The 115,343-nt window shown below is 39.8% G+C and carries 111 protein-coding genes, 1 pseudogene and 1 riboswitch (2 of these 113 running past the window's edge); of the genes and pseudogenes, 34 read left to right on the top strand and 78 right to left on the bottom strand.

Annotated elements, in window-relative coordinates; all coding sequences use genetic code 11:
* The 9 genes from AC27I2_RS14010 to AC27I2_RS14050 all read right to left on the bottom strand — a co-directional run.
* On the bottom strand, nucleotides 1–1,315 hold the 5' portion of the coding sequence (locus AC27I2_RS14010; RefSeq protein ID WP_487204622.1) for a xanthine dehydrogenase family protein molybdopterin-binding subunit. It extends 947 nt beyond the left edge of the window; 1,315 of the gene's 2,262 nt are visible here — the first part of the coding sequence; its start codon is at nucleotides 1,313–1,315; its stop codon lies off the left edge, out of view.
* Nucleotides 1,312–1,809, bottom strand: a complete 498-nt coding sequence (locus AC27I2_RS14015; RefSeq protein WP_006791476.1) for a (2Fe-2S)-binding protein — start codon at nucleotides 1,807–1,809, stop codon at nucleotides 1,312–1,314. The genes AC27I2_RS14010 and AC27I2_RS14015 overlap by 4 nt, the downstream gene beginning before the upstream one ends.
* 196 nt (nucleotides 1,810–2,005) lie before the next feature.
* Entirely contained in the window at nucleotides 2,006–2,701 is a 696-nt protein-coding gene (locus tag AC27I2_RS14020) for an aspartate/glutamate racemase family protein (protein WP_487204623.1), read from the bottom strand.
* 80 nt (nucleotides 2,702–2,781) lie between these two features.
* Entirely contained in the window at nucleotides 2,782–3,132 is a 351-nt protein-coding gene (locus AC27I2_RS14025; RefSeq protein WP_487204624.1) for a hypothetical protein, read from the bottom strand.
* A gap of 80 nt (nucleotides 3,133–3,212) precedes the next feature.
* Nucleotides 3,213–3,581 (bottom strand): hypothetical protein, encoded by a 369-nt coding sequence (locus AC27I2_RS14030; protein ID WP_487204625.1) that lies wholly within the window; start codon nucleotides 3,579–3,581, stop codon nucleotides 3,213–3,215.
* A 228-nt stretch (nucleotides 3,582–3,809) separates the two neighbouring features.
* Complete coding sequence (gene metH, locus AC27I2_RS14035) at nucleotides 3,810–6,443, bottom strand: methionine synthase (RefSeq protein WP_219422349.1); 2,634 nt, start codon at nucleotides 6,441–6,443, stop codon at nucleotides 3,810–3,812.
* 8 nt (nucleotides 6,444–6,451) lie between these two features.
* Nucleotides 6,452–7,522 (bottom strand): homocysteine S-methyltransferase family protein, encoded by a 1,071-nt coding sequence (locus AC27I2_RS14040; RefSeq protein ID WP_487204626.1) that lies wholly within the window; start codon nucleotides 7,520–7,522, stop codon nucleotides 6,452–6,454.
* Complete coding sequence (metA, locus tag AC27I2_RS14045; RefSeq protein ID WP_058405005.1) at nucleotides 7,512–8,459, bottom strand: homoserine O-acetyltransferase MetA; 948 nt, start codon at nucleotides 8,457–8,459, stop codon at nucleotides 7,512–7,514. The genes AC27I2_RS14040 and metA overlap by 11 nt, the downstream gene beginning before the upstream one ends.
* A gap of 182 nt (nucleotides 8,460–8,641) precedes the next feature.
* The gene (locus AC27I2_RS14050; RefSeq protein ID WP_487204627.1) at nucleotides 8,642–9,943 is read right to left on the bottom strand and encodes a M24 family metallopeptidase; all 1,302 of its coding nucleotides are present in this window, start codon (nucleotides 9,941–9,943) and stop codon (nucleotides 8,642–8,644) included.
* A gap of 176 nt (nucleotides 9,944–10,119) precedes the next feature.
* Between AC27I2_RS14050 and ettA the strand changes: the two genes are divergently transcribed.
* The 5 genes from ettA to AC27I2_RS14075 all read left to right on the top strand — a co-directional run bounded on the left by ettA (nucleotide 10,120) and on the right by AC27I2_RS14075 (nucleotide 14,573).
* Entirely contained in the window at nucleotides 10,120–11,793 is a 1,674-nt protein-coding gene (gene ettA, locus AC27I2_RS14055; protein ID WP_006791482.1) for an energy-dependent translational throttle protein EttA, read from the top strand.
* Nucleotides 11,794–11,929: 136 nt separating this feature from the next.
* A complete protein-coding gene (locus AC27I2_RS14060; protein WP_058552192.1) occupies nucleotides 11,930–12,295 on the top strand; it encodes a PilZ domain-containing protein in 366 nt (121 codons plus the stop codon).
* A gap of 53 nt (nucleotides 12,296–12,348) precedes the next feature.
* Nucleotides 12,349–13,257 (top strand): histone deacetylase family protein, encoded by a 909-nt coding sequence (locus AC27I2_RS14065; RefSeq protein WP_487204628.1) that lies wholly within the window; start codon nucleotides 12,349–12,351, stop codon nucleotides 13,255–13,257.
* Between the two features lie 61 nt (nucleotides 13,258–13,318).
* Nucleotides 13,319–13,816, top strand: coding sequence for a TlpA disulfide reductase family protein (locus AC27I2_RS14070; RefSeq protein WP_487204629.1), 498 nt, complete (start codon nucleotides 13,319–13,321; stop codon nucleotides 13,814–13,816).
* 91 nt (nucleotides 13,817–13,907) lie between these two features.
* Entirely contained in the window at nucleotides 13,908–14,573 is a 666-nt protein-coding gene (locus tag AC27I2_RS14075) for a hypothetical protein (RefSeq protein WP_487204630.1), read from the top strand.
* A gap of 1,167 nt (nucleotides 14,574–15,740) precedes the next feature.
* Here AC27I2_RS14075 and nqrM read toward each other — a convergent pair.
* The 11 genes from nqrM to AC27I2_RS14130 form a co-directional block, all read right to left on the bottom strand.
* Nucleotides 15,741–15,953, bottom strand: coding sequence for a (Na+)-NQR maturation NqrM (gene nqrM / locus AC27I2_RS14080; RefSeq protein ID WP_058404997.1), 213 nt, complete (start codon nucleotides 15,951–15,953; stop codon nucleotides 15,741–15,743).
* 101 nt (nucleotides 15,954–16,054) lie between these two features.
* The gene (locus AC27I2_RS14085; RefSeq protein ID WP_487204631.1) at nucleotides 16,055–17,083 is read right to left on the bottom strand and encodes an FAD:protein FMN transferase; all 1,029 of its coding nucleotides are present in this window, start codon (nucleotides 17,081–17,083) and stop codon (nucleotides 16,055–16,057) included.
* A gap of 113 nt (nucleotides 17,084–17,196) precedes the next feature.
* The gene (nqrF, locus tag AC27I2_RS14090) at nucleotides 17,197–18,420 is read right to left on the bottom strand and encodes an NADH:ubiquinone reductase (Na(+)-transporting) subunit F (RefSeq protein WP_058552184.1); all 1,224 of its coding nucleotides are present in this window, start codon (nucleotides 18,418–18,420) and stop codon (nucleotides 17,197–17,199) included.
* A 17-nt stretch (nucleotides 18,421–18,437) separates the two neighbouring features.
* Nucleotides 18,438–19,046: an NADH:ubiquinone reductase (Na(+)-transporting) subunit E gene (gene nqrE / locus AC27I2_RS14095; RefSeq protein WP_006791490.1), complete on the bottom strand. Its 609-nt coding sequence runs from the start codon at nucleotides 19,044–19,046 to the stop codon at nucleotides 18,438–18,440.
* A gap of 10 nt (nucleotides 19,047–19,056) precedes the next feature.
* On the bottom strand, nucleotides 19,057–19,689 hold the full coding sequence (locus tag AC27I2_RS14100) for an NADH:ubiquinone reductase (Na(+)-transporting) subunit D (RefSeq protein ID WP_006791491.1): 633 nt from the start codon (nucleotides 19,687–19,689) through the stop codon (nucleotides 19,057–19,059).
* Complete coding sequence (locus AC27I2_RS14105) at nucleotides 19,689–20,438, bottom strand: Na(+)-translocating NADH-quinone reductase subunit C (protein WP_010556997.1); 750 nt, start codon at nucleotides 20,436–20,438, stop codon at nucleotides 19,689–19,691. Before AC27I2_RS14105 ends, AC27I2_RS14100 begins: the two co-directional genes overlap by 1 nt.
* Nucleotides 20,431–21,645 carry an NADH:ubiquinone reductase (Na(+)-transporting) subunit B gene (locus AC27I2_RS14110; protein ID WP_006791493.1) on the bottom strand — a complete coding sequence of 405 codons (1,215 nt, stop codon included), beginning with the start codon at nucleotides 21,643–21,645 and terminating at the stop codon, nucleotides 20,431–20,433. The genes AC27I2_RS14105 and AC27I2_RS14110 overlap by 8 nt, the downstream gene beginning before the upstream one ends.
* Before the next feature lies 1 nt (nucleotide 21,646).
* Complete coding sequence (locus AC27I2_RS14115) at nucleotides 21,647–22,990, bottom strand: Na(+)-translocating NADH-quinone reductase subunit A (RefSeq protein WP_219423037.1); 1,344 nt, start codon at nucleotides 22,988–22,990, stop codon at nucleotides 21,647–21,649.
* 509 nt (nucleotides 22,991–23,499) lie between these two features.
* A complete protein-coding gene (gene fabV / locus AC27I2_RS14120; protein WP_487204632.1) occupies nucleotides 23,500–24,693 on the bottom strand; it encodes an enoyl-ACP reductase FabV in 1,194 nt (397 codons plus the stop codon).
* Between the two features lie 111 nt (nucleotides 24,694–24,804).
* The gene (locus tag AC27I2_RS14125) at nucleotides 24,805–25,116 is read right to left on the bottom strand and encodes a BolA family protein (protein WP_058404993.1); all 312 of its coding nucleotides are present in this window, start codon (nucleotides 25,114–25,116) and stop codon (nucleotides 24,805–24,807) included.
* Nucleotides 25,117–25,194: 78 nt separating this feature from the next.
* On the bottom strand, nucleotides 25,195–25,788 hold the full coding sequence (locus tag AC27I2_RS14130) for an alpha-ketoglutarate-dependent dioxygenase AlkB family protein (protein WP_487204633.1): 594 nt from the start codon (nucleotides 25,786–25,788) through the stop codon (nucleotides 25,195–25,197).
* Between the two features lie 41 nt (nucleotides 25,789–25,829).
* Between AC27I2_RS14130 and AC27I2_RS14135 the strand changes: the two genes are divergently transcribed.
* From AC27I2_RS14135 to AC27I2_RS14150, 4 genes are read left to right on the top strand one after another with little or no spacing between them, the layout of a single operon-like run.
* Nucleotides 25,830–26,972 carry a methyltransferase gene (locus tag AC27I2_RS14135; protein WP_058404991.1) on the top strand — a complete coding sequence of 381 codons (1,143 nt, stop codon included), beginning with the start codon at nucleotides 25,830–25,832 and terminating at the stop codon, nucleotides 26,970–26,972.
* Between the two features lie 2 nt (nucleotides 26,973–26,974).
* Nucleotides 26,975–27,535 (top strand): YajG family lipoprotein, encoded by a 561-nt coding sequence (locus AC27I2_RS14140; protein ID WP_487204634.1) that lies wholly within the window; start codon nucleotides 26,975–26,977, stop codon nucleotides 27,533–27,535.
* A gap of 2 nt (nucleotides 27,536–27,537) precedes the next feature.
* A complete protein-coding gene (locus AC27I2_RS14145) occupies nucleotides 27,538–28,158 on the top strand; it encodes a peptidylprolyl isomerase (RefSeq protein WP_058404989.1) in 621 nt (206 codons plus the stop codon).
* Between the two features lie 46 nt (nucleotides 28,159–28,204).
* Entirely contained in the window at nucleotides 28,205–29,584 is a 1,380-nt protein-coding gene (locus tag AC27I2_RS14150) for an AmpG family muropeptide MFS transporter (protein ID WP_487204635.1), read from the top strand.
* A 73-nt stretch (nucleotides 29,585–29,657) separates the two neighbouring features.
* On the opposite strand, the gene AC27I2_RS14155 is transcribed toward AC27I2_RS14150, so the two are convergent.
* The gene (locus tag AC27I2_RS14155; protein ID WP_006791502.1) at nucleotides 29,658–29,897 is read right to left on the bottom strand and encodes a helix-turn-helix domain-containing protein; all 240 of its coding nucleotides are present in this window, start codon (nucleotides 29,895–29,897) and stop codon (nucleotides 29,658–29,660) included.
* Between the two features lie 450 nt (nucleotides 29,898–30,347).
* Here AC27I2_RS14155 and AC27I2_RS14160 point away from each other — a divergent pair, with 450 nt between their 5' ends.
* Nucleotides 30,348–30,536, top strand: coding sequence for a hypothetical protein (locus tag AC27I2_RS14160; RefSeq protein WP_058404988.1), 189 nt, complete (start codon nucleotides 30,348–30,350; stop codon nucleotides 30,534–30,536).
* Nucleotides 30,537–30,582: 46 nt separating this feature from the next.
* Here the strand turns inward: AC27I2_RS14160 and erpA are convergent, their stop codons facing one another.
* Nucleotides 30,583–30,921 (bottom strand): iron-sulfur cluster insertion protein ErpA, encoded by a 339-nt coding sequence (erpA, locus tag AC27I2_RS14165; protein WP_006791504.1) that lies wholly within the window; start codon nucleotides 30,919–30,921, stop codon nucleotides 30,583–30,585.
* A gap of 323 nt (nucleotides 30,922–31,244) precedes the next feature.
* Here erpA and AC27I2_RS14170 point away from each other — a divergent pair, with 323 nt between their 5' ends.
* From AC27I2_RS14170 to AC27I2_RS14190, 5 genes are all read left to right on the top strand, one after another.
* Nucleotides 31,245–32,927, top strand: a complete 1,683-nt coding sequence (locus tag AC27I2_RS14170) for a chloride channel protein (RefSeq protein WP_058404987.1) — start codon at nucleotides 31,245–31,247, stop codon at nucleotides 32,925–32,927.
* 15 nt (nucleotides 32,928–32,942) lie between these two features.
* A complete protein-coding gene (locus tag AC27I2_RS14175; protein ID WP_058404986.1) occupies nucleotides 32,943–33,377 on the top strand; it encodes a CopD family protein in 435 nt (144 codons plus the stop codon).
* A gap of 117 nt (nucleotides 33,378–33,494) precedes the next feature.
* Nucleotides 33,495–34,511: an aspartate carbamoyltransferase gene (locus tag AC27I2_RS14180; RefSeq protein ID WP_006791507.1), complete on the top strand. Its 1,017-nt coding sequence runs from the start codon at nucleotides 33,495–33,497 to the stop codon at nucleotides 34,509–34,511.
* 33 nt (nucleotides 34,512–34,544) lie between these two features.
* Nucleotides 34,545–35,825, top strand: a complete 1,281-nt coding sequence (gene hemL, locus AC27I2_RS14185; RefSeq protein ID WP_058404985.1) for a glutamate-1-semialdehyde 2,1-aminomutase — start codon at nucleotides 34,545–34,547, stop codon at nucleotides 35,823–35,825.
* 179 nt (nucleotides 35,826–36,004) lie between these two features.
* Entirely contained in the window at nucleotides 36,005–37,846 is a 1,842-nt protein-coding gene (locus AC27I2_RS14190) for a methyl-accepting chemotaxis protein (protein ID WP_487204636.1), read from the top strand.
* 56 nt (nucleotides 37,847–37,902) lie between these two features.
* On the opposite strand, the gene mrcB is transcribed toward AC27I2_RS14190, so the two are convergent.
* The 4 genes from mrcB to AC27I2_RS14210 all read right to left on the bottom strand — a co-directional run bounded on the left by mrcB (nucleotide 37,903) and on the right by AC27I2_RS14210 (nucleotide 43,393).
* A complete protein-coding gene (mrcB, locus tag AC27I2_RS14195; protein WP_487204637.1) occupies nucleotides 37,903–40,245 on the bottom strand; it encodes a penicillin-binding protein 1B in 2,343 nt (780 codons plus the stop codon).
* A gap of 143 nt (nucleotides 40,246–40,388) precedes the next feature.
* On the bottom strand, nucleotides 40,389–41,618 hold the full coding sequence (locus tag AC27I2_RS14200) for an ammonium transporter (RefSeq protein WP_487204638.1): 1,230 nt from the start codon (nucleotides 41,616–41,618) through the stop codon (nucleotides 40,389–40,391).
* Between the two features lie 9 nt (nucleotides 41,619–41,627).
* Complete coding sequence (locus AC27I2_RS14205) at nucleotides 41,628–41,966, bottom strand: P-II family nitrogen regulator (protein ID WP_004587162.1); 339 nt, start codon at nucleotides 41,964–41,966, stop codon at nucleotides 41,628–41,630.
* A 203-nt stretch (nucleotides 41,967–42,169) separates the two neighbouring features.
* Nucleotides 42,170–43,393, bottom strand: coding sequence for a GGDEF domain-containing response regulator (locus AC27I2_RS14210; RefSeq protein WP_138527557.1), 1,224 nt, complete (start codon nucleotides 43,391–43,393; stop codon nucleotides 42,170–42,172).
* A 398-nt stretch (nucleotides 43,394–43,791) separates the two neighbouring features.
* Here AC27I2_RS14210 and AC27I2_RS14215 point away from each other — a divergent pair, with 398 nt between their 5' ends.
* A complete protein-coding gene (locus AC27I2_RS14215) occupies nucleotides 43,792–45,303 on the top strand; it encodes a S10 family peptidase (protein WP_487204639.1) in 1,512 nt (503 codons plus the stop codon).
* 74 nt (nucleotides 45,304–45,377) lie between these two features.
* Here the strand turns inward: AC27I2_RS14215 and AC27I2_RS14220 are convergent, their stop codons facing one another.
* Together AC27I2_RS14220 and AC27I2_RS14225 are read right to left on the bottom strand one after the other, a co-directional pair.
* Nucleotides 45,378–46,070 (bottom strand): START domain-containing protein, encoded by a 693-nt coding sequence (locus AC27I2_RS14220; RefSeq protein WP_487204688.1) that lies wholly within the window; start codon nucleotides 46,068–46,070, stop codon nucleotides 45,378–45,380.
* Nucleotides 46,070–47,593: a CYTH and CHAD domain-containing protein gene (locus tag AC27I2_RS14225; protein WP_487204640.1), complete on the bottom strand. Its 1,524-nt coding sequence runs from the start codon at nucleotides 47,591–47,593 to the stop codon at nucleotides 46,070–46,072. The genes AC27I2_RS14220 and AC27I2_RS14225 overlap by 1 nt, the downstream gene beginning before the upstream one ends.
* A gap of 214 nt (nucleotides 47,594–47,807) precedes the next feature.
* Here AC27I2_RS14225 and AC27I2_RS14230 point away from each other — a divergent pair, with 214 nt between their 5' ends.
* Nucleotides 47,808–48,416 (top strand): TIGR04211 family SH3 domain-containing protein, encoded by a 609-nt coding sequence (locus AC27I2_RS14230; protein ID WP_058404978.1) that lies wholly within the window; start codon nucleotides 47,808–47,810, stop codon nucleotides 48,414–48,416.
* Nucleotides 48,417–48,535: 119 nt separating this feature from the next.
* Here AC27I2_RS14230 and AC27I2_RS14235 read toward each other — a convergent pair whose 3' ends face one another.
* The 3 genes and pseudogenes from AC27I2_RS14235 to AC27I2_RS14245 form a co-directional block, all read right to left on the bottom strand.
* Nucleotides 48,536–49,600, bottom strand: a complete 1,065-nt coding sequence (locus AC27I2_RS14235) for a DUF21 domain-containing protein (protein ID WP_058404977.1) — start codon at nucleotides 49,598–49,600, stop codon at nucleotides 48,536–48,538.
* Between the two features lie 21 nt (nucleotides 49,601–49,621).
* Nucleotides 49,622–50,982: pseudogene (locus AC27I2_RS14240) on the bottom strand (magnesium transporter).
* 256 nt (nucleotides 50,983–51,238) lie between these two features.
* Nucleotides 51,239–51,721: a winged helix-turn-helix transcriptional regulator gene (locus AC27I2_RS14245; RefSeq protein ID WP_058404975.1), complete on the bottom strand. Its 483-nt coding sequence runs from the start codon at nucleotides 51,719–51,721 to the stop codon at nucleotides 51,239–51,241.
* 168 nt (nucleotides 51,722–51,889) lie between these two features.
* On the opposite strand from AC27I2_RS14245, the gene putA reads away from it, so the two are divergent.
* Both putA and AC27I2_RS14255 read left to right on the top strand, forming a co-directional pair.
* Complete coding sequence (gene putA / locus AC27I2_RS14250) at nucleotides 51,890–55,693, top strand: bifunctional proline dehydrogenase/L-glutamate gamma-semialdehyde dehydrogenase PutA (protein ID WP_487204641.1); 3,804 nt, start codon at nucleotides 51,890–51,892, stop codon at nucleotides 55,691–55,693.
* Nucleotides 55,694–55,811: 118 nt separating this feature from the next.
* On the top strand, nucleotides 55,812–57,005 hold the full coding sequence (locus AC27I2_RS14255) for a cyclic di-GMP phosphodiesterase (protein WP_487204642.1): 1,194 nt from the start codon (nucleotides 55,812–55,814) through the stop codon (nucleotides 57,003–57,005).
* A gap of 47 nt (nucleotides 57,006–57,052) precedes the next feature.
* Here the strand turns inward: AC27I2_RS14255 and AC27I2_RS14260 are convergent, their stop codons facing one another.
* From AC27I2_RS14260 to AC27I2_RS14285, 6 genes are all read right to left on the bottom strand, one after another.
* Nucleotides 57,053–58,075, bottom strand: a complete 1,023-nt coding sequence (locus AC27I2_RS14260; RefSeq protein ID WP_487204643.1) for a general secretion pathway protein GspB — start codon at nucleotides 58,073–58,075, stop codon at nucleotides 57,053–57,055.
* An 11-nt stretch (nucleotides 58,076–58,086) separates the two neighbouring features.
* Nucleotides 58,087–59,004: an ExeA family protein gene (locus AC27I2_RS14265; RefSeq protein WP_058404971.1), complete on the bottom strand. Its 918-nt coding sequence runs from the start codon at nucleotides 59,002–59,004 to the stop codon at nucleotides 58,087–58,089.
* A 174-nt stretch (nucleotides 59,005–59,178) separates the two neighbouring features.
* On the bottom strand, nucleotides 59,179–59,694 hold the full coding sequence (locus AC27I2_RS14270; RefSeq protein WP_138740223.1) for an Lcl C-terminal domain-containing protein: 516 nt from the start codon (nucleotides 59,692–59,694) through the stop codon (nucleotides 59,179–59,181).
* 9 nt (nucleotides 59,695–59,703) lie between these two features.
* Nucleotides 59,704–61,359 (bottom strand): Lcl C-terminal domain-containing protein, encoded by a 1,656-nt coding sequence (locus AC27I2_RS14275; RefSeq protein WP_487204644.1) that lies wholly within the window; start codon nucleotides 61,357–61,359, stop codon nucleotides 59,704–59,706.
* Nucleotides 61,360–61,424: 65 nt separating this feature from the next.
* The gene (locus AC27I2_RS14280; protein ID WP_010556974.1) at nucleotides 61,425–61,757 is read right to left on the bottom strand and encodes a hypothetical protein; all 333 of its coding nucleotides are present in this window, start codon (nucleotides 61,755–61,757) and stop codon (nucleotides 61,425–61,427) included.
* 22 nt (nucleotides 61,758–61,779) lie between these two features.
* Nucleotides 61,780–62,487 (bottom strand): DUF2982 domain-containing protein, encoded by a 708-nt coding sequence (locus tag AC27I2_RS14285; protein ID WP_487204645.1) that lies wholly within the window; start codon nucleotides 62,485–62,487, stop codon nucleotides 61,780–61,782.
* Between the two features lie 247 nt (nucleotides 62,488–62,734).
* On the opposite strand from AC27I2_RS14285, the gene AC27I2_RS14290 reads away from it, so the two are divergent.
* From AC27I2_RS14290 to msrA, 3 genes are all read left to right on the top strand, one after another.
* Nucleotides 62,735–63,787, top strand: coding sequence for an efflux RND transporter periplasmic adaptor subunit (locus tag AC27I2_RS14290; RefSeq protein WP_058404968.1), 1,053 nt, complete (start codon nucleotides 62,735–62,737; stop codon nucleotides 63,785–63,787).
* A 3-nt stretch (nucleotides 63,788–63,790) separates the two neighbouring features.
* Nucleotides 63,791–66,889 (top strand): efflux RND transporter permease subunit, encoded by a 3,099-nt coding sequence (locus AC27I2_RS14295; RefSeq protein ID WP_487204646.1) that lies wholly within the window; start codon nucleotides 63,791–63,793, stop codon nucleotides 66,887–66,889.
* A gap of 79 nt (nucleotides 66,890–66,968) precedes the next feature.
* Nucleotides 66,969–67,505 carry a peptide-methionine (S)-S-oxide reductase MsrA gene (msrA, locus tag AC27I2_RS14300; protein WP_487204647.1) on the top strand — a complete coding sequence of 179 codons (537 nt, stop codon included), beginning with the start codon at nucleotides 66,969–66,971 and terminating at the stop codon, nucleotides 67,503–67,505.
* A 45-nt stretch (nucleotides 67,506–67,550) separates the two neighbouring features.
* On the opposite strand, the gene AC27I2_RS14305 is transcribed toward msrA, so the two are convergent.
* Both AC27I2_RS14305 and AC27I2_RS14310 read right to left on the bottom strand, forming a co-directional pair.
* On the bottom strand, nucleotides 67,551–69,377 hold the full coding sequence (locus tag AC27I2_RS14305; protein WP_487204648.1) for a TonB-dependent receptor domain-containing protein: 1,827 nt from the start codon (nucleotides 69,375–69,377) through the stop codon (nucleotides 67,551–67,553).
* 33 nt (nucleotides 69,378–69,410) lie between these two features.
* Nucleotides 69,411–69,574, bottom strand: a riboswitch (cobalamin riboswitch).
* 174 nt (nucleotides 69,575–69,748) lie between these two features.
* On the bottom strand, nucleotides 69,749–70,231 hold the full coding sequence (locus tag AC27I2_RS14310; RefSeq protein ID WP_058404965.1) for a YajQ family cyclic di-GMP-binding protein: 483 nt from the start codon (nucleotides 70,229–70,231) through the stop codon (nucleotides 69,749–69,751).
* Between the two features lie 153 nt (nucleotides 70,232–70,384).
* On the opposite strand from AC27I2_RS14310, the gene AC27I2_RS14315 reads away from it, so the two are divergent.
* Both AC27I2_RS14315 and AC27I2_RS14320 read left to right on the top strand, forming a co-directional pair.
* Nucleotides 70,385–70,735, top strand: a complete 351-nt coding sequence (locus AC27I2_RS14315; RefSeq protein WP_058404964.1) for a VanZ family protein — start codon at nucleotides 70,385–70,387, stop codon at nucleotides 70,733–70,735.
* On the top strand, nucleotides 70,728–71,630 hold the full coding sequence (locus AC27I2_RS14320) for a ketopantoate reductase family protein (protein ID WP_487204649.1): 903 nt from the start codon (nucleotides 70,728–70,730) through the stop codon (nucleotides 71,628–71,630). Before AC27I2_RS14315 ends, AC27I2_RS14320 begins: the two co-directional genes overlap by 8 nt.
* A 46-nt stretch (nucleotides 71,631–71,676) precedes the next feature.
* Here the strand turns inward: AC27I2_RS14320 and thiI are convergent, their stop codons facing one another.
* Together thiI and AC27I2_RS14330 are read right to left on the bottom strand one after the other, a co-directional pair.
* Nucleotides 71,677–73,134 carry a tRNA uracil 4-sulfurtransferase ThiI gene (thiI, locus tag AC27I2_RS14325; RefSeq protein ID WP_008129371.1) on the bottom strand — a complete coding sequence of 486 codons (1,458 nt, stop codon included), beginning with the start codon at nucleotides 73,132–73,134 and terminating at the stop codon, nucleotides 71,677–71,679.
* 98 nt (nucleotides 73,135–73,232) lie between these two features.
* Nucleotides 73,233–73,886, bottom strand: coding sequence for a TetR/AcrR family transcriptional regulator (locus tag AC27I2_RS14330; RefSeq protein WP_006791540.1), 654 nt, complete (start codon nucleotides 73,884–73,886; stop codon nucleotides 73,233–73,235).
* Between the two features lie 311 nt (nucleotides 73,887–74,197).
* On the opposite strand from AC27I2_RS14330, the gene coaD reads away from it, so the two are divergent.
* The gene (gene coaD, locus AC27I2_RS14335; RefSeq protein WP_487204650.1) at nucleotides 74,198–74,689 is read left to right on the top strand and encodes a pantetheine-phosphate adenylyltransferase; all 492 of its coding nucleotides are present in this window, start codon (nucleotides 74,198–74,200) and stop codon (nucleotides 74,687–74,689) included.
* A 60-nt stretch (nucleotides 74,690–74,749) separates the two neighbouring features.
* On the opposite strand, the gene AC27I2_RS14340 is transcribed toward coaD, so the two are convergent.
* The 14 genes from AC27I2_RS14340 to argC form a co-directional block, all read right to left on the bottom strand.
* Nucleotides 74,750–75,265, bottom strand: a complete 516-nt coding sequence (locus AC27I2_RS14340) for a hypothetical protein (RefSeq protein WP_487204651.1) — start codon at nucleotides 75,263–75,265, stop codon at nucleotides 74,750–74,752.
* Nucleotides 75,265–75,771, bottom strand: a complete 507-nt coding sequence (locus tag AC27I2_RS14345) for a hypothetical protein (RefSeq protein ID WP_487204689.1) — start codon at nucleotides 75,769–75,771, stop codon at nucleotides 75,265–75,267. The genes AC27I2_RS14340 and AC27I2_RS14345 overlap by 1 nt, the downstream gene beginning before the upstream one ends.
* A 28-nt stretch (nucleotides 75,772–75,799) precedes the next feature.
* Nucleotides 75,800–76,327, bottom strand: a complete 528-nt coding sequence (locus AC27I2_RS14350) for a hypothetical protein (RefSeq protein WP_487204652.1) — start codon at nucleotides 76,325–76,327, stop codon at nucleotides 75,800–75,802.
* Nucleotides 76,327–76,857, bottom strand: coding sequence for a hypothetical protein (locus tag AC27I2_RS14355; protein ID WP_487204653.1), 531 nt, complete (start codon nucleotides 76,855–76,857; stop codon nucleotides 76,327–76,329). The genes AC27I2_RS14350 and AC27I2_RS14355 overlap by 1 nt, the downstream gene beginning before the upstream one ends.
* Nucleotides 76,857–77,387 (bottom strand): hypothetical protein, encoded by a 531-nt coding sequence (locus AC27I2_RS14360; protein ID WP_487204654.1) that lies wholly within the window; start codon nucleotides 77,385–77,387, stop codon nucleotides 76,857–76,859. The genes AC27I2_RS14355 and AC27I2_RS14360 overlap by 1 nt, the downstream gene beginning before the upstream one ends.
* Complete coding sequence (locus AC27I2_RS14365) at nucleotides 77,387–77,917, bottom strand: hypothetical protein (protein WP_487204655.1); 531 nt, start codon at nucleotides 77,915–77,917, stop codon at nucleotides 77,387–77,389. The genes AC27I2_RS14360 and AC27I2_RS14365 overlap by 1 nt, the downstream gene beginning before the upstream one ends.
* Nucleotides 77,917–78,447 (bottom strand): hypothetical protein, encoded by a 531-nt coding sequence (locus tag AC27I2_RS14370; protein ID WP_487204656.1) that lies wholly within the window; start codon nucleotides 78,445–78,447, stop codon nucleotides 77,917–77,919. Before AC27I2_RS14370 ends, AC27I2_RS14365 begins: the two co-directional genes overlap by 1 nt.
* An 861-nt stretch (nucleotides 78,448–79,308) precedes the next feature.
* On the bottom strand, nucleotides 79,309–79,842 hold the full coding sequence (locus tag AC27I2_RS14375) for a hypothetical protein (protein WP_487204657.1): 534 nt from the start codon (nucleotides 79,840–79,842) through the stop codon (nucleotides 79,309–79,311).
* A gap of 16 nt (nucleotides 79,843–79,858) precedes the next feature.
* Nucleotides 79,859–80,059, bottom strand: a complete 201-nt coding sequence (locus tag AC27I2_RS14380) for a hypothetical protein (protein ID WP_487204658.1) — start codon at nucleotides 80,057–80,059, stop codon at nucleotides 79,859–79,861.
* A 257-nt stretch (nucleotides 80,060–80,316) separates the two neighbouring features.
* Entirely contained in the window at nucleotides 80,317–82,182 is a 1,866-nt protein-coding gene (gene argH / locus AC27I2_RS14385; RefSeq protein ID WP_487204659.1) for an argininosuccinate lyase, read from the bottom strand.
* A gap of 48 nt (nucleotides 82,183–82,230) precedes the next feature.
* Complete coding sequence (locus AC27I2_RS14390; RefSeq protein WP_487204660.1) at nucleotides 82,231–83,433, bottom strand: argininosuccinate synthase; 1,203 nt, start codon at nucleotides 83,431–83,433, stop codon at nucleotides 82,231–82,233.
* Nucleotides 83,430–84,362 carry an ornithine carbamoyltransferase gene (locus AC27I2_RS14395; RefSeq protein WP_487204661.1) on the bottom strand — a complete coding sequence of 311 codons (933 nt, stop codon included), beginning with the start codon at nucleotides 84,360–84,362 and terminating at the stop codon, nucleotides 83,430–83,432. The genes AC27I2_RS14390 and AC27I2_RS14395 overlap by 4 nt, the downstream gene beginning before the upstream one ends.
* Nucleotides 84,363–84,369: 7 nt before the next feature.
* Nucleotides 84,370–85,137 carry an acetylglutamate kinase gene (argB, locus tag AC27I2_RS14400; protein ID WP_058404949.1) on the bottom strand — a complete coding sequence of 256 codons (768 nt, stop codon included), beginning with the start codon at nucleotides 85,135–85,137 and terminating at the stop codon, nucleotides 84,370–84,372.
* The gene (gene argC, locus AC27I2_RS14405) at nucleotides 85,137–86,147 is read right to left on the bottom strand and encodes an N-acetyl-gamma-glutamyl-phosphate reductase (protein ID WP_487204662.1); all 1,011 of its coding nucleotides are present in this window, start codon (nucleotides 86,145–86,147) and stop codon (nucleotides 85,137–85,139) included. Before argC ends, argB begins: the two co-directional genes overlap by 1 nt.
* 221 nt (nucleotides 86,148–86,368) lie before the next feature.
* Between argC and argE the strand changes: the two genes are divergently transcribed.
* Nucleotides 86,369–87,514 (top strand): acetylornithine deacetylase, encoded by a 1,146-nt coding sequence (gene argE / locus AC27I2_RS14410; RefSeq protein ID WP_487204663.1) that lies wholly within the window; start codon nucleotides 86,369–86,371, stop codon nucleotides 87,512–87,514.
* Nucleotides 87,515–87,566: 52 nt separating this feature from the next.
* Here the strand turns inward: argE and panP are convergent, their stop codons facing one another.
* Nucleotides 87,567–89,195, bottom strand: coding sequence for a pyridoxal-dependent aspartate 1-decarboxylase PanP (gene panP, locus AC27I2_RS14415; protein WP_487204664.1), 1,629 nt, complete (start codon nucleotides 89,193–89,195; stop codon nucleotides 87,567–87,569).
* A 275-nt stretch (nucleotides 89,196–89,470) separates the two neighbouring features.
* On the opposite strand from panP, the gene AC27I2_RS14420 reads away from it, so the two are divergent.
* Nucleotides 89,471–91,354 (top strand): EAL domain-containing protein, encoded by a 1,884-nt coding sequence (locus AC27I2_RS14420; RefSeq protein ID WP_487204665.1) that lies wholly within the window; start codon nucleotides 89,471–89,473, stop codon nucleotides 91,352–91,354.
* Between the two features lie 33 nt (nucleotides 91,355–91,387).
* On the opposite strand, the gene trmB is transcribed toward AC27I2_RS14420, so the two are convergent.
* The 8 genes from trmB to folB form a co-directional block, all read right to left on the bottom strand.
* Nucleotides 91,388–92,056 carry a tRNA (guanine(46)-N(7))-methyltransferase TrmB gene (gene trmB / locus AC27I2_RS14425; protein ID WP_058551529.1) on the bottom strand — a complete coding sequence of 223 codons (669 nt, stop codon included), beginning with the start codon at nucleotides 92,054–92,056 and terminating at the stop codon, nucleotides 91,388–91,390.
* Nucleotides 92,056–92,823 (bottom strand): ABC transporter permease, encoded by a 768-nt coding sequence (locus tag AC27I2_RS14430; RefSeq protein ID WP_138527532.1) that lies wholly within the window; start codon nucleotides 92,821–92,823, stop codon nucleotides 92,056–92,058. The genes trmB and AC27I2_RS14430 overlap by 1 nt, the downstream gene beginning before the upstream one ends.
* On the bottom strand, nucleotides 92,824–93,753 hold the full coding sequence (locus AC27I2_RS14435; RefSeq protein WP_487204666.1) for an ABC transporter ATP-binding protein: 930 nt from the start codon (nucleotides 93,751–93,753) through the stop codon (nucleotides 92,824–92,826).
* Complete coding sequence (locus AC27I2_RS14440; protein ID WP_138527530.1) at nucleotides 93,753–94,373, bottom strand: flavin prenyltransferase UbiX; 621 nt, start codon at nucleotides 94,371–94,373, stop codon at nucleotides 93,753–93,755. Before AC27I2_RS14440 ends, AC27I2_RS14435 begins: the two co-directional genes overlap by 1 nt.
* Before the next feature lies 1 nt (nucleotide 94,374).
* Nucleotides 94,375–95,730 carry a UDP-N-acetylmuramate:L-alanyl-gamma-D-glutamyl-meso-diaminopimelate ligase gene (gene mpl, locus AC27I2_RS14445; RefSeq protein ID WP_487204667.1) on the bottom strand — a complete coding sequence of 452 codons (1,356 nt, stop codon included), beginning with the start codon at nucleotides 95,728–95,730 and terminating at the stop codon, nucleotides 94,375–94,377.
* Nucleotides 95,731–95,905: 175 nt separating this feature from the next.
* Nucleotides 95,906–96,706, bottom strand: a complete 801-nt coding sequence (locus AC27I2_RS14450) for an undecaprenyl-diphosphate phosphatase (RefSeq protein WP_138527528.1) — start codon at nucleotides 96,704–96,706, stop codon at nucleotides 95,906–95,908.
* Nucleotides 96,703–97,191 (bottom strand): 2-amino-4-hydroxy-6-hydroxymethyldihydropteridine diphosphokinase, encoded by a 489-nt coding sequence (gene folK, locus AC27I2_RS14455; protein ID WP_058404939.1) that lies wholly within the window; start codon nucleotides 97,189–97,191, stop codon nucleotides 96,703–96,705. The genes AC27I2_RS14450 and folK overlap by 4 nt, the downstream gene beginning before the upstream one ends.
* Entirely contained in the window at nucleotides 97,192–97,551 is a 360-nt protein-coding gene (folB, locus tag AC27I2_RS14460; RefSeq protein ID WP_058404938.1) for a dihydroneopterin aldolase, read from the bottom strand. It lies immediately after the preceding gene.
* Between the two features lie 244 nt (nucleotides 97,552–97,795).
* Between folB and plsY the strand changes: the two genes are divergently transcribed.
* Nucleotides 97,796–98,407, top strand: coding sequence for a glycerol-3-phosphate 1-O-acyltransferase PlsY (gene plsY, locus AC27I2_RS14465; RefSeq protein ID WP_058404937.1), 612 nt, complete (start codon nucleotides 97,796–97,798; stop codon nucleotides 98,405–98,407).
* A gap of 9 nt (nucleotides 98,408–98,416) precedes the next feature.
* Here the strand turns inward: plsY and tsaD are convergent, their stop codons facing one another.
* The 3 genes from tsaD to AC27I2_RS14480 are packed head-to-tail and all read right to left on the bottom strand — an operon-like array spanning nucleotide 98,417 to nucleotide 100,418.
* Nucleotides 98,417–99,430: a tRNA (adenosine(37)-N6)-threonylcarbamoyltransferase complex transferase subunit TsaD gene (tsaD, locus tag AC27I2_RS14470; protein ID WP_058404936.1), complete on the bottom strand. Its 1,014-nt coding sequence runs from the start codon at nucleotides 99,428–99,430 to the stop codon at nucleotides 98,417–98,419.
* Nucleotides 99,431–99,487: 57 nt separating this feature from the next.
* Nucleotides 99,488–100,078, bottom strand: coding sequence for a YjaG family protein (locus tag AC27I2_RS14475; RefSeq protein ID WP_138527525.1), 591 nt, complete (start codon nucleotides 100,076–100,078; stop codon nucleotides 99,488–99,490).
* Nucleotides 100,071–100,418, bottom strand: a complete 348-nt coding sequence (locus AC27I2_RS14480) for a putative signal transducing protein (protein WP_058404934.1) — start codon at nucleotides 100,416–100,418, stop codon at nucleotides 100,071–100,073. The genes AC27I2_RS14475 and AC27I2_RS14480 overlap by 8 nt, the downstream gene beginning before the upstream one ends.
* 81 nt (nucleotides 100,419–100,499) lie before the next feature.
* Between AC27I2_RS14480 and AC27I2_RS14485 the strand changes: the two genes are divergently transcribed.
* The 3 genes from AC27I2_RS14485 to AC27I2_RS14495 all read left to right on the top strand — a co-directional run bounded on the left by AC27I2_RS14485 (nucleotide 100,500) and on the right by AC27I2_RS14495 (nucleotide 102,881).
* Nucleotides 100,500–100,931: a DUF2721 domain-containing protein gene (locus AC27I2_RS14485; protein ID WP_487204668.1), complete on the top strand. Its 432-nt coding sequence runs from the start codon at nucleotides 100,500–100,502 to the stop codon at nucleotides 100,929–100,931.
* 349 nt (nucleotides 100,932–101,280) lie between these two features.
* Complete coding sequence (locus AC27I2_RS14490; protein ID WP_219423006.1) at nucleotides 101,281–102,165, top strand: LysR family transcriptional regulator; 885 nt, start codon at nucleotides 101,281–101,283, stop codon at nucleotides 102,163–102,165.
* Nucleotides 102,166–102,260: 95 nt separating this feature from the next.
* Nucleotides 102,261–102,881, top strand: a complete 621-nt coding sequence (locus AC27I2_RS14495; protein ID WP_487204669.1) for a 2OG-Fe(II) oxygenase — start codon at nucleotides 102,261–102,263, stop codon at nucleotides 102,879–102,881.
* Nucleotides 102,882–102,886: 5 nt separating this feature from the next.
* Here AC27I2_RS14495 and ubiA read toward each other — a convergent pair whose 3' ends face one another.
* Both ubiA and AC27I2_RS14505 read right to left on the bottom strand, forming a co-directional pair.
* Entirely contained in the window at nucleotides 102,887–103,765 is an 879-nt protein-coding gene (gene ubiA / locus AC27I2_RS14500) for a 4-hydroxybenzoate octaprenyltransferase (RefSeq protein ID WP_058404931.1), read from the bottom strand.
* Nucleotides 103,762–104,301 (bottom strand): chorismate--pyruvate lyase family protein, encoded by a 540-nt coding sequence (locus AC27I2_RS14505; protein ID WP_487204670.1) that lies wholly within the window; start codon nucleotides 104,299–104,301, stop codon nucleotides 103,762–103,764. Before AC27I2_RS14505 ends, ubiA begins: the two co-directional genes overlap by 4 nt.
* Nucleotides 104,302–104,468: 167 nt before the next feature.
* Here AC27I2_RS14505 and AC27I2_RS14510 point away from each other — a divergent pair, with 167 nt between their 5' ends.
* On the top strand, nucleotides 104,469–104,867 hold the full coding sequence (locus AC27I2_RS14510; protein WP_058404929.1) for a flagellar basal body-associated protein FliL: 399 nt from the start codon (nucleotides 104,469–104,471) through the stop codon (nucleotides 104,865–104,867).
* Between the two features lie 2 nt (nucleotides 104,868–104,869).
* On the opposite strand, the gene glpG is transcribed toward AC27I2_RS14510, so the two are convergent.
* The 6 genes from glpG to AC27I2_RS14540 all read right to left on the bottom strand — a co-directional run bounded on the left by glpG (nucleotide 104,870) and on the right by AC27I2_RS14540 (nucleotide 110,133).
* Nucleotides 104,870–105,697, bottom strand: coding sequence for a rhomboid family intramembrane serine protease GlpG (glpG, locus tag AC27I2_RS14515; RefSeq protein ID WP_487204671.1), 828 nt, complete (start codon nucleotides 105,695–105,697; stop codon nucleotides 104,870–104,872).
* Complete coding sequence (gene glpE, locus AC27I2_RS14520; RefSeq protein ID WP_004588558.1) at nucleotides 105,694–106,011, bottom strand: thiosulfate sulfurtransferase GlpE; 318 nt, start codon at nucleotides 106,009–106,011, stop codon at nucleotides 105,694–105,696. The genes glpG and glpE overlap by 4 nt, the downstream gene beginning before the upstream one ends.
* Before the next feature lie 68 nt (nucleotides 106,012–106,079).
* Nucleotides 106,080–107,105, bottom strand: a complete 1,026-nt coding sequence (gene tdh, locus AC27I2_RS14525; RefSeq protein WP_058404927.1) for an L-threonine 3-dehydrogenase — start codon at nucleotides 107,103–107,105, stop codon at nucleotides 106,080–106,082.
* A 47-nt stretch (nucleotides 107,106–107,152) separates the two neighbouring features.
* Nucleotides 107,153–108,346 carry a glycine C-acetyltransferase gene (locus tag AC27I2_RS14530; protein ID WP_487204672.1) on the bottom strand — a complete coding sequence of 398 codons (1,194 nt, stop codon included), beginning with the start codon at nucleotides 108,344–108,346 and terminating at the stop codon, nucleotides 107,153–107,155.
* 168 nt (nucleotides 108,347–108,514) lie between these two features.
* On the bottom strand, nucleotides 108,515–109,075 hold the full coding sequence (gmhB, locus tag AC27I2_RS14535) for a D-glycero-beta-D-manno-heptose 1,7-bisphosphate 7-phosphatase (RefSeq protein ID WP_487204673.1): 561 nt from the start codon (nucleotides 109,073–109,075) through the stop codon (nucleotides 108,515–108,517).
* Nucleotides 109,072–110,133, bottom strand: a complete 1,062-nt coding sequence (locus AC27I2_RS14540; RefSeq protein ID WP_487204674.1) for a glycosyltransferase family 9 protein — start codon at nucleotides 110,131–110,133, stop codon at nucleotides 109,072–109,074. The genes gmhB and AC27I2_RS14540 overlap by 4 nt, the downstream gene beginning before the upstream one ends.
* A 123-nt stretch (nucleotides 110,134–110,256) precedes the next feature.
* On the opposite strand from AC27I2_RS14540, the gene AC27I2_RS14545 reads away from it, so the two are divergent.
* Nucleotides 110,257–110,979 (top strand): 3-deoxy-D-manno-octulosonic acid kinase, encoded by a 723-nt coding sequence (locus AC27I2_RS14545; RefSeq protein WP_487204675.1) that lies wholly within the window; start codon nucleotides 110,257–110,259, stop codon nucleotides 110,977–110,979.
* Here the strand turns inward: AC27I2_RS14545 and AC27I2_RS14550 are convergent.
* Together AC27I2_RS14550 and AC27I2_RS14555 are read right to left on the bottom strand one after the other, a co-directional pair.
* Entirely contained in the window at nucleotides 110,968–112,053 is a 1,086-nt protein-coding gene (locus tag AC27I2_RS14550; RefSeq protein WP_487204676.1) for a glycosyltransferase, read from the bottom strand. The two genes, AC27I2_RS14545 and AC27I2_RS14550, sit on opposite strands and share 12 nt — an antisense overlap.
* Nucleotides 112,050–113,123, bottom strand: a complete 1,074-nt coding sequence (locus tag AC27I2_RS14555) for a glycosyltransferase family 1 protein (RefSeq protein ID WP_487204677.1) — start codon at nucleotides 113,121–113,123, stop codon at nucleotides 112,050–112,052. Before AC27I2_RS14555 ends, AC27I2_RS14550 begins: the two co-directional genes overlap by 4 nt.
* Nucleotides 113,124–113,292: 169 nt before the next feature.
* Here AC27I2_RS14555 and AC27I2_RS14560 point away from each other — a divergent pair, with 169 nt between their 5' ends.
* Nucleotides 113,293–114,837 (top strand): capsule assembly Wzi family protein, encoded by a 1,545-nt coding sequence (locus AC27I2_RS14560; RefSeq protein WP_487204678.1) that lies wholly within the window; start codon nucleotides 113,293–113,295, stop codon nucleotides 114,835–114,837.
* Between the two features lie 88 nt (nucleotides 114,838–114,925).
* Here AC27I2_RS14560 and hldE read toward each other — a convergent pair whose 3' ends face one another.
* A protein-coding gene (hldE, locus tag AC27I2_RS14565) for a bifunctional D-glycero-beta-D-manno-heptose-7-phosphate kinase/D-glycero-beta-D-manno-heptose 1-phosphate adenylyltransferase HldE (protein WP_089346906.1) crosses the window boundary here: on the bottom strand, nucleotides 114,926–115,343 show its end. Its footprint extends 1,022 nt past the window's final position; the window shows 418 of its 1,440 coding nt (coding positions 1,023–1,440); its start codon lies beyond the right edge, outside the window; its stop codon occupies nucleotides 114,926–114,928.

Genomic DNA, 115,343 nt, shown 5'->3' on the forward strand with positions numbered 1-115,343 from the left:
CATCCTCTCGCGTCCATTGTACGCGAATAGGTTTACCAGTTTTCATTGAAATGTAGGCGGCCTCTGCCGAAAAATCAGGTTTTGATTTACGCCCAAATCCGCCACCTAACATGGTGACATGCACGTTAATTTTACTCTCATCCATACCCAGTAGTGCGGCAACAGTTTTCATATCGGCTTGCGGGTTTTGCGTTGCAGCCCAAATATCTACACTGTCTTTATTGTACATTGCCGTGGCGCAAGGTGGCTCCATAGGTGCTTGAGTTAAGTGCGGCGCGTAATAATCGGCTACAAGCTTATTGCTCGATCTAGCTAATACGCTGGTGGCATCGCCTTTTTCGCGCACATGCGCTTGCGGCTCATTCACTGTTTGCAGTAACGACTTTTTAAAGTTCTCTGAATTATAATCGCCGTTTTTACCATCATCCCACACCACTTTTAGTGCTTTACGCGCCTGCCATGCAGCCCAGGTGTTTTTAGCAACAATGGCAATGCCGCCTTTTGGCTGAAATTGCGGCGCACCTTTTGGTACAGGCATTTCAATAACATCAACTACGCCATTAATTGCTTTAGCGGCGGTGGCATCAAACGATTTAACTACACCACCTACTACCGGCGGGCGCTCAATAATAGCCACCAGCGCTTTTGGTTCGCGTACATCGGCAGCAAATGTGGCTTTACCGGTTACTAAATCGGTTAAATCTATGTGCGCCATACCGGTATTTATATAACGCCATTCTTTACGTGTTTTAAGTGTTAGCTTATCAGGCTCTGGCGGTGTAATACCAAGCGCTAGATCAATTAAGTCTTTGTAGGCAAGCGTTTGGCCTGAGCTGTGGGTAACCACGTGCTGATTAGCTGTACAGGTTTGAGGCTCAACTTTCCAATATTTAGCAGCTGCGTGCTGCATCATGTAGCGTACGCTAGCGCCCATTTCGCGCAGGCGCTGCATGTTGTAGCGAATACTACGCGATCCATCGGTATTTTGATCCCCGTATTTAGGGTCGCCCTTACCTTGAATAACAACTACTTTATCCCATGCAGCTTCCATTTCGTCTGCCACAATTTGAGCAATGGCTGTACGAATTTGTTGGCCCATTTCAGAGCGGTGGCAGGTTATTTCAACCATGCCATCGGGGCGAAGTGCTATAAATAAGTTGGCACGTTTTGCTTGCTCAGAGGGTTGCTCTAACACGCCAGCAAACGCTCTTGGTGCACTGCCTACAAAATAAGTGCCTAATACTAATGCGCCTATTGCGCTGGTTTTTAAAAATTGGCGGCGGTTTAGGTCAAAGTACGTATTGTCGTTTTTCATACTTCTTCCCCTTGTTCATTTGGGTCAAAATACTCAACGCCCGCAATAGTTTTAGCCGCCGACTTAATCGCTTTATGAATACGTGGGTATGTACCACAACGACAAATATTGCCCGACATATTACTCACTATTTCATCATCAGTTGGATTGGGGTTAGCTGCTAACAAGCTTGCCGCTTGCATTATTTGCCCGCACTGACAAAACCCACACTGCGGCACTTTATGCTCAACCCAGGCTTTTTGCACAGGATGGTCGCCTTGCTCGCTTAATCCTTCAATAGAGGTAATATTGCGCCCTACTACAGCCGATACCGGTAATACACACGAGCGCTGCGCTACGCCATCAATATGTATAGTGCACGCACCACACTGCGCCATACCACAACCAAACTTAGGCCCGGTTAAATTTAATTCATCTCGAAGATACCAAAGCACCGGCGTTGACGGATCGCCTGTAAACTCATGTTTATTACCATTAACGGTAAGCGTGATCATATTTAACTCCTTGGCAAAGCGCTTTAAAGGAATGCCTTGTTGCGCGAGAACGGTTTGAATACTTGCTACTTTTTTAGCCTACCACTTAGGATTGGTTTATTGAAATTTTTATCGGTAAGTGGCTTTAATAAGCTTTGGTAGGTCGCTAAACGCAAAAACCGGCCTGTGGCGGTTTTATGTATAAGCTAAATGCTAGTTATTTAGTTAGTGCTAATTTAACCGCGGCCTGCGCATGAATTTGCGTGGTATCGTAAAGGGGCACGGTTGTATGTTGCGGCTCTACCAATAAAGCAATTTCAGTACAGCCTAAAACAATGGCCTGTGCGCCTTTTTCAAACATCCGCTCAATAATATTTATAAACTCAGTTCGCGCTTCTTCATTAATAATGCCTTGGCATAACTGATTATAAATTATGTCGTGTACACGCGCTCGCTCATTAGGCTCGGGTATTAACACTTCAATGTTATGCTTATCAGTTAACCGCCCTTTGTAAAAGTTTTGCTCCATTGTAAATTGCGTCCCCAGTAAGCCTACTCGCGTTATTTCATCGTGTTTTAACTGCGCTGCGGTAGCATCGGCAATATGCAAAATAGGAATGCTGATACTGCTGGCAATGTAGTCAGCCACTTTATGCATGGTGTTGGTACAAATAAGTAAAAAATCAGCCCCACCAGCCTCTACCGATTTAGCAGCTTCAGCTAGAAGAGCGGCTGTTTGTGGCCAATCGCCTTGGTGCTGCAATGTTTCAATTTCTGCAAAATCAACACTTACCATACAAATTTTGGCACTATGCAGCCCACCCAGCGCATCTTTTACCCCCTGGTTTAACGCTTTGTAATAGCTAGTGGTTGACTCCCAACTCATACCACCAAGCATGCCAATCGTTTTCATAAAATTGCCTTTTTAATATACTAAAAGAGCTAAGCAGTTATCCCAAATGTATCTTAATTAGCTGAAGGATTAAGCCATAGCTATTTTTTAATGCCTCGTTCGGTTTTACAAACTATTACAATAGCGGTAATAAAATTAAAGAGAATGCCAAGAACAAACCAAAGTAAAGCACTTCGACCTGTAGATTTAGCCCACCAAGCACTGAAAAAAGCAAAAAATAATACAGCCAATGCACTACGATTAAATTCCTCTTCTAACTTTTCTGTGTCATAAGACAAGCTCGATAACTTACTTTCTAACTCATTGACCTTTTCAGCTAATAGCATAATTTTTTCACTTTGCTCATTTTGTGCAGTGACTATTTCAATAGGCTGAGCGTATGCCAATAATGAGCTTGCAACCCATATCATAATGCAGAGTATAAATTTCATTTTATTCCTTTAAATTATTTAAACTTAAATGGGCAATTAACCAAATTACGTTAACTGAGGTTAAAATATAAAACCACTATTTAGAGCTTCTCTTTATTTATTAAAGCTCTTTCTTTAACTGCAGATTGGCGAATAAAAAACATTATTACGCAGCCTGCAATATTCCCACCTATTAATAAGTTGAGTATGGCTAAAATAGTTATTTGATTAACTTTTCTCTTAGATACAGCCCATAAATGCCAAAAAGCATAACTACAAAGGCCAAGAACAGCCAAAGCTAGCGCTAAGGGATGCACACTTCCCTTTTTGAGAACAATAAAAACCATCCCAGAAGCAAGAATTAGTGAAAAAAGGCAGAGTCCGACCAGAAAAAGCTTTACGAAAAAACCCAGAGTAGAAAAACTAAATTCATGGTTAGTTTTATTTGATTGAATAGTATCTTTAATCACGATATCCCTTATTGATAAAGTATAGAAAGCTTATCAAATACCATTTGAGGATCTCTCAAAATGGTTTCCATTTCCTTACCCTATAATTTCACTTAATAAACTTATTGTAAACAAGTGATTACCTAAATTTGAAAAGGGATTAGATAGTGCTATGTAATAAAAAACGAACCTAATTAGGCTCGCTTTTCTTTTACTGATAGCTGACCGCTTCGCTATTTAACCACTTCACTATGATTCCGGCTCATACCCCAAGTTAGGCGATAGCCATCTTTCTGCCTCTGCGAGCGTCATATTAGTTCGCTTGGCGTAATCTTCTACCTGATCCTTTTGCACAGCGGCTACGGCGTAGTATTTTGCCTCTGGATGTGAGAAATACCAGCCCGAAACCGCAGCCCCTGGCCACATGGCGTATGAACTGGTGAGCTGCATACCAATGCGTTTTTCGGTATCGAGCAACTGCCAAATTTTCTTTTTCTCGGTATGCTCTGGGCACGCTGGGTAACCTGGCGCAGGGCGAATACCTTGGTAGTTTTCGCGAATTAGCTCATCGTTACCCAGGTTTTCATCGGGTGCATAGCCCCAATACTCTTTACGCACTTGTTCGTGTAGGTATTCTGCAAACGCTTCTGCGAGCCTATCGGCAACCGCTTTCACCATTATTTTATTGTAGTCGTCTTGCTGTGCGTCGAACGCATTTGCTAAGTCGTCTTCTTCTAAACCGCCCGTTACTGCAAACGCACCAAAGTAATCAGGTGTGCCTTTTGGCGCAATGTAGTCGGCCAAACAATAGTTAGCAAAGTCGGTTTTTTCGGTTTGCTGGCGCAAATGGCACGAGGTGTTTAACAGCTCTTTGCGGGTTTCGTCGGTGTAAATTTCTATGTCATCGCCCACGCGGTTTGCAGGGAATAAACCAATTACACCCAATGGCTGTAAACTGCCTGACTTTTCGAGGTCGTCGAGCATGTCGTTAGCGTCTTTAAATAAGCTACGTGCTTGCTCGCCAACGACTTCGTCATCCATTATGCGCGGGTATTTACCAGCGATTGACCACGTCATAAAATATGGGGTCCAATCTATATATTTACGCAACGTGGCGATTGATACATTTTTAAACTCGGTCACGCCCAGCTTTTTAGGCACAGGTGGCGTGTAGTTATCCCAATCAAGCTGTGCTGCGTTATCGCGAGCACGCTGTATGGTAACCGGTTTTGAGCGTGGTTTTTTACGCGCTTGTTGTTCGCGTACTTTTACGTACTCGGCTTTAGTTTTTTCTAAGAAGGCTGGTTTTAGCTCTTTAGATAACAAGCTTGATACTACGCCCACTGCCCGACTAGCATTATTTACATACACGACGCCTTTGTCGTACTGTGGCTCAATTTTAACGGCAGTATGCGCTTTAGAGGTCGTTGCGCCGCCAATCATAAGTGGTAACTCAAAGCCTCGGCGGGTCATTTCTTTGGCTACGTGTACCATTTCATCAAGCGATGGGGTAATTAAGCCCGAAAGGCCTATAATATCGGCTTTTTCGTCAATTGCTGTTTGCAGTATTTTTTCGGCAGGTACCATTACGCCTAAGTCGATTACTTCGTAGTTATTACATTGCAGTACCACGCCTACAATGTTTTTACCTATGTCGTGCACGTCGCCTTTTACGGTAGCCATAACCACTTTACCGTTAGTGGCACCTTCTTCTTTTTCGGCTTCTATGAATGGGTCTAGGTAGGCTACGGCTCGCTTCATTACACGGGCTGATTTAACAACTTGCGGTAAAAACATTTTACCTGCGCCAAATAAATCCCCTACCACGTTCATGCCATCCATGAGTGGCCCTTCAATTACGTGAATAGGTTTATCGGCAGCTGCGCGGCACTCTTCGGTATCTTCATCTATAAAGGTGGTAATGCCTTTTACAAGGGCGTGTTCTAGGCGTTTTTCAACAGGCCATGTGCGCCATTCTAAATCTTCTACGCGTTCGGCTTGTGCCATGCCTGAAAACTTAGGGGCTATTTCTACAAGGCGTTCACCTGCACCGGGGTCGGTGTTAAGGATTACGTCTTCTACGGCTTTACGAAGTTCCTCTGGGATGTCGTCGTAAACTGCAAGCTGGCCTGCGTTTACAATACCCATGTCCATGCCCGCTTTTATTGCGTGGTATAAAAACACTGAGTGAATGGCTTCACGCACGGGGTTATTACCCCTAAACGAAAACGATACATTAGACACCCCGCCCGACACTTTACAGTGCGGTAAGTTCTGTTTAATGCGGCGTGTGCCTTCAATAAACTCTACGGCGTAGTTGTCGTGCTCTTCTATACCGGTGGCTACGGCAAATATATTAGGGTCGAATATAATATCTTCCGGTGGGAAGCCAATCTCTTCTACTAATATTTTGTAGCTACGCTCACAGATTTCGTATTTTCTATCTGCGGTGTCGGCTTGGCCGTCGGTATCAAACGCCATAACAACAGCGGCGGCGCCAAAGCGTTTAATAATTTTAGCTTGGCGTTTAAACGGCTCTTCGCCCTCTTTAAGCGATATTGAATTAACAATCGCCTTGCCTTGAATACACTTTAAGCCTGCTTCTATCACTTCCCATTTAGAGGAGTCGACCATAATAGGCACTTTGGATATATCGGGCTCTGAGGCAATTAAGTTTAAAAACTTAACCATGGCCGCTTTTGAGTCCAGCATGGCTTCGTCCATGTTTATATCTATAACTTGAGCGCCGTTTTCTACTTGTTCGCGGGCAACGGTAAGCGCTGCTTCATAGTCTTCTTCCATGATTAAGCGTTTAAACATGGCCGAGCCGGTTACGTTGGTACGCTCGCCAACATTGGTAAATACTGCAATTTGCTGTGTCATGTTGGCTCCTAGTTTAAGTTACAGGCTTCAAGGCCTGATAAACGCATACGTACATCAAGCTCTGGTAATGCGCGAGGTTTAACGCCTTCAAGCCCTTTAGCAAACGCACGAATGTGCGCAGGCGTTGTACCGCAGCAGCCACCCACAATATTTATAAAGCCCGATTTGCCCCAATCTATAATCTCGGCAGCCATTTCAGGTGCTTCTAGGTCGTACTCACCAAATTCGTTAGGTAAACCGGCATTAGGGTGTACTGAAGTAAATGTTTCGCATACGCGCGAAAGCTCTTCTACGTATTGGCGAAGTAAGTCTGGCCCTAGGGCGCAGTTAAGGCCAATCGAAATAGGTTTTATATGGCGAATGGAGTTATAAAATGCTTCGGTTGTTTGCCCAGAAAGGGTACGCCCTGAGGCATCGGTAATGGTGCCCGAGATCATTACAGGTAATGTGCGCCCTGCTTGCTCAAACGCTTCTTCTACTGCGAATGAGGCTGCTTTTGCATTTAGGGTGTCGAATATGGTTTCGATAAGTATTAAATCAGCGCCGCCTTCCATTAAAGCAAGAGTAGACTCAACATAAGCAGTAACCAGCTTATCAAACGTTACGTTACGGTAACCTGGGTCGTTTACATCTGGCGAGATAGAACAGGTTTTAGATGTTGGCCCTAACACACCTGCTACATAGCGAGGTTTTTCTGGATTTTTAGCGGTGAACTCGTCACATATTGCGCGCGCGAGTTTAGCCGACTCTAAGTTTACCTCACGGCTTATGCTTGCCATGTCGTAATCTTCCATCGAAATGGTGGTTGAGTTAAAAGTATTGGTTTCAATAATATCTGCACCGGCAGCTAAAAAGCTGCGGTGTATTTCTGTTATTAACTCTGGCTTAGTGAGGCTTAATAAATCGTTATTACCTTTAATTAGCACGTGCCAGTCTTTAAAGCGCTCGCCACGATAGTCTTCTTCTTCAAGTTTATGAGTTTGGATCATGGTGCCCATAGCGCCGTCTAAAATTAAAATACGCTCTTTGAGCGCTTCACTTAGTTGGGCTTGTTTGTTGGCGGCTTTATTATTCGGCATAGTTGTTAGTCCTCACATCTTGGCTAACTAAATTAATATCATACGGTGTGGTTTGATACACGTAGTAATTTAACCAGTTCGAAAAAAGTAAAAAAGCATGACTTTGCCATGTTTTTGAAGGTTGTTTGCTTGCATCATCATCGGGAAAATAGTTTTCAGGTTTTGGCGCGTCTGGGCTTTTTTGTAAATCGCGCTCGTACTCCCCTTTTAGGGTGTCGGCATCGTATTCCGGGTGGCCGGTTATAAATACTTGGCTACCCGATTTGTTTTTCAGTAAGTAAGCACCTACTCGCTCAGAGCCTGCTAATATAACTAAATCATCACATGCGTTTATTTTATTTATATCAATGTGCCCATAACGTGAGTGTGGCACTAAAAAGGTATCGTCGAAGCCACGGGTTAATGCACCATGTTTAAAATGACATTGGTGAGTAAATACGCCACACAGCTTATTGGGTTTTAAGTCGCGCTTTAAGTTGTAGCTGTGGAATAACGCGGCATGGGCCGCCCAACACGAAAACAACGTAGAGGTAACGTGTTGCTCTGCCCAATCAATAATGATTTTTAGCTCTTCCCAGTAGGCAACATCTTCATACTCTAAATGTGCTAGTGGTGCACCTGTAACAATAAGCGCATCGTAGTTGTTGTTTTTTACCTCTGAAAAATAGCGGTAAAACGTATCTAGGTGCTCTTCTGAATTATTACTGCTGCGGTGGGTGTCTAGGCGCAGCAGCTCTACGTTTACTTGCAAAGGAGAATTGGCAAGCAAACGAATAAACTGTACTTCGGTTTCTACTTTATTAGGCATTAAATTTAATATAGCCAAACGCATTGGGCGGATTTCTTGCGTTTTTGCACGGCTTTTTGGCATTACAAATACGTTTTCTTGGCGTAAACGTGCAATGGCCGGAAGCTCATCCTTTACAGTGATTGGCATATTTTTAACTCCTACTCATAAAAACTCGTGCTAATTATGAACTGAAAGCAAAAAATATCAACCTCTAGATGTATAGATGTCTAAATGAAATTTATTCATTATTACTTAAGTCTGTGGCAAGCAATGAGTTACCCCCTAAAAATAGGCTTAACTCACTGCATTTAAAATACTTACTTTTTAAACTACTCGTTATTACCTACTAGGACTAAATTTTGTTGAGGAGGAATTAAATACTCAGCGCCGTTTTTGGTAATCACAGCCATCTCTTCAACTGAAATGGTTTTAAACTCGGTGTTATTCAAAGGCCAACTAAAAAAACCATCAAAGGCAAACACCATTCCTTCTTTTAGTTTACGATGTGCTGCAGGCCTTACTTGCGCACTGCGAGACCCCCCTAAATTTGGGCCCGTGTCGTGCGCAACATACCCTACAGGGTGACCGGTGCTCCATGGCACAGGCTCTGAGTTGTATTTATTCATTAATACGGTTTGAGCTTGATCCACGTCTATGCCTTTTACGCCGGGTTTCATGGCATTAAATGCGGCAAAACCACTGTCTCTGGCGTTAATCCAATATTGATGAATGTTGGCCGGTGCAGAGGTTTCCCCTTCTTTAAGTACATAAGCAAAACGCTGAATATCACTTACCCAGCGATTGTAGAGCTTTACACCAAAATCAATTTGGATTACGTCACCCGGCATAATCACTTTATTTGTAGAATGCGAATGTCCGCGGTCGGGGCCTGAGTTTACGTTGGGGTTTTGGTCGGCAGCCCATGCATCGGTTACGCCTCTTGCTTTCATTTTAGCTTTTAAAAATTTAGCTACATCGGCATCAGTGGTTTTACCTGGAACAATGGTTTTATAAGCCTCTAGTTGCCACTTTGCTGAAAGCATTGCAGCCTCTTTCATTATTTCAACCTCCGCAGGTAATTTAATTGAAAGCCATTGATAAACGACTTCTTCAGAAGATACGAGTTTTGCTGTGTGCTTTGCGCCTAATAAGCTCGCTAGTTGCTTGTATTGTGAGTGCGATAAGCCATCAGCCTGCGCGTTAAGGTCAGAGACATTTATTGCAATGCGCTCAAAAGGCTGCTTTTTTATAAACTCAGCGGCGTATTTTAACGCAGACACACTGCGTGGCACTGAGATCACTTTTTCATGTATATTTAGCTCGTCGAGTGCTTTTGCTTCGCTTGAAGGTGAGTAAGCAACTGAATGAAACGTCCCTTTATTGAAGTAAAATAAGTACGCCGCTGGTGACCCTGCGTTTTCACAGCCAATATGGTCGGCCAATGGGTCGTTGTTATTTTCTCTACAAACAATAAGCCAAGCGTCTACATTAGCCGCTTTTAAAGCGTTTGGCAGGAGCTGGGTTATTCTTTGTTTTCTTATTTCGGGCCAAGGTGAGTCTGCTGCATTTGCTTTGGAATTTATTGTAAATAATATTAGCAAAGCCAGTATTATTATTTTTTGTATGGTCATGAGTTTTTCTTATTTTTACTATGGTGTAAATACGTTAGCACACCCAAATAAAACTATACATTTAACAAGGTAAAACGATAAACAGATATTCCCACCCGCCATTCGTTGACTGTTTCACCTCTCAACAACTACAATACAACATTGAAATTTTTATTATTGTTTGAAGGCTTTCCTCCATGGTTTTACCTGATAAGTTTATTTTCTCAATGAGTCGAGTATCTAAAGTTGTGCCGCCTAAGCGCACAATTTTAAAAGATATTTCGTTGCACTTTTTCCCTGGCGCCAAAATTGGTGTGCTTGGTTTAAATGGTTCTGGTAAATCGTCATTGCTACGCATTATGGCCGGTGTTGACCAAGACTTTGAAGGTGAGGCGCGTCCTCAACCTGGTACTAAAATTGGTTACTTACCACAAGAGCCAGTACTAGACGAAAGCAAAACAGTACGAGAAATAGTTGAAGAAGCTGTTGGCGAAGTAAAACACGCCCTTAATCGCCTTGACGAAGTGTACAACGAGTACGCAATGGAAGGTGCTGACTTTGATGCACTGGCTAAAGAGCAAGGTGAATTAGAAGCGGTTATTCAAGCGCACGATGGCCATAATATCGATAACGTATTAGAGCGTGCTGCTGATGCACTTCGTTTACCTGAGTGGGATGCTAAAATTGAGCACCTGTCAGGTGGTGAGCGCCGCCGTGTTGCTATTTGTCGTTTGTTACTAGAAAAGCCAGACATGCTTATTCTTGATGAGCCTACTAACCACTTAGATGCTGAGTCGGTTGCATGGCTAGAGCGCTTCTTACATGACTACGAAGGCACTGTAGTGGCAGTAACGCATGACCGCTACTTCCTTGATAATGTAGCTGGCTGGATACTAGAGCTTGACCGTGGTGAAGGTATTCCATGGGAAGGTAACTACTCTTCTTGGCTTGAACAAAAAGACGCGCGCTTACAGCAAGAACAAAAATCTGAAAAAGCACGTCAAAAATCAATTGCTCAAGAACTTGAATGGGTGCGTTCAAATCCTAAAGGCCGCCAAGCTAAGTCAAAAGCACGTATGGCACAGTTTAGCGAACTACAGCAATCTGATTACCAAAAACGTAACGAAACAAACGAGCTATTTATTCCACCTGGTCCACGTTTAGGTGACCAAGTATTAGAAGTGACTAACTTACGTAAAAGCTTTGGCGACCGCGTATTAATAGACGACTTAAGCTTTACCATGCCAAAAGGCGCTATTGTGGGCATTATTGGCGCCAACGGTGCAGGTAAATCGACACTATTTAAAATGTTAAGTGGCGAAGAGCAGCCAGATAGCGGTAGTGTTAACGTTGGTGAAACAGTACAACTAGCAACGGTTGATCAGTTCCGCGACGATATGGACGAAAGCAAAACAGTATTCCAAGAAATATCTGACGGACAAGACGTACTAAAAATTGGTAACTTTGAATTCCCAAGCCGTGCATACGTTAGCCGTTTTAACTTTAAAGGTAACGATCAGCAAAAGTTTGTAAAAGACTTATCGGGCGGTGAGCGTAACCGTTTACACCTTGCTAAGCTGTTAAAAGCGGGTGGCAACGTAGTGCTACTGGATGAGCCAACCAATGATTTAGACGTTGAAACATTACGTGCACTTGAGAATGCTATTTTAGAATTCCCAGGCTGTGTAATGTGTATATCGCATGACCGTTGGTTCCTTGACCGTATTGCTACGCACATTTTAGATTACCGCGACGAAGGGCAAATTAACTTTTTCGATGGTAACTATACTGAATACGAAGAGTGGCTTAAAAAAACCTATGGTGCAGAAGCAGCTCAACCAAAACGTATTAAATACAAAAAGATTGGTTAATCGCTAAATTAACTAAAATACTCTTAAAACCCTGCTTTTGCGCAGGGTTTTTTATAACTGAAAAACATCCGTTAATTTCGTGCTAGCATCTATTTAATTACAGGCTATGATTAATAAAAAACAATAAGGCAAAGTCATGCAAGAACGTCGTCAATTTTCTCGTATTTTATTTTCAACCGATGCACACATAATTTTTCAAGAAAATGAGTACCCATGTACCCTGCTTGATATTTCATTGCACGGCGCATTGATCAGCAAATGTGATGTGTTAAATGATCAAACAGAGAACGATGCAATACTGCGTTTTATTTTACCCGACAGCGAAATTGAAATAAAAATGGAGACAACTATTTGCCATATAGAAGCCAATCACATTGGTTTAAAGTGTAAGCATATTGATATTGATAGTATTTCCTACCTAAAACGACTGATAGAGCTAAACTTAGCGGACGATGAGTTACTTCATCGTGAATTAGAGATGCTTATTCACGACTCACAATAGACTCTTTAAAGTGAGTTGATTACCATAAGGCAAACTTTATAGCCTATGTGAACATGAACTTAAATCCTCATTTACCGTTAGTGTACCATCCAAACTACTCGTTTAGTTTTGATCCTAAGCATCGTTTTGCAATGAGTAAGTTTGCAAATTTATACGCACACGTTAAAAAACTAGGCTTAATTGGCAATAACCTCACACAGCCTATTTTAGGCTCTCCCGAGCCTTTAGAGCGAGTACATTGCGACAACTATATTCACGATTTATGGAACAACCGCTTAGACGATAAAGCCATGCGCCGCATAGGATTACCTTGGTCACCCCAGTTAATGGCGCGCACTTTTACTGCACCGCAAGGCACATTACAAACCGCACGTTTAGCGCTAAAACACGGTATAGCCTGTCACCTAGCAGGGGGCACGCATCATGCGCACTTTGATTTTGGCTCAGGATATTGCATGGTGAACGATCTAGCCTTTACCACTCAAACCTTGATTGATAGCGGTGAAGTAACCAATGTGCTTATTTTTGATTTAGACGTACATCAAGGTGATGGCACCGCCGCTATGCTTGCACATCAGCCCTATGCCTATACCTGTTCAATACACTGTGAAAAAAACTTCCCGTTTAGGAAGTCGGCCAGCGATTTGGATATTGGCTTAGCAAATCATATGCAAGATGCAGAATACTTAGCTATTGTTGACGATACCTTAAGCTACCTACTTAAAGAACTAAACCCAAGCTTAGTGCTGTACGATGCCGGTGTAGATATTTGGCAAAACGATGGCTTAGGTAAATTAGACATAAGCTGGGATGGGATTGCTAAACGTGATCATCTGGTTTTAAAACGCTGCCTTGATCACAACATACCTGTGGCAACTGTTATTGGTGGCGGTTACGATAAAGACCACCTTCGCCTTGCGCAGCGCCATGGCATAGTGATTGAACAAGCAGCACGTTTTTAAAATGAAATAAAAACCCAATATTGTCGTTCTTATTTGCTAACAAAATAAAAGCGACACGTTTATGAAACACATTTTTGCAGCTATAACACTTATCCTTTTAAGTTTAACAGTCTTTGCGGAGCAGCCTGCTCTCGACTCAAACCATCCTAAACTACCACCTTTTACATTAAACATGGCCGATGGTACAAATATAAAAACTCAGGAGTTATTAGGCCAACCTTATGTTTTACATTTTTGGGCTACATGGTGTCCTTATTGTAAAAAGTTACAACCCGCCCTTCAAAAAATACACAACATGGGCTTAAACGTAATAGCTGTAAGTTTTAAAGAAGATGATAACGCCTTCCCCGCCAAAGCATTAACCAATAGGGGCTATACATTTAAAACCGCAATACAAGCCGATGAAATTGCGACACAACTAGGAATACGCGGCACACCAACTACATTGTTTATAAATAAAAAAGGGCATGTTGTTTGGGTTACTAATTCGTCAAACCCCGATAATACAAACCTATATTTAAATGCTCGCACTCTACTAAACTCAATCAACACAAAATAGGTGAATATTTTGGCCGGTATAATGCCTATTAAAATATGAGTTATATAAACTTTATACTACAATTTAAGCCTATAAATTAATTGGGGTTATTATGCGTTTAATATTTACTTTATTGTTGCTTGTGTTCAGTGCAACAGCGTTTGCTGAAGAAGAAAAGGTAGAACTTCCACCGCTAGACCCTAGCTACAATGCAGTTCACCCCATGGCACTAGTTAATAGAGGGTCTTCCATCTTTGCTATTAATCTTCCTTCTTATAGATCACCACACGACCTGCAAGTTGTTTACGAAGTAAAAAACTCAAATGTTGCTTTTTTAAGCTTTGTGAAAAATGCCGATATGATCACTATAAAACCGCAAAAGTTTAATATTCAACATTTAATGCGCGGGGACGAAATAACAATTACAGCCGACGTATACGAAGGTGATTATCGTCAAGGCGGTAGTTTAATTTATGAAGCCAAGCAGCTTGAGCTTGATAAGCAACTGTACGCCAGAGAACTTGATGAGCTAAGCGAATCTTCACAATGGCACGAGTACGATATGATTGAGTTAAACGGTACAGAGCGTATTTATGTACATAAAATTCAAAAAGCTCCAAGCTTTAACCACTTAATATTTGTGGACTTAGTTAATGCTTGTATGCAAAAGGTTCGCACATCAAAACGTGTTCCTCCTGAAAACGAACTCACCTACAAATTTATAAACTGTGGAACCTTAAAGCCTCTCTTTTATGATGCCGAAAGCTTACTTAAATAACCTATTTACTCTTAGGTATAATTAATAGTTATTAAATTATAAGATGAAATTAAAGGACAGTTTTTCAAAGCGAGTACGTATGTTGTTGCTAGGTTATTTTTTTGATTACACCAATTTGCCTAATTAAGTGATGTACTTTGAGGGATGGAAACGCGTTGATAGCTAAGTACTACGTTAGCTGTTTAATTGTTCTGAATGAGAGTTTTATATTATAGATAGCTAGACCCTTAGCCTCGCTAAAATGATTAAATATTATTGCAGATTGGTATGAGTAACTATAGGAAATGAAATTACTTTAAAGTAGCTGAAATAAAAACGGCTTAAACTCAACATAATTGAATTTAAGCCGTTTACACACTAATAATATCTTCACACACAATATAAAGATTTTGGTTTTACACTGCGTGGCAGTTGTAGGGAAATAAAAACAACCCAAGTTAAGTCACCACCGAACTTGAGTTGCCTTCCACACTGACAACATCTTCACACACAATATAAAGATTCTAGTTTTACACTGCGCGGCAATTGTAGGGAAATAAAAACAACCCAAGTTAAGTCACCACCGAACTTGAGTTGCCTTTCACACTGACAACATCTTCACACACAATATAAAGATTTTGGTTTTACACTGCGTGGCAATTGTAGGGAAATAAAAACAACCCAAGTTAAGTCACCACCGAACTTGAGTTGCCTTTCACACTGACAACATCTTCACACACAATATAAAGATTCTTTGTATTAGTAATACACTAACGAATTCTGGCCATTGCCTATAAACACGCTTTTACTACACTAGAGCTACTAATTAAGCCCTTAACTGTGTCTATGGGTTAACTTTAGAGTTATTACTCAAATTTCACAAGCGATAAAAATAAACCTGATAGATGAAAAAAACTAAACTATAGACCTTAGTCTAATAGTCATGCTTTTTAGTAACTAATTATCTACTTATAAGGTACTAGATAAATCTTTATGTTATTAGGCATAGAACAACTCAACGCTTTAGCATGAATCTAAGTAAGTTATTGTTTTATAGCTGTAATTTACAAATAAGCTAGTCTGTTTCTTATTAAATAAAATGAACTTTTCAAATTGAACTTGTATTAGCCTCTGAAAAACAGGCACAAAAAAAGCGCTATAAAAGCGCTTTTTGTTCTAAAAAAATATTTAAATTATTTGGTTTTCTTTCCAAGCTTGCTCTTTAGCTAAGCGCTTTTTACGCTTGTCACAAGGATCATCGCAATCACAGGCTTTGTCTATACCCACCGAACCTAATCCACCACAGCTACTCGCCATTGATTTTTTTTGCACGATCATACCTACAGCCATTGCTGTAACAATTAAAATTAGTAAGCCAAAAGTAAGAAAAAAAAGTGACATTGCTTAGCCCCTATTGATCAGCAATAAATTAAGCTCAAACTATTTTTGAGCAGTTGATATTATATACCCAACCTCTATGGAAATAAACCAGCTTTAAACACTTACAAGTAGGGTTCAAATGCAGGACTTGAATACGTAACTAAGCCATCAGGCGATTTAGCAATCAAATACACAGCCAAATTATTATCTTGTGCATAAGCTTGCGCTTTTTCCATCCCCATAACGGTTAATGCAGTTGCTAAGCCATCTGCGGTCATTGCACTTGGGTGTAATACCGTTACAGAAACTAGGTCGTGCTTTATTGGCATTCCCGTAAGCGGATCAATCAAGTGCGTGTAAGTTTCGCCATCCATAATATAAAAGATGCGGTAATCACCAGAGGTTGCAATTCCCATTGTGCCAGGTAACAAAATACGGTGCACTTCACGCTTACCAGGCTCTGCATCAGGTTGCTCTATTGCTATTACCCATCCTTGACCATTCGGCTTTTCACCAGATATACGAAGCTCACCACCAATTTCAACCATGTAGTTAGTAATACCGCGTCTTTCTAATAATTGCGCAACTTTATCTATGCCGTATCCTTTTGCTGTTGCAGAAAATGATAATTCAAGCCCATCAACTGTTTTTGCTAAGCCTTGTTCATTTAAAACAAGCTTATCTACACCAATGTTTGCAATCATTGCCTGAAGCTCACTATCGGTTGGTCGGTTGGTCGGCTTTTTATCAGGGCCAAATCCCCATAAATCAATTAATGGTCCCATTGTTACATCAAGTGTATTGGTAGATTCACCGATCCGAATTGATTCGCTTATAACAGCCCTGAAGTCTTCACTTATTGGCATAAATTGATTTGCTGGCAAGCGATTAAATGTATTTATCTCCGAGTCTTTAATGTATGTAGACATAGACTGGTTTACGTTGACTAATACAGCATCTATTTGTTCTTGTATTTGAAGAGCAGATATTTCCTCTTGCTCGTCATAGTATTTAATATGATAGGTAGTCCCCATGGTTTTACCTTCTAAATAGGTTTCCTTTGGAACCGATTCTGCGCATCCAGATAACAGTAAAGTCAGCGTAATAATAAATAAGGCGATTATGCCCTGGGGAGTATTTACTTTGTTCATAACAACCCTACTTAATAGGTTAAAAATTAATAAATAATAATAAAAAAGCCTCGTAACACACAGTGCTACGAGGCTGATATTTTAACCAAAACTAATCTGTTTTGATATGCGTGTTAGCCACCGAAATCATCTAATAAGATATTTTCGTCTTCAACACCTAAATCTTTAAGCATATTGATAACTGCCGCGTTCATCATTGGAGGACCACACATGTAGAACTCACAATCTTCCGGCGCTTCGTGCTCTTTAAGATAGTTCTCAAATAACACGTTATGGATAAAGCCAGTATAGCCTTCCCAGTTATCTTCAGGTTGTGGATCTGAAAGCGCTGTGTGCCAAACGAAGTTATCGTTTTCAGCAGCTAGGCCGTCAAAATCTTCAACGTAGAACATTTCACGCTTAGAACGCGCACCATACCAAAAACTCATCTTACGCTTAGAATTTAAACGTTTAAGTTGATCAAAGATATGTGAACGCATTGGTGCCATACCTGCACCACCACCTACAAACACCATTTCAGCGTCAGTTTCTTTAGCGAAGAACTCACCAAATGGACCTGAAATAGTAACTTTATCACCTTCTTTAAGTGACCAAATGTACGATGACATTTTACCACAAGGTAGGCTTAGGTTTCTTGGCGGCGGCGTAGCAATACGCACGTTAAGCATGATGATGCCTTCTTCTTCTGGGTAGTTAGCCATTGAGTAAGCACGAATTGTTTCTTCGTCTACTTTTGACTCCAGGTCAAAGAAACCAAAATGATTCCAGTCGCCACGATACTCTTCAGGAACATCGAAATCTGCGTATTTAACATGGTGAGCTGGTGCTTCTATTTGGATGTAACCACCCGCACGGAAAGGCACTGATTCGCCATCTGGAATTTGTAGCTTCAGTTCTTTAATGAACGTTGCTTTGTTATCGTTAGAGATAACTTCACAATCCCATTTTTTAACACCGAAAATTGACTCTTCAAGTTCAATTTCCATGTCATTTTTAACATTTACCTGACACGCTAAACGACAACCTTCGCGGGCTTCACCTTTAGAAATGTGATCAAGTTCAGTTGGTAGAATATCGCCGCCACCTTCTTTTATGTGAACACGACACTGGCCACAAGAGCCACCGCCACCACAAGCAGAAGATACGAAAATACCCGACTCAGATAGTGCACCTAATAGCTTACTACCTGCTGATGTTTTAATGGCTTTGTCTGCATCGCCATTAATACCGATGATGATATCACCGCTTGCAACTAGTTTAGACTTAGCACCAATGATGATTAGAACTAGTATTACAACGATAGCGATAAAAACACCAACGCCTAAGAAAATATCCATGATTGACCTCGCTATTATTACAGTGAAATACCAGAGAATGACATAAAGCCAAGACCCATCAAGCCAACAGTGATAAAGGTAATACCTAAACCACGTAAACCATCTGGTACGTCTGAATACTTCATTTTCTCACGGATACCTGCAAGTAATGTAATTGCAAGCGCCCAGCCCACACCAGCGCCAATACCATATACAACAGACTCGCCGAAGTTATAGTTACGCTCAACCATGAAAGCTACCGCACCAAAGATTGCACAGTTAACTGTGATCAATGGTAAGAAAATACCTAATGCGTTGTATAGTGGCGGGAAGAACTTATCTAATGCCATTTCAAGAATTTGCACTAGTGCTGCAATAACACCAATGAAAGTTAAGAAACGTAAAAAGCTAAGATCTGCTTCTGGGTAACCAAGCCACTCAAGTGAACCTGGTGCTAATACCGCATGGTAAACCAAGTTGTTAACTGGTACAGAAATACCTAAAACAACAATAACCGCTACACCTAGGCCAATTGATGTAGTTACTTTTTTAGACACGGCTAAGAAAGTACACATACCTAGGAAGAACGCTAAAGCTAAGTTTTCAATAAAAACGGCTTTTACAAATAAACTAATATAATGTTCCACTTATCGCCCCTTACGCTTTAGCTTCTACTTGGTCTTTCTTATAAGTACGAAGTACCCAAATGAATAAACCAATGATGAAGAATGCACTCGGTGGTAAGATCAATAGACCCATAGGTTGGTACCAACCACCATTTTGTACTAATGGAATAATATCAACACCGAATAGTGAACCCTTACCAAATAGCTCACGAATGAAACCAACAGTAAGAAGTACTACAGAGTAACCTAATCCGTTACCAATACCATCAAGGAAAGACATTAATGGTGGCGACTTCATCGCATAAGCTTCAGCACGACCCATCACGATACAGTTAGTAATAATTAGACCAACAAATACAGACAGCTCTTTTGCCGTAGCGTAAGAGAAAGCCTGCAGTACTTGGTCAACTACGATTACTAATGACGCAATAATTGTCATTTGTACGATAATACGTACTGACGATGGGATGTGGTTACGAATAGTCGAGATAAAAAGGCTTGAAAACGCGGTTACCAATGTCAAAGCTATTGACATGATTAATGCATTTTTTAAGCTAGACGTTACAGCCAGCGCAGAACAAATACCGAGTACTTGAAGTGCAATTGGGTTGTTAGCGAAAACTGGCCCAAACAGGACCGCCTTCATTTCTTTAGTATCAGCCATTATTTCAATGCTCCATTACGTACTTTAGCAAGGAAAGGGCCAAAGCCGTTTTCGCCGGTCCAAAAATCAACCGCGTGATCAACACCGTTAGATGTTAATGTAGCACCTGAAAGACCATCGATTTTATGCTCATCACCGCCCGCAGTTCCTTTAACGATCTGGATTGGTAACTCTTTACCTTCCCACGTTGCAGTCCACTGTGGGTTTTGAATTTCACCACCTAAACCAGGTGTTTCATTATGCTTGTAGAAGATGATGTCCTTAATTGTTTCGCCATCGCTTTCAAGCGAGATAAAACCGTACATCAAACCCCATAAACCATAACCCTGGATAGGAAGGATAATTGCATCAGTAGAGCCATCGTCTTTTTTAGAGATATAAACAGGCGCACGTTTGGTAATACGTTGAATACCAGCGATGTCCTTAATACCATTCTCTTTTAAAGATTTGCTTAGCTCTGCATCATATTTGCTTTTTTCAAAGTCAAAGTCTTCTACAGGATCTGCAAAATCACCGCTTTGCATATCTATAAAGCGTGTTTCGATTTTAGCTTCAAACGTTTCAGCAACGTTATCAACTTTGCTAATGCCTGCAGCAGCTAAAATATTACTTTGAATATCTTTTGCCTTATTTGCTTTTTGCAAAGGACGAAGTTGTACAGATGTTAGCGATACAATGACTGCACACACCAAACATAATGAGACAACAACAGCTAGCGTTTTGCCAATTGATTCGTTATTACTAGACATTACGTGCCAACCTCCGCTTGATATTAGCTTGCACTACAAAGTGATCGAATAATGGTGCAAACAAGTTAGCAAACAAGATTGCCAGCATGATGCCTTCTGGGTATGCAGGGTTAACAACACGGATCATGATAACCATAAAGCCAATAAGCGCGCCGTATGCCAATTTACCTTTATCAGTAAATGCAGCAGATACAGGGTCTGTAGCCATAAAGAACATACCAAATGCAAAACCACCTAGCACCATGTGCCAGTACCAAGGCATAGCAAACATTGCGTTAGTTTCTGAGCCAATTGTATTTAGTATTGATGATGTGATCACCATACCTAGGAATACACCTAGTACAATACGCCACGAAGCTATACGAACGTAGATTAAGAACAAACCACCAATAAGCACAGCAAGCGTTGACGTTTCACCCATAGAACCTTGGATAAAGCCGTAGAACGCATTCCACCACATTTGCATGTTAGCGTAACCTAAGTCACCACCTAACGTACCTGCAAATGCTTGACCTAGCATAGTTGCACCAGAGAATGAATCTACTGCTGTCCATACGGTGTCACCTGAAATTTGCGCTGGGTATGCGAAGAATAAAAATGCACGACCTGCAAGTGCAGGGTTTAAGAAGTTACGACCAGTACCACCAAATATTTCTTTTGCGATTACAACACCGAAAGTAATACCTAGTGCAACTTGCCATAGAGGAATTGTTGCAGGCAAAATTAGTGCAAACAGCACTGATGTTACGAAGAAACCTTCATTAACTTCATGCTTACGCACTGAAGCAAACAACACTTCCCAAAAACCACCAACAACAAACGTTGTTGCATAGATAGGTAGGAAGAAACAGGCTCCGTAGAACATTTTTGCGCCCCAACCGGCATCAGCAGTTAAATCACCGCCTAGTAGCTGGAATAAACCTACTTGCCAAATGTTAGCTAGTTCAAAGCCATTACCAAGTGCCATAGCAGCTTGATGACCAATATTGAACATACCAAAGAACATGGCAGGGAACGTCGCCATCCACACTAAAATCATCATACGTTTTAGGTCGATGTTATCGCGAACGTGAGTTGAGCCTTTATTTACATAACCCGGTGTGTAAAAAATAGTCGCCGCTGCTTCATACAGTGCGTACCATTTTTCGTGTTTTCCACCTGGTTCAAAATGCGGCTCGATATCTTCTAAGAAAGTTTTTAAACCCATTTTAGCCTTCCTTCTCGATCGTAGTTAAGCAATCGCGTAGGGCTGCGCCGTACTCGTATTTGCCAGGACAAACGAAGGTGCATAACGCTAAATCTTCTTCATCTAATTCAAGCGCACCTAATGAAATTGCACTGTCTAAATCACGAGACAGTAAGTCACGTAATAATAGTGTTGGCAAAATATCTAGTGGCATAACACGCTCATAACTTCCAAGTGGAACCATGGCACGTTTTGAACCACCCGTAGACGTTGTCATTTTAAATAAACGACTCGGTGTAAGGTGAGACAAGAATGTACGCGTTACAGAGAATTTATCACTACCTGGTGCAATCCAGCCAAACAATTCCTTTTCGCGACCTTCAAGTAAAACAGATACTTGAACATGGTAACGACCTAAGAATGCATGAACACCAGACGACGTAGCACCGGCAAGTACAGAACCAGAGATAACACGGTTATCACCGTCTTCTAATTCACCTGCCACTAAATCATCTAATGAAGCACCTAATTGTGTTTTCACTAAACGTGGATTTTTAACGCGTGGACCTGCAAGAGAAACAACACGATCTGTGTAAATTTCACCACTAAGGAAAAGGTGACCATACGCAATAACGTCTTGGTAACCGATATGCCACACTTGCTTGCTAGCAGATACAGGGTCAAGGTTATGAATATGAGTGCCTACAAGGCCAGCCGGATGCACACCACCAAACTCATGTACTTCTACTTGAGCAATAGATGAGCTAGGAATTTGGCTACCAGCTTGCTTACAAACAAATACTTTTCCGTCGGTCAAACGCGATACAACTGCTAAACCCGCTTCAAACGCTTGCGCATTTTCAGCAATAATCACTGCAGGATCTGCAGCAAGAGGGTTAGTGTCTATAGCGGTTACAAATATAGAGCTAGGATTTGCATCCACAGCCGCTACTTTGCTGAATGGGCGAGCACGTAGTGCTGTCCATTGACCTGACTGAATTAGTACTTCTTTGGCTTTTTCACGGTCTAAGCTTGTAAGCTCAGCCTCAGAGAAAGAGTCAAAGGTGATTTGCTCACTGCCGTTTACTTCAATAACAACAGATTGCAGCACACGTTTAGCACCACGATTTATTTCTTTTACAACACCAGAAGCTGGTGCGGTAAATAGGACGCCTGGGTTCTTTTTATCTTCAAAAAGTACCTGGCCTTTTTTAACTTGGTCATCCATACGAATATGCATGGTTGGACGCATACCTATAAACTCTTCACCTAGCACGGCTACTCTTTTGACGGGTGAACCGTCGTGAATAACTTGCTGAGGTGCGCCATCTAATGGTAAATCCAGACCTTTTTTTATGTTGATCATACGCACTTGCACTACATTAACGGAAAGAAACTGAAAAATCGTACCAACCACGTCGCCATTTAAGCTACCCCAAGTTATTTCAATGTATAAAAGAAAAACTCGCTTTGGTTATTAAACAGGCAACGCGGTAAAAACTCTTCACATATTGCCTTAATTTTAACACCATTGTGGGTGACTATGCGAGTGTATTTATGAAAATTATACGACTGAAACGCTTATTTGGTTTTGTTAGCTAGATTTAATAAAATTTAAGTTAGACCAAAGTGGTAGCTTAAGCAAAGAATGAGGTTTTTTAATTGAAAAAAGTCGCATGATGCGACTTTTAAATTAGGGTATGTTGACTTTATAGGATTAAAGCTTGCTGAATCTTAAGGCGGTACCTGTTTAGCAATAATACTTATTTATGGGCAATAACCACAAAACATCAGCTCTGCATTACCGAAATTCCAAACTGGTTACTCAACATTTTACCAAGAAAGACAACAAGCCCTGACTATTCAATTAATTGACTAATCAATCATATTTGCAATTGTTTGAACTGGCTCTACGTCTTGCTCGTAATCAACTGACTCAATGCCAAAACCAAATAAGCGTAAAAATTCATTATGGTAACCAGCGTAATCTGTCAGTTCATCAATCGTGCTGGTATCTACTTTATCCCATACAGTTTGAATACGTGCTTGAACATCATCTTCAAGCTCTTTGTAGTTTTGGAATAAGTGCCCGCCGTCATCAAAACGCGGCGCTTCACCGTACAGGTTTTCGGTAAACAAACCATGAATTTGCTCAATGGTGCCCTCGTATGTTCCGTCCGCTTTCATAACTTTAAATAAAGCAGAAATATACAATGGCATAATTGGTATAGCAGAACTTGCTTGTGTTACAACCGCATTAAGTGACGAAACATACGCTTGACCGTTTAACGCTTTAGTTGATTCTTTAATCGCAGCCGTTGCGCGGTCTAAGTCTTCTTTTGCTTTGCCAATAGTCGCGTGCCCGTAAATTGGCCACGTTAACTCTTTACCGATGTAAGTATAAGCAGTCGTTTTAAAGTTATCAGCAAGTACGTCGGCTTCTTTTAAAGCGTCAATCCACATTTCCCAATCTTCACCACCCATTACTTTAATCGTGTTATCGATATCGTCTTGTGTGGCAGCTTCTACAGTAATTTCGTCAATTTCACGCTTTGACGTATTTAGATTTTTTGTTGTAACTGCGTTGCCGATTGGCTTTAACGTTGATGAGTAAACTTCACCCGTGTTTGGGTCAGTACGACGAGGCGACGCTAAACTGTAAATAACCAGATCAACCTTGCCTAAATCCGCTTTAATCGTATCAATTGCTTTTTGTTTTATTTCGTTTGAAAAGGCATCACCGTTGATATTTTTAGACCACAAACCGGCTTCGTCTGCTGCATTTTGAAAAGCAGCTGTATTATACCAACCCGCCGATCCTGTTTTACGCTCGGTGCCTTCTTTTTCAAAGAAGATACCCAATGTTTTAGCACCGCCACCAAATGCTGCCGTAATACGCGATGCCAAGCCGTAGCCTGTAGATGCACCAATAACTAACACATTTTTTGGCGCATTTTTTAATGCGCCTTGTTGTTTTACATAGTTAATTTGCTCTTGCACATGTTCGCTACAACCTACTGGGTGAGCGTTTGTACAAATAAATCCACGAATTTTTGGCTTAATGACCATTGATGATCCTATATCTTTACTAAAAAATTAGCGCTAGTTTAAAGGCTAATACTTAAAACACTGATCTGATCAGTTAAATACCGGGGTAAATAGCTGTCAAACCTCAATTAATCAATCTAATTTAGACCCACCTAAACAGTTTGGCGACGCAGGTACTTCACTATCATGCTCAGCGTATTCATCAGGAGTGTAAGTATGAATAGCCAATGCATGTATGTCATTTGCAAGTTCATCTTTTAAAATTTCATTAATTTGACGATGACGTTGCAGAAGGCGCTTACCTAAAAACTCTTCGCTGACCACTATAACTTTAAAATGTGAGTCAGTACCCTTGCTATGCATATGACTTTCGTTAATTACGTTTAAATGCTTACACGCTATAGCATTGCTGATTTTTTCTTGGATTTGTTGCTGCATTGACATATCAAACCATTATTTATAGCTAATTTATGAACTTATCATAGCAAGCTGCCCTGCCCGTTGGCTAACTAAATTACTCAACTAACCTTGTTTTATATACCTAAAGGTTAAACTTATGCGTGGATGAGCTAAGGTTGTTTGCTTTAAAATAGCATGCTGAAAATCTCGCTGACTATTGCCACTCATAACCAAACAACTACCACTGTGTAATTTTAGATCCGTTACTTTATTACTGGCCTTATCTTTAAGCTTTAATACTCGCTCTGCCCCAAGTGATATGCACACAATTGTGGGTTGCTGACCCAACTCTATCTCATCATCACTGTGCCACCCCATGGTGTCGTTGCCATCACGATAATAATTAACTAACAACGAATTAAAAGGCTGGTTTAAATGTGCCTCTAATCGTTTTCGCATTGCCATTAATATACTTGGCCAAGGTTCAGTTATTAACTTACTATTTGAATAGCCGTATTCAATTTCATGGTCGCTAATAAAACATTGTAGTCGTGGGATCGGCCTTGTTTTAGAGTAAACAGTGACTTCTGGCTGCTGCCAGTTAAGGTTTTTTTGTAGATAGTAAAATAAATCGAGGCTTTTTTGCGCGCTAAGCGCCTTTGTTTGATAAGAAAAGCCATTTGGTAACTGTTGGGGGTTGGCGTTTTGCCGTTGCATGTTAGAATTTACCTACATTAGTTTACTGATACAAAACCACTATGACGACCCAAGCCCAGCTAGGCGATAAAACTTTTACTCTTGAACGCTTCCCTTTGGATCAAAAAAACCGCAGCTTACAAGCGTGGGATTCGGGCGATGAGTACCTTATCAATTATGTTAACGAACATCATCCTGATTGTCGCTCATTGCTTATTTTAAACGATAGCTTTGGTGCCCTTGCCTGTAGTTTTAATCAGTTAACGGTTTGTTCAGTTAACGACTCTTATATTAGCCATCAAGCGGCGGCGTATAACCTACAAGAAAACAAGCTATCTACAACTCAATTTACGCAATTGGATAGCTTATCAGCGTTACCGGAGGATATTGATTTAGTATTAATAAAAATACCTCGTAATGTTGGCTTTTTACAATTTCAACTAAGTGAGTTAAGCGAAGTGCTTGCACCAGGCACACCGGTTATTGCTGCAGGTAAAACTAAAGATATTCATAACTCGACAATTAAGGCTTTTGAACAGTTTATTGGTGAAACTAAAACAAGCTTAGCTGTGAAAAAGTCACGTCTTATATTGAGCAGTGCAAAAGGCGGTTATAAAGCCGCTGATTATCCTGTTTCGTGGCAACTTGAAGGCACCGAGTTTACCATTACAAATCATGCAAATGTGTTTTCGCGTGATTCATTAGATATTGGTGCTCGATTCTTTTTTAACTACTTGCCGCAAACACCAAAAGCTAAGCACATTGTTGATTTGGGTTGTGGTAATGGCGTGGTAGGTGTTATGACCTTGGCACGCTGCCCTAAAGCCTCAGTAACGTTTGTTGATGAGTCATACATGGCGGTTGAGTCTGCACGACTTAACGTAGAGCAAAACATGGCAGAACGATTTGATGATTGCGAATTTATCGAAAATGACTGCCTAACCGGCTTTGAAAAAAACAGTGTAGATATGGTGCTATGTAATCCCCCTTTTCACCAAGCACAAGCGGTTACCGATCACATTGCTTGGCAAATGTTTAAACAAGCTAAGGACACATTAAAAGAAGGCGGAGAGCTACGTATTATTGGTAATCGCCATCTTGACTATCATGACAAGTTAAACCGTATGTTTGGTAACTGTAAGCTATTAGGTTCAAACAAAAAGTTTGTGGTTTTAAGTTCAACTAAAAATAGTGGGGTGTTGTAACAATGACAATAATAAACCGTATATTTGGCTGTGCTGCATTTTTTATTTTAGCAGGCTGTGCAAACCAACCTAGCCAAGTAATACTTAACCCAGTTTACCAAAATGGCCAAGTAAGCACTATAAATAGCAGCCTGAGCACGAGTGTTATTGATGTACGTGGCGATACATCGACCCTCACTCTAGTTGACTCGGACAAAACAAAAACATTTGCCAGCCAAGGTATTACTGAGTCAATTAAAAGTGCTCTTGACAGTGCTCTTAGCCGCAATGGTGCAAGTATTTCAAATTTAGCAACTACTCGATTTGAGCTAGATATAAATGCCTTACAAGCAGTGGTTACTGAAACCTTAGTAAGCCATAAAAGTGAAGCTAAAATTGAACTGAGTGTTCGTGTAGTTCGTGCTACAAGTAATTTTACTAAACAGTATAGCGGTAATGCAGCGCTAGAAGGCCCGCTTGGACATGACAGAGCAAAAATAGAAGGTCAACTCAATAAGTTGACTGAACAAATGATAACCCGCATTGTGTCTGACCCTGAATTAATACAGTTTTTAGAAGGTTAACCATGAAACGATTTTTTATACTTTGTTTAGCCCTGTGTTTGAGCGCCGCAAGTCTAGCAGCTCAAGAGGGCAGATTTGTACAAAAAGACAATATGTTTCCACGTGTTGAAATAGTAACATCGCTAGGCAGCATTATTGTTGAGCTAGACCGTTCTCGGGCCCCTATTACAGTCAATAACTTTTTAACTTATATTTCAGATAAAAGTTATCAGGGTAGTATTTTTCATCGCGTGGAACGCGACGAAGAAAACGAGCGCGACTTTGTTATTCAAGGTGGTGGATATGACAAAGACATGGAAGGTTTACATCAAAATGACCCTATTTTTAATGAAAGCGGGAACGGCCTAAAGAATGATATGTACAGCATTGCCATGGCATACCAAGACAGACAACCGCACTCAGGTACTCGCCAGTTTTTCTTTAACATGGATAACAATGACCATTTAAACCCAGGAAGAGATTGGGGGTTTGCGGTATTTGGAACTGTAATGGAAGGATACGAAACCCTAGATAAAATTATGGCTGTTAAAACAGTTTATAATGAAAAAATTGGTTATGACTTTGTACCAGAAACACCGGTGGTTATTTTAAATATTAAAATGATTGAACCAACACCATTATAATTAATGAGGTGCAGTAAAGCTGCGCCCACTCGCCAATGAAGGCCCTATGAGCAATACTCTCTCTTTCAGCGAATACTTTTCGTATTTTAAAGATAAACGTTTAATTAATGTGTTTATTTTCGGTATTAGCAGTGGTTTTCCGTGGGTATTGATTGGCTCTGTAATGTCGGCATGGCTAAAAGATGAAGGTCTGAGCCGAAGCATGATTGGCTTATTTGGTATTGTATTTGGCGCTTACAGCATCAACTTTCTGTGGTCGCCCTTAATCGACCGTACAAAGCTGCCTATTTTATATAAGTGGCTAGGCCAACGCCGTAGCTGGATTCTTTTTTGCCAAAGCTTTATATTTATTGGTGTATTATTACTCGCAGGGCTTGATTTAAAAGAAAATTTAGCATTAGTAGCTGCAATTTGCTTACTAATAGCGGTAGCCTCTGCAACACAAGACATTGCAATAGACGCCTTTAGAATAGACACACTAAGTGAGAATGAATCTCACAAAGCCACAGCAGCAGCGGCAATGGCCACCTCCGGGTGGTGGACTGGATACGCGTTACTAGGCGCAATTCCATTTTATCTGGCGGATATTCCCTCGCTCGATTGGCCGCAAATTTATTACTTTTTAGCCGCAGTAATGCTGCTACTCATGAGTGGAGCTCTATTTGCCAAAGAGCCGGCCTCTAACCGAGAAGCCGTTCACGAAGGACTAGAGCGTATATATATCGCAAAACTTGCCACTATTAATAAAACCCCAATTAATAAAGTAGTTGCCTGGTTGGTGGTCACTGTTATTGATCCTTTTAGAACTTTTTTTGCAAAAAACGGCGTTAAAACGGCACTCGCATTACTTGCTTTTATATTTTTATTTAAAATTGGTGAGGCCTTTTTAGGAAGAATGTCGATTGTTTTTTATAAAGAAATTGGCTTCAGTAACAGTGATATTGCAACCTTTTCAAAAGTAGGCACCGCAGTACTTACCATTGCCTTTACCTTTGTAGGCAGCTTGTTTAACCAAAAGTATGGCATTGTAAAAGGGTTGTTTGTTAGTGGTGTAGCCATGGCAGCTTCTAATTTAGCATTCTCTGCTATTGCATTAGTAGGTCCTAACTTAGGTTTATATGCTTTTGCTATCGTAATTGATGGCTTTACTCAAGCGTGGTCTTTAGTTGCTATGGTGGCATTTATATCTATGCTATGTGACAGAGCGTTTAGCGCAACACATTATGCGTTATTGGCATCGCTGGGGAACTTGGGTAGAACATTACTTTCGAGCTACAGCGGTGTAGTGATTGATGATTGGCTGATGGGAAATTGGTCGTTATTTTTTGTTTTAACCGCTTTAATGGTGATCCCTTCTTTACTGTTTTTGTATGCAATAAGACATAAACTTTATGAGCTTGAGAAAAACTACCATAGTAATTATTAGGCTTAATGCATCCATGCATTAATATTTTGCTTAGCACATTTAATATGCCCTAAATGAACTAAGCAATACACTATTAATCTACTTTAAGCAGGCTTAGTGCTTCATGTGGGTCAACTTCAAGCGCAGTACAATAACGAACAAACTCAACCACATCTAAACGGCGTTCTTGATTTTCAATTTTGCCGATAAATGAGTGAGGTGTTCCAAGCACTTGTGCAAGGCTTCTCATTGTGTGGCCTTTTTCATGGCGTTTACTTTTAAGCCATGTTGTTAACTTAGCGTTCTCTTCTGAAGAAACAGTTTTCCCCATCATTTTACATCTCCTACTAGACGATTAGACAACCCCACAAAAGCAGCAGTCATGATCATAGCTGTAGGCAAGTAAGCAGTAACTTATGTTTTAAATAGCAATCTATCGCTTCTTAAAGCACTGGTTGCTACTCACTCCCACCCACATAGCTAAAAAATGACGCTTAAAATGTGGTAAAAGTTTTTTGTTATTAGAATGAAATTTTGCCCGTCTCATTCTTGGATACATTATATACTATTAACACTTTGGTTAAATAGTTAATTGTCTTTTCAACTCAAAATCAACCTAGGCAAACATTTACAAACACTGAATATTTCAGCTAAGTTATCAAAATCATTAAAAATAAATTTAATATTCTTAAAATATTAGCACACAATTTTTATAACAAATTTATTTCATATTAACGTTTTATGTTTAATATTAGACAATAATCAACGCAGAAAAGGTTACATAATGTTCAGGCTTCTTTTTTTATTACCTATTATTTTATGCGCAGGGTGGTACTTTTTCTTGCGTCACAATGGGGTTCCTATTAAGCAAGGTAAGAAAGGCTTTCTATATATTTTAGCGCTGTCGGCATTTGTATTAGGTTTTTTTGTATTAATAATGCAAATAACAGAGTACGCTCCCACTAATTTATAGGCATTAAAAAAGCCGCTAATGCGGCTTTTAATATATTGTTCTGTATTTACACACTGAAGCTTGCGCCACACCCACACGTCGTGGTTGCGTTCGGGTTAGATACAAAAAAGCGCGCGCCTTCTAAGCCCTCAGTATAGTCAACCACACCATCAACTAAATATTGAATGCTCATGGGGTCAACCACTAAAGTTACGCCATTTTTAACAATTTCTAAATCGCCTGGGTTTGCTTTTTCATCAAAAGTAAAACCGTACTGAAAGCCAGAACACCCACCACCGGTTACGTAAACACGCAGTTTCAGTTCCGGGTTTTCTTCTTCGTCGATTAATTGTTTAACACGAACAGCAGCGGCATCGCTAAACTGAATTGGTAATTCTTCTGACATTTTAAAACCCTCAATATCGTAATGGTGTGATTATCCAATACCCGAGTGTTTTAATCAAGTATAGTCAATTAACGCTTTGCTCTAAGTTATATCCATAAATACATTAAAAAAATGTCTGAATATCAGTTATGTGTACTAAAAAATACAGCACTTTAATATGCAACGAGTGGCATATTAAATGAGTAATTATTTTAACTAAAAAGCCTTAGTTTTACTATTTTCCCTAAATAGTTAATTTAAGCTAATAATTTTATAAAATCACAAGGACTTAGTGGTTGGCTTTTGCTAAAATACAGCTGAAAAATGCACTGAGGAAATAATGCATGTGGCTGGAGCAGCTCAGGCGTCGACTCGCACAACCTAAAACATCTGTACAATTATGCCTATTAGGCGTAGTTGCTGGGTTAATTGCTGCATTTTTTATTATTTTATTCCGCCTAACAATTCTTTTTTTTCAAAGCTTATTTTTAGAAACACCAGACGACTTCACAACCTTACCTACACTTGAACGCGTTTTAATGCCTTTAATTGCCGCATTTTTAATTGCTTCATTTGCAGCTTTTACTGGTTTCAAACATTATCGGTTAGGTATCCCATTCGTAATTCATCGCATTAAACGTCACTACGGGCAAATGCCTTTATACAATACGCTCAACCAATTTGTTGGGGGTGCTCTGGCATTAATCAGTGGCTTTTCGGTTGGACGTGAAGGTCCATCTGTTCATATGGGAGCGACTGGAGCCAGTATTTTAGCCGATAAACTCCACCTGCCTCACAATGCCATGCGTACTTTAAGCGGCTGTGGTGTTGCTGCGGGTATTGCAGCATCCTTTAATACACCTCTTGCCGCCGTTATTTTTGTTATGGAAGTGGTGTTAAGAGAATATAAAGTTCATATTTTTGTGCCTATTATGCTTGCTGCAGTAACAGGCGCGCTTGCTACTCAGTTCGTCTTTGGCGAAGGGTCAGAGCTTGCACTCATAACAATTGCTCCTTTGAGCGGCTGGCACTATCCATATTTAATTTTATGCGGCATGGCACTAGGTGCGATAGCATACAGTTTTAATCAAAACTTAATGTTAATTATTAAAACCTTTAAACCTTTAAGCATGTTCCCTCGTTTACTCATTGCAGGTTGTATTGCAAGTTTGATTGCTTATGCCGTTCCTCAAGCTATGGGCTCAGGTATGAGTGCAATCGCTATAGCGGTGGAGTCTCCTGATAACGTTCAGCTACTTACCACTATCTTGATTGCAAAATTACTAGCCACGCTATTTGCGATAGGTTTAGGTATTCCGGGTGGTTTAATTGGTCCCGTTATTGGTCTAGGCGTTTTAGTAGGAACGATGATGGCATTTTTTGCCCAGTTTATTAGCCCAGGTACTGATATCGCTGGTACCTACGGTGTATTGGGCATGGCAGGATTAATGGCCGCGACATTACATGCTCCACTTGCCGCGTTAACAACAGTGATGGAGCTTACATCGTCGCCTGAAATAATAGTACCGGCCATGCTTGTTATAACAACGGCGTATGTAACCGCATTACAAGTATTTGGTAATCGCTCTATATTTTTGCAGCAACTAGATTTTCAGGGCCTTCCCTATCATGTTTCGCCCGCCACTGAGGCACTACAAAAGGTGGGGATAATGGATGATATGGATGAAAACTTTAAATTGCTTTTTTCAAACGACAAAGAGCAAATAAAAAATACGCTCGACGCTATGGATAGCCAAACACCGCTCATTGTGTTTGACGAAGAAAACGGTTATCGCCTCGCGGAATACGATTTAAGCTTAATGTCTGACCAAGCAATAAATCTTAACTATGTAAATTTACAAGGTATAAGCAGTCAAGCAACGTTAGCTGATGCCTTTGATATGCTAAAAGACAAGCGAAGTGGCGCTTTGTACGTGCATAATCTACTAGATAATCAACAAATAATGGGCTTATTACGTTGGGATCAAATTCATCATATTTTGACCATTCGTAACAGCTTACTATAAATAATAAGGGTTACTATGAGCGCATTACTGATTTATAAAACGCTGCATATATTTTTTATGATTGCATGGTTTGCAGGCATTTTTTACTTACCACGATTATTTGTTTACCACGCAATGAGCCAAGAGCGTGCATGTAACTCTATGCTAAAAGTAATGGAACGCAGGCTCCTTTATTTTGTAACGCCATTTGCTATTTTAACGGCCCTTTTTGGTGTACTGACAATTGTTGAATATGGTCGTGAATGGTTTAAATACAGCATGTGGCTGCACTACAAGCTTGTACTGGTCATTATTTTATATTTGTATCATGCGTACTGTTTTAAATTATTAGCCGACTTTAAACACGACAGAAATACTAAAACAGATCGTTTTTACCGAATTTTTAATGAATTACCTGTTATCGCGCTGCTTATTATAGTTGCACTGGCAGTAATTAAACCGAGCCTTTAAGCGCTTTGGTACAACCAAATACCATATTAATTACATACTATTTAAAATCTAATATGCGCGATTGCGTGCCCCATTTTATGGATTATCGCGCCCTTTTGAAAAACTAGGAATAACCCCATGTTAAGTTTCCAAGGTGAACATATTCTGTCTGTTAATCAGTTAGACAGAGACTGCATTGAACGTATTTTTGCAGTAGCAAAAAAGATGGAGCCTTACGCTAAAAAGCAAAAGCAAACAACGGTACTTGAAGGCGCTATTTTAGCTAATTTGTTTTTTGAACCTAGCACACGTACACGCGTTAGCTTTGGTACTGCGTTTAACCTGCTCGGTGGAGGCGTGCGTGAAACAACCGGCATGCAAAGTTCAGCCCTTGCTAAAGGTGAGTCTTTGTACGATACAGCGCGTGTTATATCAGCGTATGCAGATGCAGTGGCAATGCGCCATCCAGATGCAGGTTCGGTTAGTGAATTTGCCGAAGGCTGTACCGTCCCTGTTATCAATGGCGGTGACGGCCCAAATGAACACCCTACTCAAGCACTGCTAGACCTACTAACGATTGAACGTGAGTTACATCGATTTGATCAAAACATTGATGGCATGCACATCGCTTTGGTTGGCGATTTGAAGTATGGCCGTACTGTTCATTCACTATCAAAACTATTGTGTCATTACAAAAACGTTAAATTTTCAATGGTGGCACCCGATGGCTTGCAAATGCCAACAAGTATTTTAGATGCAGTAGAAAACGCTGGCCATAAAATTGAACTAGTTAACAAAATGGAAGGGAACTTAGCGGCCGATATTGTGTATCAAACACGTATTCAAGAAGAACGCTTTCCATCTCAAGAAGAAGCAAACAAATACCGTGGCGGATTTAGAATTAGCCAGTCAATTTATAACGCACACTGTAAGCCTAATTCGGTGCTAATGCATCCGCTTCCTCGTGATAGTCGTACTGAAGCTAACGAGCTTGATAACGACTTAAACAGCAACGACAATTTAGCTATATTTCGCCAAGTACAAAACGGCGTATTAATTCGTATGGCATTGTTTGCTTTAACGCTCGGCGTAGAAAATAAAGTTGAGCAATATGAAGTAGACGTGCCTTGGTTTAGCCGCAAACGCGACAGCTAACCTTTTTTTAAGTGACAATTTATAGGATTTTTCATGACAATTAGCCAAGACTTATTTGAACGCGCTCAAACCTCTATTCCTGGTGGCGTAAACTCACCAGTGCGCGCTTTTAATGGCGTAGGTGGCACACCACTATTTATTACAAAAGCAGAAGGTGCATTCACGTTTGATGCCGATGGTAATCGTTATATTGATTACGTAGGTTCGTGGGGCCCAATGATCATGGGCCACAATCACCCTGCTATAAAACAAGCGGTTCATGAAGCAGTTGAAAACGGCCTTAGCTATGGCGCGCCAACTGAAGCTGAAATTTTAATGGCTGAGAAAGTAAAAGCGCTTGTACCGTCAATTGAAAAAGTGCGCATGGTTAGTTCTGGTACCGAAGCAACAATGAGCGCAATTCGCCTAGCACGTGGATTTACAAACCGCGATAAAATCCTAAAATTTGAAGGCTGTTACCACGGCCATGCCGATTCGCTTTTGGTTAAAGCGGGCTCGGGTGCTCTAACTATGGGCGTGCCTAATTCACCAGGTATTCCTGAAGATTTTGCTAAACATACATTAACGGTATCGTTTAATAATATTGAAGAAGTAAAAGCAATTTTTGAAAAATACGCAGACGAAATTGCCTGTATTATCGTTGAACCTGTAGCGGGTAACATGAACTGCATTCCACCTGTTGAAGGCTTTTTAGAAGGTCTACGTGCAGTATGTGATGAATACAAGTCGGTACTTATTTTTGATGAAGTAATGACAGGTTTTCGCGTAGCATTAGGTGGCGCGCAAGCATATTACAACATAAAGCCAGACTTAACCTGTTTAGGTAAAGTTATTGGCGGCGGCATGCCGGTCGGCGCATTTGGCGGTAAAACCGAGATTATGGATTACATTGCGCCTGTTGGCCCAGTATATCAAGCAGGCACACTGTCGGGTAATCCAATTGCTATGGCTGCAGGTTTAAAATCATTAGAGCTATTAAGTGAACCGGGTTTACACGATAAGCTGGAAGCGATTTCAAAAGCCATATGCGAAGGCTTTGAAGCAGGCGCTAAAAAAGCGGGTATCGCTCTTACAACAAACTACGCGGGCGGCATGTATGGCTTTTTCTTCACTGACGCAGAAAAAGTAACCACTTACAAACAAGCAACTGAGTGTGACCTAGAGCGTTTTAAACGCTTTTTCCATCTTATGCTTGAAGAAGGTGTATACCTTGCACCGTCAGCATTTGAGGCTGGATTTGTATGTGCTGCACACACAGAGCAGGAAGTACAAAATACTATAGCCGCAGCTGAGCGTTGTTTTGCTAAACTTTAATCGTTAACGCTGCCAAAAATATTTTATTTATTCATATTTAAAATTAGTTGTTCAAGCTAAAGATTTAAAAAAGCCCACTAAGGGCTTTTTTTATTTGTAAAGTAACATAATTGAATGATAATTAAGCGTAACAAGGTCTAGTTGTCTTCACCCTACTTTATTAATTACAAGAGAATCTTATGTCTGGATTACGGCAGTTTGCTGCGCCTGCAACGCGATTAATGGCGAACCTAAAATACAAAGCAAAAATAAGTATTACATTTGGTATTCTCTTGATCCCACTTGCACTGAGCATGTTTTTTCTAGTGTCGTTATTGAGCAAAAGTATTCATGTATCAAAAATGGAACAACAAGGCTTAAAAGGCTATCAGGCAATACTCACTAACCAAATAAAGGATGAAACGGACAAAAACATCAATATAGCAAGAGCACTAGGCTTCAAAATAAGTGACAATGAAGCCGAAGATGTTCTTGAGCTTGTGTCAATTCAATCTAATTTAGCGCTTGATAGTGAACTGGCCAGTGCCTATTTAAATCGCGCGTTGGTAACCCGTGTCCCTGCTTTTATCACTCAAATAAACCTAACCGCCGCGAGCGCAAATACAGTACTGAACAATAACCAATTTACCCCAGATACCTTTATTGCACTTTCAAACCTAAGTAAATCGTTACCCCAATTTGAGCAGCAACTTTTGAAAACACTCGCTATTGCAACGTCAGCGGATAAATCGGTAAATAAAGTGCTTTCTCCCACTTTAAATGAACTACAAAAATCAGTCTCAGCATTTAAGAACGCGATAGATAAAAAACTACTTGAACCCGACGACATAGAGTTAACTCAGCGTGAATTTTCAGCACTCACTGACAATGTTCAAAAAAATATTAGCGCTTTAATCAACACAAGTATCCCAACTTTAGAGTCGTTAATTAGCAATAAAATAAAAGGTCAGCAGTGGACCCGAAACACCGTATTAGTTGCCTCAATAATGAGTTTATTATTTGCACTTTATTTAATGGTTGGATTTTATTTTGCAGTCGTTGATACCATCAGTCGATTCTCCAAAGCAGCCACTAAGGCCGCTAACGGTGATCTAAATTCAACTCTTAACTTACATGGTAATGACGAAATGAGTGTTATTGCTGAGCAGTACAACGCCCTACTTAGTGCCTTTTCACATTTACTTTCAGATGTTAAAACCAGCACAAAAGCACTCTGCGATGCCACTAAGTCTCTTTCGCATGCCAGTAGCCAAACTAGCGACGACGTAATAAAACAGCAAACGCGGGTAAATGCAATTAGCCATGCATTAAGCGATATGGCGCAAACTGCACATGCAATTGAAGAATCGGCTCATCAAGCAACCCTCACCGCTCAAAATGCCGCAGAGCATGTAAAACAAGGGTCGAGTAATACCATGGAGCTTGCTCAATATATGCAAGATTTAAAAATAGAGTTTACTGAAAGCCAACAAGCACTCGACCGGCTAGCCCAAGATAGCCAAGAAATAAGCAAAGTTAGTAAAGGGATCAGTGAAATTGCCGACCAAACAAACTTATTAGCACTAAATGCAGCAATTGAAGCGGCCAGAGCTGGTGAACACGGACGTGGTTTTGCGGTAGTCGCAGATGAGGTAAGAACACTTGCGTTACGTACTCAAACACAAACACAAGAAATTCACCAAATTATTAGCACACTGCAAAAAGCATCTGACGATACACAAGTGAAAATGCGTTCAAGCGTTGAAAAAATGGAATTATCTGTCGAAGCCGCAAATCAAACAAATACAGTACTGCAAAGTGCGGAAAGTAGCATGGGTGATATAAAGCATCAAGGCGAGGTAATCGCTGAACGAGTTAAACAACAAGCCAATGCGACAACTCAGGCACTAAATGACTCGCAGGAAGTAAATAACTTGGCTGACCATACACTCGTCTCAGCACAGTCAACGCTGCAAGACGCAGAGAAGCTCTCACGCTTATCGAACGACTTAACAACGTCAATGCGCTTTTTTAAATCTTAGTTATTAATATCTATAAACAACACAGCCGCTAAATAGCGGCTGTGTTGTTTGGGTTATCATTTTATACAGCGCGGTCTTGGCTCAAATTCACTCACTCTTAATGGAAGTTGGATCACTTTGCCACATCCTGGCGGAGCTTGTTTACCTGTGTGCTCGTTTACAAAAGCCCAACGAATTGAAGGTGGGCGAGTATCAGCAATAGCTTGTGGGTTAAGTGGTTTTAAATAACGAATATAAGCCTCAAGCGCCCCTACGCTGCCAGTTAAACCTGTGCTTTTATTATCATCGCGGCCAAGCCATGCAACAGTTACCGTATTTTGATCAAATCCAGCAAACCAGCTGTCGCGCAAATCGTTGCTGGTGCCTGTTTTGCCAGCTAATTGAATAGACGGAAAGTGTAAATTTAAACGCTTGGCTGTGCCGTCTTTTGTTACGCGTTTCATTGCATACTTAGTCATGTATACAGACGCTTTATCAACACGAGGCTCTGCACTTACTTGATGTTTATATAGCACGTTACCTACAGAGTCGGTTAGTGCTGAAATAGACGTCAACTTCTTATACTCACCGTCATTTGCGATAGTGGTGTAAAGCTGAGCTACATCAAAACTAGATAACTCTAAAGCTCCTAAGAGTAAAGATGGGTATTCATCTATTTGATCATCCACTCCGAGTGATTTAAGTGTATTTGCAACTTTATCCACTCCTATATCTAAGCCTAAATTAACAGCAGGTATATTAATACTATTACTAAATGCTTGATAAAGCGGGATTGCACCACGGTATTGACGATCAAAGTTTTCAGGCTGCCATACATTACCTTCTTCATTGGTTACCTGTAACGGCGAATCATCAAGTAATGTGGCCAAATTATAATTTGGTGATTGCAGCGCTGTTAAATAAACGGCGGGCTTAACTAAAGAGCCTATATTTCTCTTTGTATCCAGCACTCTATTAAAGCCTGAGTATCGAACGTCGCGCCCTGCTACAAGGGCCGATACACCACCCTTATCTGAATTTACAGAGATCATAGCCACTTCAAGTTTATCTGTTTTAGGGCGTTTCTCTAAATACGGTAAGCTTTTCTCAACCGAATTTTCCATTGCTGTTTGTTTTTGTAAATCAAAGTAAGTAAAAACCCTAACACCAGCATCTAACGTTTGCTGATCGGGTAGTAATTTATTTAATTCACGGTTCACCAATTCTAAATACCCTGGGTATGATTTTTGTAAACTTTCTTTCATTGGCGCAATGTCTATTGAGCGCTTAAGCGATGCTCGGTATTCTTTTGTACTTATTAATTTGTTTTCTACCATAAGGCGAAGCACTAAATCGCGACGCTCCATAGTGCGCTCTTTATAACGGCGAGGATTGTAATAAGACGGGCCCTTTACCATCGCCACTAGCAGCGCTATTTGGTCGTATTCAAGCTCATCAACGGGTTTTGAAAAATAAAACTCAGACGCCAAGCCCATTCCATGCACGCCTTGGTTATACGATTGCCCTAAATAAACCTCGTTTAAGTAGGCCTCTAATATTTGGTCTTTTGAGTAACGATAATCCAGAATAAGCGCTATAAACGCCTCATTTATTTTTCGCAGCAGCGAACGTTCACGGGTTAAATATATATTTTTAGCGAGTTGCTGCGTTAATGTACTACCGCCTTGCACCGTTCGTCCTGCTCTAATGTTGGTATACAAAGCACGTAAAATAGAAAAAACAGATACACCGTGGTGCTCATAAAAATTACGGTCTTCCACCACTAGCAAAGTGTCTTTTAACATAGCAGGAAACTTATCAAGGGGCACAAATTCCCTATCTTGCTTAGAATCGTTACCAATGCGGGCTATTTGAACAGGCTCTAAGCGAGCATTATTCAAGCGCCTACCAAATTTATCTTTTACAGAGGCTACCTTTTGTCCTGCAAAACGCAGCTCAACAATCCTAGACTCCTCCAGCCCATCATAAAACTCAAACTCACGTCGATAAATTTTAATGCTATCGGCCGTTTTAACGTATTGGCCGGTGCGGCTAAGTCGATTAACCGATGAGTAATTTAGACGTTCAAGTTCAAATTCCACCTCTTGACTTGATAAAAATTGCCCTGGGTAAAACTGCATTGCACGCGCATACACTTGTGCTGGTAGTTGCCATTTATTGCCCTCAAATACACGTGTTGTTTTTGAGTCTAAATAAATAAGGTACATGGCCATAGCAATAAAAACCGCCAAGCTCAGCTTCCAAAAAACTGACCATGTTTTTCTCATAAATGAGCGTTTAACAACAGTACTTACCGCTTTTTTTGTTGATTTGGGTTTAGTTTTACGTGGCGAACTGCTTGCTTTCGATGCACGCTTAGAAGGGGTTTTACTACTGGGTGTTTTTTTATTATCAGCCATGTAAGTGTAATGTGTTCCAACGGTTTATTTACAAAGGAGAGCTTAGCATATTGGTCATAACCCTAACACCTGAAAAATTAACCTTCCCTGAAACGAAAAAAGCTCTACCTAAAGTAGAGCTTTGATGAACACACTATATAAATTTAGTTATTACGAACAGATACAAACTCAGGGTAAGCTTCTACACCACAGTCGTGTTGATCCATACCGTTTAGCTCTTCTTCTTCTGTAACACGTATACCCATTGTGTATTTTAATATAGCCCACACAATGAACGATGCTACAAAAACAAATGCCAAGATAGTTACTAAACCGATTAACTGGTTAACAATGCTCGAATCACCGTTTGAAAGCGGAACTAGCATTATACCTAATGCACCACACACACCGTGTACAGAAATAGCACCTACTGGATCATCAATCTTAATCTTGTCTAAAGCTATAATGCTAAATACAACTAATGAACCGCCTAATAAACCAAGTAAACAAGCCATTAATGGAGAAGGTGAAAGAGGGTCTGCAGTAATAACAACCAAGCCCGCTAACGCACCGTTAAGTACCATTGTTAAATCTGCTTTGCCCCATAATACTTTACATACAAATAGTGCTGCAATTGCACCCATTGCCGCAGCCGCGTTAGTGTTAAGTAAGATTTGACCTACAGCCGTTGCGTTTTCTTTATCTGATAGTAATAACTGCGAACCACCGTTAAAACCAAACCAGCCCATCCACAAAATAAATGTGCCTAAAGTTGCAAGTGGCAAGTTAGAACCTGGAATTGGGTAAACTTCACCGTTTTTACCGTATTTACCTTTACGAGCGCCTAACAAAATAACACCTGCTAGTGCTGCTGCTGCACCTGCACCATGAACAATGGCAGAACCTGCAAAATCAACAAATCCCATTTCAGACAAGAAACCACCGCCCCATGTCCAGTAACCTTCCGTTGGGTAGATAAAGCCAGTTAAAACAACAGTAAATGCTAAGAAAGCCCATAGCTTCATTCGCTCAGCAACCGCACCCGATACAATTGACATAGCTGTTGCAACGAAAACCACTTGGAAGAAAAAGTCAGACTCTAAAGAGTGATCGGCATCAGCAGCTTGCGTACCAATTAACGCACCCAGTGATGGCATGATTCCGCCCTCAGCGTTGTCTACATACATGATGTTGTAGCCAACTAACAAAAACATGGTACATGCGATTGAATAAAGCGCGATGTTTTTAGTTAAAATTTCAGTGGTGTTTTTAGAGCGAACTAAGCCTGCTTCTAACATGGCAAAACCCGCTGCCATCCACATTACCAATATCCCCGATATCAAAAAGTAAAATGTATCGAGTGAAAATTTAAGTTCTACAATTGTATTTTCCATAAGCCCCTCTTAAATTGCTTCTTCGTCAAGTTCGCCAGTACGGATACGAACAATTTGATCTAAGTCGTACACAAAAATTTTGCCGTCACCAATTTTGCCTGTTGATGCAATTTTAGTGATAGCTTCAACTACGCGTTGGCAATTTTCTGTACGAGTTGCAATTTCAAGTTTGATCTTTGGAATAAAATCGACTTGGTACTCTGCACCACGGTATAACTCTGTATGACCTCGTTGACGTCCAAAACCTTTAACGTCAACTACAGTCATCCCCTCAATTCCTAAATCAGCGAGCGCTTCACGCACATCGTCTAATTTAAATGGTTTTATGATTGCACTAATCATTTTCATAGTGGCCCCCTCGGACTCTTTATTGTTATCCTGTTGAGTTACATAATCCAACCTTTGTGCCACTATTTAATCTAATTTAAAAACAATAACTTAATTAAAATACTTTGCTTTACCACAAAAAAAACGCACCATTTAGGTGCGCTTTTTTAACAACTTAGCTACATTGGTGCACATGTAACACTGCACCAAAACTTAACACGTTTTTATCCTATGCAATTTCTACCTTTACTTTTTGCTTCATATAACGCTTTATCGGCAACGCGCATCGCATCTTTTAAATTCGTATTTTGAAACTCTGCAAGCCCAATGCTCGCCGTTATCGTGCATGGCTTGTCACTAATAGAAAAATCGTAACTCGCCATTTTTTTTCTAAATGCTTCAAGGTACTCGCGAGCTCTCGCTAAATCTATGTCTGGTAACACAATGGCAAACTCCTCTCCACCGACTCTTGCTACCGTAAATTTTGCAAAGGTTGAGCGAATAAGTGAGCCAACCTGTTTAAGCGCCTGATCGCCGCCTTCGTGACCAAATGTATCGTTTATATTTTTGAAAAAATCCACATCAAGTAACGCAAGCGTATTGTTTTGATCTTTGTTTTTTAATAGCTTTTCAGCATATTGATAAAAGTAACGTCGATTATATAAACCCGTTAAATGATCTCTAAATGCACTTTCTTTTATATCTGCAATCAGTGATAGCTGTTCCATTGTTTGCAGTACACGACAGTGAAACTCCTCATTCATAAACGGTTTGGTTAAAAAATCGTTTGCACCATATTTTATAAAGCGTGCTGATAAACCATGCTTACCTGCGCCAGACAATCCAATGACGGCTAAATCGTCTCGCCCTCTAAAATTACGAACGGCTTTAACTAGCTCAAAGCCATCCATTGTAGGCATAGCGTAATCAGTCATAAGTAACTTTATATCTGCATCAGCTTTTAGTATTTCAAGTGCCTGCTGTCCATCATTCGCGGTTGTCACATCAAATAATTGCTTTTCGAGCATTTGTTTCATTAATGAACGGCTCAACATAGAATCATCGGCAATTAACGCTTTACAGCCTTGGTTTCTGAGAAGTTGTGATACTAACTTAACAGCATAATGATAAGAATCACGGTTATCTTTTATAACGTAATCAACCACACCATCTTCTAGCATTTGCTGGCGTTTGTACTCGTCTATCTTTGATGTAAGCACAACCGTTGGAATTGCTTTAGAAAGTGTGTATTTGGCAACTTCGCCACTTGGGGCATCTGGAAGTGTTAAGTCAACAAGCGCTAGGGAATAGTCGTACTTTTCTACGTAAGCCTTGCACTCAGCTAAAGACCAAGCAAAATCAACGGCAACATCTAAATACTGGGCGGTTAAGTGGCGTAAAACCTGCTGCACTACTTTGCTGTCTTCAACCACTAATACTCTTTGCATAGACCTTCTCTTTGTTCTCATTATTTTTGCAACATTTGCTGCAAATGCAAAATAATAAAACTTACCGGTACTACGCTTTACGCAGCAAAAATAAGTAAAAATAAGTAAAAAACATCCAGAGTCATTGTTATTGAACGCTTTAAATATTAAAGCACATTCCATTAAGTAGCTTGTAAATCGACAGATATAATAAAAAAACAAACCTACAAGCAAATATACCTGATTTTAATTATTAGCTAAATAATTAAACAAATATTTAAACCATTAATAATCGTTTTATCTACTTACCAGCTAATTTTAATTAACTTAACCACTTATATCGGCAGCTAGTCTCATTACCTTTGTTATTTCACTCATTTTTATCTTTAATGAGTTATTAAATATAATAAGGATACCTCATGAAGCTTAGTCGTATTTTACCAATCACGGTTTTTGCATTAATGCTCAGTACCCATGCTAATGCTGATAATCAACGCCGTATTGATGTAGATAGTAAAGTTATCACCCAACACAAAGCTAAAATTAATGGTCAACGCTTTAATTATACGGTTGCAACAGGGACTCAACCCGTATGGGGCGACAAAGGCGATGCCGTTGCTACACTGCAATACACCTATTACACACGCGATAAAGTTGATGATAGAACCAAACGTCCATTGCTCATTTCTTTTAATGGTGGCCCTGGCTCAGCCTCAGTTTGGATGCACTTAGCCTACACCGGCCCACGTGTATTAAAAATTGATGATGAAGGCTACCCTATTCAACCCTATGGTGTTAAAGACAACCCATACTCTGTACTTGATGTTGCCGACATTGTTTATGTAAACCCTGTGAATACAGGTTATTCGCGAGTTATTGAAAACGAAAAAGGCGAAATGCTTTCTAAAGCTCAACAAAAAGAGATGTTTTTTGGCGTTAACGCCGACATTAAATACCTTGGCGAGTGGCTAAATACCTTTGTAAATAGAACAGAGCGTTGGCGCTCTCCAAAGTTTTTAATTGGCGAAAGCTATGGCACAACACGCGTATCGGGCCTTGCACATGAGCTACAAAATAGCCAATGGATGTATATTAACGGTGTTGTATTAGTGTCACCAACAGACATTGGAATTAAACGCGAAGGCCCAGTTAAAGCGGCAAATCGTTTGCCATACTTTGCAGCCACCGCGTGGTATCACAAAGCACTAAATGCCGATTTACAAGCAAAAGATTTAGACGAACTCCTTCCTGAAGTTGAGCAATTTACTTTAAACGAATTAATACCAGCTTTAGCAAAAGGTGGCTTTTTAGCGCAAGACGAAAAGCGTCGTATCATTAAAAAAATGGCTGCGTATGCTGGCCTTTCAGACACGTTTGTCGATCAAAACAACCTTGATATCCCTACGCAATACTTCTGGAAAGAATTATTACGTGATAGAGGCCAAACAGTTGGTCGTTTAGACTCTCGCTATCTAGGCATAGACAAACGCGATGCAGGGGATTCACCTGACTACTGGGCAGAGCTGACTTCATGGTTACACTCGTTTACACCTGCAATCAATTACTACCTGCGCGAAGAGTTAAACTATAAAACCGACATAAAATATAACTTATTTGGTAACGTTCATCCTTGGGATAGAAGTGGCAATAATACCGGTGAAAACCTTCGCTTAGCGATGGCTCAAAACCCATACTTAAATGTAATGGTACAGGCGGGTTATTTCGATGGTGCAACCAATTACTTTGATGCCAAGTACACAATGTGGCAATTAGATCCAAGTGGAAAAATGAAAGATCGTTTGAGTTTTAAAGGCTACAGAAGTGGGCACATGATGTACCTTCGCCATGCTGACTTAGAAAGTTCAAATAACGACTTAAGAGAGTTTATTCAAAACTCACTACCTAAAGAGTCTAAATCAGCCAAATATTAAAATACTGAGCAATCACCTATAAATGGCTTAACTGAGTCATTTATAGGTGTAATCCCTTGCTGTTTTGTAATGACTTATTTAGCTGTCATTTCGCGTAAATTACAAGCGCCAGCTTTAATAACCGGTTCGCGTGCGGTGTAGCTTTTAGTTTCTAGCATTGTCCGTAAATTCACCAGCGTTTTAAAGGTACTTTTAAGTCCCACCTTATTGTATAGCCAGGTTGGAATATTTCCTCCAGGTAAGGCGTAAACCTGATATTCAATATTTAAATCTTCGTCTTTTTGTGTCAGAAACCAATGTGCATTAAGCGTTTTAATTCTTACTACACGCTTAGTTAATGGCAATTCTTCTGGACGCGATTCAATAGAAAGCTTAGTTTGCTGCGGAGATAATCTTGAATAACACGAATAGGTAACAGCATCTCGGTTTGCAACAGGCCAAGGAGAGTCGATATAGCTATAAACGAGGTTTTCTGAAGGGCTAAGTGCTTTAATTAAACGTACTTTAGACGTGTTTTCAAGCCAACTTGACGCAATACGCGTATCACTTAATAAATCTAAGAAGTCATTTGCTGTTACATCTTCAATATTAAGCTGACCTTTTACAACAAACGTATCATCAGAAAATTGCTGATACTCAATGCTTACTCCTTGCTCGTTTTTGTATAATAGCCAACGAGGCTCAGAGTAAACGTTAAAGCTTAACAAAATAATTAGGAAGCAAATGCACTTTTGCATTGGGATTAAATTGCAAAAGTGCTTGATCATCATTTTTGCCAATAAGGCGCTATGTCAAACGAAGCAAGCCGACTTTGCTCCATTGCACTGACTAAGTATTCCGATTTTTGATCTAACCAAGATTGAATTTTGGCTAGTTGCTCATCTTCTTGGCCAGCACATAATTGCTTTAAATACTCAAGGGTACTGAGTTCATAAACACCATGCGAAATATCTAACCACGGCAATCTAAACTCAAGACGCTCTTCTTTATCGAACATCGATCCTAAGCAATTACCGCTTAGCAAACTGTTTTCAAGCTGCATTCGTAAATTAAGGTAGTCAGCTACGCCTAGCGTTTGCTCTTTTGGCAATAACTGGTGCAGGTTTTTCCAGTCTTTATTAAACAATCTTTCAGCAATTGAAGACACTGGATTTTCTGCAGCTTGGAGCTCTACCTGCCCCCAATCTTTTCGCCATTGCTTGTCAATCAACCACGTTGTTAACGAGAGCAATAAACGATTATACCGGGCACTATGAAACAGCGCATTAATGTCATCAATACTTGGCTGCAGCTCTTTTAAGTCGTTAATAACTTGCGCCAAAGCGGGCGCTGCATTTATTTTTTTATAAAAGGCATGACGTTTAGACGTATAAGTTTTTAACTGAATTGCATTTTCTACCCATGCTAACTCGCTCAAAAGCCACTTAAGCTCGGTGCGTAATTGTTCGGTGCTGTCTTTAGAGACTATATCGTCAAACAACCAAAAGGTATGACGAATTAAACTAATACCGTCAGTCACCCTTTTTAAGGTTTTTAAACTCGGTTTATCGAAGTAACACTGCTCATGCTTTTGCACAAACCGAATACCAAAGTTCATTGCTTCTTTTAAAGCGTTTTCTTGGGTTGCAGAGCGAGGAAGCTTAACAAATCCAATCGACTTACTAGGCTTAAGTGGATTATCGTCGGCTAAACGATAGCCACGCGCTGCTTTTGAATACAAACCAAGTCGAATACAGTTTTGGCTAACTAAAATATCGGCCAAAGCAAACAGTTCATTGCGGCTGCCTTCGATTAATTCTATTTCCAGCTCGCTGATCATCTCAACTTGCCCAGAAGCAGCAATCTCGCCCTTATCAAGCACGACCTCTATTTTTGCACCGCCTTGCGTTTCAATTAACCACGTACGACGAATAAAATTAGTGCTAAAAATAGGAAATAAATTTTGTGAAATCGCATCTACCTGCATTCCATGAGGCCAAATGTCAGCACTAAACGCCATCAAGTTTGGGCGGCTGGAATCAATAGGTAAGTTATATTCTGGGCGCTGATGAAGGCCACCTACCACTTCGCCAGCAAGCTTAATAGTTTGTTCGCACTGATTGTCAGAACAACGGGTTCTAAAACCAATATCAAGGGCTCTTAATTCACGGCTAGGCGTATCGTAATAAGCATTTTGCAAACTACGTGAAGGCTTATTAATAACCGTTTTTGCAAATTGAGTAATTAATGAGGGGATCAGTGGGACAACGGCATCTGATACCAAAAATTTCAGTTCTATCTCAGTATCCATTCGGTTTGCGGATTACCTTTAAAATAAATAAGTGGTCAAAATAAACAAAGCGCTCTAACAATGCAAATTTTTTAGCTTTTTTGAGTGGTTTAATCATGGCAGGGTTACAATATCAGCCTTGCTTTTAAAAGGCTAAATCCCTACTATCTTGCTTTATATGTGAATTAAAAAACCATGTTCATAACGGACTCAGTAAGAACAACAAGGTAGATAAATGCTAAAATATTGTTTATTCGGGCTACTTTTAACAGCCACTACGTTTATAAGCTACGCACAAGATGAAGCAACAACAGCGAGTTCATCAGATGCAAATACCGCTTATATCATCGACAATTTATATACATTTATGCGTTCAGGGGCGAGTAAAAATTATCGACTACTAGGCTCTGTAGACGCAGGAACAAAAATAACCGTACTGTCTGGCGAAGAAAACGGCTTTATTAAAATAAAGGACGACAAAGACCGCGAAGGTTGGATTGAAACTAAATTTATTTCTACTACGCCTGGGTTACATCAACAATACCAAACCTTAAGCAGCGAAATGAGCACCATGCAGGAAAATTTACGCCTTGCTCAAATAGAACTACCGCAGCTACAAAAGCAAAATCAAACCTTAACCGATCAAAACCTGCAATTATCAGCGCAAATTACAAGCCTGCAAACAACACTCGCGCAAGAGCGCACGCAAAAAGAAGCCGCTAGTTCAAAAGAAAAACGACAACTACTTACCTACGGCGGTGCGATTGCATTTTTAGGGTTATTTTTGGGAATTATTTTAACCATTGTTTTGTCGCGCCGTAAGCGTTACGAAGGTTGGGCATAAATTAATTGAATGAATGTTGTTCAATAAAAAAGCCGCTATTAGCGGCTTTTTTATTCGCATATCAAATATTGAGCTATGCATATATAGCACTGGCTTAACTATAAAAATAGATTAACTTACTATTTTGCCAGCGGCTGTACTTCTTTATTTTCGTTCATCTCTAACTTTGGCGCATTCATTCCCTTTAATAAACGACCGAATATATCAGCACCAGTAATAATGCGCTTCTCATCACCCCATACCAACACAACGTCGTGATCAATAGCACCATCAAACGATTTATCGAGCGAATGATTTGCGCGTATTTTTAAAATAACTTCACTTAAACGCAGTGTTTCATCCGTTACAATAATAGGTCTGTGGCAAAAATGGTAAGGGTCAAAAGTATCTGGCTCAAATAATGCTGCTCGTAAAAAACCATCGGCATCAACCACTAATAACGGCCACCCATCGTTGTTAGTCAAAATTACCCAGTTATAGCCCGATTTGTGTAATTTACGTAAAAAGTCATTATCGGCTGATAATGTCAGTTCAGGAAAAATAGGTAAATCAAGTTTAGTAGGTAAAGAGATTATAGAATCTGGATCAATTATTTCCCCTTCTTTAGTTACACTGATTTCGTCTAAGCTAAAAAAGTTAAGTGCACCAATACCTTCAACATGTTGCACATCAGCTTCTTCTGCCTCAATGTGTTTTCGTATTATTCCTCTAAGCTCGCTTTCAGCAAAATAGGTAATACCTTCTTTGCCCAGCCATGCATCAAGTACCAAGGCTGTTGGTTTAGCAACAACATAAAACAAAACTTGATAAAACTTTATTAATGGCGAAAGCATACTCGCCATTTTTAATGCATTACGAGAAAAATAAGCTTGAGGTGTTATCTCACCAATTATCGTAATCGCAATCGTTGAGAATAAAAACGAGCTAGCGCCCATTAATACAGAATCAGAGAGCAACGTGAGTAAAACGTTAATACCCACGTTACCCCACAAAATGGTTGCTAGTAAAAAGTTAGAGTCGTTACGAAGTGCCATAACCTTAATTGCCGCTTCGTTTCTTTTTGAACTTTCCATTTCAAGCTGTAATCGGCTTAACGAAAAGAACGCCAAATTCAACCCCGAAAATATTGCCGATTGCGAAATACACAGAGCAATAGCACACCAAATCATGACATCAAACGTCATTTTATTTTCCTATTAAAAAGTTTATAGCAGCAACAAACTGCCTAAACCTAAAAAGGTCACAAACCCAACAATGTCGGTAACCGTTGTTAAAATAACAGAGCCAGATAACGCTGGATCTATTTTCATTTTGTCTAAAATTGATGGTATTACAACGCCCGCGAGCGAGGCCGCTACTAAGTTTAATAAAATAGCGACTGTAATCGTTACACTTAACATCAAATCGTTAAACCATAAGTAGGTAAGTAAACCAATTACAAATGCCCACACTAAACCGTTAACAGCCCCGACTCTTAGTTCTTTTTTAAGTAACGCATTGCGGTTTGAATCAGTCACCTGCCCCAAAGCCAAACCACGCACGATAACGGTTAATGTTTGGCTACCCGCAATTCCTCCCATTGAGGCTACAACCGGCATAAGTACCGCTAAAGCAACCACTTGCTCTATAGTGGCGCCAAATAAACCAATAAACCAATAAACCATGATGCTAAAAATGCAGTGGCCAAGTTTATACCTAGCCAAATACCACGGTTTTTAGCACTTTTTCGTACACTGGCAAATAAATCTTCGTCTTCTCGTAAACCACCGGCCTTTGCGGTGGCTTCATCGGTTATTTCTTGGCGAAGTTCGTAAGCAGAGGCAATTGTTAATCGCCCTAATAATTCATTATCTGAATTTACAACAGGCATAGCCATTTGCTCAGAGTGAATTACGACTTCAGCAGCTTCATATAAATCATCGTCTGCATGCAACGATGAAAAATCATGATTTGCTAGTGTCATTAAATTATCGTTATCGTGTGCTTTAATAAGATCGTTAATGGCTACTTCACCAATTAAACTGCCTTTGCGGGTCACTAAATAAATAACTTCGCTGTATTGCGGTACACCTTTGAATAAAAGTTTTTTTGCACCACCAGCAGTTAACTTGTCAGACACCTTTAAAATATCAAAACCTAGCCAGTGACCTAGTTGTTCTGGTGGGTATTGTTGTGCTAGCTCGTACTGCTTGGTTTGCGCTTCATCTAATTGCTTTTTTGCATAGTCGACAAACCGCTCTGGTATCACTTCTTCTAATTCAAGTAGCTCTTCTACATTTACTTCATCAAGTAATTTAAATGCATCACTGTCATCAAGTGTTTGCAGTAACCATAAACAACTGTCAGGGCTTAAATTTACAAAAATTTCATGCTGTGTATCTTCGTCGAGTAATTGCCAAATTTCGAGCCGCTGCTCTTTGGGTATTGCTTCAAACAATAACGATAGATGTTCTGTAGAAAGTGTGCTTTGTGCATCAACCAACAGTTTATTTTTACGTTCTGTGGTGTCGCATTGCAGTAAGTCGTTTATGAGTTGTGGGAGTTGATCTACCGGATACTCAATCATTAAAAAACCTTAAAATTAAAAAGCACATTATTGACAGTTTACCTTCTCAATTAAAAATTGCAGAAAAACGGTACTTTATTAAAGATGTGCATGCTATTTTTCGCATTGTATGGGCAAAACTAAGGCAGTACTAATTATTTCTTTATAAATTAAAAATATGAAATTAAGGTATTAGAAAACAACAAGGGAAGGAAGCTGGGCAACTATGAATACTAAAGCATACAAGCATTATTATGTATGCTTTAAATGTGTGGGATTAAATTTCGATTAATAACCCTTTATCTTTTTTTACTTTTTCAATAACCATATAAGTATGATGTGTGCCTACACCGGGGATATCAACTAAGTCTCCCAACACTTGCCTGTACTCTTCCATGTTAGATACACGTATTTTTAATAAGTAGTCGTAACCGCCTGCAACCATGTCACATTCTACAACTTGTTCCATTCTTAATATGTGTTCTTTAAATACTTTAAATACAGCAGTATTTGAAGTGACCAACGACACTTGAACATGAGCCACTAAGCTTTGGTTTAACTTAGCTTCGCTTAATTTAGCATAATAACCCTCAATATAGCCTTCTTGCTCTAATCGCTTTACGCGATCAAGGCATGGGCTTGGGCTTAAATTAACTTGTTTTGCTAAGTTAACGTTAGAAATTCTGCCGTTTTTTTGCAAAACGTCTAAAATTGCTAAATCAATGCGATCTAGCATGCGTAATCTATTTGGATTTGTCATACAGAATTTTATGCGGATAAGTTAAATTTATGCCCTGTAAATTATCGTAAATCGACAAATTTAACCAGCATATTCTGCTGAATTTTATTTAGAATGCACTCTCAATATCACTGGTATTTTATTGGTAATTAAATTTACTTTAAATCTTAACACTGCTAAGGGTTGCTTATGTTATTCAACGGCGATTTAACAACTGACTGTCCTATAAGACAAAAAATCCGTGACTTTTACCGCATAGACGAAAATGCGGTTATCGATCATATTTTACCGCTTGCAGAAGTAGGCGTTAAAGCACGAAGCCGTGCCTGGGAAAGAGCCCGCCAGATTGTTTTAAACATCCGTAAAGAACAAGATGGTCAAGGCGGTGTAGATGCGCTACTCAATGAGTTTTCGCTTTCAAGTGAAGAAGGCGTAGTGTTAATGTGTTTAGCCGAAGCGCTGCTTCGTGTACCAGACAAAGAAACCCAAGAAGCCCTTATTCGCGACAAGTTAGCAAAAGGTGATTGGAGCTCTCATTTAGGCAGTAGCGACTCTTTATTTGTAAATGCATCATCTTGGGGCTTATTAGTAACCGGTAAAATGGTTAACTACACAGATAAAACCAAAGACCAACAGTTTGGTATGCTTAAAAAGACCATTGGTCGTTTAGGTGAGCCAGTTATTCGCAAGTCTGTAAACTTTGCAATGAAAATTATGGGCAAGCAATTCGTTATGGGTCGTACCATAAACGAAGCAATTGAACGTGCTGCCGACACAGAGCAAAAAGGCTATGTATATTCTTACGATATGCTTGGTGAAGGCGCGCGTACAAGTAAAGATGCTAAACGCTACTTTGACAGCTACATGAATGCCATCCACTCAATTGGTAAAGCGGCAAATGGCCGTGGTCCGATTAAAAGCCCGGGTATCTCTGTAAAGCTTTCTGCTATTCATCCGCGTTATGAGTTCACTCATAAAGATCGAGTAATGGCAGAAATTGTACCTAAGCTAAAAGAGCTTGCTCTAGCTGCAAAACAGTATGATATTGGTTTTACGGTAGATGCTGAAGAAGCTGACCGTTTAGATATTTCACTGGATATTATCGAAGCCGTATTTAGCGATAAAGAGTTGGATGGCTGGCAAGGGTTTGGCTTAGCTGTTCAAGCGTATCAAAAACGTGCGATTTTTGTTATCGAATGGCTAACAGAGCTTGCTACGCGTGTAGGTCGTAAACTAATGGTGCGCTTAGTTAAAGGCGCTTATTGGGATACTGAAATTAAAACTACACAGCAAGATGGTTTAGATCACTACCCTGTATTTACCCGCAAAGCCACAACAGACGTATCATACAAAGCCTGTGCAATTAAAATGCTAGAAGTACGTGATGTGCTATACCCACAATTTGCAACGCACAATGCATACACTGCAGCAACTATTTTAGAAGTGGCTAAAGGCGATAACACAGGGTTTGAATTCCAACGTTTACATGGTATGGGTGAGTCGCTATTTGACCAAATTGTAACTGAAGAAAAAATTCAATGTCGCGTGTATGCCCCGGTTGGCCAACACGAAGACCTACTGGCGTATCTTGTTAGACGTTTGCTAGAAAATGGTGCAAATTCGTCGTTTGTAAATGCCATAGTTGATACCTCTAAACCGGTAGAAACATTGCTGCCAGATCCGGTAGAAACGCTGCAAGGACTTCGTAACAAATACAATACGCAAATTAAAATGCCAATTGATTTATACGGCGAAGAACGCGCCAACTCTAAAGGCATGGACTTAACCGATATAAACGTTATTACCCCGTTTAAAGAAAACCTAGACAACTGGTTTAACGAACATCGAATAGATCAAAGCCAAGTCCCTGATGGATCACTTGCTGTTAAAAACCCAGCAAACCATAAAGAAATCATCGGCCATGTAAAACTACAAAGTGGCGATGAAATGAAAACACTACTTGCTAATGCAGAAGCAGCGTTTGAATCATGGTCGCAAACCCCTGTAAAAGACCGTGCTAATTTATTACGCCGCATTGCTGATATTTTGGAACGTCATCATGACGAACTCGTTGCTATTTGTATCACAGAAGCGGGTAAAGTAGCACAAGATGGCATAGATGAAGTACGTGAAGCAGTCGACTTTTGTCGTTACTACGCTGCACGAGCCGAAGAACTCTCAGAAGATGAGCGCTTTGAAGCACGAGGTGTAATTCTATGTATTAGCCCATGGAATTTCCCACTCGCTATATTTTTAGGCCAAGTGGCTGCTGCTATTGTGACGGGTAACACCGTTATTGCCAAACCGGCAGAGCAAACAAGCTTAATTGCTCTACGTACCATTGAACTTATGCTATCGGTTGGCTTACCTGAGCACGTTGTACAGCCTGTTATTGCACGCGGTAGTGAAGTGGGTAAAACAATAGTTCCTGATGAACGTATTCAAGCAGTTATGTTTACAGGTTCAACTGAAACCGGCACATTAATTTCTCAAACGCTTGCAGCACGAAACGATATACAAGTGCCATTAATCGCCGAAACAGGTGGCCAAAACTGTATGATTGTTGACTCAACAGCACTGCCTGAGCAGGTCGTTGATGATGTTATAAGTTCTGGTTTCCAAAGCGCTGGTCAACGCTGTTCAGCTCTACGTGTATTGTTTATCCAAGAAGACGTAGCCGACGGCATCATTGAAATGCTTAAAGGTGCTTTGGCTGAATTACATATTGGTGATCCGTCATTGTTATCTACCGATGTAGGGCCTGTCATCGATGAAAAAGCACTTAAAAACTTAACTGAACATGTTGAGTATTTAAAAGGCAATGCAACACTTCATTACGAATGTAAAATTCCGGACAACAGTGAAAATGGTGCGTACTTCTTTGCTCCTCGTTTATACGAAATAAAAGATCTTTCTGTACTTAAACGCGAAGTATTTGGCCCATGTGTTCATATTGTTCGGTTTAAAGCGAATCAACTTGATGAAGTAATCGATCAGATAAACAATACAGGCTACGGCTTAACAATGGGTGTGCATTCACGTATTGAAGAGCGTTGCGAGTACCTTGCTAAAATGTCTCGTGCTGGCAATGTATACGTAAACCGCAATATGATTGGCGCAATTGTTGGTGTGCAACCATTTGGTGGCCGAGGTTTATCTGGCACGGGCCCTAAGGCCGGTGGTCCAAACTACCTACAGCGTTTGGTGAAAGAAAAAGCATCGCCAGAAAACGTGCAAATGACGAACCTAACGCCTGATGAGCTTGATTTACACCACTACAGCGGTGCAAATGCCCAAGTAGAAAAGCTAATGGCTAACTCAATGCGCGATGAAAAAATTTGGCGAGCAACCCCGCTTAATGACCGTGTATCTGCTGTTCGCCAGCTTCTTGCCAAAATTGCTACGGTAGAGATCATTGATGACTTAGCTGACGATTTAGCATTAACGCTAGCCGATGCGCGTGCGCAGCTAAACCGCCTTGAGAAGCACATGCGTAAATTTACAACACTGCCTGGGCCAACGGGTGAGTCTAATACTCTTCATTTAGAAGCACGCGGCTGTGTTGTTTGTTATGCCGATAAGAGCACGTCTTTTAACTTTTGGGCGTTATCTATCATTACTGCCTTGGCCGCGGGTAATACAGTAATTACAGTTGCCTCTGAAATGTTTTACGAAGAAGCCGAAGCATTCAGAGAGAAGTTTATTGCTACAGGTGTTGCCGAAGGGGTATTCCAAGTAGCTAAACCTAATCAGTTACAAGCTATTTTGGGGCATCCTCATTTAGCCGGCGCAGTTGTTGCAGCGCGTTCGTCTCGTTTAGGTTACTTCAGCCAACAACTTGCGCAGCGTAAAGGCGCTATATTACCGGTGATCAGTTCTGAGTATTACGACACATTAATCAAACGTCTTATCACTGAAAAAACAATTAGTGTAGATACAACGGCATCGGGTGGAAATACATCATTGATGACGTTAGTTGAAGATGATGATTAATTGAGCTAATACTAATTACTTAATAAATATATAAAAGGCACTGTTAAGTGCCTTTTTTCTATTTAAAACGCGTAAAGTTTGTTACATTTAATACAGATTTGTTAGTTAAGCAGTGAAATTGAAAAAGCTCCCAGTTTCTAAATTACTCCCTGGAATGTTTGTGCAAAGCGTTACAAAACAAACGGGCAGAGTAAAAATTAAAAGCCAAGGTTGGGTAAAAACCCAAACCAGTATTGATAAGCTAATTAAAGCGGGGATTTTAGAAATTGAAATCGACCCAGACAAAACACTGACCCAAGAAGTCCCTAAAAAGGAACCAACCACAGCTCTTTCTGCAAAAATAGAACGCGACCCTTGGCAAAAAACGCATAGCGCAGCACAAGAAATGAATAAAGCTAAAAAGCTTTATGACGAAGCTAAAACACTGCAAGTAAAAGCATTTAAAGATATAAAGTCAGGCTTGAATATCGATATAGCCCCATTTAGAGAGCTTGCTAGTGGGTTTATGGATTCAGTTTTTAGAAACCAAGATGCCCTAGCCTGCCTGACGCAAATGCGCCAAAAAGATGCCTACTTGCTAGAGCATTCTATAAACGTATCTATTTTAATGGGTATTTTTGCAAAACACCTTAATATTGAAAAAGACATTATTGTAGAGCTCACTACCGGTGCGCTGCTGCATGATATTGGTAAAATAAAAACGCCAGATGAAGTCCTCAATAAACCTGGGCGTTTAACCGAAGCAGAATTTGAAATAATGAAGCAGCATGCGGTTTACTCAAAACAAATTTTAGAAGAGTCAGGCTTAACGGGTATTGCAGTAGATATTGCGGGTATGCACCATGAACGTATAGACGGTACTGGTTACCCTTTTGGTAAAAAAGGAAATGAAATAAGCCAGTATGTTCGCATGGCCTCTATTGTTGATGTATATGACGCCCTTACTGCAGAGCGAGTTTATAAATCGGGCATGGAACCCATCAAGGCATTTAAAATATTAAAAGATGGCTGCCCAGATAGCTTTGACGGCGCTTTACTAACTAAGTTTATTCAGTGTATTGGAATTCACCCAGTGGGCACATTAGTAAAGCTTTCAAGCCAAAAAGTTGGGCTTGTGACAGAAAGTAATCCAGCGATGCCATTAAAGCCGATTGTTAAAACGTTTTATAGTGCAAAGCACAGCCGTTACACCGAAGTGCTTGATATTGATTTATCAAACAAAAAAATTGTGGACTCACTCGAATCAACCGTAAAGGCCGGCGATTTCAATATTGATTTAGAGCGCTTTTACAAAAACTCTGTATTACCTTAAATTGTCAGTATAAGCCCAGTATTACTCACTGAGCTTATACTTGTTTGTTACTCTGGCCAGTCTTGCAGGGCTTTTAAGCTAAACTCGTAACCGTCAAAATCAATCACGCTTTGCTCAGGTGTAATTTCTTTAACCATTAATGCACCTATGCTATCACCTTCGTGAAGCTCTCGCCCATTTAGCTTTATCCAGCGTTTATCTGCACTTGATGAATAAATATGTGCTTGGTATTTAATACTTGGTAGCATTGCTTGAAGGCCGTCTGGTAACAATTCGATAGGCTCTACCCGAGATGACGATTTTGAGGCTTGAGTTACCTCATAATCTTGGCTTTTATCGACATCTTGCACTGCCTGCGCAAACGCATTTTTAAGTGTAGTTGGCACAGCATCAAGCTCAGGATCGCTTTTAGGTTCAGCTCGCGCTGCACCACTAATTGGCTTACCCAACACTTTATATTTACTCATATCAATGCTTGTCGAAGACGTACTTTGAGTTTGCTCAACACTGCCTTGGTTATACGTAAACTGTGGGGGTGGATTCGGTTGACCTTGGTTTAGCTGATTATAATTTTGCGTATTTAAAAGCTGAGGCTGATTATAAACTTGTTGAATGCCGTTAGCTGCACCTGTTGATGGCATCGGAATATACTGCCCCGTTGGCGTTAATAGCATTTGCTTAATACCCGTAGGTGTTTGCACATGCACTAATTGCCCTTCAATAGTTGCGGTGTTGCTTGGTAGCTGTTCAGGTTTAGGCTTTTTATTCACTTCAGCTTGTTGAGTGACGGGTAATGCCTCTGTTTCTAATTGGGTCGTTACTTGTTCATTACTTTGACTGCTAACTACATTAGAGGGTTCAACAGAGCCTGATGATTGCATCCACTTACCAAAAGTAAATCCGGCTGTTATCGTAACAAAGGCTGCTAAGCTGCCTCCCAAAATAAAAGCGATACGGCGGTAACGAGCCAGTGCTTGTTGCTGTTTTAACTGCTCTGACTGTAAATCGTACTGCTCGGCGCTCATATCAGCTTGTTGAGATTGCTTTAATGCATCTAGTAAATAAGACATAAATCACCTAACTATAAAATAAAAGAAAGCCCAATACCTGAGGCAAATAGAGCGCAAAAGGCAAAGCAATAGATTAAAATGGATGACGATTTTTCAGGCTTATTCGTTGTTGCAACAAAGTCGGTAGGTAATGACTCTTGTGCAGATTGTTTTACTATATCGGCATTTACAACGAGTTGCTGCTTAGAGAACGTTCCCACTAAAGCACGTTCACATACTAAATTCATTAACCGTGGTACACCGCCTGTCATTTTATGAACCATCTGCATTGCGTCCATTGAAAATAAACCTTTGTCACACCCCGCAATGTGTAACCGGTGCTTGATATACGCGACTGTTTGGCCTTGTGTTAAAGGTAATAAGTGATAACGTGCTGTGATCCTCTGAGCAAGCTGTCTCAATTCATTACGCTTTAGTAAATCTTGAAGTTCAGGCTGACCCACTAGCACGATTTGCAACAGTTTTTTATGGTCGGTTTCTATATTAGTTAATAAACGAAGTTGCTCTAGCACATTGGGGGCAAGTAGCTGCGCCTCGTCAATAATTAAAATAGTATGGCCACCCGCTTTGTTATTACTCTCTAAATGCTTTTTTATTATGTCAGTTAAACTTTTAAGTGTCGCATTTTGTGCGTCATAACTAATCTTCAATTCATCACAAATACTAGCTAACAGCTCTAGTTCTGATAGCGCAGGATTATGAATCATCGCTACTTGTGTATTTTCAGGTAATTGCTCTAACATGCTGCGGGTGATTGTTGTTTTCCCGGTGCCTACTTCACCCGTAAGTAATACAAAACCACCATCTTCTCCCAATCCATAGGTTAAGTGTGCTAAGGCTTCTTTATGGCGCTCGCTTAAAAATAAATAATGAGGGTTAGGCGAAATCGAAAAAGGTTTTTCGTTAAGGCCAAAATAGCTTAAATACACCGCGATGTTCCTTCGAAATTAAATCACTGTCTATAATGGCAAAAAAACGCGCCCAGTAACATCGTTGTGAGCGCTTTATTGTTGAAATAAAGTAAATTTATGTAAAAACAAAAAAAGCGCAGCTTCGGAATTTAATTCCAATAACGGCACTTTTTAATCTAACTTATTTAGTCTTTATTTTTCGTAGCGAACGAGGCGCAAATAAACATCACTGGTTTTAGGGCGTAAACTATTTAGCCCACTGTCAAACTGATACACCCAGGCCGAACTCATACTACTAACACCCGATGTGCTAGACCAATAGTTTTGAGATTTAGTGCCTAAAAAAACAACCTCATTTATACTTGGCTCTGTACAACTGTGCTCTAAAATACTGGCTAGCTCTTTAATATTAGGCACCTGCCAATCATCATAGTTTGCGGTTGTATCGTTAGTCGCTCCTCGTAAAGCTTCCTGCCACGTCACTGCAGGAGTGGATCCTTCGCACAGAAGTGTTTCTGTATTATAGGTTTGAGAATAACTACAACGCTGCCACATTAAGCCGGTTTCAGTGTCAGACACTGTCCCATCGGTATTAACAGTAAACCTATCAGTTGGGGTTGTTGTGTCGGCACCGCCATAACATGTTTGCGCCGCCACATTAAAACTAAAGCCAAAAACTATAAACGTATTTAATAATTTTAATTTCATAACACTCTCCTATCGGCTTCTGACTAAACGAACATACGCGTTGTTCTCTTTTGGATAGGCAAGGTCATTACCGTTACTCATATCAATAATATAAGCCTGCGATAAACTGGTGCCATCCGCAGCAGTTTGAGATGTCCAATAAGGTAAGTTAACGTTTTCAATGGCGCCTGGTTCAGGCATGTTTGGGAAAAAAGCCGTGTCAATTAATACGCTTTGCCCTTGCTTACCATAATCAATTAACCCCAAAAGCTCTGTATACGTGGGGACTCGCCAATTTGTTCCCCCACAAAAATCGATGGCATTAACTGCATTTACATAGGTTTGTAAGCCACAACTTGTGTCGTTAGGGCATGTTGTATTTGCTGTACTATCTGCATCGGTAGTTGTGTCGCCAATGTCCCAATAATAGCTGTTTTGCGCATCCCGTAACGTTGTATTTGGTAAAGTACCAGAGGAAGGGGATTTAACTTCCCAAACAAGCCCAGTTACATTGTCACGAATACAGCTAAATACTTCACTGGAGTCATCTACCTCGTCGGCAAACTGATTAAGCTTAGTATAATCAAATGCGAGATTCCCTATGCCTGCTTTATCTATGCGGTTAGCAAAGCTGTCACGGCCGAGTTCTGCATCCTGCTCAGGAAAATCATCACTGTCGCAATTTATACGCTGCGTATTGTTGTAGCATTCTCCCATACCACTGTCGTTTATCAGGCCAAGCGCTTTTGGCGTTATATCAATAAACACCGTATCGGTATCGGTGCGTCCTTTCGAATCGGTAACGGTTACTTCAAAACTAAGCGTGGTGTTGGTGTCTACATCGGAGGCAAAAAAGGTAGATACACACTGTTGGCTATCGCTCAGTGTTTCGGCATTCCCGGTTAATTGTTGCCAATCGCACTGATATGTATCCGTGACTGTTTCGCTATTGCTTGCGTCTAGTGTTACCTGGTCAAATTCTTCAACATTTTGATCATCCCCTGCATTTGCGGCAACTAATTCATTGGTTTTATTAAGGCTCATTGTGAATTGAGTACTGGCTTCCCCACCCTCATCGTCAGTAACTGTTAATCGCCAAAGTAATGTTGTGTTTGCTTCTAACAAAGGATGAGTAAAGCTTAATGTCGAATCATCAAAGCCAGAAATATCTAAGTCAGGACCTGATATAAGTTCCCAAAAATAGCCATTTACTATTCCATTTTCATCAGGATCACTTGAGTCTAGAGCACTTAATATAATGGTATCTTGGTATACAGAAGGAAGCGTAGCTGGCGCTGTTTGGGTTATTACAGCTAGAGGCAGTTGATTGTTAGAACTAACCGAAATTAAAACGTCGTCACTTACTGTGCTATTGCCAGTGCTTTGATAACTGACCCTTAATACAATTTCGCTATCTGCTTTTACATCAGGTGCAGTCAGTGTTTGCTCAGCGCCTTCAAGTGGAAAACCATCTATACTTGGTCCGCTAACTTGTTGCCAAGTAAAAGTTCCATCCGCTGGAGAGCCTTGTGCAGTGATTGTAAAATCAATTTTTTCAATAACTTGTATATCTGAACCCGCATTCACTGAGGCTTCAATATTTGTGGTGCTGTCACTACCGCCACCACCGCCGCAGGCTGTGATAAAAATGCAGGAAAAAAGAGGGATTAACGCTAACGCTTTCATTCGTAGCACCTTGTGTCAAATAATTACTATAACGCAATCGTAAGCAATAAAGGTGCCACTAAGCTTTACATATAAGCATCTTGATGAATACGAACAAACAATTTAGTGCCAATTTTACTGTAATCAACTTTATATTCACGCCCATCTAACGACTGAATAAAAAGTAACTGCTTTTCTTCACCAAATACTTCGGCACTACTTATATATACCATTTCTAGGTAACGGTCTTTTGCATCGCGTCTATTTTTTGGTAACTCTTCTTTAAAGGGCTCTAAGCCGTTTTGAGTTACTTTAATTCGTGGGTGTATGTCAGAGTTAACAACCACTAAATCAAGTTTTTTGTCTTTATGTATTATGGTATTTCGACCACTTTTTAAAAAGGCTCTTTCTTGGCTCATTGTCTTTTCCTACAGCCGCAGTTTAATCTTTAAGCTGCGACGCTATAAACTGATGTGGCTCGCGCTTCCATTTATTTAAATTAGCGCTAAAAGCCCAAATATCGGTGTCTAGTACACTGGCAGGTAGTAATAAATCATACCCTGTTAGCAACTTAAGGTGCTTGGTTCTGTTTGCAAACATAGCTATTAAACCATTATAGCTAATTCCGCGCGCAGATCGATGTTGTGTATCTTCTACTAACCATTCTGATGGGCAATTGCCATTTTTGCAATGATTTTGAACAACCTGCATAAAAAAATGTCGTTGTTCTATAAGTAATTTACCCGCAATTCTAGGGGTTATACTCATTAAAAACTCATCAATATCATTTAGTTTTAGCCCAACCGCGTTTAGCTCTAAATGCTCTAAGCCTTTTTCTACTTTTGGAACACCGCAAGAATGAAAGTTTTTATGAGATAGGCACCAACGGCCATATTTATGCCTATACTCTATAGCAGATTCGCTCAAAATTAAGCTGTAATAAGGTTCTTGAGTTTTTAAAAAACCCACAAAAATAGCCCCAAGGCAGGCACTGACTAAAAAAATTTCAACAATGCTAATAGTGCCTGATCTTAGTAAATTAAATGCCATAATAAAGACTAAACCAATAGCGCCCACAATGAGGATTTCAATTCCATTTCGTGAACCTTGCGCACGGTATTTAATGCGTTTTTTAGTGTGTTTATCCATACTGATAAAAAACCATATAAAATATAAACATAATAATAGCCCATAAAATTACTTTTCTGGCTGTCATGCAGGCCTTACAAGATGTTTTAAAATTCATATATTTATCGCTTTAATTAAACAAAAACCGGTACACACCTTTAATATTACTTACTTTTACGCCTAACGCACAAAATTATGAGACACATAACAGACTTTATCCGGTCTTATTTCGTACAATACTTATAATTAATTTTCAGGTATGAAAACGATGTACTCTAGACAATCAGGTAAAGCTCTTTTTCCATTCATTATTACACTACTTTTAATATTTAGTGTTTACTTATATTTACCCTCAAGCCATGGCGAACAGGCTAATTTCTCTAACATGTCTACACAGGTTTCTGCACATACAGTAACTTCGCAAGAAAACGCTGTAATGATAGAAGCAATTGGTAGCGCACGCGCAAATCAAGCTATTTACATTAAAAGCGCACAAAACGACTATGTTACCGACATATTTTTTAAAGATGGTGATTTAGTGAGTAAGGGCCAAAAACTTGTGCAATTGCAAAGCAGACAAGAAGAGTTAGCCGTTGAAGAACTCAGCATTAATTTACAAGAAGAAAAGCGTCAGCTTAACCGCCTTACAGAACTTTCACGTACACAGTCTACAGCTAAATCGTTGCTCGAAGAGCAATTATCTGTCGTAGACGCGACCAAGTCACAATTAGAAAGTGCTAAAACAACGTTAAGCGAAATGACCATTCGTGCACCTTTTTCTGGCTTATTAGGAAAACGCGAAATATCTACAGGCGCTTATGTTAATAATGCAACCATACTCACCACCCTTGATGATATTAGTATTATAAAAGTAGACTTTAAAGTCCCTGAAAAATATTTAGCGCAACTGGCCATTGGCATGAAAGTATTAACGCAAAATGACGCTTACCCTGGCCAAACATTTACAGGCAAAGTCACTCATATTAGCTCACGTATTGACGCCGTTACACGCAGCATTGAAGTAACCGCTAGTTTTGCCAACAAATCTGGCTTATTACGTCCAGGCATGCTGCTAAATACCGCACTTGAGTTAAGTACAAGCCAAGCACTTATGGTGCCAGAAAAGGCCGTTATACCACTGCAAGATAAACACTACGTGTTTAAAATTACAGATGGCGTAGCAAATAAAATAGAAGTACACGTTGCAAGCAGAAATAACGGTTGGGTAGCTATTGATGAGGGCTTAACTGATGGCCAGCAAATTATTACTGAAGGGCTGATTAAAATTCGCTCGGGCAGTAAAGTTAGCGTTAAGGGGTAATACGTGAAAATTACCGACACTAGCGTTAAACGCCCCGTTTTTGCGATTGTAATTAACTTATTGCTACTAACCTTTGGTTTAGTGGCATTTAGCATGTTACCGCTTCGCGAATACCCCGATATAGAGACACCGATTGTAAATATTAGCACCACATATACCGGGGCATCAGCGGAGATAATCGAAACTAAAATAACCCAAGTTATCGAAAACCGAATATCCGGTATTGAAGGTATTAAAAGTATAAACTCATCAAGCCGTAATGGCCGCTCAAACATTACTATTGAGTTTAATATAAGTCGCGATATAGATGCGGCATCTAACGATGTACGTGAACGTGTTGCAAGAGCACTCGACAGTCTCCCAGAACAAGTACGTCCGCCTGAGGTATCTAAGTCAAACAGTGATGAAAGCCCTATTGCTTGGTTTGTACTAAATAGCGAAACCATGGACTCGTTACAGCTTTCTGATTATGCGCAGCGCTTTATAGTTGATCGCTTAGCAGTTGTAGATGGGGTATCTAATGTTCGAATTGGCGGAGAGCGCCAATACGCGATGAAAATTTGGCTCAACCGCCAAGCCATGGCTGCACGCGGAATTACCTCAAGCGATATAGAAAACACCCTGCGCACAGAAAATGTTGAACTACCCGCAGGTGAAATTGAATCAATTGATCGCGACTTTACCGTTCGCACAGCCCGAAGCTACAAAGATCAGCGCGACTTTAAAAATTTAGTTATTAAACGCGGAGAAGACGGCTATTTAGTTCGCCTTGGCGAAGTAGCCGACGTTCAACTAGAGGCCGCCGACGACGAAAGTTTATTCCGTGGTAACGGCCGCAACATGATTGGCTTGGGTATTGTAAAACAAGCCAAGGCAAATACTTTAACCGTGGTAGATAACGCACGGAGTGAGCTTGAAAAAATCAAACGTAACCTACCAGAAGGCACAACAATTCAAGACAGTTACGACTCGTCTGTATTCATTAAAGAGTCGATTAGCGAAGTATACAGTACGCTTGCCATTTCTATGGGGTTAGTTGTTTTAGTTATATTTTTGTTTTTAGGCAATATTCGTGCAACGCTTATTCCTGCGGTTACCGTACCCGTAGCCTTGGTAGGCAGCTTTATGTTTTTGCTCGCTATGGGATATTCAATCAACTTATTAACCCTACTTGCGTTAGTACTTGCCATTGGCTTGGTTGTTGATGACGCCATAGTAATGCTTGAAAACATTCACCGCCGCATAGAGCTTGGCGAGCCACCATTACTTGCAGCGTACAGAGGCGCACGAGAAGTAGGTTTTGCAATTGTAGCAACAACATTGGTGCTTATTTCGGTGTTTGTTCCTTTAATATTTATGGATGGCCGAATAGGCGCGTTATTCACCGAATTTGCAATGGCTGTCAGCGCGGCGGTATTTTTCTCAAGTGTTACCGCGCTTACCCTTGCACCAGCATTGTGTTCAAAAGTTCTAAAAAGTGCCGACAAACCTAATAAATTTAGCCAATGGATGGACCGCCAGTTTACTAAATTAGAGCGCAGTTACCGTAATTCACTTTCAACCAATATGACAAAAAAGTGGGGCTTGTTAGTCAGCTTAGTATTAGCGGGTTTTGTGAGTTATTCATTATTACTGCAAGTACCTTCAGAGCTAACACCTAAAGAAGACCGCGGCACCTTTTTTATTATGATGAGCGGGCCTGAAGGGGCTAGCTACGAAAACAATGCTGCCAATATGGCAAAAATTGAAGAGCGCCTTATGCCTTACTCTGAGTCTGGCGAGCTAAGTCGCGTGCTTGTTCGTGTTCCAGGCTGGGGCGGTAGCGGCGGTGTTGCTATTGTTGGTATGGCTGATTGGGACAAACGCAAGCGCTCTACGTGGGAAGTGATGGATGAAATTAGCGGCAAAATGCGCGAAGTTACCGATGTACGTGCGTTTGCTATTATGCGCCGAGGCATTGGCGGCGGCGGTTCATCTCGCCCTATTGAATTTGTTCTGCAAGGTAATGATTATGCTCAACTTGCCGATTGGCGTGACCGCATTATTAAACGTGCTGAACAAAACCCGGGCCTTGTCAGAATCGATCACGATTACAAAGAAACATTCCCACAGTTTTTAGTCAGCATCGATAAAAATAAAGCAGCTGATTTAGGGGTGTCTGTGTCTGATGTTGGCCGTACACTCGAAACAATGCTGGGTCAGCGTCGTGTAACAACCTTTATAGATAGAGGTGAAGAATACGATGTGATTTTGAAAGGTACAAAAGAAGACTTTAACAACCCAACCGATATTTCAAACATATACCTTAAATCACGCAGCGGTGAGCTTGTTCCGCTAGACAGCCTAATAAGCTTAAAAGAAGAGGCTACAGCCTCGCGTTTAAACCGATACAACCGTATGCGTTCAATAACATTGAGCGCAAATTTAGCCGATGGTTACACACTTGAACAAGCACTTAACTTTTTAAATGAAGTAGCCGCGCAAGAAAACGACATTGATGGTGCCGTTGACTACAAAGGGGAATCTCAGCTTTATTACGAAGGCGCATCAGCAATGACCTACGTATTTGTTTTAGCGCTAACAGTCACCTTTTTGGTACTGGCTGCGCAATTTGAAAGCTTTATGCACCCATTTGTAATTATGCTTACAGTACCGCTTGGTTTAATGGGCGCGATGTTTGGCCTTTGGTCTACAGGACTTACGCTTAATATTTACAGCCAAATTGGTATTGTAATGCTCATAGGGTTAAGCGCTAAAAACGGGATACTCATTGTTGAATTTACCAACCAATTACGCGACAAAGGTGTTGAGTTTAGCGAAGCAATATTACAAGCGGCTACACAACGTTTACGTCCAATAATAATGACATCATTAACTACGGTTATGAGCTCAGTGCCATTGGTATTAGCATCAGGCCCTGGTGCTGAAAGCCGTATGGTAATTGGTGTTGTGGTATTCACCGGGGTTATTGTTTCAACGCTACTTACCTTATTTGTTGTACCAGCAGCGTATTATGCGCTTGCACGCAACACACAGTCACCTGAGTATTTACAACAAAAACTTAATAAGCAAGCAGCCGAAAAACCGCTTGAAGAGATCTAAGCAAGCTAACGCATCGTAACCTTGTTACGACGCTAGGCTTTATGTTTTGCGTGACCTTTGTCTAATATTAGGAATAATTATGAGTTCAACAACGCAAGTAGCAACCTTTGGTGGTGGCTGTTTTTGGTGTATTGACGCAGCATTTAGGCGTGTAAATGGCGTGTCGAATGTAAGCTCGGGTTATACCGGTGGCAATACTGACGATCCAACATACAAATCAGTATGCAGTGGTACAACGGGCCATGCCGAAGTAGTAAAAGTTGAATTTGATAGCACCATTGTAAGCTTTGAAACCTTGCTCGCTATGTTTTTTACTTTGCACGATGCCACGCAGTTAAATCGCCAAGGTAACGATATTGGCACACAATACCGCAGTGTTGTTTATTACCATAATGACGAACAACTTGCGCTTACTAATACTATGATTGAACAGTTACAAACTCATGTTAGTGAGCCAATTGTAACCGAAGTAAGCCCGGTAACAACTTACTATCCTGCTGAGCACTATCATCAAGATTACTACAACGAAAACCCGCAACAGGGCTATTGCAGTATGTTAATCGCGCCAAAATTACACAAGTTTGAAACTGTATTTAAAGAGTTTTTAGCTGAGTAAAAATACAAAAAAGCCCGGCAAAACCGGGCTTTCTGTTTAGATTATTTAAAACTGGTAATCTATACCAGCAAAAAAGCGGCGCTCTGGCGTGTTGTAGTAATACACCTGCCCTGTTGTAAAATCAGTATTTGAATCAACTGCGTTGTATTCCTTATCGAATAAGTTTTCAACACGAAGGGATACCGTAACCTCATCATTTACTTGGTAATTACCCGCTAAATTCCAAAGCGTATAAGACCCTAATTGTGAAACGGCCCCTGCTCGCTCACCGCGATATTGCATTGCTAGGCTTGTATCAAATGCACCAAACTGTTTTGCAAGCTCCCAATTAAAGGTTCGTTTCGCAACGTTTCTAAGCGCTTCGCCAGTTTCTTTATCTTCTGCACTTAAGTAAGCAAAATTCACATTACTATCAAAGCCAAAAATTTGATTAATCAGGCTAAACTCAACACCTTCATATTGAGCCTCATTAATATTGGTGAGTGCAAAATTAGTGTCGTAAGCAATTTTATCTTCAATTTCATTTCTAAAAATAGCGACATCAACACGTGCAGTTTCAAAGTCAATATTTAAGCCAAGCTCGCGATTTACTGACGTTTCGGGTTGAAGGTTAGCATTGCCGTAAAGTGGAAAATATAAATCATTAAAAGTAGGCGCTTTAAAGCCCGTGCTTTGGCTTATTCTAAATGTGGCGTTTTCGGATAAGTGATAACCTGCCGCCGCGGTATACGTTGTTTCATTACCAAATTGCTCATCGTCATCTTGACGAACAGTTAAATTAGCAAGCAACTCATCCGCATCGTAATATGCGCCAACAAATACCGCTAATACATCGCGCTCCTCTACTTCAAACGTGGTGGAGCTTTGTGACACGTCATCGTTGTACCAATTAATACCACCACTAATGTTTAACGTGTCGTTTAAGCGGTATTGGCCGTTGTAATCAATTTGTGAGCGCTTAGTAATAAACGTACTTGTTGTTGGCCCTTGAGAAAAATCAACATAACGGTTGTCTGAATCATCCGTTGCAAATGCTATATCAAGGCTGTGAGTTTGATTGTTATAGTCTTTATTCCAACCAGCCGAAAGCTGGTAATTTTTAAAATCACCTCGCTCAATCATACTATCGGCAGGACTAAAGCGGCTGTCGTAATCAGCAAAGCCTTCACTGTATTGCCCTAGTAACTTAAAGTCGCCATAGTGCGCATCGGTATAGTTTACTTTAAAGCCAAGGTTTTTGTTTTCAAAGCCGTCTTCATCGGGGGCAACACCTTGCAGTACATCAAAGTTATCTGTTTTTTCAAACCCAGCATTAAAAGCCGTTGTCAGATCTCCTGTTTTTACAGAGCCAGCAAGCTGGTAGTTTTGATATGAATCAGACCCAAACGTAGCACTAACAGAAAGGTTATCTGACTCGCGCGTTATAATATTAATAACCCCCGCTAGCGCATCAGAGCCATACACTGCAGCACGTGAACCTTTTATTATTTCAATGCGCTCAATACTATTTAATGGCACATTGCTTAATGCTTTTTGACCAAGCGTTGCCGAACCAGTGCGCACACCGTCTATTAAAATTAGCGTATCACCTGATCCCGTACCGCGCAGTGAAACACCGGCATTTTGACCAAAGCCGCCATTAGGGTTTACCTGAAAGCCAACTTGAGACGTTAATAGCGTTGGTAAGTCGCGAACATTACTGGCTTCTATGTCATCACGAGTTATAACATTTACGCTCGCTAATACATTAGTAATTGATTGTTCAAACTTATTAGCGGTTACAGTAATGGTTTCGATTGATTGCTCTGCAGCAGATACAGATAGTGACAGCGCAGCAGTAATTGCAACGCCAAGAGTTGTTTTATTTAACATGATGTTCCCCTTCTTTGCCCACCGCAAAGAACTAAGTAAGATTACATCAAGGCCGGTCTCCGGACTCAGTAAGTACATAGCTTTATGTATTACTTTACCGTTGCGGGGGCAGTGTTGGGGTTGTAGTCATCATGAAAACGCACCAACTTCCCGATTATCTTATTAAAAAAATCAAACCATTGAAAAAATTAATAAGCACCTTGAAAATAGGCCGCTATTGTGAGGAGTTTAATAAAAAATGTCAACGGACGTCTATACAGCTAAAAAAGATTTAGTATATTTAAACGAATTTAAATAGCTCATGAAAAAGCCAAATAACTATCGCGGCTATTTGGCTTATTATTTAAAGAGCGTAAAAAAGGCCTCTATAATTAATCGCGGAAGTTTTTAAACTGAAATGGCTGACCTAAATCGGCAGTGCGCACCACTTGCATAGCAGCTTGTAAGTCATCACGCTTTTTACCCGTTACGCGCACTTCCTCGCCTTGAATAGCCGCTTGCACTTTTACTTTAGAATCTTTGATGGCTTTAACTACTTTTTTAGCCATATCTTTTTCAATACCTTGCTTAAGCGCAACGTTACGAAAAACATTTTTACCCGCACGGCTAATGTCTTGAAGCTCTAGGCTAGCTACATCCATACCACGCTTAGAAACTTTACCGGCTAAAATATCAAACAACTGCATAACCTGTGAATCAGCTTCAGCTTTAAGTTTAATTGTTTTGTCGTTTAGCTCAATAGATGCATCAACACCTCTAAAGTCAAAGCGAGTCTCAAGTTCACGGTTTGCGTTATCAACCGCATTTTGTGCTTCGTTCATTTCTACTTCAGATACAATATCAAATGAAGGCATTGGTTTTCTCCTAACTATTCAATCTTAATTTTTATGACGCAATTATAACGCTAAAACTATAAATCTTTACATTTTTCTGCATCTTGTTCAGGTGCGATACTCATTTAGTTTGATATACTCAAGTTTCTTTTTTAAGCGACTCTAGGATTTTACGTGACAAGGCGTGTTTACCAAGCAGTTTTTTTGCTCAGCATCGTGGCGTTTACTTTTTTATTTGCCAAAGAAATAAAAGGCGCAGCTAACCTATTTCCACACATTGATAAAGTAGCCCATTTTGGGATTTTTTTTGTGCTTGCCGTTATTATGGATAAAGCGTTTAAGCTTCCTTTATACGCACAAGTTTTATTATTAGCCGGTTACGGTGCATCAATTGAAATAATGCAAGATGCACTTCCCTATAGGCAAGCCTCTATTGGCGATTTTATCGCTGATTTTGCGGGTGCTGCTAGCTACTTTTTACTAAGAGTAATTTTTACTCCTCGCAAAAAGAATCCCTATGACTAACATTTTAATTATAGGTGATGGCGCCATAGGCCTATTAATGAGTCACTTTTTAAGTAAAGAAAATACGGTACATGTTTTAACACGCAAGCCAACCTGCAATACCCGTTTTTATAGCCGTAAAAATGCCCCGTCACATAAAATTAATGCACGCTTTATTAATTTAGGTGAACTGGCGCAGCAACCTAGTTATGATATTGTTATTTTTACGGTTAAAGCTTTTCAGGTTCAAGACGCGTTTGCACAAGTAAAACCTTACCTAGCTAATAATTCAACACTGGTAATTTCTCATAATGGGATGGGAAATATTGAAGAGCTAATGCCTCAGTTACACACTCAGCAAGCACTTTACTTTTTAACCACCAGCATGGCCGGATTTAAGTCTAATCCGTACATTGTACAACATACCGGTGAAGGACAAAGCGTGATTGGTGGCTGTAACAACCTTGCAGTTAAAAACCCACAATGTATATCACCACTACTCCAAGCAATCCCAAACTTAAAACTGGCTGAAAATATTGAGCAGCTTCGCTTTGAAAAGCTACTGGTTAATGTGGCTATTAACCCGCTAACTGCGCTTCATAATATAAAAAATGGCCAATTACGCGCTCCTATATTTAGCGCAACTATAATGAGCTTGCTCTATGAGGGCTGCAGAGTTGCTAACGCGCAAGGGTTGAATATTGCTTTAGCTAATGCCTTAAATAATGCTTACACCGTAATGGCACTTACCGCTGAAAATTATTCGTCAATGCAACAAGATATTGCTAATAACAGGCCAACAGAAATAATGGCCATTTGTGGGTATATTAGCGAGCAAGGCAAACGCTACAACATTAATACCCCTACAAATAATGAGCTACTTGCTAAAATTCAGGCAAAAAAAAGCGTGGTATAAACCACGCTTTCATAAACTATTAACCCGTAACTTACTAACTTATTTCTTAAGGGCGATACACTTTAACTGTTGTAAACCCTTGCTCGTGCAAAATAAGCGCTTGCAACTGGCTCATTACACCTCTATCGCAATACAGGTAATAGTCTTTATCTTTTGGTAGATCGCCAAATTTAGTAGCTAAACGGAAAAACGGTAAGTGGATTACTTCAATACCTTCAATTTCAAGCGGCGCGGCATCTTCTTCTTCTGGTGAACGAATATCAACAACCACAGAGCCAGGCGGTAAATCGGCAACCGATTCAGCCTCTTTTAGCTCTTGCTTGGCTTCTACGTCGATATCACGAACATCCATAACACGCGCGTTATCTATAACGGTATCAAGTACATCAAAGTCGAACTTTTCTTCTTCGCCTTTAATCACGTCTATTTTTGCTTTTACCGTTGGCTTTTTAGATATAACACCACAGTATTCTGGCATAGTTTCAGCCATTTCAGCGGTACCAATTTGGCGCGCAATATTAATAATCTCTTGCTTATCGTGCTGAATAAGCGGACGTAAAATAAGCGTTTCGGTTACGCGGTCAATAACACTTAAGTTAGCCAACGTTTGGCTAGACACCTGCCCAATACTCTCACCCGTTACAAGCGCTTGAATATTTAGCTTTTCAGCAACCGCGCTACCCGCACGCATCATCATACGTTTAAGGACAACGCCCATTTGGCTGTTTTCAACGTTTTCTAAAATTTCGGCAACAACAGGTTCAAAGTCTACCGTTATAAATTTTACTTTGTGGGTAGAGCTGTACTTTTTCCATAAAAAGTAACTGGCTTGTTTAACGCCAATTTCATGGGCAGCACCACCTAAGTTGAAAAACAAAAAGTGCGTACGCGCACCTTTTCGTATCATTTGATAACTAGCAACACCTGAGTCAAACCCACCCGACATTAACGACAGCACATCTTCTTGAGTTGGCAAAGGAAAACCCGCCATACCTAAATGTGTTTGCGTTACAATGTAGGCTTTGTCGTCTTTTACTTCTAAGCGAATAGTCACCTCTGGGCGGCTAAGTTTTACGCGGGCACCTTCAACGTGTTGGTTTAAACCACCACCAACGTAACGCTCTAAATCAGTTGAGGTAAAGTCGTGTTGGCCTATACGTTTTGCACGTACACAAAATGTTTTACCGGCGATTGTGTGGCCAATTAATTCAAAGGTTTTTTGATAAATTTCGTCCAAAGTACTAAATTCGACTTCGGTCACTTCAATAAATTGCACTATACCTGGAATGCGTTGCAAACCATCAATAAAGTCTAACCGAGTTTGCGCATCAGTTAATTTGGTAACAACTGAAATGTTATCCCAGTTGTTTCTTACTTGTACTTTTTCGTCAATACGACGCAATACAATTTTAATGTTATTTTCTAACACTTTAGTAAAGCGTTTACGAACCGAGCGGCTTTTGATAGCTATTTCGGGGTGTAGTTTGACGATAAATTTAAGCATAGTTCACTCTTAGACTGCGGGAATTCGCGCTCCCAGGCATTTGGCGCGCGATTATAGCAAAAATTTTAACGTCTAGGAAACAGCCAATAAATGAAGCGTTATGCTACTGCCGGTGCTTGCTGTGCAAGTGCCGTGTACTTTTCGCGAAGTTGGTTCATCTGTACGCTGCTTTTTTCTGTACTGTAAGCCCTAAATAAAGCCAATACTTTTAAAATACCATAATAAATATCTTGCTCAGCCAACGAACCACTGGGTCTTCGTGCTTTTATGTAAGGTGTCCAAAAGCTAACGGTTAATTTAAGTGTGTGTGCTAATTCGGTCACGTCTTGTTCGTCAATGGCGATCATGCCTTTATCGCGCAATCCCAAAATAACGTTACGAACTTGCTCTAGTAACTCAAGCTGAAAATCAATATACGCTTGTTTTAAGTCTGTATCTCTAGAGAGGATATCGCCAAGGTTGTCGTAAAAAAAGTGAAAACGCCACATAAGTTCAAATAGCGAGTCGAGGTAAGCAGTTAAATGACTAAATGCATCGTCGTCTTTATCAATAGGCTTAAAATGTGTACTTAAATGATCACGGTAAAGCGCAAAAATATGGCGAATAATGTCTTCTTTATTTTTAAAATGATAATAAAGATTACCCGGACTCATCCCTAAGCTCGATGCAATATGGTTCGTTGTTATTGCACGCTCACCATTTTCATTAAACAACGAAATACTGGTATGTATTATTTTTTCCTTGGTATTCATATGCTAATACTCAAATAGTCTATTGGCTACATTACACTCAAATTTGGATAGGCAGTATAAACAAAATTAACAATTAAAACACTCCCCTTACAACTAGATCGTGTTGACCTTAATGGATTGAAAGTTATTCAACATAAAAGACGACTTAACCACAGCGCCAAGTTTGAAACCAAAAAAGTGAGCTATAAATAACGTCATGCCTTTACGGTATATTTTCACCTTAAATAATACCCACTAGCTGCACCTGCGACTGGGCTGCTTTGTACTGTAAACACTGTTAAACTACGCTAAAATTATAATTTGTGAACCTTATGAACGTTACAGCAATTTACCCCGGCACTTTTGACCCACTTACTAATGGGCACACAGACCTTATACAGCGCGCTGCTAAAATGTTTGATACTGTTTTGGTTGCCGTTGCTAATAACCCAAGTAAACAGCCATGTTTTAACCTTGAAGAACGTGTGGCGCTAGCAAACACAATATTAAGGCACCTAGATAACGTAAAAGTTATTGGTTTTTCTGGATTACTGGCTGATTTAGCACGCGATCACAATGCTCACGTACTTATTCGCGGTATAAGAGCGGTGTCTGACTTTGATTATGAATTTCAATTAGCCAATATGAATCGCCGCCTAAACCCCGATCTTGAAAGTGTGTTTTTAACACCTGCTGAAAAAAATTCTTTTATTTCATCTACTTTAGTTAAAGAAGTGGCGCGTCATCAGGGTGATGTAAGCGAATTTGTAGACCCTATTATTGTAAAAGCACTCAAAGATAAAGTAGGCTGCAGTACTAATTAAGCCTAGTGAAGTGCTTTACCAAAGCAAAAAATTTAGAGGTATGCAGCCTCTAGCGATACATTAACCACGTGTGGTTAGTTTTTTAGTTAACCACACCAGTTTTAATAAATCTTTATTTGTAACAAGTACAACGGCCATTGTGATATCAACAAGCGGCATTACTGACCCGTAAACTCCCCATAGCCACCAATAACCGCAATATGGGTTTACTATAAAATCAACATGCATTGCCAAAAAAAGCGTTGCGTTAACAGATAACCCCCCTACCAAGTAGTAAAAGCTAACAGGGATCACTCTCCCTAGGCTGAAACGCCAAATAATAATAGCCGCGATAGTAACCGCATCAAAAATAAATAACTGTAAATGCCTAAGTGGTGTATACATATCTATGTATAAACATAAGGTGTAAGAAACCATCATAATGAATGACAGGTAAGTTCGGCTATTATCGGTTTTATTAATAGCCGCAGACAAGTTATATAAAAAAGTGAAAACAAATAGCCACGTTATAAAAATACCAAAAGGTTCAGCTATTGAAACCATCATCCAAAAGTAATCTTCCAAAAAACTACCCATTAAACAGAAACCTGTTTTTTACGATTGAGTACACTGTTTTTTAATTTAACCAAGCCTAAAATATCTTTATTGGCAATAAGTACTACAGCCATAATGAAATCAACAATGAGTGTTGAAATACCGTAAACCATCCACAACCACCAATATCCACAATTTGGATTTACAATACTATCAATATGCATGGCAAAAAAAAGCGATGCATTAATACACAGCCCTACGATTAAATAATAAAAGCCAATAGGGATAACTTTACCAAAGCACTTCCGCCAAATAAAAATAACGGCAATGGTGACAACATCAAAAACAAATAATTGAAGATAAGGCGCTGGTGTATAGGCGTCTATGTACAAACTCAACGTATAAGAAACCATCATAATGAATGACAGTTGAGTACGGCTATTGTCTGATTTATTAATCGCTGCAGAAAGGTTATATAAAAAAGTAAAAACAAATAACCACGTAATAATTATACCTATGAGCTCGCTTATTGCAGCGAGACTCCACATAAAATCTACCAAACTACACTTTCCTTATTTAACCGGCTTTATTTTTACGGTTTACTACTGTATTTTTGAACTTAACTAACCCTAAAATATCTTTATTAACAATAAGTACTACAGCCATAATTAAATCGACAAGTGGTACCACTAATCCGTATACCGCCCATAACCACCAATATCCACCATAAAGCTGTATTATTGTATCAATATGCATAGCCATAAAAAGCGCTGCATTAATACATAGCCCTACAATTAAGTAATAAAAGCCAATAGGAATAACTTTACCCAAGTACAGCCGCCAAATAAATATGACGGCAATAGTAACAACATCAAAAGCAAACAATTGTAAAAAAACCGATGGCGTATATGCATATATGTACAAACTCAACGAATACGAAATCATCATGATGAATGACAGTTGAGTTCGGCTATTATCAGGTTTATTAATAGCCGCAGACAAGTTATATAAAAAAGTAAAAACAAATAGCCAAGTAATAAAAATACCAAGAGGCGCACCAATTTCAGCAATGCTTAAAAATATACTTTCCAAATTACTACCCATTAAGTAGCTGCCGGTGTTTTACGATTCAACACAACATTTTTTAATTTAACCAACCCTAAAATATCCTTATTAATAATGAGTACTAAAGCCATGATTAATTCGTCAAAAGGCATCAATAAGCAGTATCCCCCCCATAACCACCAAAATTTGTAATTCTGATTGATTCCATTATCGATATGCATGGCCAAAAAAAGCGATGCGTTAATGCATAGCCCTGCAATTAAATAGTAAAAAGCAATGGGAGGTACTTTGACAAAACAAAAACGCCAAATAAAAATAACGGCAATGGTAACTACATCAAAAGCTAACACCTGAAGGTGAGCAGAATATTGGCTTATATCTATATATAAACTCAAAATATAAGAAATCATCATAATTGATGAAAGTTGAGTTCGGCTATTATCAGGTTTATTAATAGCCGCAGACAAGTTATATAAAAAAGTGAAAACAAACAGCCAAGCAATAAAAATTCCATAAAGCTCACCGATAGAGACCATAAACCAGAAGAAGTCTTCCAATCTATTCCCCATTACATAACTGCCTGTGTTTTACGATTTAACATACTATTTTTTAATTTAACTAACCCTAAAACATCTTTATTGGCAATAAGTACTACAGCCATTGTTAAATCAACAAGCGGCATAACTGATCCGTAAACTCCCCATAACCACCAATATCCATCATATAGCTTTACAATTGATTCAATATATACCGCCATAAAGAGAGTCGCATTTATAGTGAGACCTACGATCAAATAATAAAAGCCAATAGGGATAACCTTACCAAAGTACAGTCGCCAAATAAAAATAACGACAATAGTGACAACATCAAAGGCAAATAACTGTAAATGAACTGATGGTGTATATGCATCTATGTACAAATTCAACGAATACGAAATCATCATAATGAATGACAGTTGAGTTCGGCTATTATCAGGTTTATTAATAGCCGCAGACAAGTTATACAAAAATGTAAAAACAAATAGCCATGTAATGAGTATGCCAAAGGGCTCAGCAATTTCAGCGAGGCTAAAAAAAATGTTTTCCAAAACACTACCCATTACCTAGCCACCGGTATTTTACGATTCAGTAAAATATTTTTTAATTTGACCAACCCTAAAATATCTTTATTAGCAATAAGTACTACAGCCATTATGAAATCAACAATAGGTACTGAGAAGCTATAAAGCATCCACAACCACCAAAATTCATGTGTTGGATTTACTATCATATCAATATGCATGGCCATAAAAAGCGATGCGTTAATACAGAGCCCTACTATTAAATAATAAAAACCAACAGGGATAACTTTACCTAAGCACAGCCGCCAAATAAAAATAACGGCAATAGTGACCACATCAAAGGCAAATAATTTTAGGAACAGGAATGATGTATACATGTCAATGAACAAACTCAACGTATAAGAAACCATCATAATTAATGACAGTTGAGTACGGCTATTGTCTGATTTATTAATGGCCGTAGACAGATTATATAAAAATGCAAAAACAAATAAACATGTGATAGGTATACCTAAGAGATTGCTAATTGCAGCGAGACTCCAAAAGAAGTCCTCCAAAAAACTACCCATTACCTAGCCACCGGTGTTTTACGATTCAACACAACATTTTTCAATTTAACCAACCCTAAAATATCTTTATTAGCAATAAGTACTACTGCCATTGTGAAATCAACAATAAGTGTTGAAAAGCCATAAAGCATCCACAACCACCAAAATTCGTAATTTAGGTTTACTATTATATCAATATGCATGGCCACAAAAAGCGATGCGTTAATACACAGCCCCACAATTAAATAATAAAAACCAACAGGGATAACTTTACCTAAGCACAACCGCCAGATAAAAATAACGGCAATAGTGACCACATCAAAAGCAAATAATTGTAGGTACAGTAATGGAGTATACATGTCTATGTACAAACTCAACGTATAAGAAACCATCATAATGAATGACAGTTGAGTGCGGCTGTTGTCTGATTTATTAATAGCCGCAGACAGGTTATATAAAAATGTAAAAACAAATAACCACGTAATAAGTATACCTAAAAGCTCGCTGATTTCAGCGAGACTCCAAAATAAGTCCTCCAAAAAACTACCCATTACCTAGCCACCGGTGTTTTACGATTCAACACAGCATTTTTCAATTTAACCAAACGCAAGAAATCTTTTTTAATGAAAAAAACAGCAACCATAACAAAGTCGTTAAAGTTGACTAGCCAAGAATACACTATTGTAAAAAGCCAAGGTTCGTAGTTATTATAAATTACGGTATCTAAGTGCATTCCTAAAAATAGGATGGCATTCACTGAGAGCCTCGCTAGTAAATAAACGAATATAAGCCTTTCTTTAATAAATAAATTAAGTATCACAAGGGCAAAAATAGTAGCTATATCAAAATAAAAAAATCGAGGTACTGTACTGTTTGAATATCTATAAAAAGGCTTGATAGATATGAAACAGTCATCACTAGCGATAACCAAACACGCTTTTTGTCAGCCTTATTAATCCTAGAAACGAATGAATACAAAAAGGCCATTAAAAAACCCCACTGTACCAATGCTCCAATATAAAAACTTACATCTGGGGTTAACATCAGATCATCTAACATAACAATCGCTAATATGATAAGAGCAGGTCATTCTGGCCGGTAAGTACATATTTAATTGGATAGGTGTGTATATGCTTGAAACCAATCTGAATAAAAAAGTCATTTAAAATACCCATTATTAAAATGCGCTAATTTACATAGATAATTGGGGCTAGTTTTAAAGCGTTTCATTATTTAGTTGTTTACCAAGTTTTAGGAGTATACTTATATTTTTCAGTCTAAAACTGAGTAACATGTGGCTTAATACTTTATAAAGTATAGTTGTCAAAAATACAGTTATTAGAAATAAAGTAACCGCCCTTAAATTTATGCTTTAAAGTTTGTTAAGCGTAAAAATAAAAATGAATTTTAAGCTAGGGCATTTTTGAATTAGCGCTTGGATTTAGCAATGTGCGGATTGCATTTTTAAGTTTATGCAGCCCTAAGATATCTCTATCAACTATTAATGCAACAATCATCGTAATGTCTATTAAGTTGACAGTGTAAATGAATACTTCCCTAAACCACCAATGCTGATTGTTTCCAAATGTACTCCCGTCTATGTACATCAATAGGAAGAAGATGGTATTGATGCTGAGGCCTAGTACTAAATATAAAAATGATGGTGTAGTTTTTTTTACTATTTTATAAACGAGAATAAGTGCAGAAATAGTCGCAATGTCATACAAGGCAAATTGCATATAGAGTGAATTTTTAATTGAAAGCCATGTAAAAAAATAATCTGATAGGGTGTATGAACACATCATTACAAAAGAGCTAAATAAAAGGGTGGTGCCTTTTTTTAAACCTATTGCGTAAATAAATACATTAAAAAAAAAGGCCATTAAAAATCCCCACATAAAAAATGCGGAGAGAGAAAACAACCCAAATAAATTTTGTAAAAACATTAAACGCCTTAAATTATTACTTTGGCCTAGCTGGCGGGTCTACTAATATTGCCGCACGACTTAAATCAGCACTGGCCGCACTTAAACCTTCTTGCGAGAAACTTACTGTATCAGATTGTAGGGTTTTAGTGCTAGTAGTTTGTTCAGCCGCAGGCTGTAATTGTTGTGTTTTGTTGTATGCTTGCATTTGCACTTGGCTATTAGCTGAAATTTGCATGTAATTGACCTTATAAAAGTTTAAATTTAATTGGCGTAAAATTAAATCACACCATTGTGTAGGTATATGCACTACTCATGGTGGTAGTTGCTATTTTATAACTACGTAACTATTAGCAAGCTATATACCAACTTTTTTAAATTTTATTTTTTTAGGTAAATCACGAAAGTTTAAACAACCAAAACACATCCGACCAGACAAACTCAGGCATAAAAAAACGCACAGGGGTAACCGTACGTTTTTTGTATCCAGGGAGTTTAAGCCACGAATTTACACGGGATCTCCGCTTTATTACTTGGCTTTAAAATATATTCCATTGCTACTTCGTCGCAGTTTTCTTTACGAAGGCACAATTCACAATCTTTCATTACTTTTTCAGGCAGGCTGTCTTTACTGCAAAAAGCAAAATCTTGTTTTTCAAAAAAGTCTGGCACGCGCGTAAGTACAATTACGCGATTAAGTGCCAATTTTTTGGCTTTTATTAGCAAATGGTCAACTAATTGCCGCCCTTGCCCAGTCACCGCACTTTGCGGGTCAATACCCAAAGAGCGTATCTCTGCAAGGCCTGTATCGTATATATACAGCGATGCACAGCCCGACACCTTGCCGTCTATTTCGGTTACAGCAAATTCATTAATTGAATGCACCATATCACTTTTTGCACGCGGCAAATTTTCGCCGACGGTTGCCCAATGTTGAATAAGCTTTGCAATCGATTCAACGTCGTCTAGGTTGGCATCACGAACCGTTATCTGCTGTTTTTTTTTGGCTGCTTTAATTGCGCTAGTGACTTGCTCAATAGAGGTACCACCAATTGCTTGACGCGCTTTAATACAGGCGTCTATTTCAAGTACCGGATAAACGTCGTCTTCAAATACATCATTTACTGATTTATATTGCTCAAGTGAGAGCTCCTCAAGCGTTTTATCCTCACTTATTGCAAGCTGTACTAACACCCCCACAATATGATGGCCCTCTCTAAAAGGTACCCCTTTAGCCACTAAGTAATCAGCCAGCTCGGTTGCATTTGCATGGCCACCTTTTGCCGCAGCCAATGTACGCTCACCTTTTACTTTTACGCCTTTAATACACGCTTGTGCCATATGAATACACGCAAGCCATGTTGGCATCGCATCAAAAATGCCTTCTTTGTCTTCTTGCATATCTTTATTGTATGCAAGTGGTAATGCTTTAAGAGTCATCATCATGGCGCTAAAAGCACCAAATACACGGCCTGTTTTACCACGAATAAGCTCAAGTGCATCTGGGTTCTTTTTTTGCGGCATTAAAGACGAGCCAGATGTTACATTATCAGCAAGTTCAATAAAGCCCGCTTCACCTGAGTTATAAAAAATTAAATCTTCAGACATACGTGATAAATGAATCATTGAAATTGAAGCGCAACTTAATAGCTCAACAACAAAGTCACGGTCAGATACACCATCAAGGCTGTTTTTAGTTGCACCTGTAAAGCCTAAGCCTTGTGCAAGTGTTTGGCGGTCAATTGGATAAGCAGTGCCAGCCAACGCGCCACTGCCTAGCGGACAATAGTTCATACGGGCTTTAGCGTCTTGCAAACGGCTTTCGTCGCGTTCTAGCATTTCAACGTATGCCATACACCAGTGGCTAAATAATACAGGTTGTGCGCGTTGTAAATGAGTATAACCAGGTAAAATAGTCCCCAGTTCACGTTCGGCTAACGCAACAAATTCAGCTTTTAATTGCGCAATGGCTTTTAAAATATGATCGGCAGTATCACGGCACCATAATCTAAAGTCGGTGGCTACTTGGTCATTTCGACTTCGGCCTGTGTGTAATTTTTTAGCTAGATCACCCACTTTTTCGATTAAAGCGGCTTCAACATGTGAATGAATATCTTCAGCACCTGAGGTAGCTACAGCGGTTGGTTCTGCTTTTACCTCTTCGAGTAACTCGTATAATGCCGATACTAACTCTTTATGCTCATCGCTTGATAACACGTTCACTTGTTCAAGTGCGCCAGCCCATGCCACAGAGCCAATAATATCTTGCTCTGCTAATTGGTAGTCAAATGGAAGAGAGTCGTTAAATTGCTTAAACGCCTCGTCTGGACCCGTAGAAAAACGTCCGCCCCATAATGCCATGAAATATCTCCAAACCCTGTAATGCCCCTTTTACAAGGGGCGTAAAATTTACTTTTTAGACAACGCCGAAATTCTGCTTGAAAGCGAGAACAAACGAATAAAGCCTTCAGCATGTGATTGGTCATACACATCATCTTCGCCAAAGGTTGCAAAGTCTTCGCTGTATAGGCTGTTAGGTGATTTTTTCTGAACCGCAGTCACTTGGCCTTTATAAAGCTTAAGTACCACTTCACCCGTTGCTAATGTAGACAGTGCCTCAGCGCCCGCTAAAATAGAGTCTTTAAGTGGCGTAAACCAACGTCCGTCGTACACTAAGTGCGAAAATTCGCCGCCTAATACTTCTTTCCACTTACGGCTTGATTTATCAAGTACCAGCTCGTCTATTGCTTGAAGCGCCGCCATGATCACGGTACCACCTGGGGTTTCGTAACAACCGCGAGATTTCATACCGACTAAACGGTTTTCGACTATATCTACACGACCAACACCATGCGGTGATGCAATGTCGTTTAATTTAACTAAACAATCATAAGGTTTAAGCTCTTCGCCATTTACAGCAACCACTTCACCTTCAACTACTTTTAATGTTACAAGTTCGGCTTTATCTGGGGCTTGCTCTGGAGAGTTAGTCCAGGTCCATACTTGATCGCTAGGCTCACACCATGGATCTTCAAGCTCGCCGCCTTCGTGGGAAATGTGCCATGCGTTAGCATCACGGCTGTAAATTTTTGTTGCTGAAGCAGAACACGGAATATCACGCTCAGCTAAGTAATCTAATAGTGATTCACGGCTTGATAAGTCCCACTCACGCCATGGCGCAATAACTTTTAGCTCAGGTGCAAGCGCTGCAAAACACGATTCAAAACGTACTTGGTCGTTACCTTTACCCGTACAACCATGTGAAAGTGCATCAGCCCCTACTTTACGTGCAATCTCTACTTGCGCCTTAGCAATAATTGGGCGCGCCATAGACGTACCAAGTAAATACGTTCCTTCGTAAATAGAACCCGTTTTAAGCGTTGGGTAAATGTAGTCACTTACCATTTCGTCTTTTAAGTCAACTACGTAACACTCAGTTGCGCCCGAAGCAATCGCTTTTTCCTCTACACCTTCAAGCTCTTCTGCGCCTTGGCCTACATCGGCAACAAACGCGATTACTTCACAACCGTAGTTTTCTTTTAACCATGGCACGATAGCCGATGTATCTAGACCACCTGAATAGGCTAAAACGACTTTTTTAATTGAACTCATAGGTGTTCCTTAACAAAATTTGGATTTAGTAATGTAACTAGCAGAGCATTTTGCGCATGCATGCGATTTTCTGCTTGTTGAATAATTTTAGATGCTGGGCCATCCATTACCTCAGAAGTAATTTCAAAGTCACGGTGTGCTGGTTGGCAATGTAATACCGTAGTCGCCCCAGTTTGATCTAGCAATGCTTGGTTTAGCTGATAAGGCATGTATTTTTCTTTAACTTGCTCAAGCGGGGTATCGTCCCCCATTGAAACCCATGTATCGGCGTAAACAACGTTTGCGCCAACTGCCGCTTCTACACGGTCACTTACCATGACAGATGCACCATTCATTGCTGCGATTTGCTCAGCCTTTTTAAGAATTTGCGAATCAGGCGAACACCCTTTTGGCGTTACCGCTACAAAATCGGTGCCCAGTGTTGCGGCAAGTAACATAAGTGAATGGGTCACATTGTTACCCTCGCCGAGGTAAGCCACTTTAAGTTCGCTCACATCGCCATGTACTTCTTGAAGGGTTAAAAAGTCAGCCAGTGCTTGGCACGGGTGGTACAAGTCACATAAGCTATTAACCACAGGCACAGAGGAGTATTCACCTAACGTTGTTAATGTGCTGTGCTGATTAACACGCGCTACAATACCATCTGCCCATGTAGAAATATTTAGTGCAAAATCTTTTACCGATTCGCGAGCGCCCATAGCGCCATTTTGCTGATCTAAATAAACAGCGTGGCCACCTAAACGATTAATACCAATATCAAACGATAAACGTGTACGTAGGCTTTGCTTTTCAAATAGTGTAACAACTGACTTACCCGCTAGTACTTGGCTGTATTTCTCGGGATTTGCTTTTAAATCACGCGCTAGCTTTAATAAATTAAGTGCGCCTTGTTGGTCTAACTCTAGACCGGTTAAAAAATTCTCTAACATGGTAACCCTATGGTGTAATCTTTGTTCCGACATGCTCGCCTTGCAGCAAAGCAGTTAAATTTTCTGGCTTTTGCCAGCTGGAAATATACACACCGCGTCGTAAGTGTAGGGCAGCGTGAAGACTGGTCTTAACTTTGACCTCCATCCCGCCCACAATTACTCCCTCTGCAATTAAAGTCTCAATGTGTTTTGTGTCAAGGTGATGTAACGGCTGTTTATTAGCGTCAAGTACAGCCTCTACATCGGTCATAAAAATAAGCTCTGCATTTAAATTATTAGCAATAGCGGCCGCAGCCTCGTCAGCATTAACGTTGTACCAAAGCCCTTGTTCATCAAATCCTATTGAGCTAACAATAGGTAGGCGCCCGACGTTTAGTAAATCGTTAATAATAGAGTCATCGTTGCTTTCGCACTTACCTACTAAACATAATGCTTTGAGCTTTTGCGATGCAGTTACGCCTGCTTCATAAAGGCTTAAGCCAACAGGCTTGTGGCCAGCAGAAATAGCTTGAGCCATTAGCTGCTTGTTTGCACACCCTGCAAGTGCACCGACTATATGCGGCATTTGTTCAGCAGGGCTAATACGTAAACCTTGATGTTTAGCACTAACAAAACCTGCCTCTTTTAACCATGTATCGACTAATGCCCCACCACCATGCACAATTACAAAGTTATGGTTTGGCTGATTAGATAACACTTCAAATAACGCGTGAGCTGCATTTTCAGTATTAAGTACAGCACCGCCAAGCTTAATAACCCACGTTTTTTTACTCATTAAAACGCTCCTTTTAAGCCTGTGGTATGGTTTAAACCCATAGATAAATTAATACATTGCAGAGCTTGCCCCGCAGCACCTTTAAGTAGGTTATCGATTGCCGCAACAACAATTAATTGCGAGCCTTGCTGTTGCCACCCAATATCAACGTATGGCTGCTTTGCAACCCCTTTGATTGATGGAATTTTATTGCCTAACAAACGAATTAAAGGCTCTTTTGAAAGCACATCATAAGCCGTTGCTACTTGCTCACTTGTCACCTCAGGTTTTAGTTGCACGTAAATCGTTTCTAAAATACCGCGAGCAAAGTTACCTAAATGAGGTGTAAATAAAACCTTATGGCCCAAGTGCTGTTCTATTTCTGGTCCGTGACGGTGGTTAAATAAACCATATGGCGCTAGCGATACTTCACAAAAATGAGTACCTACACTGGCTTTACGCCCTGCGCCGGTAACACCCGATACTGCATTAATAATAATAGGTTGTTCGCTCAGTAAGCCTGCGAGCTGAAGTGGCTTTAACGCATTCAATGCCGCTGTAGGGTAACAACCCGCAACAGCCACTAACTTTGCATTTGCAATTGCATTGCTATTCCACTCTGCTAAACCGTATGCCGATTCATTTAGCAGCTCAGGGTGCTTATGTTCAAAGCCATAATAAGTAACGTAATCGTCATTACTTGCTAGGCGGTAACCACCCGATAAATCAAATACCTTTTTGCCCATCGCTAAAAATTGCGGCGCTAAATCTACACTGACTTTATGGTCGGTACACAGGCATACGTAATCTGCATTCGCGTTAATGTCACCAAACGCTGATTTTGTAAGAGGAAGTAAAGGAATATCAAGTAAGCCTAAGTGTTCTGGGTATAAATCACTCAGTAATTTATGTTTGTCTAGGCTACCTTCAGATACATAACAACCTGATAAAGTTAAATTTGGGTGTTTAGCAATAAGGCTTGCTAGTTCTGCGCCGCTGTAACCACTTGCGCCAATAATCACTACATTCATTATTTACTCGTTATCTTAAAATTTATTACTACTTACTTATGTGTTCGCTTACACTAGCTTAGGTGCTAATTAAGTCTTATTTATTAATGAATTTTGATTATCGTCGCATTATCTTCATGGTGTTACTTAATATATTTATGCTTAAAAAGTGAATTGATATTCATCATAAATACTTTTATATTGTTATGCAATTAAATTGAATAATTATTATGGGAATTTTTATGTCTCTGCCTTCGTTTATTTCTATGTATCAGCAATTAATTGAAGCCCCTTCTATTAGTGCGATTGAAGACAGTCAATGTATGAGCAATAAAAGTGTTATCGAGTTACTTGCACAATGGTGTGAAACTCTTGGCTTTACGTGTGAAATAATAGAACTTGATGGTAAAAAAGGGCGTTATAACTTATTAGCAAAACGCGGCATTGGCGATGGCGGTTTAATGCTTGCTGGGCATACCGATACAGTACCGTTTGATGATAGCCGCTGGAATCATAATCCGTTTAAATTAACCGAACTCAATAACAAACTTTATGGTTTAGGCAGCATTGATATGAAAGGATTTTTTGCTTTTGTGCTGCAAGCTATAAGCGAGTTGGATGAAAAACAACAAACACAGCCTATTTTAATACTTGCTACCGCCGATGAAGAAACAACAATGGCAGGTGCTCAACAAATTTGTCAGCACCCAAATTTAAAACCAGCGCGCTGTATTATTGGTGAACCCACTGATATGACACCGGTATTTACACATAAAGGCCATATGAGTACAGCAATAAGGGTCGTTGGTCGCTCTGGGCATAGCTCCGATCCCGAACGTGGTCTAAACGCCATTGAAGTTATGCATAAAGTGACTTCAAAATTACTGATCTTGAAAGAGCAATTAAAGAATAAGTATTCACTAAATTACTTTGAAATACCTTACCCTACTTTAAATTTAGGTAATATTCATGGTGGCGACAACGCAAATAGAATATGTGGTTGTTGTGAAATGCATATTGATATGCGCCCACTGCCAGGGCTTAGCGTGCAAGAGTTGCAAGCTTTGCTTCTTGATGCAACAAAAGAGATTAACGAACAATATCCTAACTCAGTGAGTGTAATTGACCTGCACGACCCAATACCGGCATTTACAGGCCATACCGACAGTGCGCTAGTTCAACTTGCAGAAAAAATAGCTGGCCAAAAAGCCATTGCTGTTAATTACTGTACAGAAGCCCCGTTTATTCAACAATTAGGCTGTGAAACCATTGTTATGGGGCCGGGTTCAATTAACCAAGCGCATCAACCTGACGAATTTTTAGCAATGGAAAAAATAAAGCCCTCACAGCACATCATTAGCAATATTATAAAAGCCTGTTGCTTTTAACTAAGCAAAAAAAAGACGCGAAATAGCGTCTTTTTTATAAATGCGGCATTTACTATTTCATGTATTTGCTTAAATACTTTTTAAATACAGGGTCTGTTTTAGCAAGCTCTTTTTGCTCAGCTAATATCTCTTTTAAAATGACACCCGAGGTTAGCGGGTTAGCCAGTACAACCCTAAACACAACCGTAGGTTGGTTATCGTATTGAGCTGGGGTTAAACGAGTACGCGACACAAATGAACGACCTGACTCACGCTGGCGTTTTTGCATACTGGCTGTAAAACGATTTAGTGAGGCAAAAATATCAATCCGTGTTTTTTCATCTGCCTCAGCAATCGCTTGTTTTATTTGTTTTGGCACATAGCGATAAGTAAGCAAGCACAGTTCAGGTTCTGAAATAAGCTCAAAATCTTCATCTGCTTTGATTAAATTAGCAAAATACTTTGCTTTTTTAATGCTTCTATCGATTAGCATTTCATAGCCTTTACGGCCAATAACACGTAAGCAAGCATGCACTAACATAGCCATACCTGGGCGGCTACCTTCGAGTGTGTGGCTACCTAAATCTTTAGAGCCCTTACGCAATATATACTCAGCATGGTGTTCTATTGCATCGGTTGCTGCTGGGTCTTTAAATAACACCAAACCAGCCCCCATAGGTACATACATTTGTTTGTGGGCATCAATTGTTATTGAGTCTGCTCGCTCAATACCATTGAGTAAAGGACGGTACGTGTTCGATAACAACGTTGCTCCGCCCCATGCTGCATCAACATGAAAATGACAGTTAATTTCTTGCGCTAAATCAGCCATTTCGTTAAGCGGATCAATATTACCGGTTTCGGTTGTACCTGCAACACCAATAATTGCCATTACTTTAATGCCTTTAGACTCTAGCTCGCGAGCTTTATCTCGCATGGCATTTACATCGACTTTATTGTCATCCGTTGTTTTTATACCAATTAAGTTGTCGCGCCCTAGCCCTAATAAATCAACCGATTTCCCTAGTGAGTAATGGCCTCGCTCTGAAATTAAAACCGCGAGCCCTTTATACCCATAATGAAGCATACCAGCCACTAGCCCTTGGGCTGCAATACCTGTGAACTCGCCATCTGGTTTTAATAAACGATTTCGAGCAATCCAAAGCGCAGTAATATTTGCAACCGTGCCACCTGAGCAAAATGCGCCAAGTGAGGTTTTAGCGCTGTGCATCCATTTAGAGTAGAACGCATCATTTTGGCCATAGGCTAAATGATGCATCATACCAAGTACTTGGCGCTCTAAGGGGGTAAATGCCTTGGATGTCTCTATTTTTACTAAATTTTGATTTAGTCCTACCATCAATTTTGATAGGGGCAATAAAAAATGTGGCAGTGCAGAGGTCATATGGCCAATAAAACTTGGTGCAGCAGTATGCACAGAATGTGCAACAAGCTGCTCCATTATGTCTTGAGCATAAGCAGATACAAATGTTGGATCTTCCGGGATCACCGCAGATTGAAAGTCTTTTTCAATTTCATGTAAGGGTTTTTCAATTGCCGCTATATTTTCGTTCAAAAAACCTGCTAAATTACTCGAAATTTCAAGCTCAATTTTGCTTAAAGTTGAGTCAGGCGCTTCAGGTACAGTGAATATACGCTTGAGGCTTTCTTTAGAGGCGACGGCACAACGCTTTTGATCCATCTTAATACCTAGTGTGTGTGTTGCTAAAACACCTGTTTAACTAGTAAAAACGCCCAATTATGGCGGTAAGTTAAGCAATAGTGTTTCTAAATAATTGCGCTAACTGTACTGCAATATAAGTAAAATGTCTCGTTAAAAGCCTTAAAAGCAACAACACGCATGACAAAAAAGTGTTAATTTAATTAAAATTTTATTTAATCGAATAAATACTAATTATTTATTGGGCAATTTGGTATTTTAAGTATAATAAAAAAAACAACAAAAAAGGGACAGACATGCTTAGGGAAAGAGTAAAAGTGAGCTGGTTAGTAGCCGGCTTTGCTTTATTTTTAGTCAGTTTAGTTGCTTATATCTATTACACCTACCACACAACCCGCGCTGAAATTATGGAGTCTGTCGATGCTCGTCTACTTAATGCCGCAGCCACTGTAAAGCATATACTAGGTGATGATTACCTAAATACCATGAATCAAAACGGCCAAATTAATTTTATTGATTATGAAGTCAAAAGCAGGCAGCTTTCAGAGTTTGCACAAGCACTGGATGTTGAATATGTATACGCGATGATATTAAAAAACAACCGCGTATACTTTACTGCATCTAGCTATACTCAAGACGATATGAGCAATGGCAAAATAACGCAATATTTAGATATATACCCAGAAGCAACCAATCTCAACATAAGCGCTTTTTACTCCACAGAACCAGTATTTGAAGTTTCAGCGGATCAGTGGGGGCATTTTAAAACGATATTTATTCCTTACGTAGATACTCGAACAGGTACCACTTACCTTACCGGCGCCGATATAACGATTAACGACCTAAACCAAAAGCTGAGTGAAAGCGTTTCTAAAGCAGCGGCTATGGCAAGCTTTTTCTTTTTTATAGCAGCGCTTGTTGCCGCTATTTATGTTTATTTACTTAAGCGTTCATTAGCAACTGACTCCAGTACCGGCTTTGATAACCACATTGCTTTGGAATATTTACTCAAAAAAAGTAATAACCACCATATGCAACTAGCCGTTGTATGGGTGAACGAAATTGAGGATATAAATAGTTTTTACGGCACTGAAATTGGCGACCGAGTAATGAAAAATCTACTTATGCATTTTAAAAGCCGTTGCTCTACTCACTGTCATTTATATCGCTTAGCAACGAATAAACTGGTACTGCTTTCCCCCAAAGAAACACCTTATGAAGAACTTAACGACTTAATTGAAACCTATAATGCCAATACGCCTTTATTAACCGACCCATTCATATACATCACTTTATGTGCGGGCATTGCAACTGGCAATAAGTCACTATTACTTGAAAATGCTCATATTGCTGCCCTGCAAGCAAAACAAGGCAGACATACGGTTATTAATTATTCAAAAGCCCTACATGATGTTAAAACTCAATATCAATACAATGTAGAAATGGCTAAAGAAGTTCACGATGCGTTTGATAACAACCGAATTGTGCCCTACTTTCAACCAATAATAGATACCAAAACTAATCAGGTAGTGCAGTACGAATGCTTGGCTCGGATGGTGACCGCAAGTGGAGAGATTTTAAAACCCGATGCGTTTTTAAATGTAGTTACTCGCTCTAGAATGGATGGTTTATTAACCCGCACTATATTTTCGCAGTGTATTAGTCGCTTTAGAAAGACTAATATTTGCTGGAGCTTAAATATAACAGCGCAAGATATGTTAGACCCAAGTTTAAACGAATATATTACTAACGAACTTAAACGCTACCCACACCCAAGCAATATCACTTTAGAGTTAATCGAAACGCAAGCCATTGCTAATTATTCAGAAGTGAAAGCCTTTATTTCTATGGTAAAAAGTAAAGGGGTAAAAGTCATTATTGATGATTTTGGAAGTGGCTATTCAAATATTTCAAATGTGCTTAAGCTAGAAGTAGATGGAATTAAATTAGATGGTGGATTGATAAAACAAATAATAAACGATAAAGACATTTACTTATTTATTGAGCATATAGCAGCATTTGCTAACCAATTAGATTTACAGCTCATTGCTGAATCTGTAGAAAACGCAGCCATAGTTAATGCGCTACAAAAAGCAAATGTGACGCTTATGCAAGGTAATTACTTTGCTTATCCCGCGCCACAATTCGCTATATCTGAAGATACTAATTTAGCCAGCTGAGTAAACTGTAACGACTAAATATTCTAGCCATACTTAGGTTAAATTTATGATAAGCCGATGACTTTGCTGACCGCTAGCCCAATACTTACGCTCAAACGGAGTGATTGCATCATCTGACTCATAAAGTGTCACTTCGCAGTGGTTACCTGTAAGCGCAAGCGCTCTGGCAAACTCCTTTACGTAAATGTCCCAATTACTGCGAACCTCTAATTGCCCACCTAATTTAACAATAAACGGAAAAATAGCCGCACCATGCCATCTGCGCTGAATATGCTTAGATTTAGGCCATGGATTTGGGTAAAGCAAATAATGATGCGTAGGCTGCCAATTAGCAGCCACGGCTAAACGCCAAAAATCATTTAAATCGGCTTGCACTAAAATATACTGCCCGCTATCAGTTTGCTTGTATTCTACGTCGTGCTTATCAAGTCGATGAGATGATTTATCAATACCAATCACCAACGCATCGGGGTGCCGTTTAGCTAAGTTCGCGCTACTTTCCCCCACACCACAGCATGAGTCTAAAATAAGTGGTCCATCAAATGCCTGCACCTTTTCATTAACCTCATCAAATGCCGCTTGCGTGTGTGCAGCAATGGGCTTTTTAAACTCGGCGCTTAAATGCTTATTTACTATTTCATCAAGCTTTTCATGAATACCAGCCTGATTAGATACAATACTTCGAGAATTTGCATCACTCATTAATGTCTTAGCCCCACACCTTTTCTGATTAATGTAAGCGCAACAGAAAATAACACTGTAATGAACACTAAAATAACACCCAATGCGACCGTTAAATCAACATCCGACACACCTAAAAATCCATACCTAAATGCGTTAACCATATAAATGATTGGGTTTATTTGCGATACGTTCTGCCAAAACTCAGGTAGTAACGTAATTGAATAAAATACACCACCTAGATACGTTAGCGGAGTAAGTATAAATGTGGGAATAATACTAATATCATCAAAACTATTAGCGTAAATAGCATTAATCAAACCACCTAATGCAAACACCGCAGAAGTTAAGATAACTGTTGCCATTATTACAAAAATATTATGTATTTGAATATCAACAAACAGTAGCGACACGCAGGTAACAATAAAGCCTACCATCATACCGCGCGTCATACCGCCTCCCATGTAGCCTAATACAATTATATAATTAGGCACCGGAGCAACGAGCAACTCTTCAATACTTTTTTGAAACTTGGTTGAATAAAAACTAGAGGCGACATTAGAGTATGAATTAGTTATAACCGACATCATAATTAAGCCGGGTACAATAAACTCCATGTAACTAAATCCGCCCATTTCACCAATACGCGAGCCAATTAAGTTACCAAAAATAACAAAATACAAACTCATTGTAATAGCTGGTGGTACTAAGGTTTGCACCCAAATACGTAAAAAACGAATACACTCTTTAATCCATATACTTTTTAAGGCTACGCCATATTTTAACATTTATTCGCCCCGCCCTTGCTCTAGTAATCCTACAAATAACTCTTCTAATCTATTGGCTTTGTTACGCATACTCAATACTGTATTACCTTGTGCTGTGAGCTCAGTAAATACCGCATTTAATCCTTGCGATTTTGCCACTTCAACCTCAATGGTATGATCGTCCGTCATAGTGTAGGTATACCCAGGTAATGTGACGGGCTTTGCTGGCATTTTTAAATCAAGCACAAAGGTTTCTTTATCAAGCTTTGCTAATAACGCTTTTATGGTGGTATTTTCTACGATGCGCCCACTATCGATAATAGCGATGTTTTTACACAGTAACTCTGCTTCTTCAAGATAGTGCGTGGTTAAAATAATTGTGACGCCTTGCTCATTAATTTTGCGTAAAAACTCCCACATAGAGCGGCGTAGCTCTATATCTACTCCCGCTGTTGGCTCATCTAAAATCAGCAGCTTTGGCTCGTGCATCAGTGCGCGTGCAATCATTAAACGGCGCTTCATCCCACCTGACAAAGTGCGCGCTTGTTTATCTTTTTTCTCAAGTAACCCAAGCTGAGCTAAATATTTATCTGCACGCTTATGTGCTTCATTGCGCGGCACACCGTAATAACCCGCTTGATTTACTAATATTTGGGTCAACGTTTCAAACTGGCTGAAGTTGAATTCTTGTGGCACTAAGCCTAAATGCGCCTTGGCAGCTTCAAGATGGGTATCGATATCGCAACCAAATACCTCCACTTTACCTTCAGTTTTATTAACCAAGGACGAAATAACACCAATGGTTGTTGACTTACCTGCGCCATTAGGCCCAAGCAACGCAAAAAAATCGCCTTCTTCTACTTGTAAGTCAACACCTTTAACAGCCTCTACGCCGTTTTTGTATACCTTGGTAAGGCCTTCGATATTTAATGCAATACTTTGCTTACTCATTACTTACCCTCACCATAGCCCCAACGTTTTGTTAGAGCATGCTCAATGTTTAAATGATCTAAAATTCGCGCCACCATAAAATCAACTAAGTCTTCTATGCTTTGCGGTTTATGATAAAAGCCAGGCGCTGCGGGCATAATGGTTACACCCAATCGCGATAGCTTTAGCATATTCTCCAAATGGATCTCGCTAAAAGGCGTTTCGCGCGGCACTAAAATAAGCTGGCCACGTTCTTTAATCACCACATCAGCCGCACGCTCTAGTAAATTATCAGATGCGCCTACCGCAATCGCTGATACCGATCCTGCACTGCATGGACAAACAACCATTTTTTTCGGCGCGGCAGAGCCAGAAGCTACAGGACTAAACCAGTTATCTTTACCAAACACTTGTAATTGCAGTGGTTTTGCATCAAATAGCGCATTTAATTGCTCAGTAGCTTTATCTTCATTTGCAGAGAGCTTTATGTTTGACTCAGTATCAAGCACAACTCGAGCCGCACTCGAAATAAGCACATACACTTGATACTGCTGCTCAAGCAGTACTTCAAGCAATTTTAATCCATATGGCGCACCAGAGGCACCGCTAAACGCTAAGGTTATTTTATCTTTAAATTGCAAATTATTCTCCGCTGTATTTATCAGCCAATCCATCAACAAGCTGCTGATGGAGGCCATTAAAACCGCCATTACTCATGATTAGAATGTGTTGATTAGGCTGCACATTTTCAAGCACCCTATTAATAATCGACTGTGTGCTGTTAAAGCATTGCATACCCGCTTTTTGGGCTTGTTCTTTAAGCGACCAACCTAAGTTTTCGGGTTCAAACAAAAGCACCTCATCAGCCTCAGCTAATGAAGCGAGTAACGTGTGTTGATGTACACCCATTTTCATGGTGTTTGAGCGGGGCTCTAAAATAGCAATAATTTTTTCATCGCCAACTTTAGCGCGTAAACCCGCTAAGGTTGTTTTAATCGCTGTTGGGTGATGAGCAAAATCGTCATACACCTTAATACTATTTATGTCGGCTTTGAGTTCCATTCGCCTTTTTGGGCTTATAAATTCGGCAAGTGCATCAATACTGTGACTCACAGCAATTCCCACATGGCGCGCAGCTGCAATTGCCATAATCGCATTTTTTACATTATGTTCGCCAATTGCGCCCCAATTAACTGTGCCTTGCTGCTCATTATTCAAAAGTACATCAAACTCGCTGCCATCGGCTTTAATTAGTTTATAGCCCCAATCGCCATCTAACGTTTCGCTTTCACTCCATAGACCTTGCGATATAACGTCTTCAAGCGCTTTGTCTTGTTTTGGCCAAATGACTTTACCGCTGTAAGGTAGTGTACGCATTAAGTGGTGAAATTGTTTTTTAATTGCGTTCAAATCATCAAAAATATCTGCGTGATCAAATTCAAGATTATTTAAAATTAGCGTACGCGGTAAATAGTGAACAAACTTACTACGCTTATCAAAAAAGGCGGTATCGTACTCATCGGCTTCAATTACAAAAAATGGGGTTTCGCCCACTTTAGCCGACACACCAAAGTTTTGTACTACGCCGCCAATTAAAAAGCCAGGCTTAAGGCCCGCATATTCGAGTATCCACGCAAGCATACTGGCTGTGGTGGTTTTACCATGCGTACCAGCTACCGCAAGTACCCAAGAGTTTTGCAATAAGTTATGCTTTAACCACTCAGGGCCTGAGGTATAAGGTAAGCTGTTATCTAACACATATTCAACACATGGGTTACCTCGGCTCATGGCATTACCAATCACCACCATATCGGGTTTTGGCTCCAATTGAGATACGTCGTAACCTTGAGTGAGCTCAATACCAAGATCTTCAAGCTGGGTGCTCATAGGTGGGTAAACGTTTTGGTCTGAACCTGTCACTTGATGACCAAGTGACTTAGCAATGGCTGCAATACCGCCCATAAACGTACCGCAAATGCCCAAAATATGAATATGCATATACTTTCCTTAAACCGTATGCTCACTTTGCAGCTGTGCAAAGTTTAATGGCGCTATAATGCCAAATTTCGCGCATAGTTACCATTATATGTAGGTATTTTACTAATGCTTAAAGTCATTATCACAAACAAAAAAGCCTTCTAAATTAGAAGGCTTTTTTGCAAAGTAAATTAATCTACATACTTAAAAAAACGATTAAACCTAAGCCTAAAACTAATCGGTAAATGACAAAAGGTAACATTCCCATTCGTTCAATCACTTTTAAAAATAAATAAATACACGCATAAGCAGATAAAAAGGACAGTACCACCCCTAGTAACAATGTGCCCCATTCAACAACGTGGTCGCCCAATGCGAGCTCTACTGTGTAATAAAGCCCCATCATTGATATAACAGGAATGGCGAGTAAAAACGAAAAGCGCGCTGCGCTTTGCTTATTCATGCCTAGCATTAAACCCGCTGTCATTGTAATACCTGAACGAGAGGTACCCGGGATCATAGCAACGGCTTGCGCCAAGCCAATCATTAAAGCCGACTTCCAATTAAGTTGATAAATTGTTTTAACTTGTTTTCCTTTGGCATCAGCGTACCAGAGCAGCAAACCAAAAATAATGGTGGTGGCAGCAATGACCCATGCACTTCGAAGGTATAACTCAACAAAATCCTTAAGTAACAAACCAAATACTGCAGCAGGTATTGTCCCTAAGATAATCCACCAGCCGAGTTTACTGTCGTCTGTTTTACCTTGTGCGCCAAACGATTTAAACCACGCACTGAGAATATCAGCCACTTCTTTACGAAAATAAATGACAACCGCTATCAAAGTGCCCACATGCACTGCAACATCAAAAGCGAGTCCTTGATCTTCCCAGCCTAAAATTTGCGAGGGTAAAATTAAATGAGCCGAGCTAGATATGGGTAAAAACTCAGTAAAACCTTGAATTAGCGCTAAAATTATTATTTCTAAAATACTCATGGGTTAGAAAACTCCACCTTCCATAGTTTTTGTTGAGGGTTATTATATTCATTCCATAATTGAGCAATTGTTTGCTTAGCTACAGGGTGATAAAAACCGGGGGCAACCTCACTGAGAGGCTGTAGTACAAATGCATTTTTAGTGATTTCATCGCGCGGCAATTGCGCAGGGCTGTCACAAATAACATCGTCGTAAAACAATAAATCTAAATCTAGTGTTCGTGGACTGAACTTTTTATCATTAGGTGTACGACCATTATCGCGCTCTATTTCTTTTAGTAACGCACACACTTCAGCTAGCGGCCTATCTGTTTTTGCCCCAACGACCGAATTATAAAAGTTATTACCTACGAAACCTACGGCTTCGCTTTCAAAAACAGACGAATGCTCTATATTTTTAAAATGCGTTTTAAGCGCTTTTAAGGCACTTTGCATATAGTGCACTTTGTTAATATTTGACCCAAGACTAATAAATATTTGCGCCATTTAAACGCTTGCCTTATTGCGAGTTATTTCTACTCCAACAGTTTGTGCTTGCGGCACTGCTGCAGGTTTACTCACTCTAATTTTCACTTGAGTTGTATTAAATTCCGTTAAAATAATATCAGCCAATTGCTCAACAAGTGTTTCAAGTAACTCAACAGGCTTAGCAGTACTATGTGCAATGACGCGTTCGCTTACTTTTGCGTAATCAAGTGCTAAATTAATGTCATCATTTGCGGCAGCGGGTTTAATATCACTTAGCATTTCAATATCAAAATAAAGGCTCTGTTTACTTTCTTTTTCAAAGTCGTACACTCCAATAATCGTGTCGACGTGCAATTGAGATATAAATACCTTATCCATTGATACTCCAAAAGACCAACAACTGTTCTAACTACATAAACTAATTAAAAATTAATATTGTATATGCTTTAATCAGTGTTTAAATATGTAAAAATACCTTCTACAATAACAAAATAACGCGTTGAGCTAAAATTGATAGAAGTATAATACTTTTAACGATAAATTTTGCCGCCAATAATAGCCCAAAAACGATGTTAATTGCATTAAATGTAACGGGTATAACGATAAAAAAATAAGGAACTATGTGTTAGCCATTTTGATGTTTGTTTTAGCGTACCTACTTGGGTCGATTTCGTCGGCTATTTTAGTGTCGCGCCTATTTAAACTCCAAGATCCCCGCACACATGGCTCAAATAACCCTGGCGCAACTAATGTTTACCGCTTAGGTGGCGCTTTTCCTGCTGTTTTAGTTCTTGTTTTTGATATTTTAAAAGGCACAATTCCAGTGTGGGGGGCCTATTTTTTACAACTTGAGCCTTTAGTTCTGGGCGTTGTTGCCGTCGGCGCCTGTTTAGGGCACATGTACCCCGTGTTTTTTAATTTTAAAGGAGGCAAGGCCGTTGCAACCGCATTTGGTGCTTTACTTCCAATAGGTTTATCCCTGGCAGGGTTATTAATTGCTACTTGGCTAATTATTGTTGCGGTAAGTCGCTACTCTTCACTTGCCGCCCTCGTTACCGTTTTACTCGCACCGCTTTATACGTGGTTAATTAAGCCCCTATATACATTGCCAGTGGTTTTTATCACGGTGCTCATTATTTTTCGCCACAGAACAAATATAGTTAGGTTATTTGCGGGTGAAGAACCAAAAGTGGGGGCTAAAAACGCCCCCACCGATGAAAATAAACCAACATAACCCGTTAAATTAAATGGGCTCGAGGCTGTCTATTGGCCAACGTGGCTTGGTTTTCATATCGAGGGTTGCAAACTGACCTGCTTTTAAACGCTGCATTCCGGCATAAGCAATCATTGCGCCGTTATCTGTACAAAACTCTGTACGCGGATAATAAACCTCACCTTTCATCCCTTGCATCACACGCTCAAGCTGAAGCCTAAGCTGGGTATTTGCGCTTACTCCACCTGCAATAACTAAACGTTTGATGCCTGTTTGCTTAAGCGCTCGCTTACATTTAATAACTAACGTATCAATAACGGCGGTTTGAAATGCATGAGCTATGTCAGCTTTAGTTTGCTCGTCTTCATCATTTTCACGAATGGTAATCGACGCCGCAGTTTTTAAGCCACTAAAGCTAAAATCAAGGCCTGGCTTATCAGTCATTGGACGAGGAAAGATAAATCGTTTTGGCACACCCTGCTCTGCTAATTTAGCTAAGCGAGGGCCTCCTGGGTAATCAAGACCTAATAACTTAGCTGTTTTGTCAAACGCTTCACCTGCAGCATCATCAACAGACTCGCCCAGTACTTCGTATTGACCAATGCCTTCAACTTTTACCATCATGGTATGGCCACCAGAAACAAGTAACGCAATGAACGGAAATTCAGGTACGTTTTCTTCAAGCATAGGAGCAAGTAAGTGCCCCTCCATATGATGAACCGCAACAGCAGGAATATCCCAGCCATAAGCCAAAGAGCGACCAATTGAAGTACCCACTAACAGCGCCCCAACCAAGCCTGGGCCAGCGGTATAAGCAATACCATCTAAATCTTCAGGGCCACACCCCGCTTGAGCAAATGCGGCATCAATAAGAGGTAGAGTTTTACGCACATGATCGCGTGACGCAAGCTCAGGAACCACACCACCGTAGTCAGCATGCACTTTTACTTGGCTGTATAATTGATGAGCTAATAAACCTTTTTCATCATCATAAATTGCAATACCAGTCTCATCACATGACGATTCAATGCCTAAAATTCGCATTGTACTTCTCCCGCTTTTTTATCACTACTTAATCAAAGTTCAAGTTACTTAATTTGTTTATAACGTCAAACCAATATTTGTTTGACCATCAACAACAGCAAATTTTTTCAGCGCTTTTACACTATCTGAAGTAATACGCCCCATATTTTCAACAAAATCAATAAGCTCAGCTAACACTTCAATTTCATACTGCATCAAAGGGTGTTCCCTAACAGCGGTATTGTCTGCAATTTCACCGTCTACTGTCATTTGGTATTCAATAAAGCGCGCAACGGTTGCTTGCGAAATTTTACTAACGCTTACAAATTCTTTATCGTCTTGTGCCATTAAGCCATGCATCAAGCTCAGTAATGACGTTGCCGCATCAATAGCCGGGTATGTACCAAACATATCAAAATCAGCCAGCTCTGGAACATTAGGTTCCACTTTTTCAACTTGCTTTTCTAAATCGATCTTACTTTTTGGTAGCAAGATTTTTTCCCAACAAACATTAAGCGCATTACGAAGTAACGTTTCATCACCAAACCCCGTAGCTTCACTAAATAAGCCGTAATTTGGCAACATACGTTCAATTAGCGCACTTGCTAATACCGCTTTTTGTAAATAGTTTAGCTCTCTAATACGCTGAAAATTATTTGCTTTAGTCATTCTTTAACGTCTCACATGACCAACAAAAATCAAATGTTGATCCATTATGCTCATTACAGTTAGGACATACCCAATCTGGAGCGGATTGTTTTACTTGCTGATAGTTTACCAATATTTGTCGCGCATGGCGCTCTTTTATCGCATAAACCTGCACTCTAACTTGTGCCTGATCGAAAGGAATTTCTCCAAGTGCGCCTTGAAGCATTTCTCCTGCAACTTTACACTCTATCCCGCCTGCTTGAATTAACCCCTTAACAATATTAGCCTCTAAGGTGTTGGCTGCTTGGTAAATTGTTATCCAATTAAATGCACTATCTGTTGTGTTTTTATGAGTTTGCAATATCGACCTCGATTATTTTGTGTGTACAATACTTTAAGGTATTGAGAACGTTATTAAACAATATTCAAAAAAGGCGCAAGCATGACACTTACAACCCCGGGTCTACTTTTTCCAGCGATATCTTTATTACTTCTTGCTTATACAAACCGATTTTTAGTGCTTGCGCAATTAATCAGAGAATTAAATGCCAGAGAAGGCGAGTCAATTCGACCTGTCGTTGTTGCGCAAATTACCAATTTAAGAAAACGTATAAAACTAATAAGAACGATGCAAGTTTACGGTGTAGGCTCCTTTTTATTGTGTACTTTGTCTATGTTCGCTCTTTTTATTGAGTTTAATACCACGGGTATTATTTTGTTTGGCGTAAGCCTAACCTGCTTAAGTTTATCTTTATTAACGTCTTTATTTGAAATTCATATTTCATGTGATGCAATAGAAATTGAGCTTCAAAATATTGAAAGCAAACCATTGAGTAACAGAGCAAACAAAAACTTTGACAATAAAACAAGCTAAAAGACTAAAATTCGTGCAAATATTTTAATTATTGCTTAATCAATGCCCTACTTTGTGGCATACTTTTTCATTAATTAGCATAATAAAGTTATCTAATATTTTATTTATACCTGCTTATTATTTTAACTTTGCCAGATAGGGATGTTAGGTGAATACTAAATTATTAGCCTTTAGTCTAAAGGTTAATACTTTTTAACATTTTTACACTTTTATTATTGTGCAAACAGATATATTGTGTGATCTATCAGTTGTAAATTTACATATATTTTTTAATAGTTTAGACAGGTAAAACAAACAGAATATTGATGTAGCATTACATCACAACTTACTTATAAAAAGGGACTATAAAGTGAGATTTGAGCAATTAGAACAATTTGTAGCACTTGGTGTGCTACGTCACTTCAGACAGGCCGCAGAAAAAACGCAAATTAGTACTTCTGCACTTACCCGTAGTATTCAAACCCTAGAAGATGAAATGGGCTATGAGCTAGTTACGCGCTCAACCCGCTCAGTAAAACTGACTCCTGAAGGCGAACTTTTTCTTGATTACGCCAAAAATACACTTAGCGAATTAGAAAACACCAAAAAGCGCCTGTTTCAATCTGTTCATGGCAATGCCGATGAAAAACTTATTATTGGTTACACAAATAAGGCAAGTAATATTGTGCCTATTTCATGTGGGCAATTTTTAGCGCAGTACCCACATGTAAAAATTGAAATGCAATTACAAGAACAGCATGAATTAACGCGTAAGCTTCAAGAAGGTGAAATAGACATTAGTGTTTATTCTCAAGCTATAAATAGTATTGGTAGCGATATTCATCTGCCTGATCAGCTTATTTTATTTGTATCTAAACATCACCCGCTTGCCCAAAAAAGTGACATAAGCAAACACGAACTAGACTCCTATTCAGCCTTTGGCTGTTTCTCTCAGTCAAAACAAGTTCAAACCATGCTAAATGAAGCCATTGATTCTTTAAATAAATCATCAACTATTAAAATGGGCAGTATTGAACAGGTTATATCGGGCATTACTAAATCAGATAGTTTTGCAATCGCCAGTATTGAACATGCAAACACAGTGGCAGAGCACACCGACCTGGTTCAGTTAAAAACAAATAAAGACCTAAGCCATGAGCAGTTAGTTGTTCAAACAAATCAACAAACAGCTGTTACTGAACACTTGGCACATTTACTTTCACTCATAAAAAAAGCAGCCACAACAATTAATTAATCCATTGTTATTTTTGAAATAGGTGCAGCACAAAACAATAGCTTTTTACTCTTTTTCGGCTAAACTGGCGCACCTTCAAAAAAAGAACCACATAAATGATCAACTTTTCAACCGATGGTGCGTTTTATAACGATATTGAAAACCGCGGTTATACAGTTATACCCAATGCCATAAACAATGAACTAATAGCTGATTTAATGGCTGATTGTTATCGTATAAATCCGCACTTTAGCCTTGCTGGTATTGGTCGTTTAAATCATTTACAAATTGACGATAATATTCGAAAAGATAAAACTTATTGGTTTGATGGGTCATCCCAAGCACAATTAACCTACCTAGCTGTTATGGAGAGTATTCGCACAACGCTCAATCGCACTTTTTTTATGGGGCTATTTGATTATGAATGTCACTATGCAAAATACACTCAGGGTGACTTTTATAAAAAGCATGTCGATGCCTTTAAAGGACGCTCAAATAGAGTATTTACCAGCGTTTTTTATTTAAATACACCAGGCGAGGGCGGTGAACTTGTAATTTATAAGCCAAAAAGCAAAGACATTGAAGTGACTATTGCGCCAGAGGCAGGAACGTTAGTTTTATTTGAAAGCGAGCGCTTTGTCCACGAAGTATTACCAGCAGTAGATAATCGGTATTCAATTGCTGGCTGGTTTAGAAAAAACGCATCAATTAGCGGAATTATTGATCCACCTCGTTAATATAACTAAATGTTAATGGGGTACGAGAATAGTAAACCAGCAAAAATAGCCATACCAACATAATGGTTGTTTAAAAATGCTTTAAAGCATGCGTCTCTATCTCGCCTTAAAATTAACACGTGTTGATAAATAAGCAACGTAACTGCAATTAGTAGCCCGCCCCAAAACGGCATACCTAAATGATTAATCGAACCTATATAAGTTATAAGTGCGATAAATAAAGCATTTAATATAAAAATGATATGGCGGTCGAAGCGACCAAATAAAATAGCGGTCGATTTAACACCAATTTTTACATCATCATCTCTATCAACCATGGCATACATAGTATCGTACGCAACCGTCCAACATACATTAGCAGTAAACAGCAACCAAGCCTGTATGGGTAATGCATCAATAGATGCCATATAAGCCATCGGAATTGCCCAACCAAATGCGGCCCCGAGCACGACTTGCGGCAATTGGGTGTAGCGCTTCATAAACGGATAGCAAAACGCGAGCGCAAGCGCACCAAAAGACAATAAAATGGTGTTAACATTTAGCATTAAAACCAAAATAAACGCTACAAAGATCAGTAATAAAAATAAACTTAGTGCTTCTGCGCTTGCTACCGTACCAGATGCAAGAGGACGTTGAGCTGTACGTTTTACAGAGCCATCTACTTTTCTATCTGCAAAATCATTTATCACACAGCCTGCACTGCGCATTACTACAACACCCAAAGTAAACACTATAAAATTAATTAAGCTCGGCGTACCGCTATTGGCAAGCCATAAAGCCCAATATGTTGGCCATAAAAGCAATAAAGTACCTATTGGCTTATCAACACGCATAAGCTGTAAATAATAAGAAAAGTGCTTAGCTTTTAAACCTGCTAATTTCATAAGTAAAGATACGCTCCAGGTAAAAATACTTCCGCCACCAAAAATTGATACTCACTTAACGAAAACACACTGCGGCGACCTAATAATGTTTGTATTGGCAAATTTTGCTGTGCCACTAAATTTTGTATTGAATGGTTGTTATCGAAACGGGCTATTTCAATATTTTGACGAACAAGCTCGGGCTGTTGAAAAATAACATCGCCTAAGGGACGCTCTCCCATATTATGAAGCGAGTTGTGAGTTTGGTTATTCGGGAGCCAACTTTGAGCGTAAACCATGGGGTGATTATCGCATAATAAAAGCACTTCTCTGTTTAACGCCGATGACGTTTTGCAGTCTAGTAATTGCTGCTGTTCATGGCTTAAATTAAATGTCTGTTCGCTGAGTACTTTTACACTAAAAGAAGTTGCTTTACTTTTTAGTTTAGCGGTTAAAGAGCGCGGCTCAAAAAGCCATTCTCGCTCTGTAGGTGTAAAGTCATCGGTTTGTATAGCCGATAGCCAGTTAGCTGATAAAGATAAAGGAAAAGTTGCCACAATAACTCAATAAAATATAATCCAAGTAAATGATAACATTACCTAAGCATTTGAAAAAGAGCCTATTCACTAACCCAAGTAACTAATATAAATAATTGCTTGGCGCTGTTTATTACCTATTATTAAGTATAAACTATTTACAACATGTTTTCGGAAACGCTTTAAATATGAAAAAAATAGTATACGTGGGTCTTTTTACATTAATTATGAGTTTAGTGAGCCTGAGTGCCCGAGCAGAGTCAACGGTTGGTTACTTTGGTTTTGAACCTGACATAATCACTAATTATATTGGCGCATCAAGTAAAAAAATGGGTTATGTGCGCGTTACCGTTGACTTAATGCTAAGTGATAATTCAGACATCGCTGTTGTTGAACATCACACCCCTTTATTAAGAGACGCTATTGTAGAAATTTTATCGAAAGAGCCTGAAGAAAAAATAAAGTCATTAACTGGTCGCGAAGAAATTCGCGCAAAATGCATAGAAAAATTAAAAAGCCTGTTAAAAGAAGAAACAGGCCAAGAGATTATTCGTGAAGTATTATTTACTAAGTATTTGTACCACTAAGTTCAACTACCTTTAGGCTCATTAGTAAATAGTTGGGCGGTATAGGCAAACGCCATTCCGCTCACAAGTCCACCTAAGTGTGCCCAATTAGCCATTCCAAAAAACAACACATCAGCAAAGCCAAGCACTAACCAAACAAGCATAAAACCTACAATTGAGGTACTCACTAATGCCGGTTTATGCGGGTTTAAAAAACTATGAATCCAACAATAACCTAGCAAGCCGTATACCACGCCACTTAAACCGCCAAAATTAGGCCCAACATTTAAATATTGCGCCCAGCTACTGATTAAAGCAGTAACAAAAAACAGCCCTATTAGACTCAATTTTCCACATTGCTTTTCAATATTATCTCCAAGCGATACCCACCATATTAAATTAAACACTATATGGATTGCGCTAAAGTGAACCAAGGCCGGCGTTAACCAAGTTATAGGAGACGAAGGATCAAATTGTAATGCAGAATAAATACTCTCAAACCCACCCAATAAAAACGCAACATAAATAACAATACTAAATACACTGACTGACTGATTAAGCCAACTCAGCGCTTTAAATCGCGCTATGAGATTTAGCGATTGCCCTTGATACTTTAGGGGCGATTGCGTACTACCTACATGCCAAGAAGCTTGCTGATATCGTGGATGAGAGGGATTTTGAGTAAACTCAACCCAAAGCGGTTGTACCTGGTGAAAATGCTCTTCAGATACACTAATAACAACATGGCTACCATCGGTTGAATGTAGGCGCCCATCTAAACCTTGGCTTTTTAAATAATCTATAAAGCCTTGTGCGGCACGCGGGTTATTTAAACTGCCAAGTTCTATCATCGTTCTACTTTCTCGCTGTAGGCTGCTTCCCAAGCTGTAAAACCGCCATCCATGCTATATACATCCTCAAAACCTTGCTCAACTAAATAACTTGCAGCACCTTGCGAGCTCATACCGTGGTAACACACAATAATAATGGGCTGATCGAACTCTTTTTCCATCATAAACTGTGCAATATTGGCATTTGATAATGCCTCAGAGCCTGGGATATGGCCCGCTTGATATGAGTTAGGATCGCGTATATCTGCAATTACTACGTCTTCTTTGTCTAATAACTCATGCGTTTGCGCAATCGATATATGTTTAAATGCCATTGAACTCTCTTTAATAAATAAAATAAAAAAGGCGGCCATAGCCGCCCTTCTTGTAATTTTTTATGGAATTAATCCCAATTTAAAATTACTTTTCCTGACTGACCTGAAATCATCATATCAAAGCCAGCTTGGAAGTCATCTACAGAATACTGATGCGTTATGATTGGGCTTAAATTAAGACCTGACTGAATCAAACTTGCCATTTTGTACCAGGTTTCAAACATTTCGCGACCATAAATACCTTTAATCACTAAACCTTTAAAAATAACTTGGTTCCAATCTACCGCCATATCTGATGGCGGAATACCTAACATGGCAATTTTACCACCGTGGTTCATGTTATTAAGCATTGAATTGAATGCGCTTGGCACGCCTGACATTTCAAGGCCAATATCAAAGCCTTCTGTCATGCCTAAATCGGTCATAACCTCTTCAAGCTTTTCGTTGGCAACATTTACCGCGCGAGTTGCACCCATTTTACGAGCAAGCTCTAAGCGATATTCATTTACATCAGTAATTACTACATGACGCGCGCCTACATGTTTAGCAACGGCCGCAGCCATAATACCAATTGGACCAGCGCCTGTAATAAGGACATCTTCACCCACTAAATCAAACGAAAGCGCTGTGTGTACCGCATTGCCAAATGGGTCAAAAATAGACGCTAGTTCATCTGAAATGTTATCTGGAATTTTAAACGCGTTAAATGCAGGGATCACCAAATATTCAGCAAACGCGCCTTCGCGGTTAACGCCAACACCTGTGGTATTGCGACATAAATGAACACGCCCTGCACGACAGTTTCGACAATGTCCACACGTTATATGCCCTTCACCAGATACGCGGTCACCAACAGCAAAACCACGAACTTCTTGTCCCATATCAACCACTTCGCCAACGTATTCATGGCCAACCACCATAGGCGTAGGAATCGTTTTACTTGCCCATTCGTCCCATTTATAAATATGAACGTCGGTTCCACAAATAGCCGTTTTGCGAATTTTAATAAGCAGATCGTTGTGGCCAACTTCTGGTTTTGGCGCATCTGTCATCCAAATGCCCGGCTCTGCTTTTAATTTAGATAATGCTTTCATGAATTACACTCAACAAAAAAACCGAAAAGACTTCGGTTTATAAAAAATTAAATAACGCCCATTTCTTTACCAATACGAGTAAAGGCAGCGATCGCTGTATCAAGCTGCTCGATACTGTGCGCTGCTGAAATTTGCGTACGAATCCGAGCTTGCCCTTTTGGTACAACTGGGAATGAAAAGCCAGTAACATAAATGCCTTCTGCAAGTAATTTGTCTGCCATAAGTGATGCCACTTTAGCGTCGCCCAACATAACGGGGATAATGGCATGGTCTTTACCTGCGCAGGTAAAACCTGCCGCTTCCATTTGTTCACGGAAGTACTTAGCATTTGACCAAAGCTTAGCCCGAAGTTCGCCGCCATTTTCAAGCATTTCTAGCACTTTAATCGATGCTGTAACAATCGAAGGAGCTAGTGAATTAGAAAACAAGTATGGACGAGAGCGCTGGCGTAGCCATTCAACAATTTCTTTTTTACCTGAGGTGTAACCACCTGATGCGCCGCCAAGTGCTTTACCTAATGTACCAGTAATAATATCTACTCGGTCAAGTACATTACAATACTCTGGTGTACCTTTACCGTTTTCGCCAACAAAACCAACTGCGTGAGAGTCATCAACCATAACAAGAGCATCGTATTTATCGGCCAAATCGCACACGGCTTCTAAATTACAAATTACGCCGTCCATAGAAAACACGCCGTCGGTTGCAATTAATTTAGTTTTAGCACCCGCTTCGTCTGCAGCAATAAGTTGCTTTTCAAGATCGCTCATGTCGTTATTCGCATAGCGAAAACGCTTAGCTTTACATAAACGAACGCCATCAATAATTGACGCATGGTTTAATGAATCAGAGATAATGGCATCTTCTGCGCCTAAAATCGTTTCGAATAGGCCAGTATTAGCATCAAAGCATGACGAATATAAAATGGTGTCTTCGGTTTCTAAAAATGCACTAATTTTTTGTTCCAATGTTTTGTGAATATCTTGCGTACCACAAATAAAGCGCACAGAGGCCACACCAAAACCATGCTTACTTAAGCCATTTTGGGCAGCTTCAATTAGCTCTGGGCTATTAGCTAAACCTAAGTAATTGTTAGCACAGAAGTTAATAACACTACCTGAGGCAACTTCTATTTGAGCTTGTTGCTGAGACTTAATAATACGTTCGTTTTTGTACAAACCTTCTGATTTTACGTCTTCAATTTGCTGTTGTAGCTGGCTAAAAAAAGCAGATGCTCTCATCTGTGTTCTCCATTTAATTGAACGGGTAAACAACAACATTTTAGTTACTGTTTAAGATGGGGGGTATTGTAAAAGTTTAGCGAAGAAAATGCACGGTTTGCAGTTCGTCGCAAAGTGGCTGACTGGCAGGAATTCCTGCCAGTTTACAGCCAATTAGGGTAGGGTTATTTACCTGCTTAAAAGTGCAGTTAACTCATTGATTGAATCAATAACTAAATCAGCATGTTGAGGTGCATCGCTCGGTAAATTTTTACCAGACCTTACTAATACTTTTACGCCAATACAGGCGTTACTGGCCGCTTGCATATCACTAAGCTTGTCGCCCACCATAATACTTTTTTTTGGGTCGATGCTATGGGTATCAATACCCTCAAGCAACATACCCGGTGCGGGCTTTCTGCAATTACACTGTTTTAAATACTCAGGTAATGCCTTTTTTGGGTGGTGAGGACAAAAGTATACATCGGCCACTTCGATGTCATGCGCACTAAATTGGTTTTTCATCCAACCTGTAAGCATTAGGAAATCGTGTTGTGTGTAATATCCTCGCCCAATCCCCGATTGGTTGGTCACTATGATTATTTTATAGCCTGCATCGTAAAATGCTTTACAGGTACTAAATACACCGTCAATAAATTCAAAATCTTCACTTTTATATACATAACCATGATCAATATTAACGACTCCATCACGGTCTAAAAAAAGGGCTTTATTTTGTTGTAGGCTCATTTTAATGACTCTTTTTTTACAACATGGTCAAACATTGCCTTTACGCTTTCTACGCTTATCTGGCTCATTAAATCATCGCCTTTAACGCGGGTCCCCCACGGTACTTGCTGCGCCGTTTTACCGGTTTGATTAAGTAAGTTTTGATGATAAACCTCAACGACGTAGTTTTGGTATAAATAGGGGCCTGTACGTGCAGGGTTTGAATGCGCATATAAACCAATAACAGGCGTGCCAACGGTTACTGCCATATGAGCAGGCCCGGTATCGGGGGCAAGTACTAAATCAGCTCTTTTTAATACACATAACAGCTCTTTAAGCTTAGTTTTGCCAACTAAATTTAAAATAGGGCTGTTGCAATGTTTAATAATATTATTCGCTAAGTTTACTTCAAGCTCGGTAGGCCCGCCGGTTAAAGCAACGTTAAAACCTTCCGCGTGTGCGTGCTCAGCTAGTGCAGCATAGCGTTCAGGCAACCAATTGCGCTGAGCTTTACTAGCCGCTGGCGAGATAACAAATAGCTTGTTAGCTAAATACTCTTGCCCTAATAACTCGTCTGCTCTGCTTTGATCTTGTGTGCTGTAAGGCATTTGCCATGAAGGCGTGTAATCATCGACACCTATTGCATTAGCAAAACCTTTAAAGCCCTCTAATACATGCGACTCTTTTTGCGCTGCTATGCGTTTATTTATAAATAAGCTGTGTAGCTCTTTTGAGCGCGCCCAATCAAATCCTATTTTTACTTTTGCAGGTATACAGCGTGCTACAAAGCCTGCTCTTAATGCCACCTGCATATTAAGAAGTACGTCAAACTGCTTACCTTTAAAGGTGTTTTTTAATTTTTTAAGCGCAGCGTTACCTTCTTTTTTATCAAAAATTACCAGCTCTACGCCTGGTAAATCAGCAAGTAACATAGCCTCTACTTTACCCATTACCCAGGTTATTTTTGCATAAGGGTGCGCTTTTTGAATTGCTTGAACAGCACTAACCGCATGGCAAACATCACCAATAGCTGAGAGTCTTAAAATACAAATAGAGGAGTAATTAGGCACTTGAGTCACGCATTCCGTTAGGCTTTAAATAATAGGTTAAGATCTTAAATTATACTCGCGTTAATGCAAGCACTTATCCTGCGCCATAAAACACGTTAATATAGGCACATTATTGAATTATTTTAACAAGCTATGTTTAATACACTAAAGCAAGGCAAGCACACTATTTTAAGCCATCCAGATTATTTAAACCTTGTTGATATAAACTGGTTTGATGCAACTTATTGGCAACAGCAAAATAAAATAGTGGGTGCTAAAAAAGGCCGTGCTACGGCATGGTTTTTTAAACACGATAACTTAACCGCTGTGCTCAGGCATTATTGGCGCGGTGGATTAGTTGGTAAGGTATTAAGCGATCAATACCTTTACCCTGGCCTTGAAAATACGCGCGTTTACAAAGAATTTAGCTTAATGATAAAGCTTATTGAACTTGGCCTAAATGTGCCTAAGCCCATTGCAGCTAAAGTATTTCACAATGGTTTGATTTACCGCGGCGATATAATTACACAAGCGGTAAGCGGCGCTAAAAGCCTGCTCGACATTTTAATTGAGCGCCCTTTAAATAATGATGAGCTTGAAAATATAGCCAGCACTCTTGCGTTATTTCATATTAAAGGGGTATACCACGCTGATTTAAATATCAATAATATTTTATTTAATGAAGATGGCGACGTATATGTTATCGACTTTGACCGGGGTGAAATTAAGCAGCCAAACGCACAGTGGCAGCAAGCTAATATGGCTCGCCTTGCACGTTCATTTTTAAAAGAACAAGGCCGGAACAATAGCTTTTATTGGCAAGGTAACGACTGGAAAACTTTGCATACTATTTATAAGCAAAAGCTATCTGCTTAGCGCTAAATACTGTTGAGAAACTTGCTCAGCACTCACTTTTTGCAAAATATAGGCGCTTTCCACGCTCGGCTTATTTGCTAAAACGTGTTTTATTTTAGCCGCTAGCTCTTCGCTATTTCCTACAGGTACTAAGTAATTAGCCAGCTCGCCTGTTAATATTTCACTCGGCCCGAAGGTACAATCAGTACTCACTACAGGTGTACCCACTGCTAACGCTTCAATTAACACTGTTGGCAACCCCTCAAAGTCAGAGCTTAAAACTAATACCTGCGCGTGTTTAATCCAATTATACGGGTTTTGTTCAAACCCGGGGACAACTAATCGCTCTGCAATACCATACTCTTTTGCAAGCTTAAACGCTTTCGCTGGCTTATTACACAAAAGCACTAATTTGTATTTTTTATCAAGTTTGGCAAATGCTGCAAATAAAATATCGTGGCGCTTTTGCTTAGCTAAGCGACCAACATGAATTAAATAAGGAGACTGCGGGATAGCCGTATTAATTTCATCTGATTGGCGTTTTATTTCAGCTAAGTTAAATGGATTATAAATAGTAGTTATTGCGCTTGGCGTAATTAAATCGCCTTCGATGATTTCTTGCTCTACCCCTTTGGATACACAAACGAGTGACTTACCATTTAGGTTTTGTTTTGATTTTTTAAGATAGCGATAAGAAAACGGGCCTAATTTTTTTTGCCTAGCCAGCTCTGCGTTGACTGAGTTATGTACAACAAAATGTACATTTTTAACTGCACTTTTAGCAAGTAAATTATTACTTCTATCAAGATTTGAAAGCACTAAATCTATCGCGCCTATGTCTTGTTGTTTATTGCTAAACCAGGCTTCTAACATTACAACGCTTTTATTTATGTTCCAAAAACGGTCTACTTTTGAAGCCCTATCAGAAAATAAACTATCGACCTTAACGCATTCAGGAATATCGTATTCAATGGAGCTTGCAAGTGACAATAAAGTAACATGATGCTCAAGTTCAACAAGCTGCTCAGCCAAAGTAAGCATCACTTTTTCTGCGCCACCGCCAACAAGAGAGTCAATTACTATCACAATGTTCATGCATGGCTTCCTACGAGCATATTTTTTACAGCACTGGTAATTACGCTATAGCTTTGAGGGTTCTCTAATTTATGGTATTTAATTAAGAGGGATTTGTAGCGACTATCTTCTATTGCGTGTTCAATTTTAGAGACTATATCATCAGCATTAAGGCTTGCTTTAATAACTACACCTGTATTAACACAATTTTCTAGGCGAGCGTGTTGATCCTTTGAAATAGCGCAAGCTATTACAGGGGTTTGCAATGCAATAGCCTGCAACAAAGTATCACCAGCACTTAATAAAGCCAGCTTAGCCTGACTCAACAAGGCTAAAAAATCCGTTCCCTCTAAACTTGTTAAACAAATAAGCTCGCTTGTTTTTGGTATTCTTTTTGTATAATTAGAACCAAACACGACCACTGTTTTTAAACCCGTTTTTTTTCCCGCTTTAAGCGCGGTCTCGAAGTAGGTGTCTGCACAATTTAAATTATTAAATGTATGCCCACCAGAGCCTGCATTTACTAATAAGTAGTTATTCTCTTCAAGCCCATATTTGTTTAAAACTTGCTTTTTTTGCTCAACTGAAGCGTGTGCAACGAAAGGGCCAACATTATACGGGTGAGCAAGGGGAAACATATCTAGCTTTGTATTTTCCACCCAACTTAAAGGCGCAATGCAATAATCTGGCTGTACAACCCAATGCGCATCAATTAAATTTGCACGGTTTAGCTTTAACCCTTTTGCGCGCTTTTTTTCATGTTGAGAGATAAAAACAACTTTAGCGCCAACCTCTTTTGCCGCTTTCATGTGTGCTGCGCGCCCAGCACAATCAAATACAACTACGTCTGGTTTGTATGCAGTAATAAAGTCGCACACTAATGTAACTTCTTTGGTTGCTGAAGTCTCAAGTAAGGTGGTATCAAAGGGGCAATTATCAGCGTAGGCTGTATACTTATTTAAAATAAAATGAATATCAAGCATCCCAGCAAATTCGGCGAGTAACCCATTAGCCAACGACAACGAGCGCATATATTCACCAATTCCTTCTGGTGACGATACTGGAATAAATAAAAGTCGTTTGTTGCTCATTGCATTCTCAATTTCCTATTTGATCTTTAGTATATCAATCAGGCCTTTGTTACGATAGATAGGTTACATTTTTATACATTTAATTGACCCTATAAATTTGAATATTTACTGCAATAACATACTTAGATTGGTAAACTTGCCAACAATCTTAATCACAAGGACCTGAACTTTGCGACACAGAATTTTTATTCTTTCAACATTATTTAGTGCTATCAGTTTATCTGTTAATGCTGAACCATGGGTTAAACCAGATGACTACGGACTAAAAGCTGATATACAACAGCTAGCCGACGCCGGTATTATTTTAGCGCCGGTAACAACATACCCGTTAATGTGGAAGAGCTTTATTAATGATGTTAACAGTATGCCCATCGAGCAATTATCTCCAAGCTTGCAAGACGCATTATTGCGTGTTAAGCATCGTTATAAATCTGAAAACGCAAGTTCACATAGTGTGCAATTATCAGCTTATGCAGCCACAGATCCAATACATACAACGAGCTTTGGCGCGACTAATACTCAAAAATCAGCGCTTTCGGCAGCGTATGCCTACCTAGGTAATAACTTTGCCGCCAAAGTTGCACTAAGCTCTAGAAAAGACGGTAAAAAATGCTTCATTAGCGGAAAAACTAGTGATGACATTGTAAAAGATGAGCAAGCATTAACTGATTGTGACGATACCTCACTTGATGATAGTTACCTAGCCTATAGGCTAGGTAATTGGATTTTTAGAGGCGGTGCTGTTGAGCAGTTTTGGGGACCAGGTGTTGATAACAGTTTAATTATGTCGGGTAATGCAAAGCCACTACCTGCTCTGAGTGTAACGCGTGAACAAAGCACCGCCTTTGAAACACCTTGGTTAAACTGGATAGGCCAATGGAGTTTTACAGCACAAATGGCGAAGCTCGAATCAACCAGAGTGATTCCTGATGCATTACTGTGGAGTAGCCGCTTAAATATACGCCCACTGCAACAATTAGAAATTGCAGTAAGTTGGTCGGCGCAGTGGGCAGGTGAAGGTCAGCCAAGTTCTGCTGGGGATTTTATTGATGTTATTACAGGGCAAACAACTTGTATTAATGGTAATGAAAATTGCGACAGTCAGCTAGAGTCTAAAATTGGAAATCAACTTGCAGGCCTCGATATTCGTTGGTCTGACACATTGTTTAGCCACCCATACGCCATTTATGCCAGCACCATAGGTGAGGATGCCAGCTCACAATTTAAACCTGCTGACCGAGCTTATTTATTTGGTGTCCAAACGACCCAACGTATTTACGATCAAAATGTATTAGTGAATGTAGAATACATAGATACGAGTGTTTCATGCGGTGAATCAGTTGAAGAGAATTGTTATTACGAACACACTGATTACAAATCAGGTTACCGCTACCACGGCAGAACTATAGGTTCAACGTTTGATAATGACGCACAATCTGTAGTATTAACTTTATTAGGTCAACTTTCGAATGGTGATGACTGGCAGGTAAAATTACTTAGCGTGGATTACAATAGCGATAATAGTGATAAAGCCCCTGATAATCCTGATATAGGTAATACAATTACTAAAACGGGTTATAACTCAAAACAGCTTGAACTTCGTTACAGAAAAATCACCATGGGTGGGCGTTTAACATTAGGTGCTTTTGCATCAAATAATGATGGCGCTGAAAATGACACATCTGCCTTTGCTAAATACGAATATAACTTTTAGTCCGGATTTAAAATTTACTTTATTCAGGCTTTAAAAAAAAGGGGATGAGAGCAACGCTTTCATCCCCTTTTTTATACGCAAAATATACTTACTGCTTTATTTTACTAATCACTTTTGACGTTGAACAGCCATCTAAAAATGTCAGTACTTCTACTTTTCCGCCATGGCGCAGTACATGATCGGCCCCTGCTATTTGCTCAACAGTATAATCGCCACCTTTTACTAAAATATCAGGGCTAATTTGCTCGATTAATTTAGCGGGTGTGTCGTTTTCCTCAGCGCTACCAAAGGGGATTACCCAATCAACAGAGGCAAGTGCACTTAATACCATCGCGCGTTCATCAAGCGGGTTTATTGGGCGCTCAGGGCCTTTTAAACGGGTAATAGATTCATCATTATTTAACCCAACAACAAGCTTATCTCCGCGCGCTTTAGCTTGTGCTAAATAGCGCACATGGCCTGCATGTAAAATATCAAAACAACCATTGGTAAATACAATGGTTTCG

The organism is Pseudoalteromonas sp. NH0006-46 (assembly GCF_057547735.1).

Coding starts and splice junctions, on each gene's coding strand:
- AC27I2_RS14015 (WP_006791476.1), bottom strand. CDS start 1,809: ATGATCACGCTTACCGTTAATGGTAATAAACATGAGTTTACAGGCGAT.
- AC27I2_RS14020 (WP_487204623.1), bottom strand. CDS start 2,701: ATGAAAACGATTGGCATGCTTGGTGGTATGAGTTGGGAGTCAACCACT.
- AC27I2_RS14025 (WP_487204624.1), bottom strand. CDS start 3,132: ATGAAATTTATACTCTGCATTATGATATGGGTTGCAAGCTCATTATTG.
- metH (WP_219422349.1), bottom strand. CDS start 6,443: ATGACACAGCAAATTGCAGTATTTACCAATGTTGGCGAGCGTACCAAC.
- AC27I2_RS14040 (WP_487204626.1), bottom strand. CDS start 7,522: ATGCCGAATAATAAAGCCGCCAACAAACAAGCCCAACTAAGTGAAGCG.
- metA (WP_058405005.1), bottom strand. CDS start 8,459: ATGCCAATCACTGTAAAGGATGAGCTTCCGGCCATTGCACGTTTACGC.
- AC27I2_RS14050 (WP_487204627.1), bottom strand. CDS start 9,943: ATGACCATACAAAAAATAATAATACTGGCTTTGCTAATATTATTTACA.
- ettA (WP_006791482.1), top strand. CDS start 10,120: ATGGTTTTACCTGATAAGTTTATTTTCTCAATGAGTCGAGTATCTAAA.
- AC27I2_RS14060 (WP_058552192.1), top strand. CDS start 11,930: ATGCAAGAACGTCGTCAATTTTCTCGTATTTTATTTTCAACCGATGCA.
- AC27I2_RS14065 (WP_487204628.1), top strand. CDS start 12,349: ATGAACTTAAATCCTCATTTACCGTTAGTGTACCATCCAAACTACTCG.
- AC27I2_RS14070 (WP_487204629.1), top strand. CDS start 13,319: ATGAAACACATTTTTGCAGCTATAACACTTATCCTTTTAAGTTTAACA.
- AC27I2_RS14075 (WP_487204630.1), top strand. CDS start 13,908: ATGCGTTTAATATTTACTTTATTGTTGCTTGTGTTCAGTGCAACAGCG.
- nqrM (WP_058404997.1), bottom strand. CDS start 15,953: ATGTCACTTTTTTTTCTTACTTTTGGCTTACTAATTTTAATTGTTACA.
- AC27I2_RS14085 (WP_487204631.1), bottom strand. CDS start 17,083: ATGAACAAAGTAAATACTCCCCAGGGCATAATCGCCTTATTTATTATT.
- nqrF (WP_058552184.1), bottom strand. CDS start 18,420: ATGGATATTTTCTTAGGCGTTGGTGTTTTTATCGCTATCGTTGTAATA.
- AC27I2_RS14100 (WP_006791491.1), bottom strand. CDS start 19,689: ATGGCTGATACTAAAGAAATGAAGGCGGTCCTGTTTGGGCCAGTTTTC.
- AC27I2_RS14105 (WP_010556997.1), bottom strand. CDS start 20,438: ATGTCTAGTAATAACGAATCAATTGGCAAAACGCTAGCTGTTGTTGTC.
- AC27I2_RS14110 (WP_006791493.1), bottom strand. CDS start 21,645: ATGGGTTTAAAAACTTTCTTAGAAGATATCGAGCCGCATTTTGAACCA.
- AC27I2_RS14115 (WP_219423037.1), bottom strand. CDS start 22,990: ATGATCAACATAAAAAAAGGTCTGGATTTACCATTAGATGGCGCACCT.
- fabV (WP_487204632.1), bottom strand. CDS start 24,693: ATGGTCATTAAGCCAAAAATTCGTGGATTTATTTGTACAAACGCTCAC.
- AC27I2_RS14125 (WP_058404993.1), bottom strand. CDS start 25,116: ATGTCAATGCAGCAACAAATCCAAGAAAAAATCAGCAATGCTATAGCG.
- AC27I2_RS14130 (WP_487204633.1), bottom strand. CDS start 25,788: ATGCAACGGCAAAACGCCAACCCCCAACAGTTACCAAATGGCTTTTCT.
- AC27I2_RS14135 (WP_058404991.1), top strand. CDS start 25,830: ATGACGACCCAAGCCCAGCTAGGCGATAAAACTTTTACTCTTGAACGC.
- AC27I2_RS14140 (WP_487204634.1), top strand. CDS start 26,975: ATGACAATAATAAACCGTATATTTGGCTGTGCTGCATTTTTTATTTTA.
- AC27I2_RS14145 (WP_058404989.1), top strand. CDS start 27,538: ATGAAACGATTTTTTATACTTTGTTTAGCCCTGTGTTTGAGCGCCGCA.
- AC27I2_RS14150 (WP_487204635.1), top strand. CDS start 28,205: ATGAGCAATACTCTCTCTTTCAGCGAATACTTTTCGTATTTTAAAGAT.
- AC27I2_RS14155 (WP_006791502.1), bottom strand. CDS start 29,897: ATGATGGGGAAAACTGTTTCTTCAGAAGAGAACGCTAAGTTAACAACA.
- AC27I2_RS14160 (WP_058404988.1), top strand. CDS start 30,348: ATGTTCAGGCTTCTTTTTTTATTACCTATTATTTTATGCGCAGGGTGG.
- erpA (WP_006791504.1), bottom strand. CDS start 30,921: ATGTCAGAAGAATTACCAATTCAGTTTAGCGATGCCGCTGCTGTTCGT.
- AC27I2_RS14170 (WP_058404987.1), top strand. CDS start 31,245: ATGTGGCTGGAGCAGCTCAGGCGTCGACTCGCACAACCTAAAACATCT.
- AC27I2_RS14175 (WP_058404986.1), top strand. CDS start 32,943: ATGAGCGCATTACTGATTTATAAAACGCTGCATATATTTTTTATGATT.
- AC27I2_RS14180 (WP_006791507.1), top strand. CDS start 33,495: ATGTTAAGTTTCCAAGGTGAACATATTCTGTCTGTTAATCAGTTAGAC.
- hemL (WP_058404985.1), top strand. CDS start 34,545: ATGACAATTAGCCAAGACTTATTTGAACGCGCTCAAACCTCTATTCCT.
- AC27I2_RS14190 (WP_487204636.1), top strand. CDS start 36,005: ATGTCTGGATTACGGCAGTTTGCTGCGCCTGCAACGCGATTAATGGCG.
- mrcB (WP_487204637.1), bottom strand. CDS start 40,245: ATGGCTGATAATAAAAAAACACCCAGTAGTAAAACCCCTTCTAAGCGT.
- AC27I2_RS14200 (WP_487204638.1), bottom strand. CDS start 41,618: ATGGAAAATACAATTGTAGAACTTAAATTTTCACTCGATACATTTTAC.
- AC27I2_RS14205 (WP_004587162.1), bottom strand. CDS start 41,966: ATGAAAATGATTAGTGCAATCATAAAACCATTTAAATTAGACGATGTG.
- AC27I2_RS14210 (WP_138527557.1), bottom strand. CDS start 43,393: ATGCAAAGAGTATTAGTGGTTGAAGACAGCAAAGTAGTGCAGCAGGTT.
- AC27I2_RS14215 (WP_487204639.1), top strand. CDS start 43,792: ATGAAGCTTAGTCGTATTTTACCAATCACGGTTTTTGCATTAATGCTC.
- AC27I2_RS14220 (WP_487204688.1), bottom strand. CDS start 46,070: ATGATCAAGCACTTTTGCAATTTAATCCCAATGCAAAAGTGCATTTGC.
- AC27I2_RS14225 (WP_487204640.1), bottom strand. CDS start 47,593: ATGGATACTGAGATAGAACTGAAATTTTTGGTATCAGATGCCGTTGTC.
- AC27I2_RS14230 (WP_058404978.1), top strand. CDS start 47,808: ATGCTAAAATATTGTTTATTCGGGCTACTTTTAACAGCCACTACGTTT.
- AC27I2_RS14235 (WP_058404977.1), bottom strand. CDS start 49,600: ATGACGTTTGATGTCATGATTTGGTGTGCTATTGCTCTGTGTATTTCG.
- AC27I2_RS14245 (WP_058404975.1), bottom strand. CDS start 51,721: ATGACAAATCCAAATAGATTACGCATGCTAGATCGCATTGATTTAGCA.
- putA (WP_487204641.1), top strand. CDS start 51,890: ATGTTATTCAACGGCGATTTAACAACTGACTGTCCTATAAGACAAAAA.
- AC27I2_RS14260 (WP_487204643.1), bottom strand. CDS start 58,075: ATGTCTTATTTACTAGATGCATTAAAGCAATCTCAACAAGCTGATATG.
- AC27I2_RS14270 (WP_138740223.1), bottom strand. CDS start 59,694: ATGAAATTAAAATTATTAAATACGTTTATAGTTTTTGGCTTTAGTTTT.
- AC27I2_RS14275 (WP_487204644.1), bottom strand. CDS start 61,359: ATGAAAGCGTTAGCGTTAATCCCTCTTTTTTCCTGCATTTTTATCACA.
- AC27I2_RS14280 (WP_010556974.1), bottom strand. CDS start 61,757: ATGAGCCAAGAAAGAGCCTTTTTAAAAAGTGGTCGAAATACCATAATA.
- AC27I2_RS14285 (WP_487204645.1), bottom strand. CDS start 62,487: ATGGATAAACACACTAAAAAACGCATTAAATACCGTGCGCAAGGTTCA.
- AC27I2_RS14290 (WP_058404968.1), top strand. CDS start 62,735: ATGTACTCTAGACAATCAGGTAAAGCTCTTTTTCCATTCATTATTACA.
- msrA (WP_487204647.1), top strand. CDS start 66,969: ATGAGTTCAACAACGCAAGTAGCAACCTTTGGTGGTGGCTGTTTTTGG.
- AC27I2_RS14305 (WP_487204648.1), bottom strand. CDS start 69,377: ATGTTAAATAAAACAACTCTTGGCGTTGCAATTACTGCTGCGCTGTCA.
- AC27I2_RS14310 (WP_058404965.1), bottom strand. CDS start 70,231: ATGCCTTCATTTGATATTGTATCTGAAGTAGAAATGAACGAAGCACAA.
- AC27I2_RS14320 (WP_487204649.1), top strand. CDS start 70,728: ATGACTAACATTTTAATTATAGGTGATGGCGCCATAGGCCTATTAATG.
- thiI (WP_008129371.1), bottom strand. CDS start 73,134: ATGCTTAAATTTATCGTCAAACTACACCCCGAAATAGCTATCAAAAGC.
- AC27I2_RS14330 (WP_006791540.1), bottom strand. CDS start 73,886: ATGAATACCAAGGAAAAAATAATACATACCAGTATTTCGTTGTTTAAT.
- coaD (WP_487204650.1), top strand. CDS start 74,198: ATGAACGTTACAGCAATTTACCCCGGCACTTTTGACCCACTTACTAAT.
- AC27I2_RS14340 (WP_487204651.1), bottom strand. CDS start 75,265: ATGGGTAGTTTTTTGGAAGATTACTTTTGGATGATGGTTTCAATAGCT.
- AC27I2_RS14345 (WP_487204689.1), bottom strand. CDS start 75,771: ATGTGGAGTCTCGCTGCAATAAGCGAGCTCATAGGTATAATTATTACG.
- AC27I2_RS14350 (WP_487204652.1), bottom strand. CDS start 76,327: ATGGGTAGTAATTTGGAAAGTATATTTTTAAGCATTGCTGAAATTGGT.
- AC27I2_RS14355 (WP_487204653.1), bottom strand. CDS start 76,857: ATGGGGAATAGATTGGAAGACTTCTTCTGGTTTATGGTCTCTATCGGT.
- AC27I2_RS14360 (WP_487204654.1), bottom strand. CDS start 77,387: ATGGGTAGTGTTTTGGAAAACATTTTTTTTAGCCTCGCTGAAATTGCT.
- AC27I2_RS14365 (WP_487204655.1), bottom strand. CDS start 77,917: ATGGGTAGTTTTTTGGAGGACTTCTTTTGGAGTCTCGCTGCAATTAGC.
- AC27I2_RS14370 (WP_487204656.1), bottom strand. CDS start 78,447: ATGGGTAGTTTTTTGGAGGACTTATTTTGGAGTCTCGCTGAAATCAGC.
- AC27I2_RS14375 (WP_487204657.1), bottom strand. CDS start 79,842: ATGTTTTTACAAAATTTATTTGGGTTGTTTTCTCTCTCCGCATTTTTT.
- AC27I2_RS14380 (WP_487204658.1), bottom strand. CDS start 80,059: ATGCAAATTTCAGCTAATAGCCAAGTGCAAATGCAAGCATACAACAAA.
- argH (WP_487204659.1), bottom strand. CDS start 82,182: ATGGCATTATGGGGCGGACGTTTTTCTACGGGTCCAGACGAGGCGTTT.
- AC27I2_RS14390 (WP_487204660.1), bottom strand. CDS start 83,433: ATGAGTTCAATTAAAAAAGTCGTTTTAGCCTATTCAGGTGGTCTAGAT.
- AC27I2_RS14395 (WP_487204661.1), bottom strand. CDS start 84,362: ATGTTAGAGAATTTTTTAACCGGTCTAGAGTTAGACCAACAAGGCGCA.
- argB (WP_058404949.1), bottom strand. CDS start 85,137: ATGAGTAAAAAAACGTGGGTTATTAAGCTTGGCGGTGCTGTACTTAAT.
- argC (WP_487204662.1), bottom strand. CDS start 86,147: ATGAATGTAGTGATTATTGGCGCAAGTGGTTACAGCGGCGCAGAACTA.
- argE (WP_487204663.1), top strand. CDS start 86,369: ATGTCTCTGCCTTCGTTTATTTCTATGTATCAGCAATTAATTGAAGCC.
- panP (WP_487204664.1), bottom strand. CDS start 89,195: ATGGATCAAAAGCGTTGTGCCGTCGCCTCTAAAGAAAGCCTCAAGCGT.
- AC27I2_RS14420 (WP_487204665.1), top strand. CDS start 89,471: ATGCTTAGGGAAAGAGTAAAAGTGAGCTGGTTAGTAGCCGGCTTTGCT.
- trmB (WP_058551529.1), bottom strand. CDS start 92,056: ATGAGTGATGCAAATTCTCGAAGTATTGTATCTAATCAGGCTGGTATT.
- AC27I2_RS14430 (WP_138527532.1), bottom strand. CDS start 92,823: ATGTTAAAATATGGCGTAGCCTTAAAAAGTATATGGATTAAAGAGTGT.
- AC27I2_RS14435 (WP_487204666.1), bottom strand. CDS start 93,753: ATGAGTAAGCAAAGTATTGCATTAAATATCGAAGGCCTTACCAAGGTA.
- mpl (WP_487204667.1), bottom strand. CDS start 95,730: ATGCATATTCATATTTTGGGCATTTGCGGTACGTTTATGGGCGGTATT.
- AC27I2_RS14450 (WP_138527528.1), bottom strand. CDS start 96,706: ATGAGTATTTTAGAAATAATAATTTTAGCGCTAATTCAAGGTTTTACT.
- folK (WP_058404939.1), bottom strand. CDS start 97,191: ATGGCGCAAATATTTATTAGTCTTGGGTCAAATATTAACAAAGTGCAC.
- folB (WP_058404938.1), bottom strand. CDS start 97,551: ATGGATAAGGTATTTATATCTCAATTGCACGTCGACACGATTATTGGA.
- tsaD (WP_058404936.1), bottom strand. CDS start 99,430: ATGCGAATTTTAGGCATTGAATCGTCATGTGATGAGACTGGTATTGCA.
- AC27I2_RS14475 (WP_138527525.1), bottom strand. CDS start 100,078: ATGACTAAAGCAAATAATTTTCAGCGTATTAGAGAGCTAAACTATTTA.
- AC27I2_RS14485 (WP_487204668.1), top strand. CDS start 100,500: ATGACACTTACAACCCCGGGTCTACTTTTTCCAGCGATATCTTTATTA.
- AC27I2_RS14495 (WP_487204669.1), top strand. CDS start 102,261: ATGATCAACTTTTCAACCGATGGTGCGTTTTATAACGATATTGAAAAC.
- ubiA (WP_058404931.1), bottom strand. CDS start 103,765: ATGAAATTAGCAGGTTTAAAAGCTAAGCACTTTTCTTATTATTTACAG.
- AC27I2_RS14510 (WP_058404929.1), top strand. CDS start 104,469: ATGAAAAAAATAGTATACGTGGGTCTTTTTACATTAATTATGAGTTTA.
- glpG (WP_487204671.1), bottom strand. CDS start 105,697: ATGATAGAACTTGGCAGTTTAAATAACCCGCGTGCCGCACAAGGCTTT.
- glpE (WP_004588558.1), bottom strand. CDS start 106,011: ATGGCATTTAAACATATATCGATTGCGCAAACGCATGAGTTATTAGAC.
- tdh (WP_058404927.1), bottom strand. CDS start 107,105: ATGAAAGCATTATCTAAATTAAAAGCAGAGCCGGGCATTTGGATGACA.
- AC27I2_RS14530 (WP_487204672.1), bottom strand. CDS start 108,346: ATGAGAGCATCTGCTTTTTTTAGCCAGCTACAACAGCAAATTGAAGAC.
- gmhB (WP_487204673.1), bottom strand. CDS start 109,075: ATGAGCCTACAACAAAATAAAGCCCTTTTTTTAGACCGTGATGGAGTC.
- AC27I2_RS14545 (WP_487204675.1), top strand. CDS start 110,257: ATGTTTAATACACTAAAGCAAGGCAAGCACACTATTTTAAGCCATCCA.
- AC27I2_RS14550 (WP_487204676.1), bottom strand. CDS start 112,053: ATGAACATTGTGATAGTAATTGACTCTCTTGTTGGCGGTGGCGCAGAA.
- AC27I2_RS14555 (WP_487204677.1), bottom strand. CDS start 113,123: ATGAGCAACAAACGACTTTTATTTATTCCAGTATCGTCACCAGAAGGA.